The sequence below is a fragment of the Noviherbaspirillum suwonense genome, assembly GCF_900182955.1.
In the GTDB taxonomy this organism is placed as follows: Bacteria; Pseudomonadota; Gammaproteobacteria; order Burkholderiales; family Burkholderiaceae_D; genus Noviherbaspirillum_A; species Noviherbaspirillum_A suwonense.
Map to the genome: position 1 here is coordinate 1 of NZ_FXUL01000022.1, position 108,762 is coordinate 108,762.

The 108,762-nt window shown below is 64.9% G+C and carries 91 protein-coding genes; 60 read left to right on the plus strand and 31 right to left on the minus strand.

The window, feature by feature from the left end:
- Positions 1-921, plus strand: a 921-nt coding sequence (gene iscB / locus QOL82_RS22380) for an RNA-guided endonuclease IscB (protein ID WP_283444538.1), incomplete at its 5' end; no start/stop codon positions are given.
- A gap of 67 nt (positions 922-988) precedes the next feature.
- On the plus strand, positions 989-2,371 hold the full coding sequence (locus QOL82_RS22385) for a phospholipase D-like domain-containing protein (protein ID WP_283444539.1): 1,383 nt from the start codon (positions 989-991) through the stop codon (positions 2,369-2,371).
- Positions 2,372-2,377: 6 nt separating this feature from the next.
- Here the strand turns inward: QOL82_RS22385 and QOL82_RS22390 are convergent, their stop codons facing one another.
- The 6 genes from QOL82_RS22390 to QOL82_RS22415 all read right to left on the minus strand — a co-directional run bounded on the left by QOL82_RS22390 (position 2,378) and on the right by QOL82_RS22415 (position 8,191).
- On the minus strand, positions 2,378-3,616 hold the full coding sequence (locus tag QOL82_RS22390) for an AMP-binding protein (protein ID WP_283444540.1): 1,239 nt from the start codon (positions 3,614-3,616) through the stop codon (positions 2,378-2,380).
- 2 nt (positions 3,617-3,618) lie between these two features.
- Positions 3,619-4,005, minus strand: coding sequence for a photoactive yellow protein (gene pyp / locus QOL82_RS22395; protein WP_283444541.1), 387 nt, complete (start codon positions 4,003-4,005; stop codon positions 3,619-3,621).
- Positions 4,006-4,216: 211 nt separating this feature from the next.
- The gene (locus tag QOL82_RS22400) at positions 4,217-4,531 is read right to left on the minus strand and encodes a hypothetical protein (protein WP_283444542.1); all 315 of its coding nucleotides are present in this window, start codon (positions 4,529-4,531) and stop codon (positions 4,217-4,219) included.
- A gap of 109 nt (positions 4,532-4,640) precedes the next feature.
- Positions 4,641-6,194 carry an HDOD domain-containing protein gene (locus QOL82_RS22405; protein ID WP_283444543.1) on the minus strand — a complete coding sequence of 518 codons (1,554 nt, stop codon included), beginning with the start codon at positions 6,192-6,194 and terminating at the stop codon, positions 4,641-4,643.
- Between the two features lie 100 nt (positions 6,195-6,294).
- Positions 6,295-7,731, minus strand: coding sequence for an NAD-dependent succinate-semialdehyde dehydrogenase (locus QOL82_RS22410; protein ID WP_283444544.1), 1,437 nt, complete (start codon positions 7,729-7,731; stop codon positions 6,295-6,297).
- Positions 7,732-7,831: 100 nt separating this feature from the next.
- A complete protein-coding gene (locus QOL82_RS22415) occupies positions 7,832-8,191 on the minus strand; it encodes a DUF1304 domain-containing protein (RefSeq protein ID WP_283444624.1) in 360 nt (119 codons plus the stop codon).
- A 259-nt stretch (positions 8,192-8,450) separates the two neighbouring features.
- Here QOL82_RS22415 and QOL82_RS22420 point away from each other — a divergent pair, with 259 nt between their 5' ends.
- The 3 genes from QOL82_RS22420 (at position 8,451) to QOL82_RS22430 (ending at position 10,572) form a co-directional block, all read left to right on the plus strand.
- Entirely contained in the window at positions 8,451-8,852 is a 402-nt protein-coding gene (locus tag QOL82_RS22420; protein WP_283444545.1) for a hypothetical protein, read from the plus strand.
- 342 nt (positions 8,853-9,194) lie between these two features.
- Positions 9,195-9,617 carry a VOC family protein gene (locus QOL82_RS22425; RefSeq protein ID WP_283444546.1) on the plus strand — a complete coding sequence of 141 codons (423 nt, stop codon included), beginning with the start codon at positions 9,195-9,197 and terminating at the stop codon, positions 9,615-9,617.
- Positions 9,618-9,627: 10 nt separating this feature from the next.
- The gene (locus tag QOL82_RS22430) at positions 9,628-10,572 is read left to right on the plus strand and encodes a dihydrodipicolinate synthase family protein (protein WP_283444547.1); all 945 of its coding nucleotides are present in this window, start codon (positions 9,628-9,630) and stop codon (positions 10,570-10,572) included.
- Between the two features lie 114 nt (positions 10,573-10,686).
- Here QOL82_RS22430 and QOL82_RS22435 read toward each other — a convergent pair whose 3' ends face one another.
- Positions 10,687-11,610, minus strand: coding sequence for a hypothetical protein (locus QOL82_RS22435; protein ID WP_283444548.1), 924 nt, complete (start codon positions 11,608-11,610; stop codon positions 10,687-10,689).
- Between the two features lie 486 nt (positions 11,611-12,096).
- Here QOL82_RS22435 and QOL82_RS22440 point away from each other — a divergent pair, with 486 nt between their 5' ends.
- Positions 12,097-12,843 (plus strand): N-acyl amino acid synthase FeeM domain-containing protein, encoded by a 747-nt coding sequence (locus tag QOL82_RS22440; RefSeq protein ID WP_283444549.1) that lies wholly within the window; start codon positions 12,097-12,099, stop codon positions 12,841-12,843.
- A gap of 196 nt (positions 12,844-13,039) precedes the next feature.
- Positions 13,040-16,009: a putative bifunctional diguanylate cyclase/phosphodiesterase gene (locus QOL82_RS22445; RefSeq protein ID WP_283444550.1), complete on the plus strand. Its 2,970-nt coding sequence runs from the start codon at positions 13,040-13,042 to the stop codon at positions 16,007-16,009.
- 18 nt (positions 16,010-16,027) lie between these two features.
- Here QOL82_RS22445 and QOL82_RS22450 read toward each other — a convergent pair whose 3' ends face one another.
- From QOL82_RS22450 to QOL82_RS22460, 3 genes are all read right to left on the minus strand, one after another.
- Positions 16,028-17,119, minus strand: coding sequence for a fatty acid desaturase family protein (locus QOL82_RS22450; protein WP_283444551.1), 1,092 nt, complete (start codon positions 17,117-17,119; stop codon positions 16,028-16,030).
- 376 nt (positions 17,120-17,495) lie between these two features.
- A complete protein-coding gene (locus tag QOL82_RS22455) occupies positions 17,496-18,545 on the minus strand; it encodes a tyrosine-type recombinase/integrase (RefSeq protein ID WP_283444552.1) in 1,050 nt (349 codons plus the stop codon).
- Positions 18,546-18,672: 127 nt separating this feature from the next.
- Positions 18,673-19,131, minus strand: coding sequence for a universal stress protein (locus QOL82_RS22460; protein ID WP_283444553.1), 459 nt, complete (start codon positions 19,129-19,131; stop codon positions 18,673-18,675).
- 114 nt (positions 19,132-19,245) lie between these two features.
- On the opposite strand from QOL82_RS22460, the gene QOL82_RS22465 reads away from it, so the two are divergent.
- The 4 genes from QOL82_RS22465 to QOL82_RS22480 all read left to right on the plus strand — a co-directional run bounded on the left by QOL82_RS22465 (position 19,246) and on the right by QOL82_RS22480 (position 25,844).
- Positions 19,246-20,448, plus strand: a complete 1,203-nt coding sequence (locus tag QOL82_RS22465; protein ID WP_283444554.1) for a family 1 glycosylhydrolase — start codon at positions 19,246-19,248, stop codon at positions 20,446-20,448.
- A gap of 239 nt (positions 20,449-20,687) precedes the next feature.
- Positions 20,688-22,373: a GMC family oxidoreductase gene (locus tag QOL82_RS22470; protein ID WP_283444555.1), complete on the plus strand. Its 1,686-nt coding sequence runs from the start codon at positions 20,688-20,690 to the stop codon at positions 22,371-22,373.
- Positions 22,374-22,410: 37 nt separating this feature from the next.
- Positions 22,411-24,408 carry an SDR family oxidoreductase gene (locus tag QOL82_RS22475; protein WP_283444556.1) on the plus strand — a complete coding sequence of 666 codons (1,998 nt, stop codon included), beginning with the start codon at positions 22,411-22,413 and terminating at the stop codon, positions 24,406-24,408.
- A gap of 38 nt (positions 24,409-24,446) precedes the next feature.
- Positions 24,447-25,844, plus strand: a complete 1,398-nt coding sequence (locus QOL82_RS22480) for a wax ester/triacylglycerol synthase family O-acyltransferase (RefSeq protein WP_283444557.1) — start codon at positions 24,447-24,449, stop codon at positions 25,842-25,844.
- A 12-nt stretch (positions 25,845-25,856) separates the two neighbouring features.
- Here QOL82_RS22480 and QOL82_RS22485 read toward each other — a convergent pair whose 3' ends face one another.
- On the minus strand, positions 25,857-26,567 hold the full coding sequence (locus QOL82_RS22485; RefSeq protein ID WP_283444558.1) for a hypothetical protein: 711 nt from the start codon (positions 26,565-26,567) through the stop codon (positions 25,857-25,859).
- 293 nt (positions 26,568-26,860) lie between these two features.
- Between QOL82_RS22485 and QOL82_RS22490 the strand changes: the two genes are divergently transcribed.
- From QOL82_RS22490 to QOL82_RS22505, 4 genes are read left to right on the plus strand one after another with little or no spacing between them, the layout of a single operon-like run.
- The gene (locus tag QOL82_RS22490) at positions 26,861-28,549 is read left to right on the plus strand and encodes an AMP-binding protein (protein WP_283444559.1); all 1,689 of its coding nucleotides are present in this window, start codon (positions 26,861-26,863) and stop codon (positions 28,547-28,549) included.
- A gap of 42 nt (positions 28,550-28,591) precedes the next feature.
- Positions 28,592-29,119 carry a phasin family protein gene (locus QOL82_RS22495; protein WP_283444560.1) on the plus strand — a complete coding sequence of 176 codons (528 nt, stop codon included), beginning with the start codon at positions 28,592-28,594 and terminating at the stop codon, positions 29,117-29,119.
- Between the two features lie 48 nt (positions 29,120-29,167).
- Positions 29,168-29,941, plus strand: coding sequence for a tetratricopeptide repeat protein (locus tag QOL82_RS22500; protein WP_283444561.1), 774 nt, complete (start codon positions 29,168-29,170; stop codon positions 29,939-29,941).
- Positions 29,886-31,250, plus strand: a complete 1,365-nt coding sequence (locus tag QOL82_RS22505; RefSeq protein WP_283444562.1) for an esterase/lipase family protein — start codon at positions 29,886-29,888, stop codon at positions 31,248-31,250. The genes QOL82_RS22500 and QOL82_RS22505 overlap by 56 nt, the downstream gene beginning before the upstream one ends.
- On the opposite strand, the gene QOL82_RS22510 is transcribed toward QOL82_RS22505, so the two are convergent.
- Positions 31,184-32,632 carry a coniferyl aldehyde dehydrogenase gene (locus tag QOL82_RS22510; RefSeq protein WP_346772310.1) on the minus strand — a complete coding sequence of 483 codons (1,449 nt, stop codon included), beginning with the start codon at positions 32,630-32,632 and terminating at the stop codon, positions 31,184-31,186. The genes QOL82_RS22505 and QOL82_RS22510 overlap by 67 nt on opposite strands.
- A gap of 453 nt (positions 32,633-33,085) precedes the next feature.
- Between QOL82_RS22510 and QOL82_RS22515 the strand changes: the two genes are divergently transcribed.
- The 5 genes from QOL82_RS22515 (at position 33,086) to QOL82_RS22535 (ending at position 37,407) form a co-directional block, all read left to right on the plus strand.
- The gene (locus QOL82_RS22515; RefSeq protein WP_283444563.1) at positions 33,086-33,355 is read left to right on the plus strand and encodes a DUF2934 domain-containing protein; all 270 of its coding nucleotides are present in this window, start codon (positions 33,086-33,088) and stop codon (positions 33,353-33,355) included.
- A 130-nt stretch (positions 33,356-33,485) separates the two neighbouring features.
- A complete protein-coding gene (locus QOL82_RS22520; RefSeq protein WP_283444564.1) occupies positions 33,486-33,932 on the plus strand; it encodes an Hsp20/alpha crystallin family protein in 447 nt (148 codons plus the stop codon).
- Between the two features lie 92 nt (positions 33,933-34,024).
- Positions 34,025-36,451: a phosphoenolpyruvate synthase gene (gene ppsA, locus QOL82_RS22525; protein ID WP_283444565.1), complete on the plus strand. Its 2,427-nt coding sequence runs from the start codon at positions 34,025-34,027 to the stop codon at positions 36,449-36,451.
- Between the two features lie 25 nt (positions 36,452-36,476).
- Positions 36,477-36,914, plus strand: coding sequence for a CBS domain-containing protein (locus tag QOL82_RS22530; protein ID WP_283444566.1), 438 nt, complete (start codon positions 36,477-36,479; stop codon positions 36,912-36,914).
- Positions 36,907-37,407 (plus strand): Hsp20/alpha crystallin family protein, encoded by a 501-nt coding sequence (locus tag QOL82_RS22535; protein ID WP_283444567.1) that lies wholly within the window; start codon positions 36,907-36,909, stop codon positions 37,405-37,407. Before QOL82_RS22530 ends, QOL82_RS22535 begins: the two co-directional genes overlap by 8 nt.
- A gap of 84 nt (positions 37,408-37,491) precedes the next feature.
- On the opposite strand, the gene QOL82_RS22540 is transcribed toward QOL82_RS22535, so the two are convergent.
- Positions 37,492-38,502, minus strand: a complete 1,011-nt coding sequence (locus QOL82_RS22540) for a Bug family tripartite tricarboxylate transporter substrate binding protein (RefSeq protein ID WP_283444568.1) — start codon at positions 38,500-38,502, stop codon at positions 37,492-37,494.
- 289 nt (positions 38,503-38,791) lie between these two features.
- Here QOL82_RS22540 and QOL82_RS22545 point away from each other — a divergent pair, with 289 nt between their 5' ends.
- Positions 38,792-39,466 (plus strand): PEP-CTERM sorting domain-containing protein, encoded by a 675-nt coding sequence (locus tag QOL82_RS22545; protein ID WP_283444569.1) that lies wholly within the window; start codon positions 38,792-38,794, stop codon positions 39,464-39,466.
- 46 nt (positions 39,467-39,512) lie between these two features.
- On the opposite strand, the gene QOL82_RS22550 is transcribed toward QOL82_RS22545, so the two are convergent.
- On the minus strand, positions 39,513-39,824 hold the full coding sequence (locus QOL82_RS22550; RefSeq protein WP_283444570.1) for a hypothetical protein: 312 nt from the start codon (positions 39,822-39,824) through the stop codon (positions 39,513-39,515).
- 484 nt (positions 39,825-40,308) lie between these two features.
- On the opposite strand from QOL82_RS22550, the gene QOL82_RS22555 reads away from it, so the two are divergent.
- On the plus strand, positions 40,309-42,072 hold the full coding sequence (locus tag QOL82_RS22555; protein WP_283444571.1) for a tannase/feruloyl esterase family alpha/beta hydrolase: 1,764 nt from the start codon (positions 40,309-40,311) through the stop codon (positions 42,070-42,072).
- Positions 42,073-42,165: 93 nt separating this feature from the next.
- Here the strand turns inward: QOL82_RS22555 and QOL82_RS22560 are convergent, their stop codons facing one another.
- Complete coding sequence (locus tag QOL82_RS22560) at positions 42,166-44,115, minus strand: helix-turn-helix domain-containing protein (RefSeq protein ID WP_283444572.1); 1,950 nt, start codon at positions 44,113-44,115, stop codon at positions 42,166-42,168.
- 433 nt (positions 44,116-44,548) lie between these two features.
- Here QOL82_RS22560 and QOL82_RS22565 point away from each other — a divergent pair, with 433 nt between their 5' ends.
- From QOL82_RS22565 to QOL82_RS22610, 10 genes are all read left to right on the plus strand, one after another.
- A complete protein-coding gene (locus tag QOL82_RS22565) occupies positions 44,549-45,340 on the plus strand; it encodes an SDR family oxidoreductase (RefSeq protein WP_283444573.1) in 792 nt (263 codons plus the stop codon).
- Between the two features lie 59 nt (positions 45,341-45,399).
- The gene (locus QOL82_RS22570; RefSeq protein ID WP_283444574.1) at positions 45,400-46,644 is read left to right on the plus strand and encodes a branched-chain amino acid ABC transporter substrate-binding protein; all 1,245 of its coding nucleotides are present in this window, start codon (positions 45,400-45,402) and stop codon (positions 46,642-46,644) included.
- An 86-nt stretch (positions 46,645-46,730) separates the two neighbouring features.
- A complete protein-coding gene (locus tag QOL82_RS22575; RefSeq protein WP_283444575.1) occupies positions 46,731-47,672 on the plus strand; it encodes a branched-chain amino acid ABC transporter permease in 942 nt (313 codons plus the stop codon).
- 4 nt (positions 47,673-47,676) lie between these two features.
- The gene (locus QOL82_RS22580) at positions 47,677-48,963 is read left to right on the plus strand and encodes a branched-chain amino acid ABC transporter permease (RefSeq protein ID WP_283444576.1); all 1,287 of its coding nucleotides are present in this window, start codon (positions 47,677-47,679) and stop codon (positions 48,961-48,963) included.
- Entirely contained in the window at positions 48,960-49,715 is a 756-nt protein-coding gene (locus tag QOL82_RS22585; protein ID WP_283444577.1) for an ABC transporter ATP-binding protein, read from the plus strand. The genes QOL82_RS22580 and QOL82_RS22585 overlap by 4 nt, the downstream gene beginning before the upstream one ends.
- Complete coding sequence (locus tag QOL82_RS22590; RefSeq protein ID WP_283444578.1) at positions 49,712-50,434, plus strand: ABC transporter ATP-binding protein; 723 nt, start codon at positions 49,712-49,714, stop codon at positions 50,432-50,434. The genes QOL82_RS22585 and QOL82_RS22590 overlap by 4 nt, the downstream gene beginning before the upstream one ends.
- 51 nt (positions 50,435-50,485) lie before the next feature.
- Positions 50,486-51,427 (plus strand): 3,5-dioxohexanoate:acetyl-CoA acetone transferase, encoded by a 942-nt coding sequence (gene kce, locus QOL82_RS22595; RefSeq protein WP_283444579.1) that lies wholly within the window; start codon positions 50,486-50,488, stop codon positions 51,425-51,427.
- 113 nt (positions 51,428-51,540) lie between these two features.
- The gene (locus QOL82_RS22600) at positions 51,541-52,473 is read left to right on the plus strand and encodes an SDR family NAD(P)-dependent oxidoreductase (RefSeq protein ID WP_283444580.1); all 933 of its coding nucleotides are present in this window, start codon (positions 51,541-51,543) and stop codon (positions 52,471-52,473) included.
- 325 nt (positions 52,474-52,798) lie between these two features.
- Positions 52,799-54,565, plus strand: a complete 1,767-nt coding sequence (locus QOL82_RS22605; RefSeq protein ID WP_283444581.1) for a carboxylesterase/lipase family protein — start codon at positions 52,799-52,801, stop codon at positions 54,563-54,565.
- A gap of 90 nt (positions 54,566-54,655) precedes the next feature.
- Positions 54,656-55,396, plus strand: a complete 741-nt coding sequence (locus QOL82_RS22610) for an SDR family oxidoreductase (protein ID WP_283444582.1) — start codon at positions 54,656-54,658, stop codon at positions 55,394-55,396.
- Positions 55,397-55,537: 141 nt separating this feature from the next.
- Here the strand turns inward: QOL82_RS22610 and QOL82_RS22615 are convergent, their stop codons facing one another.
- Complete coding sequence (locus QOL82_RS22615; RefSeq protein ID WP_283444583.1) at positions 55,538-56,431, minus strand: LysR substrate-binding domain-containing protein; 894 nt, start codon at positions 56,429-56,431, stop codon at positions 55,538-55,540.
- Between the two features lie 158 nt (positions 56,432-56,589).
- On the opposite strand from QOL82_RS22615, the gene QOL82_RS22620 reads away from it, so the two are divergent.
- Together QOL82_RS22620 and QOL82_RS22625 are read left to right on the plus strand one after the other, a co-directional pair.
- On the plus strand, positions 56,590-56,973 hold the full coding sequence (locus tag QOL82_RS22620; protein ID WP_283444584.1) for a tautomerase family protein: 384 nt from the start codon (positions 56,590-56,592) through the stop codon (positions 56,971-56,973).
- Positions 56,974-57,295: 322 nt separating this feature from the next.
- Positions 57,296-58,519: a M20/M25/M40 family metallo-hydrolase gene (locus QOL82_RS22625; protein ID WP_283444585.1), complete on the plus strand. Its 1,224-nt coding sequence runs from the start codon at positions 57,296-57,298 to the stop codon at positions 58,517-58,519.
- A gap of 150 nt (positions 58,520-58,669) precedes the next feature.
- Here QOL82_RS22625 and QOL82_RS22630 read toward each other — a convergent pair whose 3' ends face one another.
- Positions 58,670-59,683 carry an NADP-dependent oxidoreductase gene (locus QOL82_RS22630; RefSeq protein WP_283444586.1) on the minus strand — a complete coding sequence of 338 codons (1,014 nt, stop codon included), beginning with the start codon at positions 59,681-59,683 and terminating at the stop codon, positions 58,670-58,672.
- Between the two features lie 122 nt (positions 59,684-59,805).
- On the opposite strand from QOL82_RS22630, the gene QOL82_RS22635 reads away from it, so the two are divergent.
- Complete coding sequence (locus QOL82_RS22635; RefSeq protein WP_283444587.1) at positions 59,806-60,369, plus strand: TetR/AcrR family transcriptional regulator; 564 nt, start codon at positions 59,806-59,808, stop codon at positions 60,367-60,369.
- A 1,058-nt stretch (positions 60,370-61,427) separates the two neighbouring features.
- Here QOL82_RS22635 and QOL82_RS22640 read toward each other — a convergent pair.
- Positions 61,428-63,596 carry an amylo-alpha-1,6-glucosidase gene (locus QOL82_RS22640; RefSeq protein ID WP_283444588.1) on the minus strand — a complete coding sequence of 723 codons (2,169 nt, stop codon included), beginning with the start codon at positions 63,594-63,596 and terminating at the stop codon, positions 61,428-61,430.
- A gap of 475 nt (positions 63,597-64,071) precedes the next feature.
- Between QOL82_RS22640 and QOL82_RS22645 the strand changes: the two genes are divergently transcribed.
- Positions 64,072-66,987 (plus strand): bifunctional diguanylate cyclase/phosphodiesterase, encoded by a 2,916-nt coding sequence (locus QOL82_RS22645; protein ID WP_283444589.1) that lies wholly within the window; start codon positions 64,072-64,074, stop codon positions 66,985-66,987.
- A 113-nt stretch (positions 66,988-67,100) separates the two neighbouring features.
- Here the strand turns inward: QOL82_RS22645 and QOL82_RS22650 are convergent, their stop codons facing one another.
- The 6 genes from QOL82_RS22650 to QOL82_RS22675 form a co-directional block, all read right to left on the minus strand.
- On the minus strand, positions 67,101-67,403 hold the full coding sequence (locus tag QOL82_RS22650) for a DUF4148 domain-containing protein (protein WP_283444590.1): 303 nt from the start codon (positions 67,401-67,403) through the stop codon (positions 67,101-67,103).
- Positions 67,404-67,640: 237 nt separating this feature from the next.
- A complete protein-coding gene (locus QOL82_RS22655; RefSeq protein WP_283444591.1) occupies positions 67,641-68,678 on the minus strand; it encodes an SGNH/GDSL hydrolase family protein in 1,038 nt (345 codons plus the stop codon).
- A gap of 161 nt (positions 68,679-68,839) precedes the next feature.
- Positions 68,840-69,460, minus strand: a complete 621-nt coding sequence (locus QOL82_RS22660; protein WP_283444592.1) for an isochorismatase family protein — start codon at positions 69,458-69,460, stop codon at positions 68,840-68,842.
- 51 nt (positions 69,461-69,511) lie between these two features.
- On the minus strand, positions 69,512-71,317 hold the full coding sequence (locus tag QOL82_RS22665) for an adenosylcobalamin-dependent ribonucleoside-diphosphate reductase (RefSeq protein ID WP_283444593.1): 1,806 nt from the start codon (positions 71,315-71,317) through the stop codon (positions 69,512-69,514).
- A 63-nt stretch (positions 71,318-71,380) separates the two neighbouring features.
- A complete protein-coding gene (locus QOL82_RS22670) occupies positions 71,381-71,830 on the minus strand; it encodes a pyridoxamine 5'-phosphate oxidase family protein (protein ID WP_283444594.1) in 450 nt (149 codons plus the stop codon).
- A 154-nt stretch (positions 71,831-71,984) separates the two neighbouring features.
- Positions 71,985-73,097 carry a glycosyltransferase family 4 protein gene (locus tag QOL82_RS22675; RefSeq protein WP_283444595.1) on the minus strand — a complete coding sequence of 371 codons (1,113 nt, stop codon included), beginning with the start codon at positions 73,095-73,097 and terminating at the stop codon, positions 71,985-71,987.
- A 228-nt stretch (positions 73,098-73,325) separates the two neighbouring features.
- Here QOL82_RS22675 and QOL82_RS22680 point away from each other — a divergent pair, with 228 nt between their 5' ends.
- The 3 genes from QOL82_RS22680 to QOL82_RS22690 are packed head-to-tail and all read left to right on the plus strand — an operon-like array spanning position 73,326 to position 77,579.
- A complete protein-coding gene (locus QOL82_RS22680; protein WP_283444596.1) occupies positions 73,326-73,766 on the plus strand; it encodes a hypothetical protein in 441 nt (146 codons plus the stop codon).
- 44 nt (positions 73,767-73,810) lie between these two features.
- Positions 73,811-76,678 carry an HAD-IA family hydrolase gene (locus QOL82_RS22685; RefSeq protein ID WP_283444597.1) on the plus strand — a complete coding sequence of 956 codons (2,868 nt, stop codon included), beginning with the start codon at positions 73,811-73,813 and terminating at the stop codon, positions 76,676-76,678.
- Positions 76,679-76,688: 10 nt separating this feature from the next.
- On the plus strand, positions 76,689-77,579 hold the full coding sequence (locus tag QOL82_RS22690) for a universal stress protein (protein ID WP_283444598.1): 891 nt from the start codon (positions 76,689-76,691) through the stop codon (positions 77,577-77,579).
- A gap of 56 nt (positions 77,580-77,635) precedes the next feature.
- Here the strand turns inward: QOL82_RS22690 and QOL82_RS22695 are convergent, their stop codons facing one another.
- Together QOL82_RS22695 and QOL82_RS22700 are read right to left on the minus strand one after the other, a co-directional pair.
- Positions 77,636-78,295 carry a dienelactone hydrolase family protein gene (locus QOL82_RS22695; RefSeq protein ID WP_283444599.1) on the minus strand — a complete coding sequence of 220 codons (660 nt, stop codon included), beginning with the start codon at positions 78,293-78,295 and terminating at the stop codon, positions 77,636-77,638.
- Positions 78,296-78,318: 23 nt separating this feature from the next.
- A complete protein-coding gene (locus QOL82_RS22700) occupies positions 78,319-78,756 on the minus strand; it encodes a universal stress protein (RefSeq protein WP_283444600.1) in 438 nt (145 codons plus the stop codon).
- A 335-nt stretch (positions 78,757-79,091) separates the two neighbouring features.
- Between QOL82_RS22700 and acsA the strand changes: the two genes are divergently transcribed.
- From acsA to QOL82_RS22725, 5 genes are read left to right on the plus strand one after another with little or no spacing between them, the layout of a single operon-like run.
- A complete protein-coding gene (gene acsA, locus QOL82_RS22705; protein WP_283444601.1) occupies positions 79,092-80,846 on the plus strand; it encodes an acetate--CoA ligase in 1,755 nt (584 codons plus the stop codon).
- The gene (gene pdhA, locus QOL82_RS22710) at positions 80,843-81,844 is read left to right on the plus strand and encodes a pyruvate dehydrogenase (acetyl-transferring) E1 component subunit alpha (RefSeq protein WP_283444602.1); all 1,002 of its coding nucleotides are present in this window, start codon (positions 80,843-80,845) and stop codon (positions 81,842-81,844) included. The genes acsA and pdhA overlap by 4 nt, the downstream gene beginning before the upstream one ends.
- Positions 81,841-82,812, plus strand: a complete 972-nt coding sequence (locus tag QOL82_RS22715; RefSeq protein ID WP_283444603.1) for an alpha-ketoacid dehydrogenase subunit beta — start codon at positions 81,841-81,843, stop codon at positions 82,810-82,812. The genes pdhA and QOL82_RS22715 overlap by 4 nt, the downstream gene beginning before the upstream one ends.
- Entirely contained in the window at positions 82,809-84,002 is a 1,194-nt protein-coding gene (locus tag QOL82_RS22720) for a dihydrolipoamide acetyltransferase family protein (protein ID WP_283444604.1), read from the plus strand. The genes QOL82_RS22715 and QOL82_RS22720 overlap by 4 nt, the downstream gene beginning before the upstream one ends.
- 14 nt (positions 84,003-84,016) lie before the next feature.
- The gene (locus tag QOL82_RS22725) at positions 84,017-84,277 is read left to right on the plus strand and encodes an acyl carrier protein (protein WP_283444605.1); all 261 of its coding nucleotides are present in this window, start codon (positions 84,017-84,019) and stop codon (positions 84,275-84,277) included.
- 54 nt (positions 84,278-84,331) lie between these two features.
- On the opposite strand, the gene QOL82_RS22730 is transcribed toward QOL82_RS22725, so the two are convergent.
- Both QOL82_RS22730 and QOL82_RS22735 read right to left on the minus strand, forming a co-directional pair.
- Entirely contained in the window at positions 84,332-84,649 is a 318-nt protein-coding gene (locus QOL82_RS22730; protein WP_283444606.1) for a hypothetical protein, read from the minus strand.
- A gap of 120 nt (positions 84,650-84,769) precedes the next feature.
- Positions 84,770-86,320, minus strand: a complete 1,551-nt coding sequence (locus QOL82_RS22735) for a phytoene desaturase family protein (RefSeq protein ID WP_283444607.1) — start codon at positions 86,318-86,320, stop codon at positions 84,770-84,772.
- Positions 86,321-86,691: 371 nt separating this feature from the next.
- Between QOL82_RS22735 and QOL82_RS22740 the strand changes: the two genes are divergently transcribed.
- Both QOL82_RS22740 and QOL82_RS22745 read left to right on the plus strand, forming a co-directional pair.
- Positions 86,692-87,663 carry an acetyltransferase gene (locus tag QOL82_RS22740; protein WP_283444608.1) on the plus strand — a complete coding sequence of 324 codons (972 nt, stop codon included), beginning with the start codon at positions 86,692-86,694 and terminating at the stop codon, positions 87,661-87,663.
- A gap of 105 nt (positions 87,664-87,768) precedes the next feature.
- Entirely contained in the window at positions 87,769-88,827 is a 1,059-nt protein-coding gene (locus QOL82_RS22745; protein WP_283444609.1) for a hypothetical protein, read from the plus strand.
- On the opposite strand, the gene QOL82_RS22750 is transcribed toward QOL82_RS22745, so the two are convergent.
- On the minus strand, positions 88,788-89,798 hold the full coding sequence (locus tag QOL82_RS22750; protein ID WP_430438524.1) for a ribose-phosphate diphosphokinase: 1,011 nt from the start codon (positions 89,796-89,798) through the stop codon (positions 88,788-88,790). The genes QOL82_RS22745 and QOL82_RS22750 overlap by 40 nt on opposite strands.
- A gap of 211 nt (positions 89,799-90,009) precedes the next feature.
- On the opposite strand from QOL82_RS22750, the gene groL reads away from it, so the two are divergent.
- The 4 genes from groL (at position 90,010) to QOL82_RS22770 (ending at position 95,248) form a co-directional block, all read left to right on the plus strand.
- Positions 90,010-91,635 (plus strand): chaperonin GroEL, encoded by a 1,626-nt coding sequence (groL, locus tag QOL82_RS22755; protein ID WP_283444610.1) that lies wholly within the window; start codon positions 90,010-90,012, stop codon positions 91,633-91,635.
- Between the two features lie 45 nt (positions 91,636-91,680).
- The gene (locus QOL82_RS22760; RefSeq protein WP_283444611.1) at positions 91,681-93,387 is read left to right on the plus strand and encodes a bifunctional aminoglycoside phosphotransferase/ATP-binding protein; all 1,707 of its coding nucleotides are present in this window, start codon (positions 91,681-91,683) and stop codon (positions 93,385-93,387) included.
- A gap of 27 nt (positions 93,388-93,414) precedes the next feature.
- Positions 93,415-94,806, plus strand: a complete 1,392-nt coding sequence (locus QOL82_RS22765; protein ID WP_430438525.1) for a nicotinate phosphoribosyltransferase — start codon at positions 93,415-93,417, stop codon at positions 94,804-94,806.
- Positions 94,807-94,888: 82 nt separating this feature from the next.
- Positions 94,889-95,248, plus strand: a complete 360-nt coding sequence (locus tag QOL82_RS22770) for a hypothetical protein (RefSeq protein WP_283444613.1) — start codon at positions 94,889-94,891, stop codon at positions 95,246-95,248.
- Positions 95,249-95,259: 11 nt separating this feature from the next.
- On the opposite strand, the gene QOL82_RS22775 is transcribed toward QOL82_RS22770, so the two are convergent.
- The gene (locus tag QOL82_RS22775; protein ID WP_283444614.1) at positions 95,260-96,612 is read right to left on the minus strand and encodes an OmpP1/FadL family transporter; all 1,353 of its coding nucleotides are present in this window, start codon (positions 96,610-96,612) and stop codon (positions 95,260-95,262) included.
- A 258-nt stretch (positions 96,613-96,870) separates the two neighbouring features.
- On the opposite strand from QOL82_RS22775, the gene QOL82_RS22780 reads away from it, so the two are divergent.
- The 9 genes from QOL82_RS22780 (at position 96,871) to QOL82_RS22820 (ending at position 106,178) form a co-directional block, all read left to right on the plus strand.
- Positions 96,871-97,875, plus strand: a complete 1,005-nt coding sequence (locus QOL82_RS22780) for a cation diffusion facilitator family transporter (protein ID WP_283444615.1) — start codon at positions 96,871-96,873, stop codon at positions 97,873-97,875.
- Between the two features lie 254 nt (positions 97,876-98,129).
- Positions 98,130-99,305, plus strand: a complete 1,176-nt coding sequence (locus QOL82_RS22785) for a branched-chain amino acid ABC transporter substrate-binding protein (RefSeq protein ID WP_283444616.1) — start codon at positions 98,130-98,132, stop codon at positions 99,303-99,305.
- A gap of 66 nt (positions 99,306-99,371) precedes the next feature.
- Positions 99,372-100,301, plus strand: a complete 930-nt coding sequence (locus tag QOL82_RS22790; protein WP_283444617.1) for a branched-chain amino acid ABC transporter permease — start codon at positions 99,372-99,374, stop codon at positions 100,299-100,301.
- 1 nt (position 100,302) lies between these two features.
- Positions 100,303-101,469: a branched-chain amino acid ABC transporter permease gene (locus tag QOL82_RS22795; protein ID WP_430438526.1), complete on the plus strand. Its 1,167-nt coding sequence runs from the start codon at positions 100,303-100,305 to the stop codon at positions 101,467-101,469.
- Entirely contained in the window at positions 101,466-102,254 is a 789-nt protein-coding gene (locus QOL82_RS22800) for an ABC transporter ATP-binding protein (protein ID WP_283444618.1), read from the plus strand. The genes QOL82_RS22795 and QOL82_RS22800 overlap by 4 nt, the downstream gene beginning before the upstream one ends.
- Complete coding sequence (locus QOL82_RS22805; RefSeq protein ID WP_283444619.1) at positions 102,251-102,958, plus strand: ABC transporter ATP-binding protein; 708 nt, start codon at positions 102,251-102,253, stop codon at positions 102,956-102,958. The genes QOL82_RS22800 and QOL82_RS22805 overlap by 4 nt, the downstream gene beginning before the upstream one ends.
- A gap of 13 nt (positions 102,959-102,971) precedes the next feature.
- Positions 102,972-104,270 carry an amidase gene (locus tag QOL82_RS22810; protein WP_283444620.1) on the plus strand — a complete coding sequence of 433 codons (1,299 nt, stop codon included), beginning with the start codon at positions 102,972-102,974 and terminating at the stop codon, positions 104,268-104,270.
- Positions 104,271-104,286: 16 nt separating this feature from the next.
- Positions 104,287-105,576, plus strand: coding sequence for a M20 family metallo-hydrolase (locus QOL82_RS22815; protein ID WP_283444621.1), 1,290 nt, complete (start codon positions 104,287-104,289; stop codon positions 105,574-105,576).
- Positions 105,577-105,581: 5 nt separating this feature from the next.
- Entirely contained in the window at positions 105,582-106,178 is a 597-nt protein-coding gene (locus QOL82_RS22820) for a cupin domain-containing protein (protein WP_430438527.1), read from the plus strand.
- 70 nt (positions 106,179-106,248) lie between these two features.
- Here QOL82_RS22820 and QOL82_RS22825 read toward each other — a convergent pair whose 3' ends face one another.
- Positions 106,249-108,228, minus strand: a complete 1,980-nt coding sequence (locus QOL82_RS22825; RefSeq protein ID WP_283444622.1) for a helicase-related protein — start codon at positions 108,226-108,228, stop codon at positions 106,249-106,251.
- Between the two features lie 206 nt (positions 108,229-108,434).
- Between QOL82_RS22825 and QOL82_RS22830 the strand changes: the two genes are divergently transcribed.
- The gene (locus QOL82_RS22830) at positions 108,435-108,671 is read left to right on the plus strand and encodes a hypothetical protein (RefSeq protein ID WP_283444623.1); all 237 of its coding nucleotides are present in this window, start codon (positions 108,435-108,437) and stop codon (positions 108,669-108,671) included.
- Positions 108,672-108,762 lie beyond the last annotated feature (91 nt).

The window sequence follows — 108,762 nt, forward strand, 5'->3', positions numbered from 1 at the left end:
GCGCTGAGCACGGAACTGGTCCGCTTCGACATGCAGGCCATGGAAAACCCCGGGATATCCGGCGTCGCGTACCAGCAAGGCACGCTGGCCGGCTACGAGTTGCGCGAGTACCTGCTGGAAAAATGGGGCCACAAGTGCATCTACTGTGACAAGGAAGGCGTACCACTGCAGGTCGAGCACATCCATGCGAGAGCAAACGGCGGAACTGACCGCCCGGGCAACCTTGGCATCGCCTGTCAGCCATGCAACCAGAAAAAGGCGGCTCGCGACATCAAGGCGTTTCTGAAGAAGGATCCGGCGCGGCTTACAAGCATTCTGGCGCAGGCCAAGCGGCCGCTGAAGGATGCGGCTGCAGTCAATGCGACAAGGTGGGTCTTGCTCAACCGCCTGAAAGCCACCGGGCTTGCCGTCGAAGCATGCTCCGGCGGGCGGACCAAGTTCAACCGATGCCGACTGTACCTGCCCAAGACCCATGCGCTTGATGCGGTGTGCGTCGGGGATGTGGCTGCTGTGGCAGGTTGGCGTCGACCTACGCTGGCCATCAAGGCAACGGGTCGTGGCGCCTACCAGCGCACCCGCTTGGACAAGTACGGCTTCCCGCGTGGTTACCTGATGCGTGAAAAGTTCGTCAAGGGATTCCAAACCGGCGACATGGTCCGTGCGACCGTCACAAAGGGCAAGAAGATCGGGACCTATGTAGGCCGGTTGGCAGTACGAGCCTCTGGCAGCTTCAACATCCAGATGGGCAAGGAAGTGGTACAAGGAATCGGCCATCAGTACTGCACCATGGTGCAACGCGCAGATGGCTACGGTTATTGGTTCAACATGGATAGCACTATTTCAGCGGGTGCCGGGCACGCTTCGCGTGCTGCGCTATCCCTCCCCGGCATGAATGCCGGGATATCTCGCGCAAAAGCCTGATGAAGCGTATCCCGACAAGGCAGGCCGGGCCGGATATCCGCCGCATGCGCGCCCTGGCGGTCCGACATTGACCATCCTTCATATTCCAGGCTGGCTATCGGTGCATGGCCTGGTCGTGGCGCTGGGCCTGCTGATCTATGTACTGAGCAGCCACGCGATGCAGAAGCGGCGCGACCCGACCGCCGCCATTTCCTGGGTCTTGGCGATTGCGCTGATTCCGTACCTGGGGCTGCCGCTGTACCTGCTGTTCGGCAGCCGCAAGCGGCTGCAGGCGCGCAATCTCAGCATCAAGCCCATGCCGCCGCCGGAACCGCTGCCGGCCGACGCCTGGCCGCGTCAACTGGCCGCGGCGATGGGCCAGCCGCCGGTCGAGTCCTACGGCGGCCTGCGGGTGCATGCGGAAGGCCGCGAGGCGCTGCAGGCCTTGTTCGAGGTGATCGACAGCGCGCAGCATGCGCTGTCGCTATGCACCTTCATCATTGGACGCGACGCCATCGGCAATGCGGTGCTGGCACGACTGGCCGCGCAGGCGCAGCGCGGCGTCAAGGTGCGGCTGATGGTCGACGGCTTCGGCCGCCTGCTGGGCGGCCGCCTCAGCCTGCATGAACTCAAAGCCGCGGGCGTTGAAGTGATTTTATTCGGCCCGGTGCTGCGGCTGGCCGGCCGCAGCCGGCCCAACCTGCGGAACCATCGCAAGATCGTCGTCGCCGATGGCGTCCGGTTATGGTGCGGCGGCCGCAACTTTGCCGCCGAATATTTCGAAGGCGCGGAGGGGCGCCCGCCCTGGCGCGACATTTCCTTCGACCTGCATGGGCCGTTCGCCGCGCAGGCGCTGGACCTGTTCAACAGCGACTGGGCCTATGCGAACGGCGCCGCCCGGCCGCCGCGGCGCATGGTGGCGCCGGGACCGGATGAACCGTACGCGCAACTGATCGCGTCCGGCCCGGACCAGGCCGACGACACCGTGCACAACCTGCTGGTCACCGGATGCTTCAAGGCGCGCACGCAGATCGTCGCGGTCACGCCGTATTTCGTTCCCGGCGAAGCGCTGCTGATGGCGCTGGTGCTGGCCGCGAGGCGCGACGTGGTCGTCGACCTGATCCTGCCGGCGCATTCGAACCATCACCTGGCCGACTTCGTGCGGCACCGGGCGCTGCGCGCGCTCGCCGCCGCCGGCGGCCGTATCTGGCTCACGCCGTACATGCTGCATGCCAAGGCCATGGTGATCGATGGCGACCTGGCCATGTCCGGCTCGGCCAACCTCGATTCGCGCAGCATGTTCCTGAACTATGAACTGATGGTCGCCTTCTATGCGCCGTCCGACATCAGGCGCTTTGCCGAAGTGCTCGACGCGCACCGCGCGGCGGCCGTGCCCTATCGCGCCGGCAAGCCCAGCCTGTGGCGCGACTTCACCGAAGGCCTGGTGCTGTGGCTGGGTTTCCAGCTGTGAACACGGTCATCCGCGGATCAGCCAGTCGGCCGGCTTGCCCTTGGCATCGACCGGCAGCGCGGCGCCGAATGAAAAGGCGCGCGGACGTTCCGGCGCGGTAAGCCGCGCGCCGGCCCAGGCGTCCAGCTTCGCATGCAGTTCAGCCGGGTCGGCCGCCGCATCGCGCGGCACGACGAAGGCCTTCAGGCGGTTGCCTTCCGCCGGGCGCATCAGGCGCACGCTGGCGTCGAGCACGTCGGGATGCAGCAGCAGTTCGCGCCGGACGCGGGCCGGAAACACATTCATGCCCCCGACCTGCACCGCCTGGTCGATGCGCCCGGTAGGCACGAAGCGCCGCTCGTCCAGCCAGGTCAGCCTGTCCTGGCATTGCCGGACGGCGTCATCGCCGTCGCGCAGCAGGCCGGCCCCGTCCACGCCGGCGCGCCGCCAGAAGGAAAGCAGCTGGTAAGGCGCTTCATGGTCGAAGCGCCAGCCGATGCCGGCCGTCTCCGAGCTGCCGTAGACTTGCAGCAGCCTGGCTAGGCCGGCCTGCTGCAATGCCTCGCTGATCTCGTCGGGGCAGGGCGCGGTCGATGTCGCGCCGGTCACGCCGTCCGGGAAAACGCGAACGGCGCGGACCGCCGCGCGCCAGAATTCAGGATGGCCGATCACCAGGTCGCCCTGGCGCAACTGCTGGCCCAGCGACGCGGCCGAGCCGGACCGGAGATCGATCACATCGCCGGCCGCCAGGCCCAGCGCCGCCGGCAGCAGCATCGTGAAGAGGAAGCCATAAATGTGATGGCTGGGCACCGCCGACAGGATGCGGCGCGTCCCCTGCAGCAGTGGCGCGATCTCGCGCACTTCCTGCAGGAGCGCATCGAGCTCATGGACGCAGCTCTTGGGAATGCCGGTGCTGCCCGAGGTGCGGAACGTCAGCCGGTGGGAAAAGCGCGACAGGCTGGTCTGCGCGATCTGCGTCCATTCGCCCAGCGTCAGCCGCACGAGCAGATAGTCCTCGATGCCTGACTCATGCATCTGCAGGGCGTCCGCCAGCGCGCTGGCCACGCCCATCAGCTCCAGCGAGTCGGCGCCCAGGTCGCGGCCGATGTGCAGGTCGGCTGGCCACGGGCGCGGCGGCAGCGCCGGCCCGGTCAGCCGCATCGCGGCGAGTTCGCCGGCGACCAGGTCGGCGACGAAGCGCTGCATGCCTGCCTCGTCGTCCCACCAGGCGGCGCCGGCCCCGGCGTTGTCGCTCGCAACGGGCATGGTCAGATCCGCTTGACGAAGATCCAGAAATTGCCGCCGCTCAGCGCCTTCTTCATGTGGACTTTCACCTTGGTCGGCTTCATCTGATAATCGAACACATACTCGAACATGGTGTTGAGGTTGTTGTCCCGCACGCCGGCATCGAAGACGCCCTTGAACGACGGCTTGGACGTGCAGGGCGCGACATCGCGGAAGAAATTCTTGCCGATCACGGCAGCAGGAGAACGGCCTGTAATGGCGCCTTCCGCCGCGTTATAACGCAGCACCTTGCCCGTGCCGTCGAGTTCGATCGCGCCAAACGCGAGCTTGTCGATATCCTTTTCGGCCATCCGGTTCAGCACATTGTCGATGTCCGCCTTGTTAAAACCCACGAGGTCCATGTCACCCATTTTTTTCTCCTTGATTGGTTGGGGGCAAAGTAGAGAAACCACGCATATTAATGCCGCGCGGAAACTATTAGACCGGATTGATTGCACTGTGTCAATACTATGTCCTGAACATTTCATGGACATTCTGTTGTATTACTTCGTTCGATCGCAGCGTACGGACGAAAAAAAGCCGCGGAATCCGCGGCTTCGATGACTAGGGGTCAGTTGCGCATTATTTCTTGACGGCGTCGATCTTGGTCTCGTTGCTGTCTTTCTTGGCTTCGGCGATCTTCTTTTCTGCCTTGCTGTGCGCCTTGGCCTTGGTCTTTTCGGCTTTTGCATCTGCCTTGACGACCGCTTCCTTCTCATCCGCCTTGGCCTTGACGACCTTTTCGCTGGCCTTGGCGTCGGCTTTCTCTACCTTGGCATCGGCCTGGACGGCGGCCTTGGCGGATGGGGCGGTCGTGGTCGTGGTGGTGGTGCCTGCCTGGGCAAATGCGGCGCTTGCGAACAGGGTGGCTACGGCCAGTGCGATCAGATTTTTCATAATGCCCTCGTTGAGTGGTTAAGCAGTTTGCCTGCCCCTCCACTAACGCCGCCCGGATACGCCAGTTGACGCCAAACGTGTAAGCGTTCGTTACGATTCTGTCACGATGTTACCGGGCCGAAATGCGGGCAATGACCTGCGCCTTGATCATCTTGATCACCGCTGTCTCTTCCGGCGTCACGCCTTCCGGCGCGGTGACGTCCCGATCGGCGTACAGGTAGCCGATCGGCGTGCCGCCCACCACCAGCGGCAGGATGATGAAGCTGCGCGCCTCGGGCAGCATGGTCCGGTGCCAGACCGGCAGCAGGGACGCGATCTTCATCGTCGATGCATCCGAAATCAGCAGGTCGGCATTGTTCTGCAGGGACAGGAAGAACAGGTCCTTGTTGCCGGCGGCCGCATAGGCGAAGCCGCGCTGCAGGCGCGGCGTGGCCGCACCCAGCGCCAGCCGCGACTTGTACAGCCCGGTCTGCACGTCCCGCAGGCAGATGGTGGCATAGCGAAAGCCCATGCCGGTGTACACCGTTTCCAGCGCGAGGAACATCAGGTCATTGAGTCCGCCTGCGCCGCTGGCAATCATTTCCGAGATGGCCTGGGCGCCTGCCATCAGCATTTCCCGTGCGCGCACCGGCTTGCCGCTCGGATGACGTTCGTCGGCCGCGGGCTGTCCCGGGGCTTCCAGCCGCAAATCCGCCAGCGGGTCGGGCGCGGTGGCGACGGCCGCGGCGACCGGCGTCGCGGCCGCCGCGGCGGGGGCTTCCTCGTCCTCGCTCTCGGCGAAGGTGATATCCGAATTGCTGGTCAGCGCCATCGCTTCGTCGGCGACGCCTTCCAGCAGTTCGGTCAGGGTTTCATCGTCCAGGTCCAGCGCCGGGCCGAAGCGGGTCAGCAGCGCCTTGCGCTGCGCCGGCTCGCCGGCGGCGCCGCGGCGGGACAGCATGGTCGCCAGGGTGGCGCTGAACGCGGCGACCTGCTGCATCCACTCGCTGCGCGACCTGGCAGGCTTGAGCACGCCGGCCGGCAGCGGCGCCAGCGAATGGACGATGGAATCCGGGATGTTCCAGCCGCGCAGCACCGATTCGGCAAGCGCGTCGAAGCTGCAGCCCAGCACGCGGGTCGAGGCCAGCGCGGGCGAAATGCCTTCCGATTCGCTGAGCGCGGCGATCTCGCCGTACAGCTTGTGGTCGTGCGCGGCGACCACGAGGCGGCCCATGTTCTTGAACAGCGCCGCCACCGCCGCTTCCTCGGCATCCTTGAACTGCGTGCGCCGCGCCATCTCGCGCCCGATGACGCTCGCGCACAGCGCAAACGCCAGCTCGTTGCGCACATGCTGGCCCCTGCGGCCTTTCATGCCGTCGACCAGCAACATCGCCAGCGCGCTGGTCTTCACCGTCTCGAAGCCGAGCAGGAAAATTGCGCGGGTGATGGTCGACACCGGCGCGCCGCTCGCGGTGCGGTAGCAAACGGTGTTGGCCAGGCGCAGCACCTTCTGCGTCAGCGCCACGTCATTGAGCAGGAAGGAAGCCAGTTCCTGCACCGAGTCGCCTTCGGACGACGCCATGCGCACGACCTCGGAAACCGACTTGCCCATCGCGGGCAGCTCGCCGTAATCGCTCATGCGCCGCAGCAGGGCGTCGCGGGTGTCGGTGCCGGATGCGGTCATGCGCTCTTTCGGATCGGTTGTGTGGCGGCGGCAGCTCCCGCGCACCGGGGGCGGCACGCGGGACCGGGTTGCGGACCTTGCGGCCCGCAACGGCGGCGCATCAGGCGTTGAGGATGGAGATCGACCTGGTGTTGAGGTAGGCTTCCAGCGCTTCCGGACCGCCCTCGGAGCCGTAGCCGGAATCCTTGATGCCGCCGAACGGCATTTCCGGCCATGGCGCGGCCGGCTGGTTGATCCACAGCATGCCGACCTCGAGCCGCTGCGCCAGCAGGTGCGCATTCTTCAGCGAGCCGGTGAACGCGTAGCCGGCCAGGCCGTAGGGCAGGCGGTTGGCTTCGGCGATGGCCTCGTCCAGCGTGTTGAACGGACGGATCGCCGCCATCGGGCCGAACGGCTCTTCGTTGAACACTTTCGCGTCCAGCGGCACGTCGGTCAGCACGGTCGGCGCGAAGAAATTGCCGACGCTGCCGATGCGCTCGCCGCCGGTCACGATGCTGGCGCCGCGCTGCACCGCGTCGCTGGCGAATTCGGCCATGGCCGTCAGGCGCCGGCTGTTTGCCAGCGGGCCCATCTGCGTGCCGTCGGTGCTGCCGTCGCCAACCTTGAGGCTTTGCGCGTGCTTCGCCAGCGCGGCGGCGAACTCATGGCGCAGGCTTTCATGCACCAGGAAGCGGGTCGGCGAGATGCAGACCTGTCCGGCATTGCGGAACTTGGCGCCGCCGGCGGCCTTGACCGCCAGTTCGACGTCGGCATCCTCGGCCACGATGACAGGCGCATGGCCGCCCAGTTCCATGGTGACGCGTTTCATGTGCTGGCCCGCCAGCGCAGCCAGCTGCTTGCCGACCGGGGTGGAGCCGGTGAACGTGATCTTGCGGATGATCGGGTGCGCGATCAGGTAGCTGGAGATTTCCGCCGGATTGCCGAATACCAGCCCGAGCACGCCCGCAGGCAGGCCGGCGTCGAGGAATGCCTGTGCCAGCGCGGCCGGTGCTGCCGGGGTTTCCTCGGGCGCCTTGACGATGATGGAGCAGCCGGTCGCCAGCGCCACCGCGATCTTGCGCACCGCCTGGTTGATCGGGAAGTTCCAGGGCGTGAATGCCGCCACCGGGCCGACCGGGTCCTTCAGCACCAGCTGCCGCACGTTCAGGTTGCGCGACGGGACCACGCGGCCGTAGACGCGCAGGCCTTCTTCGGCGGCCCATTCGATGATGTCGGCCGAGGCCATCGCCTCGATCTTCGCTTCGGCCAGCGGCTTGCCCTGTTCCTGGGTCAGCAGCGCGGCGATGTCGACGGCGCGTTCGCGCATCAGCGCGGCGGCGCGGCGCATGGTCTTGCTGCGTTCCGCGGCCGGCACGTCGCGCCATTGCAGGAAGCCTTTCTGTGCCGCGGCCAGCGCACGGTCGAGGTCGGCGATGCCGGCATGCGCGACGCGGCCGATCTCGCTGCCGGTTGCCGGGTTCGACACGGCCAGCGTGCGGCCGTCGGCCGCGTCCTGCCATTGGCCGTCGATCAAGAGTTGGGTATTCGGGTAAGCCATGCTGGTGTCTCTCCTGGTTTAATTTTTCGGGGGTTCGTGCTGTCAGCCCCTGATTATAAGCAAGCGGGCGATCAAGGGTGGAAGCCGTCGGGCGACGGCCTTAACGAATCAGCAGCAATGCCAGCCCGATCGCCGCCGGCAGCGCCTGCACGAACAGTATTTTCCGGCTCGCGGTGGCGGCGCCGTACAGGCCGGCCGCCAGCACGCAGAGCAGGAAGAACACTTTCACGTCATGGCCGGCCGGCCCCAGGCTCAGGCCCCAGAACAGGCCGGCGGCGAGGAAACCGTTGTACAGCCCCTGGTTCGCCGCCAGCACCTTGGACGCGGCCGCCGCCGCCGGGGTCTGCCCGAATGCGCGCAGGCCGGCCGGCTTATCCCACAGGAACATCTCCAGCACCAGGATATAGACATGGATCAGCGCGACGAGACCGACGACGATATTGGCGAGGATGGCGATCATGGACATGGTTGCTCCGTTGCGCAGCGGACAGGTGAAAGGAAACAGTGGCGGTGATTCGGAACGGCAGGGTCGATTGTACGGCCCGATGATGCATTCCCGGCAAGCCTGTCCCCGCACGGCCATGCATGCGACGGGACATTCCTGACATTCCTGACAATGTTGACACACTGCTGTGACAATCCGCGCCCAGAATGCGCACTGAAGGACGAAGCCCGCGGCGCAATGCGCGGGCCAGTCTGAACGCCAGGAGGACCCATCGATGAAACAGGAAAGAGGACTGCCGCCGGACCGTCACGCGCAGTCGGACCATGACATCCCGCAACTCGTCGCCCAGCTCTATTCCGAGGCGTCGCCGCCCGAGAAAAGCCGGCTGCTCGAACTGCTGGTCCGGCCGCTCAACCTGCTGCCGCTGTTTGCGCTGGCCGACGGCGTCTTCGCCAGGATATGGTTCCGCAACGGCCAGGACCGGCTCCATATCCGGGTCGAGGACGCGCTTGCGGTCTCGGCCAACGACGTCGCGACGCTGGTCGCCTATGTCCAGCAGTCCAGCGTCGAAGTGCTGGACGGGCTGATGCAGATCATCAATGCCTCGCCGGTGCTGGCCGGGTCCGCTGCGGCAATCCTGGTCATGCTGGTGCTGAAGCGCCGGCGCCGTGCATAACGCGCTTCCTCTCTGCCAGGGGCATCGATCCGGCAGACCAGCCGGTTTGCGGCCGGGTTAAGTCGGCAGCGCGCGCCTTGCGCATCGCAATGCCACGGCGACATCCCAGGTGGATAAGGGACAGCCGCTGCCATGCCATTGGCGTGGCGGCCGGCCTGGGTCAAAACATACGTGATGATCGACGCTGGGATCGGCAGCCTTCTTGCGAGCAGGGCCGTGTACGAAGATCGCTGAACATGCGCCGGTGGCACGGTCATTCCGCGGCGCCCGGGCCCCGTGCGCAGACACTATAATGACCCGACCCGTTCCGACCAACCCGTTCAACCTATACCGACACGAGCCATGGAATCCACACCGCTGTTTCACCTTGCCTTTCCCGTCCACGACCTTGCGCAGTCCCGTGCGTTCTATGGCGATCTGCTTGGGTGCCCGGAGGGGCGCAGTTCCGAGTCCTGGGTCGACTTCAATTTTTTCGGTCACCAGCTTGTCGCACACCTGGCGCCCGATGAAACCCGGCCTGCCGCCAGCAACGCGGTCGACGGCGACGATGTCCCGGTGCGCCACTTCGGCGTGATCCTGTCGATGGACCAGTGGCATGCGCTGGCGGACAAGCTGAAGGCGGCCGGCACGCGCTTCATCATCGAGCCGCACATACGCTTCAAGGGCCTGCCCGGCGAGCAGGCGACGATGTTTTTCCTCGACCCGTCGGGCAATGCGCTGGAGTTCAAGGCATTCGGCGACATGGCCCAGGTCTTTGCAAAGTAAGGGGACGGGCATGGCGACTTTCAATGAATCCGCGGCGGGCGTCTACCTGATCACCGTGACGCCGTTCGCCAGCGACGGCGCGCTGGACCTCGACAGCACCGACCGCATGGTCGACAGCTACCTCGAGCGCGGCGTCGACGGCCTGACCATACTCGGCATCATGGGCGAGGCGACCAAGCTGACCGCCGACGAGTCGCGCCGCTTTGCGCAGCGCGTGATCGACCGCGTCGACGGCCGCGTGCCGGTCATCGTCGGCGCTTCCGCGCCCGGCTTCGCGCCGATGCGCGAACTGACCGCTGCGGTGATGGACATGGGCGCATCGGGCGTGATGGTTGCGCCGGCGCCGAACCTGCGCACCGACGACCAGATCGTCGCCTATTTCGACATGGTTGCCGAGACCCTGGGCCCGGACGTGCCGTGGGTGCTGCAGGATCACCCGGTGTCGACCGGCGTCCAGATGTCGACCGGCGTGATTTTGAAGATCATCGGCAACAGCCCGACCTGCGTGATGCTCAAGCACGAGGACAGCCCCGGCCTTGCCAAGCTCAGTGCGATCCGCGCCGCCAGCGCGCGCGGCGATGTGCGCCGCGTCGCCATCCTGGCAGGCAATGGCGGTGGCCTGTTCCTGCCGGAAGAACTCACCCGCGGCGCCGACGGCGCGATGACGGGCTTTGCCTATCCCGAGATGATGGTCGGCGTCTGCCGCGCCCATGCGGCCGGCGACATCGAGGCCGCGCATGACATCTTCGACGCCTACCTGCCGCTGGCGCGCTACGAGCAGCAGACCAACATCGGCCTCGCGGTGCGCAAGCACATCATGGCCGACCGCGGCATGATCGCATCGGCCACGGTGCGCAGGCCCGGGCCAGCCTTGTCGGCAAGCGATATCGCCGACATCGCCCGGCTGACGCGGCGGCAGGAACGCCGGCTGGCCGAACTGGGACGGCCGTCCTGATGCCATTGCCGGCGACGCCGAAGCGGCGCTGCCGGCGCGCTGCAGGGTCCGGTTTTCGGGACACAGCGCCTTAGCGCAACGGCGGCCCGGGACGCTGCGTCGCCGGCTCCCGGGCTATCCGGCGTTGCGCAGCGTCTCGTAGTCCGCGAACGACTGCTTCAGCGTTGCATGGTTGAGCAGCATCTCGGCCTTGAGCCGTTCACCGCTCTTGTCATAGATGCGGCTGCGGACCCAGTACGACTCGGTGCGCTTGCTCTCGGACAGCGCAACGACTTCCCGCCGGATCAGGTAATCTTCTCCGACGAACAGCGGCCCATCCACCATGCGCAGTTCCTGGTCGGCGAAGAGGCCGACCACCGGCTGCTTCACCGGGAACTGCGCCAGCGGCGTGGTATACCCGGCGAGCACGCTGATCATTTCCAGGGGGATGATGGCCCGGCCCCACGGCGACGATGTCCCGTCCGAATACCAGGGCGAGTTCTCGGTGATGCGGGCGAGTTTCTGGTTCAGCGAAAACGGGTAGAGCTTGCCCATATGCTGGTTCGCGTCCATCCGCACCGGCTCGTCCTGCGCGCCCGTCATGCCGACATGCAGGTCCGACAGGATCACCAGCTTTTCCGGCGGACGCAGCTGCGCAAGCCGCTGTTCGAGCAATGAGGTCCCATGGTCCGGCCCGATGCTGGCGCTGGCTTCGAGCACCGGCGTGCCATCGGCCTTCTCGGCCCAGGCGCGTGCCCGTCTTGCGCCCGGCGTGGCAAGTTCGACAAAGGCGCGGACCGATTCGCCCTCGACCACCATGTTCTGGAAATGCGCCGAGAAGCAGCCGCGCTCAAACCACGCATCGCCCCACAGGTGCGCGAGCAGCGGGACGAACTGGCTGAAATGCGTCGGCCCCTCGATAGGCCCGGCGCGGAACCCGAGTTTTTCCGCCATCGCGTCGTCATGGATGGACGTGTGGCCGCTGTATTCCTGGTCGGCCAGCATCTGGCGAGGCTGGCGCAGCGGGCCGCAGAGGAAGAGGGGGGTGTCGAAATGCATTGCTGTCTCCATTAGTTATTGGAACGAAAAACCGGATTATTTCAGACATGCGAAGCAATGGATCATTTAATTTCCGAGGAGAAAATTTAAGCTGAGTCCCATGCTTTTGCACTGAATCGGATTTGCAAGAATATTGATTGATGGAAATTAATTTGCATGTTGATGGGCAAAAGAAATTAAACCGATCTGTTTTCAGTCGTCCATCCAACCGCGCATTTATTTCCTATAATCAATTTAATTTCCGATAGGAACTAAAACGGCTAAGATGATGATTATAAGAAACTTTCTTGATAAAATTTGTTTGTATAAATCATTTACATTGGAGTAATATTACTCAAGAAAAACGTTAATCAGGTGCAACGACATTCGATGTTAACTCGTCTGGCGAATAGGCAGCACCGTAGCCTGAACTGATTAACCTTGTGTATGTGCAATATGTTGTTTTAGGGAAATTTCTTTCTTCCGTTTCACAAAAGGGTTCAGGCCATGATCATCGCTACGCAAGTTTCGTCCAAAACAGCAACTGCGCACCAGTTTGGATTCCGAGGCCACGATCATGCGATGAAGGAAGAGTCCCTGCCTTTCACCATACGGGTTGTCAGCAACATACGCGACCTGGAAAAGGCGGTACGGATCAGGCACGCGGCTTACATGCGTCATGTTCCAGGGTTCGCCAATGAATTAACCCTGCCCGAGAATGCTGATTCCGAGCCTGGCGTCGTCGTGCTGCTAGCTGAATCGAAGCTGGATGGTTCGCCAATCGGTACGCTCCGCATTCAGACTAACGATCACAAGCCGCTGACCCTCGAACAATCCGTCGCTTTGCCTGCCACCCTGAGCAAGCAGCGGCTCGCGGAAGCAACCCGCCTTGGCGTGACCCAGGAGCGCGTCGGCCGGATGGTGACAATAGCCCTGTTCAAGGCTTTCTTTTCGTATTGCCGGCAAAATCGTATCGACCAGATGGTTATCACTGCGCGTTCGCCGGTCGACCGTCAATATGATCGTCTGTTGTTTACCGATGTTTATCCGGAGCTGGGGTATATCCCATTCAAGCATGTCGGCAACATGCCACACCGCGTGATGTGCCTCAACGTTAATGACGCAGAGCGCCTGTGGACGCAAGCGCGACATCCGCTGCTTGGTTTTATTCTTCATACATTTCATGAAGATATTAACGTTGTGGGAACCAGCCTTTACGAAGCAAGCTTGGAGAAGAGCCGAAACGCTGCCTGATAGGCTGCATTTGCTGGCTTGCCTTCAATATAGCTTCCTGAAGCACGCCAAAATGCCGGGTGCTGATGCCTGCGGGTAATTGCAGTGATGATAACTGCCGGTTGTTTCTTTTTCTTTACATTAGTACCTCATTAAGTTACCCTGTGGAAATTCTCCACGAACGATGTGGTACCCGGGGTAGAGGGAACCGAAAGAAATGATCAAAACTTCGGCATTTTATAAGCTGTTGAAAAACGATGCCCGTATTGATCCGGACAAGGTGCTGAAGTTTTTCAGCGCGTATCTGGTTCCTGTGGCGATCGGCATCGTTTCGCTGATCGCACTGGTTTTTTGGGAAAATCACTATCCGTCCGACGGTGGCGAGGTGCTGCCCCTCCAGGTTTTCAAGCAGACAAGCGCTGAACTGGCGCCTGCCGCTGCCCTCCGCCTTCTTGCCGACCAGCCGGTAGTACGGCATTTCGATACCCGTCTCTCCGAAAAGCCATTCTGGCTTAGCTTCTCGGTATCGCCACGTGGGCCAGGAGCGCCAGTCTCGATCGAGCTTCCGTCGCGTCACTCCAATACCGTGGTTTGTTGGGACGGCGCTACACTCCAGGAGTTGGGAAGGGCCGACCGGCTGAACGTTTCGGGCTCGATACTTCCAGTAAGAGCCGGTTTCTCCATCGCATTTCCCGACCTCCCGGCCCAAAAGAAGGTGCTCTGCCAGGCCACCTACACCGGGCCAGCGCGCATCTCCGTGATGCAGTGGGATACGGCACAACTGGATCAGGGAGCGCGCGCATTCGACCGTATGGCGGGGCTGCTCGACGGCGGGCTGATCGTGCTTGGAATGTTTGTGCTGATCACGGGATTAATCAATCGCGAGAGTACTTATATAGTATTCGCGGCGTGGTTATTGGCGAACCTGCGCATGGCGGGGCTGTCATCCGGGTGGGATGTCCAGTGGCTTGGACACACGGTGCCGGTCGAATGGCTGTTCCATGCCCGCGCCTTGACGATGGCGACTTACTACACACTGACGGCCGCGCTGTTTCGCAATCTATTCCGCGATGAACTTTCAAAGATCGGGCATGCACGCTTACTAAGCGTCACGGTATGGAGCTGTCTGCCAGTCATGCTGTCAGCGTTTGTGCTGCCCTATCACCTGTTTCTGCCTGTCGTCTGGATTTCCACCGGCATCGGCATCGGCGTCCTGGTCTTTTTCCTGAGCCGCATACTCGTGCTAACCCGTTCGCCGGTCGCCATGTGGTATGGCGCGTCGCTGGGCATCACGCTGGTGGCAAGTCTCTACGAAGTGATATCGGCAGCAGTTGGTTTCAAGGGCCTGATCGGCAGCATCAACAGCGTCACCGCGGCGCTGTCGTCCAGCCTGCTTGCCGCGCTGGCCATCGCCGCCCAGCTCCGGATGAAACATCAGCAGTGGCTCGAGGCGCAGGCCGAACTGCGGCATACCTATGAAGCGATGCCGATAGGCTTGTTCACACTGAATAACGCCGGCCAGTTTATCAGCGTCAACCCTGCCATGCGCACCATGCTGGGCATCCACGATCTGTCGCCGGGACGCAACACCTGGGACGCTTACTTTAACGAAGGCGCCTGGCCGCACCTGCACAGGCTGGTGCATTCGCAAAGCAACAGCGAACTCGAGATTCGCTGCAAGAATATGCCGGGACAGGAGGAAAAGCGTTTTCTGGTCAAGGCTACGCTGGCGCGTGGGAAGATCGAAGGCTCGCTGCAGGATATTACCGAGCGTTCGAAAGCAACTGAAGACCTGCAGTTCATGGCGAACAACGATCCCTTGACCAAGGTATTGAACCGGCGCGGGATCGATACCGTGCTCGAACTGGCGATCATCGCGATTCCAGCCGGCATTCCGGTGGCACTCGCATATCTCGATCTCGACCGTTTCAAGCTGATCAACGACCTTTACGGTCATCCGGCAGGCGACGAGATTCTGAAGCAGGCGTGTGAGCGGATGGACGCAATGCTGACCGGCGGGCAGCGGATCGGACGCGTCGGCGGCGACGAGTTCGTAATCGTTTTTCCGGGCACGCCGATTGCCGCGGCGTCCTGGGTCTGCCGCGGCATCGTCGACGCCATCAGCGCTGCTCCGTACCGGATCGGCAACAAGGCATTCCAGGTCAGGGTGTCCATCGGCCTGATCGAACTGAGCGCAGGCGTCAAGCTGAAGGACGCAATATCGAGCGCGGACCGCGCGTGCCGGGAAGCGAAGTCGGCGCCGGACGGTTTGGTGGTCTATGAAAAAAACGCCGCTGCATTTCACGAACGCGAAGCCGAGTTGAAGCTGGTGGAACGCTTTGCCGGCGCCAGCGCGCCGCATGGGCTGTTTGTCGACATGCAGCCCATCATGTCGTTGAAAAATCCCCACGCGTCGATGAATTTCGAAGTCCTGCTTCGGATGCGCGACACGGACGGAAGCATCATTCCGGCAGGGCGCATCGTGCCGGCCGCCGAAGGCAGCGGCCGGATCGGCATGATAGACCGCTGGGTGCTGTCAAACGTGCTGGCCTGGCTCAATGTCAACCAGGACAAGCTCGACCGCACCCAGTTCGTCTGCATGAATCTGAGCGGGGCCTCGCTCAACGACGAGCGCTTCGTGCAGGACGCATTCGAGATGCTGGAGAAGAATCGGCGCGCTGCAAGCATGCTGTGTCTTGAAATCACCGAAAGCGTGGCGCTGCACGATCTTGCCAACACGCGCCGCTTCATTGACCAGGTGCGGAGTTGTGGCGTCAGGATCGCGCTGGACGATTTCGGCGCTGGCTATACCTCGTTCTCCTACCTGAAAGACTTGCCAGCCGACGTGCTGAAAATAGATGGCAGCTTTATCGTCAACATGAATGCGCACCCGGCCAACGTCGCCATCGTCGAAGCCATTGTCAGCCTGGCGACCAACCTGGGCATGAAAACCATAGCCGAGTGGGCCGAAGATAACGCTACCGTGCAGACGCTGGTCGAAATCGGCGTGGACTATGTGCAGGGCTATGCGGTCGCGAGGCCGCAGACGCCGGATCGCATCCTGGCAGCGAGTTCGGCTGCGAGCTTCATCCAGGACGCCGACCTGAAATCCTACGTCCGGGCGCTGAGCGCAGCGTCGGACGCGGCGCTCGGCTACCCCGCAGTCAGCCTGGTATCAAACCGTTGATGTCCTGCAGCAGGAGAATTAAATGGACGACGCTTCGGGCTTGATCTGCGGCGTAGTGGGCTTGCCGTCGAAATCCAGCCACTGGTGCCGTTCGTAGTCATACAGCTTGCAGGCGCGCATCGTGGCGATGATGTTCCGAAGCGACATTTGCTCCACAACAGCACGGTTTCCGACCAGCCGGTTGAGGTGCAGTTGTGCCTCGTAGAGGTGGTAGCACGGTATGCCGGGATGCGCATGGTGCGCAGCATGGGAGTACACATTGTTGACCAGTTTCGACACCAGCTTGGGCAGCACCAGGTGCGTGGAGCAGCGTTCAGGCGGAAAGCCCGTGCGGTCCTGTCCTTCCCGGAACCAGGGTATGCGGCGGTTGTTGTGCATAAGGTACAGCGATGCGCCGCTCATTTCGCAGTGCACGCAGAGGGGCAGAAACCATCCCAGCAGCACGGCGCCGCCGGTCGACAGATTCGTCAGCGGCGCGATCAGGACCAGAAAAGTAACCAGGGCCGCGTGATAGGTCATCATCAGCCCAAAGTAAGTCCAACCCTTGGCACGGTTACGGTCCAGCGTTGCGGATGTCGGATGTATACGCAGCGGCAGCAGCCAGCGGAACATGAAATTGAAGCCGAAGCCGAAGACATTCGGCGCGCGGATGAATCGCTCCAGGTATTGGGCTGGTAGCGACAGGCGGTCGAATTCCTGCTTTGACAGCGGTCGATAAAAATCGACCGACTCGCCGTTGGTTTTCGGATGATGTCCGCCATTATGGTCGGCTACCCACATGCGGTAATTCTGGCAGGAAGGTACGCCCAGTAACATTGCAATGACCCAGTTGAGCCGACGGTCCTTGACCAGCGCACGGTGGGCGGCATCATGGGCAATGGTGTACGAACTGGATAAACGGAAACCGGCGAACAGGGACGCCGCCAGTTTCAGTGACATCCACGGCGCAAACAGGATGACGGAGATCGCTCCCCAATAAAGCAGGTATTCCCTAACGGCAAGCAAGCTGCCGCGTAAATTGCTCGGCCTTGCATATCGGTCAAGTTCGTGGAGGATGGTCTTGCGGCTGATGGTCGGCTGCGGCTCGACAAAGGCGGTGGGATTCGACATTCTCTATGTTTGCTGGTTGCAACTTGTTGCAGCTTAGCATGAGATTGTCGTCGGCGTTAATCGTCTTTTTTTAAAATGGGCAGGAATTAAGTAAGGCAGCAAAGTATAGGGAGCGACCGGCGACCCACACCGGTCTTAACGCGCTCTTTCAGCGGCGCGGCACCGTCGGCCTGACCTGGCCGCGCGCTATGCGTTTTTGAACCTGTTTCCATACAAAGCTTGCCAGAGCGAGCATGATCATCTTGCGCATGTGGTTTTCTCCTGGATAAAAATGATTGATGTTGTCATTCTTTACCATCCTTGTGCGCTGGCAGTCGTCAGCCTCGCCTCGAGGTCGATCCGGTCAATCTATGGGCCGCCCCACCATCACGCTGCTTTAAACCACGTCCTGGTACCCAATAACAATCCGCCGGTACCGCGTCATACTATTTATATCCAGCAACCCCAGCCAGCGCGCAACATCCTCCTCCGATTTCCCCTTGCGCAACTGCCGCAGCGCAAAGGTGTGCCTTAATTTGAACAGGCCGCCGGCATCCTTCCCCAGTTTCGCTCCTTCGAGCACATCGCGGCTCGCTTCGAAACAGCGGGTGTGCGACCACTGGGTGCCGTTCATCGTCGACGGGAACAGGTAGTCGCCGGGGATGCCCTGCTGGGCGCGGATGCGCAGCCAGAAGGCCAGCTGGCGTCCGGCCCAGTCAGCCACCGGCGTTTCCCGCGCCGGGGAGTTGCCGTTGCCTTCCAGCGCAAGCTTCCAGGGTACGCCGGCCCGGCGGCCGCCGACGGTGATGACGCCGTCGAGCTTCAGGCTGCGCACGTCGCCCGGCGCGAGGCCCGCGCCCAGCATCAATGCGACCGCGGTGCGGTCACGCACGGTTTTCCAGGTCATCTTCTCGTTGCTGTCGGGCTGGGGCGCCCGCGTCAGGTAGGCGATCAGCAGCCTGGCCTGCATTTCGTCGAGGTACTCGGGCGGCGGGTCCTTGTCGGCTGCCTCGGCGTAACGGTATTCCGGCCGTTCGCGCAGCAGGGCAGCTGCCCGGTTGGTTTCCTCGCCATCGACGCGGGCCTGGAACTGCGTCACCTTCTGCACCAGCACCAGGTAGCGGTTCGCGTAGCGCGCCGACAGGTTGCCGCCGCGGGTGGTCTGGCGCGGATGTTCGGGGTCGGGACCGGTGCCCCGGACGGTCAGGAAGACTTCCAGGTCGGACACCGCGATGTCACGCAGGTCCAGGTTGCGCTCCGCGCAGAACTTGGCGAACGCCTGCCACATCTCGCGGTAGACATTGACCGATTCGTCCGACAGTGGACGCTCGCTTTTTGCGCGCGACTGCGAATTTGCCCGGTGGACGACCCATGCCTCGAATGCCCTGTTCAGGGACGCTTCGAGATCGGCGGCGCCGATGTCAAACAGGGTCAGATTTTTGGTCATGAAATGCTTCTCCAGATGCCTGCTCGATTATCCAATATGCGGGTTCCAGCGCATCTTAACCGAGGCGGGGCCATGCGCAGCGCCTGCCTTGCGAACGCGCCGGGCGCCCGGCGCCGGCATCCGCGCATCAGGTCGCCGTGGCCGGGCGGTACATCAGGACAGGCAGCGGGCAGGCTGACAGGACCTTGAGCGTGACGCTGCCGAGGAACAGCTGCTGGCAGCCGCTGCGGCCATGGGAGCCGATGAAGACCAGGTCGCAATGGAAGCGCCGCGCGGCATCGATGATGGCGATCGCGACGGCATCGGAGAACACGACCTCGGCCGTGAAATGCAGGCCGGCCTGCGTCGCCATGATCCTGAGTTCGTTCAGGTAGGTCTCGCCCACGGTCTGCATCGAATTCCGATACTCCTCGTCGCTGAGATAGGCGGGCGGCATGGTCTGGATATAGAGCGGGTACTGGAAAGCGGGTGCGACGAAGATGCCGACCACGTCTGCGTCGAATTTCTGGGCGAAGCGGATGCCGGCCATGCCGGTCTCGGCGGACGCCGCCGAGCCGTCGGTCGGTATCAGTATCCGTGAAAACATGCGAGAAACTCCCCGTGCGTTCCAGTAGACCTTAGCAGCGCGCACCAGAATCCGGTTGAGCCATCGCAAGCCTGACCGGGCCACTTCCGGGTAAAGATCAGGCGGGAGGTCCAGGTGCAGTCGTTTCTGTTCGCAACCGGCATCGAGAACAGTTCGCCGCGCGTGATGCGCCGCGACGGCCGCATCGCGCGTGTCGACCAGATGGAAGCGACGGGGCATTACCAGCGCTACAGGGAAGACCTGGCGCTGGCCAAGGCGCTAGGCATCGACGTGCTCCGCTACGGCGCGCCGTATTACCGCGCCCATGCCGGACCGGGGCGGTACGACTGGGACTTCAGCGATGCCGCGTTCGGTGAAATACGGCGCCTGGGCATTACGCCCTGCGTCGACCTGTGCCACTTCGGCCTGCCGGACTGGCTGGAAAATTTCCAGAACCCGGAGTTCCCCGCGCACTTCGCCGACTATGCGCGCGCCTTCGCCGAACGCTTTCCGTGGGTCAGGCTGTATACGCCGATCAACGAGATGTATGTGGCTGCGCATTTCTCCGCCCAGCTCGGCCTGTGGAATGAATGCCTGAAGAGCGACCGCGCATTCGTGACGGCCACCAAGCACATCGCGAAGGCCAACCTGCTGGCCACGCTTGCCATCATGGAGGTCCAGCCGGCCGCCCGCTTCATCCAGAGCGAATCCTCCGAATATTTTCATCCGTCCAATCCCGATGCGGTCAAGGTGGCGCGGGCGCTCAACGAGCGGCGCTTCCTGTCGCTCGACCTCTGCTATGGCTACGACCTGTGCGCCTCCACCTATGAATACCTGCTCGACAACGGCATGTCCAGGGACGAGTTCCATTTCTTCCTGGACCATAACATCCGGCCGGTGTGCATCATGGGCAACGATTACTATGCGACCAACGAGCACATCGTCTTTCCGGACGGCCGGACCCAGCAGTACGAAATGCTCGGCTATTACGTCATCACCAAGCAATACTATGACCGTTACCGGCTGCCGGTCATGCATACCGAGACCAACAACCGCGATGACGGACAGGTGGAAAAGGATGCGCGTTCCTGGCTGGAACGGCAGTGGGGCAACCTGGTCAGGCTCAAGGAAGACGGCGTGCCCATCGTCGGCTTCACCTGGTACAGCCTGATCGACCAGGTCGACTGGGACTCGCTGCTCGTGGAAAATAATGGCAGGGTGAACCATTACGGCCTGTTCAACCTCGACCGCGAGATCAAGCCGGTCGGCGAGCTGTACCGCGACCTGATCGCTGCCTGGCGCGGAAAGATATCGAATGGCATGCTGTCCATTTACTGAATCGCGCCTTCCGCGAAGCTGCGACCTTGCGGAACGGCCTTCCCGCAGCCTGCGGTCGCTTGCGTGGTCCGGCGCAATGCAGTTGAAACAGGCTTGGTCTACATCAGCGCGGCGCCAGACAGCGGCATTGCCGGCAGGGTTTTTCACTAATATGCAGGGGTGGCAAGCGCAGCGACTGCGCTTGCCAGGTTCTGCCATGTCTTCACAGGTGCAATCGCCAGGTCGGAACGGGGGCCCCGATGACCAGACAACTGACCGCTGATTACGTGATCGCCGGCGCCGGGTCGGCCGGCTGCGTGCTTGCCAACCGACTGTCCGCCGATCCGTCGACCACCGTCATCCTGCTGGAAGCCGGGCCGCGCGACAGCAGCCCGTTCATCCGCCTGCCCATCGGCATCCTGTACCTGATGTCGAGCCGCAAGCTCAACTGGCAATACTTCACCGAACCCCAGCGCTGGCTGAACGACCGGCGTCTGTTCTGGCCGCGCGGAAAAACATTGGGCGGGTCGAGTTCAAGCAATGCGATGGTCTATACGCGCGGCCATGCGGCCGACTACGACCTGTGGGCGGCGCTGGGCAATCGCGGCTGGTCCTATGCCGACCTGCTGCCGCTGTTCATGCGCAGCGAGCATCACGAAGCCGGGCCTTCGGACTTCCATGGCGTCGATGGTCCGCTCAACGTCGCCGCGCAACGTTCACCCAACCTGCTGTCCCGCCTGTTCGTCGACGCCGCTGCGGAAGCCGGCTATCCGCGCAGCCAGGACTTCAATGGCGCCAGCCAGGAAGGCGTGGGCCTCTACGAGGTGACGCAGAAGGGTGGCGAGCGCTGCAGCGTCGCCCGCGCCTACCTGCACCCGGTGCTGGCCCGCGCCAACCTGACCGTGCTGACCGGCGCGCATGCCAGCCGCGTGATGCTCGACGGCCGGCGCGCGGTGGGCCTGGTCTGCGCAGGCCGCGACGGCGAGACCGTCATCACCGCGCGCCGCGAAGTCATCCTTTCCGCCGGCGCAATCAACACGCCGCAGTTGCTGATGCTGTCGGGCATAGGCCCGGAGGCGGAGCTGCGCCAGCATGGCATCCCGGTGCGGCATGCGCTGCCCGGCGTCGGCCGCAACCTGCAGGACCACCTGGACGTGCTGGTCATACACCGGTGCCGGCTGCCGGTGTCGAGCGGGATTTCGGCGTCGACGCTGCCGCTGCAGCTCAGGCACGTGCGCAACTACCTGCGCGACCGCACCGGCGGCCTGACGACCAACGGCGCCGAGGCCGGCGGCTTCGTCAGGAGCACGCCGCAGGAAGCGATACCGGACCTGCAATTCCATTTCACGCCGGCGCACCTGCATGGCCATGGCCGCGGCCTGCGCGGCGCCGCAGGCACCATGATGGGCCACGGCTACTCGCTGCATGCATGCAATCTCAGGCCATTGAGCCGCGGCCACATCGGGCTCAGGAGCGCGGACCCGGCCGCAAGCCCGCTGATCGATCCCGACTACCTGTCCGCGCCGGACGACATGCGGGTGATGATTGCCGGCGTGAAGGCTGCGCGCCGGGTGCTTGCCGCCAGCGTGCTGGACCCTTATCGCGGCGTGGAGCTGCAGCCGGGGGAAGGGGTGCGGAGCGACCAGGACATCGCGGACTTCATCCGCGCGCGGGCCGAGACCATCTACCATCCTGTCGGCACCTGCAGGATGGGGCATGACGACATGGCTGTGGTGGACGACAGGCTGCAGATGCACGGCCTGGAAGGGCTGCGGGTGGTCGATGCATCCGTGATGCCGACGCTGGTCGGCGGCAACACCAATGCGCCGACCGTGATGATCGCGGAAAAGGCGGCGGACATGATCCGGCTGGCAAACGGCCACGCGGCCGCCGAAGCGTCCCCGCCTCCGGTGGCGGAGACGCTTCAGCCGGGACGCTGGCAATAGCCGGGGCGGCACGGCTCCGGCAGGGCAGGAGGAGAACATGCGTTATTTCGTTACCGGCGGCACCGGTTTCATCGGCCGGCGGCTGATCCGCAAGCTGCTGGCGTCGGAAGGCAACACCGTTCATTTCCTGGTCCGCCGGCCGGGCGGGTCGCGCGAGGCGGCGCTGCGGGAATTCCTAGGACCCGCGGAGTCGCGCGCGATTGCGGTGGCCGGGGATATCTGCCAGGCGCGCTGCGGCCTTACCGACGCCGACCTGCAGGCGCTGGCCGGCAAGGTCGACCATTTCTTTCATCTTGCCGCGGTCTATGACCTGCGTGCCGATCCGGCGCATGAGCTGGCGACCAATATCGACGGCACCCGCAATGCGCTGGCGCTGGCCCGGGCGCTGGATGCCGGCTGCTTTCACCATGTCAGCTCGATCGCCGCCGCCGGCCTCTACGACGGCGTGTTCCGCGAGGACATGTTCGAGGAAGCCGAGCATATCGAGCATCCCTATTTCCGCAGCAAGCATGACAGCGAGGCGCTGGTGCGCGCCGAGCGTTCGCTGCCGTGGCGCATCTATCGCCCCGGCCTGGTGGTCGGCGATTCGCGCACGGGCGAAGCCGACAAGATCGACGGCCCTTATTATTTCTTCAAGCTGATACAGCGGCTGCGTGGCCTGCTGCCGCCCTGGATGCCCGCCATCGGGGTGGAGGGCGGCCGCATCAACATCGTCCCGGTCGATTATGTCGTCGACGCGATGACCTGGATCGCGGCGGTGCCCGGGCTGGACGGCGGCTGCTTCCACCTGACCGACCCGGCGCCGAAACGGGTCGGCGATGTGCTGAACCTGTTTGCCCATGCCGCCCACGCGCCGCCGATGACCCTGCGCATCAATGCCGCGCTGGTGGACCTGGTGCCGGCAGGCGTGCGGCGCGGGCTGGCCGCCGTCGCGCCGGTGCGGCGCCTGGCGCAAACCGTGCTGGACGACCTCGGGCTGCCGGACACCATCCTGCAATTCATCAATTATCCGACCCGGTTCGACAACCGGCAGGCCGCCGCCGCGCTGAAGGGCAGCGGCATCGCCTGCCCGCCGCTCGACAGTTATGCGACCGTGATCTGGGATTACTGGGAACGGCACATGGACCCGGCGCTGTTCGTCGGCCGCAGCCTGCGCTCCCACGTGGAAGGAAAGGTGGCGCTGGTGACCGGCGGCTCGTCCGGCATCGGCCTGTCAACCGCGCGGAAGCTGGCCGACGCCGGCGCGACCACGCTGATCTGCGGCCGCGACCAGGCGCGGCTCACGGCTGCCTGCGAGCAGATCGGGGCCGGCGGCGGCACGGTGAAAGCCTATCCGGCCGACCTGACCGATGCGGCCGACTGCGAGCGTTTCGTGCAGCTGCTGCTGGCCGAACATGGACGTGTCGATATCCTGGTCAATAATGCCGGCCGCTCGATCAGGCGCTCGGTGGAAGGCAGCTTCGGCCGCTTCCACGATTACGAACGCACCATGCAGCTCAATTACTTCGGCGCGCTGCGCGTGACCGTGGGACTGCTTCCGGCCATGCTGGCGAAGGGATCCGGCCACATCGTCAATATCTCGTCGATCGGCGTGCTGACCAATGCGCCGCGCTTCTCGGCCTATGTCGCCTCGAAGGCCGCGCTCGATGCGTGGACCCAGTGCGCGGCGTCCGAGTTCGCCGACCAAGGCATACAGTTCACGACAGTCAACATGCCGCTGGTGCGCACGCCGATGATCAAGCCCAGCCATGTCTACGACGATGCGCCGACGCTGCTGCCCGACGAGGCTGCGGACCTGGTGGCGCAGGCCATCATCAACCGGCCGGTGCGCATCGCCACGCGGGTCGGCATCGTCGGCCAGACGCTGCATGCGCTCGCGCCCCGGCTGGCGCAGACCGTGCTCAACACCGCCTACCGGCTGTCGCCCGATTCAGCGCCCGCCGCCCAGGACGGAGGGCAGGCGCCGCAGCGGCCGGCCGGGCATTCCGCCGAATACCTGGCCATGCGGCAGCTCCTGCACGGCATTCACCTCTAAAGGATGCAATGAAGGATGCAATGAATTCCGGAGAGGCATTGTCGGCAGTAGACCGCGCCTGGCTGCGGATGGACCGGCCGACCAACCTGATGGTGATCTGCGGGATGATGATGTTCAGGCACAGGCTGCGGCTGGCGGCAGTGAAGGCGCTGGTGCAGCAGCGCCTGCTGTGTTTCCATCGCTTTCGCCAGCGCATAGACGGTTCCGGCTTCGATGCGCATTGGCAAAACGACGAAACCTTCGATGTCGACTGGCACGTTCGCCATATCGCGCTGCCGGAACAGGGCAGCGGGGTCGGCATGGAAGAGCTGGTCGGCGTGCTGGTCAGCACGCCGCTCGACCGGTCCAAGCCGATGTGGCAGTTCCACCTGATCGACGACAGCGGCGGCGGCAGCGTGCTGTTGCTGCGGATTCATCACTGCTATGGCGACGGCTTTGCGATGCTGCATGTGATCTCGTCGATGATGGACGAGGCGCCCAACCGGGCGCACCCGGCCCCGGTGGACCTGCCGCGGCACGCGGCGGCGGGCAGCGCGCTGGAGCGGGTGCTGGGTCCTGTCACGCAGGCGGCCGGCGCCGCGCTGCGCACCGCGTTGGGCGCGTCGGCAGTGGGCAAGGACCTGCTTGCCCATCCGCTGCACGGCCTTGGCTATGCCGTGACCGGGGTCGACTATGCGCTGGCGGCGACGGCCATCGCCGTCATGCCGCCCGACAGCCCGACGCGCCTCAAGGGACCGCTGGGCGTGATGAAACGGGTCGCATGGACGCCGCCGCTGGCGCTGGGGGAAGTCAAGGCAATTGCCGGCGCGATGGACTGCTCGGTCAACGACGTGCTGGTGGCCTGCATCGCCGGCGCGCTGCGGCGTTATCTGCAGGAGCAGGGCGAGGACCTGGAAGCGGCGGAGGTCAGGGCGCTGGTGCCGGTCAACCTGCGGCCGCCCGGCCCGCTGACGGCACTTGGCAACCAGTTCGGCCTGGTCTTCCTCGACCTGCCGCTGGGCATAGCCGAGCCGCTGGCGCGCGTGCTCGAAGTCCACAGGCGCATGCGGGCGCTGCGCGGGTCGAAGCAGCCCGCGGTCTCGCTGGCCATTCTCAATGCGATGGGCGTCGCGCCGGATGCGTTGAACCAGCGCCTTTCCGACGCGCTGTCCGGCAATGCCAGCCTGGTCATCAGCAATGTCCACGGCATCGAGCAGCCGCGCTATCTTGCCGGGCAGAGGATAGAACGCCAGATGTTCTGGGTGCCGCAGTCCGGCGGGATCGGGCTGGGCATCAGCATGCTGAGCTATGCCGGGGAGGTCGCGTTCGGCGTGCTGGCGGACGCGCAGCGCGTTCCCGAACCGGCCAGCATCGCCCATCATTTCAAGGCCGAGTTCGAAACGCTGCTGCTGACATTGCTGCTGATGCCCTGGCCTTCTGCGGCTCGCAGGGACTGAAGCAGCGCCGCGTCAGCTATGGTGCACCTGCCGCGACCCGCCCTTCGACTTGTCCATCAGGTGCCCGCCCTGCATCGACGCCTGCGGCATGGCGGCCTGCATGGTTTCGCCGACGCTGCCCGCAAGCCCGACCAGCACCTCCTTCACCGTTTTCACGGTCAGGTGGCTGATGGTTCCCGCTTCCTCGATGGCGCCCTGCACCGCCTTCTTGCCTATTCCCGCGATGTCGCCGCCGGTCTCGGCCGTCGCCTCGATCAGGCCGTCGACTGCGCGTCGTGTCACGCCGGCGATGTCTGCGCCGACCGCGGCGCCATGCCGGATCACCGAACGCATGATCTCGGCCGATGCGCCGATCACGTCGCCGCCGACATCGTGCACGCCCAGGATGGCGCCCTTGGTCACGCTCTTGATGCTCATCGTGAGGCCGGTGCCCACATGCTCTGCCGCTTCGATGGCCGCCATCACCACGTGGCTGACAAGCTGCACGCTGTCGGTGCCGGCGGCGGCGCTGGTGCGCAGCGTGTCGGAAACCGTCCTGCGCACCAGCGTGGCGATCTCGGACTCGATCGTGTCCAGGCTGGAAAGACTGGTGACGATGCCTTGCCGGACCGTGTCGGCCGCGTGCTCTATCGTGACCGAAACATTCTGCGCTTCTTCGCCGGCCTTGCGTTTCGCCGTCTGGCCGCCATGGGCCGAGTCCGACTTGGTTTGCCTGGTAGTCATCATTTCTCCTTTGATTGAACGGATTGAATGCGCGTATGTGCGGCCAGCCTGCGTGATGGCATGCCAGCCTTGCGGCACCTGTTCTGCCTGCAATGCCGCAGCACCCCGTACGTGTCGAGGATGGCGATACTGTGTGCCCGGTGCTGGGCGGCGCATTTGATCCAGGTCATGGCGGCCCAAGACTCCCGTGACGACCATGGGACCTGCACACTCCACGGCACGGGCATGCGCCACAACCGGATGGCGATTGGAGTTTGACCTGCAAGCCGGCCCATTTATGCGGGAGACCCATCATGGAAAGAACCTGGCTCACAAGCTATCCGCCGGATGTGCCGGCCACCATCAGCGTCGATGCTTCGGATTCACTTCCTGCGCTGCTTGCGCGCATCTGCGCGAGCCATGCGCACCGCCCGGCGTTCAGCAACCAGGGCGCGACCATCAGCTATGGCGAGCTCGACCGCCTGTCCCTCGCCTTTGCCGCCTACCTGCAAAAAGTCGCCGCGCTGCAAAAGGGCGAGCGCGTCGCGATCATGCTGCCCAACCTGCTGCAGTACCCGGTGGCATTGTTCGGCGTGCTGCGCGCCGGCGGCGTGGTGGTCAACACCAATCCGCTGTACACCGCTACGGAGCTGGAGCGGCAGCTGCTGGACTCCGGCGCCAGCGTGCTGGTGGTGCTGGACAACTTCGCCCATGTCGCCGAGCAGGTGCTGAGCCGCACCAGGGTGCGGCATGTGATCGTCACGGCCGTCGGCGACATGCTGCATTTCCCGAAGGCGCAGATCGTCAACATGGTCGTGAAGCATATCAAGCACATGGTGCCGGAATGGCATATCGACGGCGCCGACCGCTTCATGGATGCGCTTGAAGAAGGAGAACAGCAGGCGTTCGAGGTCGTGCCGCTGCAAGCGGACGACACGGCCTTCCTGCAGTACACCGGCGGGACCACGGGCGTGCCCAAGGGCGCGATCCTCAGCCACGGCAACATGGTGGCCAACCTCGAGCAGACCGCGGCCTGGGTGAAGAGCGTGCTGCTGGAAGGCGAGGAAACCGCGGTGATACCGCTGCCGCTGTATCACGTGTTCGCGCTGACCGCCACGCTGGCGTTTCTCAGGCTTGCGGCGCACAACGTGCTGATCACGAACCCGCGGGACACGGAAGCGCTGGTGAAGGAGCTGCGGCATACCCGGTTCAGCGTGATGATAGGCGTCAACACGCTGTTCAACGTGCTGCTCGATGCGCCCCATATCGAGCAGGCCAACCATGGCAGCGTCAAGGTCGTGGTGGCCGGCGGCATGGCGGTCCAGCGGGCAGTGGCGCAGCGCTGGCACAAGGTGTTCGGCGTGCCGCTGATCGAGGGCTACGGCCTCACCGAGACCTCGCCCATCGTCACCGCCAACCCGCTGACGATCGCCGCCTACACCGGCACCATCGGCCTGCCGCTGCCTTCCACCGACGTCGCCATCATGGACGATGCCGGCAACGTGCTCGGCATCGGCGCGCCGGGCGAGCTTTGCGTGCGCGGCCCGCAAGTCATGAAGGGCTACTGGCAGCGCCCCGAGGAGACCGCAAAGGTGATGACGAGCGACGGCTGGCTGCGCACCGGTGACATCGGGGTGATGGACGGCGCCGGCTATTTCCGCATCGTCGACCGCAAGAAGGACGTGATCGTCGTCTCCGGCTTCAAGGTGTTTCCCAACGAGGTCGAGGATGCCGCGATGCTGCATCCCGGCATCCATGAGGCCGCGGCGATACCGGCGCCGGACGAGCACTCGGACGAAGTGGTGAAGCTGGTCGTAGTGCGCCGCGACCCGACGCTTACGGCGGATGCGTTGCTGGTCCATCTGCACAAGCATCTCACCGGCTACAAGCTGCCGCGCTACATCGTGTTTCGCGACGGCGAGCTGCCGAAGTCGAATATCGGCAAGGTGCTGCGGCGGATCGTGAAGGAAGAAGAAGAGAAGAAATCACAGGTTGCAGCGTAGTACGCGATGGTGCAGCCGACATGCCGATTCAGGAGGTGAAGGATGGCAAGGAAACTCAGAGAACTGGCGGGGCCGGACGGCGACGACGCGACGCTGATGGACTCGGTGTGCCAGTCGGCGCACCAGATCTGGCAGGCAGGCCTGGGCGCGTTCGCGACGGCGCAGGGCCAGGGCGAGGCGCTGTTCGGCAAGCTGGTGGAACGCGGGGCCAGCGTCCAGAAGCGGATCGAGGACAGCACCGGGCATGCGCTGCCGGCGCCGCCGGCGGGCGCGATGGCCGGTTCCTGGGAGAAGCTTGAAAAAGTTTTCGAGCAGCGGGTGGGCCGCGCGCTGCACAGCCTCGGCGTGCCGACCCGCGAGGATATCCAGGCGCTGACGCGGCAGATCGAGGCGCTGAACCAGGCCATCTCGCGCCTGCCCACGGGCGCGCATATCTCGCCCGACGCGCTTGTGCAGACTGCGAAGCGGGCTGCGCCCGCCGTGCGCGCGCGGCGAACGGCGCGGGCCGCGGACGCCGTTGCAAGCGCGCCGGCGGCACGGAAAAAACCGCGGACGCCCGGTGCCGCCTGACGGCGCCGGCCGCACCGCGCAGGCAGCATGGACTGACAGGGACGAGCGATGACGTGGAGCACGTTTCCCTACCCGGACGACGCTTTCGAGTACAGCCGCGCGACGCTGAAGAAGGCATGGGCGCGGCTGCACGCGGGCGATGCCGAACCGTTCCCGGAACAGGCCGCTCTGGTGGATGCATGGCGGGACTTCCACGCGGGCCGCTTCGAGGCGGCTGCGCAGCATGGCCTGAAACATGGACTGGATGGCTATACGGTGGCGGCCAAGGCCACCTGCATCTACGCGAATTACCTTGAGAAAAACAAGGCGCGCAAACAGGCCTTGTTCGACGCCGTCGCCGCCCGCTGCCTGGAACAGCAGGGCAGCCAGCCGGATAATCCGAACGGCTATTACTGGTATGCCTATGCGCTGGGCCGCCGGGCGCAGGCCCTGTCGGTGCTGGCGGCATTGACCCAGGGCATAGGCAGCAGGATCAGGCAAGGCCTGGAGACTGCCTTGCGCCTCGCGCCGGCCCATGCGGACGCGCATATCGCGCTGGGGGTCTACCACGCCGAAGTGGTGTCGAAGGTGGGCGGGGTCGTGGCCGGACTCACGTACGGCGCAAGCCGGTCGGCGAGCATGAGGCATTTCGATGAAGCGCTTGCGCTGAACCCGGACTCCGCCATTGCCCACGTCGAATATGCGAATGCCATCGCGATGCTCGACGGCCGCAAGGGCCTGGAGCGCGCGACGGCCCTGTGCAGGAAGGCGGCCGCGCTGCGGCCGCATGACGCGATGGAAAGGCTGGATATTGACCTTGCAAGGCAAGAACTCGACGATTAGCCAGCGTGCTCCGCGCAGGCGGCGAACGCCCGGCCAGCCGGCGGCGCTGGCTGGCCCCGGGGAAAACGCGCATGGCTGGTGCAGGCGCTGCCATCTGCATCCGTCCGACTTCCATGGGCTCAGGCAGCTCGCGGCGACCGCGCTGGAAGGCGGACTGGACCTGGCGCAGGAACTGCATGAATCCATCGCCGGCGCCTTCCTGCGCATACAGCCGGTCGGCGCGCTGACTGCTTTCCTGTATCAAAAGGCGAGAAGCTCTTCCCGCATCCTTGACCGATGCCTGACCCGCCTGCTGCCGCCGCATTCGAGCCGGCCGGCAGGCTGGGAGTCGACGGCCGAGCGGGAAGCGGTGCTTGCCGCCATCAACGGCCTGATCGGCGACCACCTAGCGGAATCCGGCAATCCGATGCAGATACCGATGCGGCTGCGCGTCGGCGGCAAGCCGCTTCCGGCCACGCCGGAGGCGCTGGCCGCGGCGCTGAAGCCCGCAAGCGGCAAGCTGCTGGTGCTGATACACGGACTATGCCGTTCTGACCTGCAATGGCGCCGCAATCATCATGACCACGGCGAGGCGCTCGCACGCGACCTCGGCTATACGGCGGTCTACCTGCACTACAACAGCGGACTGCATATATCGAGCAATGGCAAGCAGCTCGCCGGGCAGCTCGAGGCGCTTTACCTCGCGTGGCCGGTGCCCGTCGAGGAAATCAGCATCGTCGGCCACAGCATGGGCGGGCTGCTTGCCCGCAGCGCCTGCCATTACGCCGGGCTTGCCGGGCATGAATGGCTCGCGCACCTGCGCAACATGGTCTTCCTGGGGACGCCGCATCATGGCGCGTCGCTGGAGCGCGGCGGCAACTGGCTCACCGCCGTGCTTGGCCGCAATCGTTACACCGCGCCGTTTGCGCGCCTGGGACGGATACGCAGCGCCGGCATCACCGACCTGCGTTATGGCAACCTGCGCGACGAGGACTGGGTCGGCCTCGACCGCTTTGAACATGGCGACGACCGCAGGGAACCGGTGCCGCTGCCGCGCGGCGTACGCTGCTATGCGGTCGCCGGCTCGGTCGGAAAGAGCGACGGCGACCTGCGCGAACGCCTGCTGGGCGACGGGCTCATTCCGCTCGATACGGCGCTGGGGAAGCATGTGCATGGCCGGCACAGCCTGTCGATCCCGAAGTCGCGCCAGTGGGTGGCCTACGGCGTGCATCACCTCGACCTGCTGAGCAGCCTTGCGGTCTATCAGCGCATCCGCTCCTGGCTCGCGCCTGCCGGCATGCGCAGCAGGCGTTCGGCGCGGCGGCCATAGGGCGGATAGACCCATGACAGCAGGCTGAAGGTGGGTTGCCGGAACACCGGCTTGTCATGGGTGAAGGTCCGGAAACCGGTTTCGCCGTGATAGGCGCCCATGCCGGACGCGCCGACGCCGCCAAAGGGCAGGTTGTCCGGCCCGACATGGAAGAACACGTCGTTGATGGTGACGCCGCCCGACAGGGTGCCGCCGAGCACGCGCGCGATCACCTTTCTATCGCTTTCGAACAGGTAAAGCGCAAGCGGGCGGGGACGCGCGTTGATGGCGGCGATCACCTCCTCGATGTCGTCATACTCGACCAGCGGCAGCACCGGCCCGAAGATCTCCTGTTCCAGCACCGTGCTGCCCGCCGCCACGCTGCTCAGCGCCACCGGCGCGAACCGGCGCCGTGCGGGTTCGCTTGCGGCATCCGACAGCGGCCATGCCTGCGCGCCCCTCTGCACCGCATCGTCCACCAGCGCCTGGAGCCGCGCGAAATGACGATTGTTGATGATGCTCGTGTAGTCGGGCGTGGTGGCCAGCGACGGGTAGAACTGTCCGATCGCGCGGCGGGCGGCCCCGATGAAGCGGTCCAACTGGCCACGCGGGATGAACGCATAGTCCGGCGCGATGCAGGTCTGTCCCGCGTTCAGGGTCTTGCCTATCATCAGCCGCATCACGGCCTTGTCGTAGTCGCCGCCGGGGCCGGCCTGCATGCCGAAGATGGCCGGCGACTTGCCTCCCAGTTCCAGCGTCACCGGCGTGAGGTTGTCGCTTGCTGCCTGCATCACCTGGTGGCCGACCGCGGTGGACCCGGTAAACAGCAGGTGGTCGAACGGCAGCCCGCAGAAGGCGCGGCCAGCATCGACGCCGCCGTTGACGATGCACAGCTCGTCGGCGTCGAAGCGGCGCGCGACGAGCTCGGCCAGCAGCGCGCCGAAACGCGGCGTCAGTTCCGACAGCTTGATCATGATGCGGTTGCCCGCCACCATTGCGGAATTGGCAGGGCCCAGTGACAGTTCGAGCGGGTAATTCCATGGCACGACCACGCCGACCACGCCCAGCGGCTGTGGCAGGATGGACGCCTGCCCCGGCCAGTACTTGTAGCCGGGACTGCGCTGCGTCGTCTTCATCCAGCTGCGGCCATGCTGAAGCGAATGCCCGATGCCGTCGAGCACATGGTTAATTTCAAGCAGCTCCGTTTCATGGAACGAGCGCTGCCCGAAATCATCATTGATGGCCGCGGCAATCGCGCTCCGGTTGTCACGCACCAGCGTGCTCAGGCGCTTGAGCCGGTCAGCGCGGATCGCCCACGGCACGACGCCGTCCTTGCGCGACGCGGCGCGTTGGGCTTCGAACAGCGCGGACAGGGCCGGGTCATGTTGGATGGGGGGATTCATTGTTGCCTCTTTCGGTCTGATGGGATCGGATGACTGGCTGCAAAGCGGGCCTGATGCATTCGTCTGCCGCCCGTGCATTCTCCATCAATGCGGCATCGATGAAATGCAGGCGACGCAAGATGGATGCGCACGCCCGGCGGCGACTCGGAAAATTTTGATCTGGATCAGGCGCGCCGCACACTCGGTACGCATAATCATTTTGACCACATACAGTCAGTGCATGCGCATCGGACGAGCCGGATTCACCTGTTCGCTTCCGGCGCAAGGGATCGCAGTATGCGCCGCCGAATATTCATGCGGCATTTCAGGGCACTGCGTGGAAAGGGGCATGGCGGAAAGCGCTGCCCCATTGCGGCGGCGAATTTAAGGCGGCCGCGACTTCGGGCCTGGCCGCCGACGACGGCAGCCGGCCGAGCGCATGAACAGCATTTCCACCGAGCAGAGGAATACGACATGTCCACGCAATTCGCAGAGTCGCTGGAGACTGGCGCTGCACCGGCCAGCCCTGTGCAGGAAGAGTCCGCCGGCGGCGCCATGGAGGCCGCAGATTCCGTGGAGAAGGCTGGCGGGGCGAACCGGCTGGAAAGGATACGCGAGCTTGCCTACGCAAGCTATGAAGCGCGGGGCTGCGTCGACGGCTATGCGCTGGACGACTGGCTCAGGGCAGAAGCCATTGTGATGCAGGAGACCGCCGATACCGCGCAGCCGGCGGTTGCAGCATAGGCAGGCCGGCGACACTCTCGTCGTCGATGGCGGCGGAGCGGGCGCGCCCCGCGTTTGTTCCACGCTTTCCCAGGCCGGCCTCTCACAGGCCTGCAGGCTGCGCAAACCAGCTTTTTAAAGGAGGTGAATCATGGCCAGCAATCTGACGAAGTTCGATCCGTTTTCCGACCTAAGCCCGTTCGATGCATTCGGGAACATGGACGATTTCTTCCGTGAATTTTCATTGCTGCCGTCGATGCGGGCTATGCGTGCGGAGCCGCGCATCCGGGCCGATGTCGCTGAAACGGAGCAGGCCTATACGGTCAAGGCCGAGATCCCGGGCGTGAAGAAGGAAGACATCAAGATCGCGGTGGAGGGAAACCGGGTCGCGATCAATGCCGAGGTCAGGGAAGAGAAGGACGAGCGCACCACGGGCATGGTGCGCAGCGAACGCTACTATGGAAAGCACTCGCGCAGCTTCACGCTGCCGCAGGAGGTGGACGAGAGCAAGGCGGAAGCCAAGTATGAGAACGGGCTGCTGATGCTGACGCTGCCCAAGAAAGCCGGCACCGGCGCCAAGCAGCTGACCGTCCAGTAGATCAGGCTGCAATCCGGCGTAGTGAGGCACATGAACAGGCCTGCATGGCGGCGCCGGTGGCATCTGGCCGGCGCTGTCCGAGGGAGCGATCAATGAGCGGCGACACCCGATTCATCCGGTGGTTTTCCGAACTCGGCACTGCCGATGTATCGCTGGTGGGCGGCAAGAATGCTTCTCTCGGCGAAATGTACCGCGAGCTGGAGGGGCAGGGCATCCGCGTCCCCAACGGTTTCGCTGTCACCGCCGACGCCTACCGCTACACGCTTGCGCAGGGTGGCGCATGGCAAAGGCTGCAGGCTGCGCTCGACGGCCTCGACCCGTCCGATGTCAACGACCTGACGCGGCGGGCCGGCCTGGCGCGTGAGATTATTTATGGCGCCGAATTGCCTGCGGACCTGGCGGCGCAGATCAGCGACGCGTATCGCAGGCTGGTCGGCGAGTACGGCGAGCAGCTGACGGTCGCCATACGCAGTTCGGCGACGGCGGAAGACCTGCCCACGGCCAGCTTTGCCGGCCAGCATGAGACCTACCTCAATATCGCCGGCGAAGCCAGGGTGCTGGATGCGGTGCGGCGCTGCTATGCGAGCCTGTTCAAGGAACGGGCCATCATGTACCGGATCGAGAACGGCTTCGACCATTTCAAGGTCCTGCTGTCCGCGGGCATCATGAAGATGGTGCGCTCCGATCTCGCGTCGAGCGGCGTCGCGTTCTCGCTCGACACCGAGAGCGGATTCCGCGACGTGGTGCTGATCAACGGCGCCTACGGCCTCGGCGAGAACGTCGTGCAGGGCACCGTGGATCCGGACGAGTTCTATGTGTTCAAGCCGACGCTGCAGGCGGGCCGGCGCGCCGTATTGCGCCGCTCGCTGGGCGGCAAGGAAATCAAAATGGTCTATGCGCGCTCGGCCGGGCGCGACACCACGCGCAACGTGCCGACGCCGCGACAGGACCAGGGCCGGTTCTGCCTGTCCGACGACGAGGTCCTGCAGATCGCCGACGCGGTCGTGCGCATCGAAGCGCATTACAGCAAGCGCGCCGGCCACCCGATGCCGATGGATATCGAATGGGCGAAGGACGGCCTGGACGGTCTGCTGTACATGGTGCAGGCGCGTCCGGAAACGGTCGCCTCGCGCAAGTCGCTGGCGGTGCTGGAGGAATACGCAATCGATGGCAAGGCCGAGCTGCTGGCGCGCGGACGCGCGGTCGGCCAGCGCATCGTGTCGGGCCGCGCGCATGTGATCACCGATGTCGCCCAGCTCGACCGTTTCCGTCCGGGCGAGATCCTGGTCGCGGACACCACGATGCCCGACTGGGGCACGATCATGAAGCAGGCCGCCGGCGTCGTGACCAACCGGGGCGGCCGCACCTGCCATGCAGCCATCGTCGCGCGCGAGCTCGGCATTCCGGCGGTGGTCGGCTGCGACGACGCCACCGAGAAGATCAGGACCGGCGATGACATCACCGTGTCCTGCGCCGAAGGCGACACCGGCCATGTCTACGCGGGCCGGCTGCCCTACACGCGGACGAGCACCGACCTGTCGGCGCTGCCGATGCCGCAGACGCACATCATGGTCAACATCGGCAACCCTGACATTGCCTTCCAGACCAGCTTCATCCCGAACGATGGCGTGGGCCTGGCGAGGCTGGAGTTCATCGTCGCCGAGCATATCCGCGCGCATCCGATGGCGCTGATCCACCCGGAGCGGGTCGAGGACGCGGCCGAGCGCGAGCAGCTGCGCAGGATGGTCAGCCCGTGGCCCAGCGGGTCGGACTACTTCATCGAACGCCTGTCGGAAGGCGTGGCGACCATCGCGGCTGCCTTCTTCCCGAAGCCCGTGATCGTGCGCATGTCCGACTTCAAGACCAATGAATACGCCAGCCTGCTGGGCGGCCGCTGGTTCGAACCGCACGAGGCCAACCCGATGATCGGGTTTCGCGGCGCGGCCCGCTATGCGCATCCTGCCTACGCGGAAGGCTTCGCGCTGGAATGCCGCGCAATGAAGCGGGTGCGCGAGGAAATGGGACTGACCAATGTCAGGCTGATGATCCCGTTCTGCCGGCGCATACCGGAAGCGCAGGCAGTGCTGGACACCATGGCGGGACTTGGCCTTGCGCGCGGCGAGAATGGCCTCGAGATCTATGTGATGTGCGAGATCCCGAATAACGTGATCCAGATCGACGCTTTCGCAGCGCTGTTCGACGGGTTTTCAATCGGTTCCAACGACCTGACGCAGCTCATGCTGGGCGTCGACCGGGATTCCGACATGGTCGCGTTCGACTTCGACGAGCGCGACCCGGGCGTGCAGGAAATGATACGTCGGACCATCGAAGGCGGTAAGCGCAATGGCCGGCATGTCGGCATCTGCGGCCAGGCGCCGTCCGACTACCCGGAGATGGCCGCATGGCTGGTCACGCAGCGCATCGATTCCATCAGCCTCAATCCCGACTCGGTGATACGCACCATCCGCAGGCTGCTCACGGCCGAGCAGGAACTGGGGCTGGCGCCGCGCAGCCGCTGACGCCAACGCCAATGCTGAAGGACGCATGATGAATACACCGATTTCCTTGCTGATGACAGCGCCCGCGATCACAGTCAGGGCCGACGACACGCTGACCACGGTGGCCGACGTGCTGGCGCGCCATAAACTGTCCTTCGTTCCCGTCTGTGAAGGCCCGGGCGGTCCGGCGCTGGGCATCATCAGCGCCAGCGACGTCCTTCATTTCAAGAGCAGCGGCGGCGACATGGATGAGCTGACGGCGTGGCAGATCTGCACCTACAAGCCGCTGTCGGTGGCGCCGGACGCGAGCATTGCCCAGGTCGCGAAGCTGATGCTGGAGCGGCAGGTACATCACCTGCTGGTCATGCGCGGCCAGGAACTCGTCGGCGTCGTGTCGTCGCTGGATTTCGTGAAGCATTATCTTGCCGAGGCCGGGGCGAACCCTGGGCAGGCAGGGATAAAACAAGGAGAGCAACATGCTTGAAAGCCTGAAACAGGCCGGCCGTCACATCGAACGCGAACTGGGCCGTGCGTGGGAAAGCCTTTCCGAGGGCTGGCGCGAACTGCTGAGCCGCAGCAACAATGCGCTGACGCGCTTCGAGCGGCAGCATGACAAGGGCAGGCAGGAGGAGGGCGCGCTGGACTTCCCGCGCTGGAGCCTGCTGTCCAGCGAAATCGAGGAGACCGCGGACGAAGTGGTGGTGCGCGTCGAGGCGCCAGGCTTGCAGAAGTCCGATTTCGAGATCGTCATCGAAGACAACATGATGCGCATCAGCGGCGAAAAGCACATGGAGCATGTGACCAAGGGCAGCACCTATCACATGATGGAGCGGGCCTACGGCGCGTTCCACCGCACCTTCACGCTTCCCCGCAGCGTGGAGTCGGACAGGGCGTTGGCGAGCTACGAGGGCGGCGTGCTGACGGTGCGGGTGCCGAAGCGCGCCGGCAGCAGCGGCCGCACGATCAAGGTTTCATGACGCCGTCCCGGGCGCGCCGGGAAAGCAGGGGGAAGGGCGGCTGGCATGCATCGGCCGTCCCTGCATCGCGGCCGCCCGCCGGGCTTAGTCCAGCTTGACCTTCGCGGCCTCGACCACCTGGCGCCAGGTGGCAAACTCCTGGCCGACCATCTTGCCGAATTCATCCGCAGCTGTGAACTTCAGCTCCACGCCCTGCGCTTCCATCGTCTGGCGCATGCCGGGCGCGGCAAGCGCGGTTTCGATCGCGCCGGCCAGGGTCTTGACCGCGGCGGCTGGCGTGCCCTTGGGCACCATGAAGCCGAACAGGTTGTTGGCTTCGAAGCCAGGCACGCCGGCTTCCTGCACGGTGGGCACGTCGGGCAGCGAACTCACGCGCTTTCCGGACGCAACGGCCAGGACCCTGAGCCGGCCGGATTTCACTTGCGGCATCGAAGCGGGAATGCTGTCGAACATCATCGCGGCGGTGCCGGCCATCAGGTCGGGCAGGGCCTGGGAACTCCCCTTGTAAGGCACATGCAGCACGTCCACGCCGGTCTTTATCTTGAACAGCTCGGACTCGAGGTGCGACAGGGTGCCGGCGCCTTGCGACGCGAAATTGTATTTGCCGGGCGCGGCCTTGAGCGTCGCGATCAGCTCGGGAACCGTTTGCGCCGGCGACATGGCGGGCACGACCAGGATATGCGGCACGGTCGCCACGCCTGCGACCGGCGTGAAGTCCTTGACCAGGTGCGCCGGCTGCGGCGAGTAGGCCGCGGCGGCGATGGCCGCATTGGTCACCGCGCCGAGGTAGATCGTGTAGCCGTCGGCCGGCGCACGGGCCGCAGCGATCAGGCCGATATTGCCGCCGGCGCCCGGACGGTTTTCGACAATGACAGGCTGGCCGAGCGCCTCGGACATTTTCTGGCCGATCCCGCGGGCGAGGATGTCGGTGGCGCCGGCCGGCGGGAAGGACAGGATCAGGTGAACCGGCTTGTCCGGGAAGGCCGCATGGGCAACCGGCGCGAGCATCGCGACGACGGCGCCCGCGAGAATGGAAGCGAGAAGTCGGTGGGCGGCCGGTCGTGGCCTGGCAATGGAAGAAGCTTGATTCGTCATCGATATACTCATGGCAAGGTTGGACATCGTCAGGAACAGGCGAATGCATGTAACGGCATCACGCATGCATCTTCCATGCCTGCTGGGGCCGCGGGCGCCGCACCATCATAAGCCATTTATCGGCGCATCCGCGATAGAGCGGGCAATGCCCGGCTCGACTGGCGCCGGGATGTGGATGGCCCGCTCAATTTTGATTCGCCCGTTTGGCACACATCATCAGGCGGGCGAATTGCGGGATTAAGCTGCCAGGAGCGGCAATCGCGTGCCGGTAGCACAACCCATCCATATCATGATGAAACGACTTTCCGATTCTAGAAAACTGACGGCGCATGCTTCCTCGAAATGGCTGGTTGCCGCCGTCGGCCTTGCGGCCGCTGCGAGCCTTGCGCCATTGACGGCATCGGCCGGCGTCGTCACTTTCGAAAACAAGTCCGCAGAATTCAGGGCAGGGGTGGACTACACCGAGGCAGGAATGGGCTATGCCTTCTTCTGGAATTTCATCCTGTCCCCGGATACGGGCAACCCGCCAAGCGCGCTGGTCGGGTTCCCGGTTGCCATCGGTCCCTTTCCCAACGCCCCGGCAGGACCGGCGATATTCAGCACCGACACCACCAGCGGCCGTTCCTTCACGCTTGACGGCTATGACATCGGTGCGCTGGGGCCGGACCGGCAAGGCGGCAGCCTGCAAATCCGCGGATTGCTGCGCAACCAGGAGCAGTTTTCGTTTGCCGACACTGCGACGGGCGGCTTCGCGACCCGGCAGCCCGGTCCGGGCGCATTCATCGACAGGCTGGAACTCCGCGTGACGCCCGGATCGACGACTGCGGTCGCCATTGACAACCTGCGCTTCAGCCTGAAGCCCGACACGAACGAGATCCCGGAACCGGGGTCGATCGCTATCCTATCTATCGGCCTGGCGGCCTTGGCCCTGGTGCGCTCGCGCCGGCCAGGACCGGCGTCATGAGGTTTGCCGGCGCTGCCGGCATGGCCGGCGGATCGGGAGCGGGCAGTTAGAGCGTCTGGCCGTCGGCGACGGCGCCGCCGGCGCCGTCCTGTGCACGCCCCTCGATGATTTCCCGTCCCTTGAGAAAGCCCATGTTCTCCGCGATTGCCTGCGTCGAATAGAAGACATTCGGGTCCGACCTGACGGTTTCCGCATCGGCCGCGTCCGGGCCTGCGCCGCGCGAGGTCACCTTGACGGTGAAATCCCACTGGTCGCCATGTCCCGGGAGATCCGGGTTCTCGACCGGGCGTCGCCGGGCGAGCACGTGCATGTCGTGATGATGGTATTCCTCGGTTTTCCACTGGCTGTTGTCATCCATGGCTGTCTCCTGGTGGCTGGAATTAGCTAGCGTAGCGTAAGTTAACGCGCCGGCAAGCACAGAAAATGTATTCCATGATAAGCAGCAATCGCGGATAGGCTAAACGGCGGCGGCGGATTTAAACGCTGCAAATGGTCGCACCAATGCATCGGTAAGTTCCAGATGTTGCTGCAGCGAAAAATAATTCATAATTTACCTTATGTAAAATCAAAACCTGGCCCAGGTTGATGTTGCCGGAGGCTCCGGCATTGGCTCCCGCCGTGCTCCCTGTCTAAAACTTCAGGATGGAAATGTCAGCGGATGACGTTAATCCCCATGTTTCTATGTGCCCCTTGCACATTGATGCCTGGACTGGCGCCACTAGAATCAGGGAGAGGTAATTTAATTGGCGGCAATAACGGCTGACCTTTACTGTCGCCACAAAGCGCGCGGCTGCCGCCGCCTCATGCCGTCCGGACAGTAGAAACCAATAACAGGAGACAGTATGAAAAACGCAAGAGTTGCGCAGGCGCTGGGTTGTGCGTCCGTGTTGGCAGTGGCGCTCGCCGGATGCGGCGGCGGTGGAAACGACACGGTCGCGGACGGTGGAACCAGCGCCGGCGGCACGGGAACAGGCACGCCCTCCTCCCCGGCGACGCCTACGGTCAGCCCGGTAGCATGCGCGCAGCTGGTCGGCGCCGCCATCCCGGCGTCGGCCATCGGTTTGCCGACCTCGGGCGGGGCAGTCAACACGGCGACCGTGGTGAGCGCCAGCGGCACCGGCGCAAGCGCCGTACCGGAACACTGCCTGGTTTCTGGCGCAATCCTGCCAGTCGACAAGACGGCGCCGAATATCCAGTTCAGGCTCGCGCTGCCAACTGCATGGAACAGCAAGGCGCTGATGTTCGGCGGCGGCGGATTCGACGGCAGCGTCCCGAACGTCACGGGAAATGTGCCGAACGGTCCGACCAACCAGCCCACGCCCATCGGCCGCGGCTACGCGACCTTTGCCAGCGACTCGGGCCATCAGGCCAATGCGCTTGGCTCGCAGGACGGTTCGTTCGCGCTCAATGAGGAAGCCGTCCGGAACTTCGGCGGCGAGGCGATCAAGAAAACCCGCGACGCCGCGATCTACCTGACCAAGATGAGATATGCGGTCGACAAGGTCCAGAAGGCCTATTTTGCCGGCGGCTCGACCGGCGGGCGCGAGGCGCTGGCGGCGATCACCCACTGGCCAGCCGACTGGGACGGCGCCATTTCCTGGTATCCGGCCTGGAATGACGCGGCCGCCCTGCTCGCAGGGCAGCGCCTGAGCCGCACGCTGGCGCAGCCCGGCGCCTATCCGAGCCCGGCCAAGCGGGCGCTGCTGTACAACGCTTCCATGGCGGCATGCGATAGCCTGGACGGCGTGGCGGACGGCCTGATCAGCAACCAGCAGCGCTGCAACGCGCTCTTCGATCCATCGACGGCGGTCTACAACGGCAATCCGCTGCGCTGCGCAGGCGGGGTCGACACCGGCGACAGCTGCCTGTCGGACGTGCAGATCAACGCATTGAAACTCCTTACCACCGACATCCGCTTCAACTTTTCGCTCGCCAGCGGCGAGGACCATTACTCGGGCGTTAACATATGGGGCGCCGATCTCGGCATAACGACCAATCCTTCGCCGCTGCAGCCGACCGTGACCTTCCTTGCGCTGGGAACGTCGGCGCCGGCAACGCCGATGCCCCGGACCGCTCCCTATGCCGGCGTCCTGCTGGACCAGTGGATCAAGTATTCGGTGACACGCGACCCCAATTTCGATTCGCTGACGCTCGATCCCGCGAATCCGGGGCCATGGGCAGGCCGGATCAGCGAACTGAGCACGCAGCTCGATACCAGGGTGGACCTTGCGCCGTTTGCCGCCAAGGGAGGCAAGCTGCTGCTGGCGCATGGGCTGGTCGACGTGCTGGTCAGCACCCGTGCGACGGAGGAGTATTACCAGCGCCTGCAAAGCCAGATGGGTCCGGCGGAAGTCGACAAGTTTGCCCGCTACTATGAAGTGGCCGGCCTTGGACATGCGGTCAGCACCGTGTTCAATGCCGCATGGGACTCGCTGACGACGCTCGAGAACTGGGTCGAGAAAAGCGCACCTCCCGACAACCAGGTCGTCATGGATACCGCAGGCGTGGCAGGCCGCACCCGGCCGCTCTGCGACTATCCGAAATGGCCCAGGTATAACGGCGCCGGCGACGTGAATCTCGCATCGTCATTCTCCTGCGTCAACTGAGTCCACGGCCCGGCGCCGATCGGGCCGCCAACCAGCGACTTCGCCGGCGGCGAAGTCGCTGCATTCATGCGGCGAGACGAGCGCAATCCGCCGTCACGCGCCGCGCATGCTCAGGCTCCACAGGCGCAATGCGACATGGATCTCGAGCGCCCGGTTCGGGCTGCCCCAATAACCGAGCAGTTCTTCGATGGCGGCGAGCCGTTGCCTGACCGTGTTGACATGTATTCCCAGTCGCGCGGCAGTGGTCGTCGCGTTCTGGTTGCTGTCGAAATAGCTCAGCAGGGTATTCGTGAGATCGGCGCCCCGCCGCTGGTCGTGGGCGATCAGCTCGCCTATCGACGCATTCAGGAAGGTCTTGAGACTTGCCTGGTCATAGGTTTCAAACAGCACCGAATACAGCGCCAGTTCATCCTGGGCGACGATCTTCCCGTGGATGCCGATGCGGCCCAGCACCAGCAGCGCCCGCCTCAGCGTCCCGTACAGCGCCGGGATTTCCGCAGCCGCCTTCACTGGCCTCGACATGACGCCACGGTATTTGCCGCCGAACTCGCGTTCCGCCCTGGACGTCAATTCGGCCAGGATGTCCTGGGCCCTGGTCGCGCCGCAGACGATGACCAGTGCGCCGTCGACCTCGTCGAGGAGGATCTCCGAAAACGGCGGATGGGCGCGCAGGCGGCGCGCAATGAAGGCCGGCTTCAGGTCGTCGATCTCGACCAGCATCAGCGAGATCGGCTGCGTCAGGTCCAGCCCGAAACGTTCGGCACGGTCCGACGTCAGCGCCGGCTCGTCCTGCCTCGGCGACACCAGCGTGCGCAGCAGCATGGAAACGTCGCGGTTCCTGGTCGCTTCCATTCTCTCCTGCGACAGGAGCACGATGCCGATGATGCCTGAACTCCGCTCGAAGGTGCGTACGGCGGTCTCATCGAGTTCATCGAAACGATAGAGCAGCACCGCGCCCAGCACTTCATTGCCCGCGATGACCGCGATGACCCTGCACAGCTCGCCATCCTGCGTATATGCAATGACCGAGCGTCCGCCCAGCCGGCTCTCGCGCAGCGCCTGCCGGATCGCGCCGCTGTGCGCGGCATGCGGCGCGTACCCATCGGCCGCGGTCCCAGTATAGCCGGGCGCCGTCGCGCGGCTGATCACCTGCGAAGCTTCATCGATGACGATCACGCTGCCCCCCAGCAGCTGCGCAACGGACAGGCAGATCGTGCCGAGAGACGCGCCCTTGGCCAGCAGGGAGGTCAGCTGCTCGTGCGCTTCGGCTGCGCTCTGCACATTGCGCGCATGCCGTTCCAGCTGCGCCCGCGCCAGTTCGGCATTCTGGAAGGCCGCGTTTGCCCGTTCAAACGCCTTGGCGTTGTTGATCGCCACCGCGGCATGCGTCGCGAGCGTGGACAGTATCGAAATGTTCAGGGCGGTATGGGTCCGGTGGTAGCGGTCAGCCACGAACAACAGACCGGTAACCTCGTCGTCATACAGCAGGGGCACGCCGACCAGCGCCTCGATGCCTTCGCCGCGGAAGGTGTCGTCGAGCAGGCTGTCATGCGGGAAGCGCTTGTCCTGCAGGTAATCGGCGGTCGAAAACGGCAGCCGCGTCGTCATGACGACGCCTGCGACCCCAAGGTCGCGGCCCACTGTCATCTGCGTGGTGCTTCCCGAGATGGCGCCATCGCTGACGAGCACGCGGAACTTGTCGTTCTCGGCGTCGTACACCGTCAGCCAGGTCAGCTGCGCGCCAAGCAGGTTGCGTGCGCGGGTAACGATGGCGCGCAGCAGCTCGGTCAGGTCGAGGCGGCTGGACAGGTCCTTGGCCGACTCCACGACCGCCAGCATGCCCTGCTCGTTCTGCTGCTGGGACTCGAGCCGGTTCCGGATGGCCATCGCCATGCGCACCAGCTCGACGGTGCCGGCATTCGTTCCGGGGTCGGCCTGTAGCGATTCAGCCTGGGCGAGCCTGACGGCGAATTCCTCGGGAGAGGCGTCCCGATGCAGGAGGCCGATCAGGTCGGAAATGATGTGTTGCGCTGTCTGATTCATCTGTGCCGCTCATCGTCGGCAGGCGCTGCGCCGCGCTGGCGGCGCATGGTTCGCCGTTCCATGAAGCCTGCGTGCGCTCAGGCTTGCCGCGTAGCGTCTCTCCTGCCTCGCAATTACTTGTTATTCGGTTTCTGGTCCAGCCTGCCGGACAGGCTAGCCGATCGGTCCGTGGCTCTATCTGCCCATGGTCCATGGGTCATGCCACATGGTCGCCGCCACGATCCGTGACAGGCTATTTTAATTTATCCGGTGGGGGTAGGTGTACTTATCACACTCCATTCGGCCTGAATGTGTGCGGTGTCCATATAGTTTTGAAGACGCCGATCCAGGACACTGCAAGCCATGCACAGCATCGGCAGTCCATGCGGACCAGGCACCTGGCTGCGGAGCGTGCGCCGCCGACGTACGAGACCCGCTTCCAGGAAAGGCCATCATGAGCATCGCTGCACTACTTCAACCCAGACCCGGCCTGCGTGTTCTCGTGACAGCCGGCGCGTCGGGCATCGGCGCCGCGGTTGCCCGCGCCTTCCATGAAACCGGCGCCCGGGTGCATGTCTGCGATATCGACCGGGCGGCGCTCAACCGCCTGAGCGCCGACGTATCCGGTATCAGCGTGAGCATGGCGGACGCTTCCGTGCCCAGGGAAGTCGACATGGTGTTCGACGATGTCCAGGCCAACCTCGGCGGGCTCGACGTCCTCGTCAACAATGTCGGCATTGCCGGACCCACCGGCGCGATACAGGACATCGAACGCGGCGACTGGGAACGCACGGTTGCAGTGAATCTCAACAGCCAATTTTATTTCGCCCAGCGGGCGGTGCCCATGCTGAGGCAATCGACCGGCAGCCCCTGCCTCATCGCAATGAGTTCCGTCGCCGGGCGGCTCGGCTATGCATTCCGCACGCCGTACGCATCGACCAAATGGGCCATCGTGGGAATGGTCAAGTCCCTCGCGATCGAACTGGGCCCGCATGGCATCCGCGCCAATGCAATCCTGCCCGGGGTCGTGGAAGGCGATCGGATGAGCCGCGTCATCAGCGCCCGCGCCGCGGCGACCGGCATGTCGGTCGAGGCCATGCGCGACGAGTACCTGCGCAAGATTTCCCTGCGCCGCATGGTCACGCTGGACGACGTTGCGGCGATGGCCCTCTTCCTCAGTTCGCCGGCCGCTCGCAATGTGACGGGCCAGGCGATCAGCGTCGACGGGAACGTCGAATACCTTTGATTGCAGCACGCAATAACGCTTCCCCTTCGGTTTTTAAAATTTTAATAATGGAGACTTCGATGCACCACCGCAAAAACTTTGGCATTGCGATCGTTCCGGCCCTTTGCCTGATGACAGGCATCGCCGCCGCCGCACCGGTCAAGGTCGGCGTCCTCGAAACGCTTTCAGGCCCGCAGGCGTCGTCCGGCCAGTCCTATCGTACGGCCGTCCGGTATGCGGTTGACCAGATCAATGCCGCCGGCGGCTGGAACGGCCAGCCGGTCCAGCTGCTCGAATACGATAACCAGGGCGGCCCGGCGGGCGCCGCCGACAAGCTCAAGGCAGCAGCCGCGGATGGCGTGCAGATCATCGTGCAGGGTGCCTCGTCGGCCGTGGGCGGACAGATTACCGAAGACATACGCAAGCACAACCTGCGCAATCCCGGCAGGGAAATGGTCTATATCAATGTCGGCGCGGAAGCGCTGGAACTGACCGGCGAAAAGTGCAGTTTCCATCACTTCCGCTTCAGCGGCAATGCGCAGGTCCGCACCAAGGCGCTGGTCACGGCAATGAAGCAGGCCAATGCGCTGGGAACGAAGGTCTACTCGATCAACCAGAATTACTCCTGGGGCCAGGACATGGAAAAGGCCATCGAGGACAACGCGGCCGCGGGCGGCTACCAGGTGGTCGAAAAGACGCTGCATGACGTCAACAAGGTGCAGGACTTCGCGCCCTATGTCACAAAGATCAGCGCTTCCAAGGCCGATGCGGTGCTGACCGGGAACTGGTCGAACGACCTGCTGCTGCTGATGAAGGCCTCGAAAGCAGCCGGATTGAAAGTCCGGTTCGGGACCGTGTTCCTCGACCAGCCCGGCAACCTGGCCAATGCGGGCGACCTGGCCCTCGGCCATTTCGTCGCGCACACCTTCAATGCCGAAGCCGGCGCGGCGGACGGCGAGCGCTTCGTCGCCGATTACCAGGCAAAGACCGGCCATGCGCCGGTATTCATCGAGCCGCAGACCGTGTATGGCATGGCCATGGTGGCGGACGCATTGAAGCGTACCAAGCCCGAGGCAGGCTCGCTGAATGTCAACAGCTTTGCCAAGGCATTGGAAACGTCCAGGATCGCGACGCCGATGGGCGAGATGTCGATGCGCGCGGCCGATCACCAGGTGCTGCTGCCCATCGTGGTGTCGACGGTCACCAGGGACGCCAAGCTCAAGGTCGATGGCACCGACATGGGTTTCAAGCCGGTCAAACGCTTCACGGCGGAAGAGGCGGCGGCCCCGGTGCAGGCAAGCTGCTCGATGAAGCGACCTGGTTGAACTGACGTCCGTCCGTTCGAAGGCTGGAAAAAATAAACAGGACTTGAGCCCGGCCGGCTTTGCCGCCGGCCGGGCAAAGGAGACCCATGGACACTATTGTTGTCTCATTGCTGAACGGCGTCATCTACGGCCTGCTGCTGTTCATGGTATCGGCCGGCCTGACCCTCATTTTCGGCATGATGGGCGTGCTCAACTTCGCGCATGCCTCGTTCTATATGCTTGGCGCCTACTTTGCGTACACGCTGCAGGACGTGATCGGATTCTGGGCCGCCATCCTGCTGTCGCCCCTCCTCGTGGGCCTGGTCGGGGTCGTGGTCGAGCGATTCTTCCTGCGGCGCGTTCATCACCATGGCCATGCGCATGAACTGCTGCTGACCTTCGGACTATCGTTCATCATCGCCGAGCTGATCAAGCTGTTCTTCGGCAATTTCCCGGTGGACTATCGCGTGCCGCCATCGCTGGACTTTTCGGCATTCAGCCTCGGCGGTTCGCAGTATCCGGCCTACCGGTTGCTGATGGGCGGCGTGGCCATCGCGATGTTCATCGTCATCTACCTGCTGCTCACCCGCACGCGGGTCGGCATCGTGGTCCGCTCCGCGATCTACAAGCCGCGGATGGCCGAGGCGCTCGGACACAATGTGCCGCTGGTCTTTATGGGGGTATTCGGCGTCGGCGCCGCATTGGCCGGGCTTGCCGGCGCAGTCGCCGGCGCGTTCTACACGACCAATCCCAACATGGCGCTGGAACTTGGCGTGATGGTGTTCGTGGTCGTGGTCGTCGGCGGACTCGGCTCGCTCGGCGGCGCGATGCTGGCTTCCCTGCTTATCGGCGTCATCACGTCGCTGGCGGTGGGGATAGACAGCAGCCTGGCAGACTTGCTGGCGCTGTTCGGGGCCGGCGACTGGGCGCGCGGCATCGGCGGCCTGATGACGCTGAAGCTGTCCAGCCTGTCCGCCACCCTGCCCTTTGCACTGATGCTCCTGGTCCTCCTGATAAAGCCAAGCGGACTCCTGGGCGAGAAAGCGTGATGCGATGAAAACCTGCCTGACTTCCCTCTCTGTCGGTATTGCCTTGCTGCTGGCGCTGCCCTTCCTGCTTTCCCAGGGGCTGGTCAATGCAGCGATCCAGATGCTGATCGCCGCACTGTTCGCCTGCGCCTATAACCTGCTGTGCGGCCAGGCCGGCATGCTGTCGTTCGGCCATGCCGCGTACTTCGGCGTCGGCGCATTCGCCACCGTGCATGCAATGAATGCCATCGGCGGCGCAGGCCTGCTGCCCACGCCGCTGCTGCCGCTGGCGGGCGCCGCAGGCGGCCTGCTCTTCGGCGCCATTGCCGGCGTGTTCGCCACCAGGCGCATCGGCACCTACTTCGCAATGATCACCCTGGCCATCGCGGAACTCGTCCACTCCCTGGCGCCGCATCTGAAAGGGCTGTTCGGGGGCGAGGCCGGCGTCTCGACCATGCGGATGCCCGCCTGGGGCCTGGATTTCGGCTCTACGACGCAGGTGTATTACCTGACCCTGGCATGGGTGCTGCTCTCTCTGGCGCTGCTGTACGCCTATACGCGTACGCCCATGGGCCGGCTGACCTACGGGCTGCGCGAGAACAGTCACCGGCTTCGCTTCCTCGGCTATAACGTGCATGGCCTGGGCACCATGGTGTTTGCGATTTCCGCCATGTTTTCCGGCGTCGCCGGCGCACTGCAGGTCGTAAGCAACGAGTCGGCCAATTACGTGGTGTTCGATCCGGGCCTGTCGGCAGCGGTGGTGCTCAATACCTACATCGGCGGCGTCAAGGTTTTCCTGGGACCGGCTTTCGGCGCGGCGATCATGACCTTTTTCGGCTATGCCGTATCGGACATGACGCGGTCGTGGCTGCTCTACCAGGGCATCCTGTTCGTGCTGGTAATGATGTACGTGCCGTCGGGGCTGATGGGACTGTTCGGCACCGTCAACCAGATGCGGCGGCGCATGGGCCTGGCGCGTGTGATCCCGCTGGTAGCGCTCACGGTCGCCGCGGCCCTGCTGCTGAGCGCTGGCGGCGCATTCCTGATCGAAATGCTGCAGCGGGTCTTCTCGCAGGATTACCGCTCTCTCGCAAAACTCAACCCGGGCGCGGCCCTGCCTGCCATCACGCTGTTCGGGCGTGCCTGGTTGCCGGCAGCGGCGGCCACCTGGCTGGTGCCGGCCGGCCTGCTCCTGACCGGCGGCATCCTCGCCTGGTTCAGCCGCCACCGCGTGAAACGATACGAGCGGCTCGCCGAGGAAGGCATCGCGACCGACGTGCCGGCCATCAACACCAAGGAGGGCATCGCATGAGCCAGCCCATACTCAGCATACGCAAGCTGCGCAAGTCATTCGGTTCGGCAGAGATCATGCGCGGCGTCGAGCTGGACCTGCTGCCATCGGAGCGGCACGCGGTGATCGGCCCGAACGGGGCCGGCAAGTCGACGCTGTTTCACCTCATCTCGGGCAACCTGACGCCGACATCCGGCGACATCATTTTCGACGGGCAGCGGATCGGCGGCAAGTCGCCGGAAGCCGTCAACCGGCTGGGCCTGGCCAGGTCCTTCCAGATCACCAATATCTTTCCCAGGCTGAGCGTATTCGAGAACATCCGGCTCGCAGTGATGGGGCAGCACCGGATGCAGTATGTGTTCTGGAAGCTGATCGACCGGGACCGGCGCATACGGGAAGAGACGGACAAGCTGCTGGAGCTGGTGCGCCTGAAAGCGAAGGCGACAACGATCGCCGGCGAAATGGCCTATTCGGAGCAGCGCTCTCTCGAGATCGCAATGACGCTTGCCTCCAATCCGAAGGTGATCCTGCTGGATGAGCCGATGGCAGGCATGTCGCATGAGGAAACGCTGTACACCGCTGCCCTCATCCAGGAAGTGACGAAGGGCCGCGCGCTGATGATCGTCGAGCATGACATGGACGTGGTGTTTTCACTGAGCGACCGCGTCAGCGTACTGGTCTATGGCGAAGTGATCGCCACCGGCACGCCCGCGGAGATACGCGGCAATGCGGCTGTCAAGGAAGCCTATCTCGGCGAGGAGCTGGCCCAATGAGCGCTGAATCCGGCACCCTGCTCAGCATCGATGGGCTGCATGCCCATTACGGCAAGAGCCACATCCTGCATGGCGTGAGCTTCCGGGTGGCGCGCAATGAAGTCATCAGCCTGCTGGGTCGCAACGGCTCGGGACGGTCGACCACGATGAAGGCCATCATGGGCCTGGTGCCGCCGTCGGCCGGCAGCATCCGGCTGCAGGACCGCGAGCTTGCCGGCGCCAGGCCCTACGCCATCTGCCGGGCAGGCGTCGCATTCGTGCCCGAGGAAAGGGAGACCTTCGCGAACCTCACGGTCGACGAGAACCTGCGGATGGGCGAGCAGCCGGCCGTGCATGGCGCTTACCGATGGTCCACCGAGCAGATGTTCGACTATTTTCCACGGCTCAAGGAGCGTCGCAATACCAAGGCCGGCAGCCTGTCCGGCGGCGAGCAGCAGATGCTCACCATATGCCGCTCCCTGCTGGGCAATCCGCTCGTGATCCTGATCGACGAGCCGACCGAGGGACTGGCGCCGAAGATCGTCGCCCAGGTCGGCGAATGCATCCGGGACATGCATGCCAAGGGCGTCTCGGTGGTGCTGGTGGAGCAGAAGCTCGCCATCGCGCTCAAGGTGTCGACCCGCGTCTGCGTGATGGGGCATGGCCGCATCGTCTACGAAGGCACGCCGCAGGAACTCGCCGCCAATGAAAAACTGCTCGCCGAGTGGCTGGCGGTCTGATCGCTACCGACATTTCTACATTTACCCAGACTGCATTTTAAAGAGGTTGCCATGGCAAGGATTCAGGACAAGGTCATCATTTCATGCGCAGTGACGGGCTCGGTGCATACGCCGACGATGTCGCCCTACCTGCCGCTGACGCCGGACCAGATTGCGCAGCAGGCGATCGAGGCGGCCGAAGCGGGTGCTGCAATTCTCCACCTGCATGCGCGTGACCCGCGCGATGGCCGCCCGACGGCCGATCCCAAGGTGTTCGACCAGTTCGTCCCGCGCATCAAGGCGGCGACCGATGCGGTCATCAACATCACCACCGGCGGCAGCACGCGCATGACGCTGGAAGAACGGCTGGCTTATCCCCTCCTCGCAAAGCCGGAGATGTGTTCGCTCAACATGGGTTCGATGAACTTCTCTATCCATCCGCTTGCCCGCAAGATCGCGCACTGGGACCATGACTGGGAACAGCCTTACGTCGAGGGCATGGAGGACCTGATCTTCCGCAACACCTTCCGCGACATCAAGAACATTTTGAAGGTGCTGGGCGACGACTGCGGCACCCGCTTCGAGTTCGAATGCTACGACGTCGGTCATCTCTACAACCTTGCCCATTTTGTGGATGAGGGCCTGGTCAGCGGTCCGCTGTTCATTCAATCGATCTTCGGCATCCTCGGCGGCCTCGGTGCGGACCCCGAGAATCTCTTCACGATGCGCACGACCGCGGACCGCCTGTTCGGCCGGGACAATTACCGTTTCTCCGTTCTGGGCGCAGGACGGCACCAGATGTCCCTGCTGACGATGGGCGCCGTTATGGGGTCGAATGTGCGGGTGGGCCTGGAAGACAGCCTCTATCTCGGCAAGGGACAACTGGCGCAATCGTCTGCGGAACAGGTCCGCAAGATACGGCGCATACTCGACGAGCTGTCGCTGGAAGTTGCCACGCCCGATGAGGCGCGGGCAATGCTGGGCCTCAAGGGGAAAGACGTAGTCGCATTCTGACTTCGTCGGCCGCAGGCGATACCGGCAGTGGAGAACTAGCCGCATGATGGGCAGGGAACCCAGTTGCAGTGATCGACGGTACCCATAACGTTAACGAACATGCAGGAGAGGGAATGAAGAATTTTTTGGCGGATCGGGTTGCGATCGTAACCGGTGCCGGGACTGGACTGGGGCGGGCGCATGCGCATGCGCTGGCGCTGGCCAGGTATGGCGCCCGGGTGATGGTGAACGATTTCAAGGGGTCTGGCCCCGGGTCGCCCGGAAGGGCTGTCGCCGACCAGATCGTGCGCAATGGCGGCATGGCGATCGCCGACGGCGGCGATGTGACTGACTTCGCGCAGATGGAAGCGATGGTGGCCAGGGCGATGGGTGAATGGGGTCGCGTCGACATCCTCGTGAACAATGCCGGCATCCTGCGTGACAAGAGCTTTTCCAAGATGACGCTCGATGACTTCCGCATCGTCCTCGATACCCACCTGATGGGCTCGGTCAATTGCACCAAGGCGGTCTGGGAGCAGATGCGGACGCAGCAATACGGCCGCATCGTGATGACGACATCGTCGTCCGGCCTCTACGGAAATTTCGGGCAAGCCAACTACAGCGCAGCCAAGATGGCGGTCGTCGGCCTGATGCAGACGCTGGCACTGGAAGGCATGAAGTACAACATCCGGGTCAACTGCCTGGCCCCGACCGCGGCGACGTCGATGACGGAAGGCGTGCTTGCGCCTGAAGCGCTTGCACGGCTTGAACCGTCGGCAGTAAGCCCGGGCCTGGTGGCGCTTGTCGGCGAGGAGGCGCCCAGCCGCACCATTCTTCTTGCTGGCGCCGGCAGCTTTGAAACTGCCAACATCACGATGACGCGCGGCGTGTTTATCGGTAATGTCGACGATCCGGTCGCACAGATCTGTGCCCGGCTGCCGGATATCCAGGACCGGCGCGGCGAAGCCGTTCCGGTGTCTGGCTGGGAACAATACAAGCTCGAGCTTTCAAAGGCGCTGAACGGGAGCGAACAGTACGGTAGCCCGGTCGAGCCGAAATTTGGCTAGGGGACAGGTGTAGGCGAAGGAAGTGCATTCCATTCGCCTGCCCCATGTCGACGCTGACGGGGGCTGCCTACCGCCGGATTTTGCATGGCTCATGCATGGCTTCCGGCAGAACCAGGGGGCTCGCCTGGCCTTCGAGCCGCAGGCTGTCCGGTTCTCATACATGCATCCACTTTTTTGTGTGCAAAACTCACATTGACCCGGGTCGAGCTATCAGAAAGAGTGTGTATTACCTGCCTGCATGTTGCATGCAACCCGGCATGGCGACGAGGAATGTCGGGTGACGAGTGAAACGCGCCGGCACACACAATATAAAAAGGAGTGAGACATGACTATCTTTAAAAAGCACAAGACCGCCCTGACCCTGATTGCAGCCGCAACCCTGAGCCTGGGGTTTGGCGGATGCGGTGGCAGCGATTCCGACTCGGACAGCAGCGGCGCCGACAGCCAGGTTCGCTCCACGCAATTCGGCTTGGTTGAAGGCGTGGCAAGCCAGGAAGACAAGACGATGGCCTGGCTCGGCGTTCCTTATGCCAAGCCACCTGTCGGCAACCTCCGCTGGCAGCCGCCGCAGGCGCCCGATGCATGGACAGGCATCAGGTCGGCCAAGGACTTTGCCGACGCATGCACGCAGATAGGCGGCCTGTTCGGGCCGCCGCCCAAAGGCAAGGATTACAGTGCCATTTCGGAGACTTTCTACAAGCCGGTCGGTTCCGAAGACTGCCTGAACTTGAACATCTGGCGTCCGCTGAACGACGATGGAACGAAGCTGCCCGTCATCGTCTTCATTCATGGCGGAAGCAATGTGGTCGGCGCTGCCCATGACCCGATTTACCTGGGCGGCAACCTGGCCAACAATGCGAACGCCATTGTCGTCACCGTCGCCTATCGGCTTGGCGTGATGGGCTGGCTGTCCCATCCGGCCTTGAACACCGGCGACCCTCTACGCGATTCCGGCAACTTCGCGCTGCTCGACCTGATCCAATCGCTCAAGTTCGTGAAGGATAACATCGCCAGCTTTGGCGGCGACCCCAACAACGTGACGATCATGGGCCAGTCCGCCGGTGCGACCAATGTGAATGCGCTGATCGTTTCGCCGCTTGCCGCGGGCCTCTTCCAAAAGGCCATTCCGCTCAGCGGCGGGGTCAGCGCCAGTCCGCCGGCAACGGCCGTCAACAAGGCGAACGCCTTTATCAATGCCCTGCTGATCAAGGATGGCCTCGCGACCGACAAGGCGTCCGCCGACGCCTATCGCGCCGCCCAGAGCAATGCGTGGATCAAGAACTATCTGATGTCCAAGACCAGTGCCGATCTCTACAATATCCAGGTCGATCCGACAGGAGGCAAGTGGGGCACCGGCTCGCGCACCTTCGAACCGGGTTCAAGCACCGCGACCTTGTGGGCTACGGTCGCACCGATTGCGGACGGCACCGTCATGCCTTCGAATGTGACGACCGCCATTTCGAGCGGTAATTTCAACAAGGTGCCGTTATTGGTTGGAAATACCGCAGAGGAAGGCAAGCTCTTTTCATCGGCATTCAAGGTCGACGACTATACCCGGGTCAAGTGGATGAACGGCACCTACCTGGGCACAGTAAGCAATCTCAGGTTCGAAGACCTCATCGACGGCACGATCGTCACGCCGCTCACGCTGGCGAACTACAACACCTACATATTCGACAATGCAAACCGCGTCAGTCCGGCGCCGAGCATCACCACCGCCGCTTTCCTGAACCTCGGCGCGGCAACGAATGCAGCCTATTATTCAAAGGTTCCCATCTACGCCTATAACTTCAAGTGGAACAAGCAGCCCGCGCCGTGGAATGACGTGTACGGCGCATGGCACACGGGGGACCTGCCCTTTGTCTTCGGCAATTTCAACCTCAGCCTCAACAGCTTCGGCTGGACCAAGATCAACGAGCCGGGACGCCTGGCCCTTTCCAACCTGATGCAGAAAAGTATCGCGGCATTTGTCAGGACAGGAAATCCCAATAACAGCAGCCTAAGCGCGACATGGGACCAATGGACGCCGACCGCGCCGCGCAAGATGGCATTTGACGCGACGCTCGAGCAGGCGACGGCGAAGCTGGAATAAGGGCGCGCTGACTCGCCGCGCGGCCTCTCCTTGCATGCTGCGCATCCGGCGGTACACTGTCGTGTCATTCTCTGCGACAGGACTTGGACGATGAAGAAGGCGATACTCGTTACCGGCGGCGGCCGCGGCATTGGCGCCGCCATCTGCAGGCTGGCGGCAGCGCAAGGCTATGCCGTCGCCATCAACTATGTCCACGACGAGGGCTCGGCGCAAAAGCTGGCGGCAAGCATCTCGGCGGATGGCGGCACCGCATGCACGGTCAGAGGCGACGTGGCTGTCGAAGCCGACGTGGAACGGCTGTTCGAAACCACGGAATCGATGCTTGGCCCACTTTACGGGGTCGTCAATAACGCGGGAATCACCGGCCGCATCGGTGCCTTCATCGATGCCGACCCGGCTTCGATCGAGCAGATTTTCCAGACCAATGTGTTTGGCGCGATGCACTGCTGTCGTGCGGCGCTGCGATGTTTTCAGCGTTCCGGCACGGCGGGCGTGATCGTCAATATTTCCTCGATTGCAGCGGCGACCGGCAGTCCGAATGAATATGTCCACTATGCTGCCAGCAAGGCCGCGGTCGAGACGTTCACGCTGGGGCTGGCACGCGAGGTCGCTTCCAGGAACATCCGCGTCTGCGCGGTCGCGCCGGGATCCACGCTCACGGAAATTCATGCGACTGCCGGCGAGCCAGGCCGGCCGGCCCGGGTTGCGCCAAAAATCCCGATGGGGCGATTGGCCACGCCGGAAGAGATCGCGGAGCCGGTCGTCTGGCTGCTGTCGGATGCAGCGTCGTACATGACCGGGTCCATCGTGCGTTGCGCCGGCGGCCTTTGAAAATTTGCTGGCAACGGCATGCGGGGAACAAGACGCGATCCATGCATTCGGGATCTACCGAACCCGCGTGAGTCGAACGCCCAAGCCAGCCTGTGTGAGCAGCATCAGAGCAGGGCTGTCTTCTGCCATGTCCACTTCGATCTAACTTGGGGCGCATTCCTGCCTGATCCAACGCCTTAAGGCATCGACCGCACCGCCCTGCGCGAAAGCGCCTTTCGGCGCGACGAGATAATAGCCCTCGGTGACGGAAAGCCGGGCTTCAAACAACTCTATCAATTCGCCGTTTGCAATTTCCTGTTCAACGAGCGACGCGCTGGTCAGCACGACGCCCTGTTCGCATTTTGCAGTATCGATTGCCAGATGGGATGCATCGAAGTGGATGGCGGGAATTCCTCCCGTCCCACGCTCAGGCAAAGTCGTAAATTGCCGGAACCATTGGTCCCAGTAAGGATGGATTCTGGTTGCCAGCAGCGTCGTTCGCGCCAGATCGTTCGGCTGCTGCAGTGCCAGTCTTGTTCGATAGGCCGGGCTGCAATACACCCTTAATTCCTCCAAAAATAGCAATTCAATATCGAGCCGGTCGCTTGCCACGGGAGTGAAATGCCTGATAGCGACATCAACCGATTCCTTATCAAAGTCCACTACCGCTGCGCTCGCATCGATGCTGATGCTGATGCCGGGGTGAAGGTCCATGAAACGCACCATGCGTGGAACGAACCACTTCCTTGCAAAGCTGGGCGGCATGGAAATACGCACTTCGTCGCGCTGGCGCTTCCTGAGTGCGAGGCTTGCATCGGAGATCTGTCCCAAGGCCCCGTTAATGCGTCCGAAATAGAGTGCTCCGGCATCGGTGAGCCTAACTTTCCGTACGTCCCGATGAAATAGTTTTAAACCGAGCCAGTCTTCCAGCTTATGAATGAGCTGACCCACTGCTCCTGGCGTGACATACAGTTCCTGGGCAGCCTTGGCGAAGCTCAAATGCCTTGCCGCCGCATCGAAGGCGACCAGGGAGCGCAGCGGCGGAAGATTTTTCATTGGATAGTTATTCTATTTCATGCGCGAATTAAAGTCAGTTGTTGCGTGCCGGCCTGACCAGCACAATGCTGGTGTTGGCGTCATTGCCAGCGATCGACACGAAATGCCGCCCCTGTTAGAAACCAAACATTTTTCATTACACATGAAGGAGATTTCCCATGCCGCTCGTCTGCATCCACCTGCCGCAAGGCAAATCCGCCGAGTATCGCAGCGCCATAAGCGACGTGGTTTATGACGTGACCATCACGACGCTGAATGTCCCTGAAAACAACCGATTTCATGTCATCACCGAGCACGCGTCTGCAGATCTGATCATTGATCCGACCTACCATGGCATTCACAGAAGCCAGGACGCGCTCATTATTCAGATCACCCTGAACAAGGGTCGAGCGACATTGGAACTGAAGAAGGCGTATTACAAGGCGTTAGCGGATGGCTTGCACGCACGGCTGGGCCTGCGCCGTGAAGATGTATTCATCAGCCTGGTCGAGGTAAAAAAGGAAAACTGGTCCCTGGGTAATGGCGAGGCCCAGTATGCGTAATGCGCCGCATATCCATACGGCCAACCGGTATCGGGAAAAATTTTACGTAATCGGGACAGCATGATTTAAAACCATTGGCCGCCAATGCCAGCCATCTACAATGCCCCGGTTGCAAGGACTGCGTACCTGACCAATGCGGAAAGGCACGCAATCGATGGCTGGCATCGTTTCGCCTAAACCGGTGCCTTTACAAAAATTATATGGAATTAAGACAATGCATCCCAGCTTTAGACTTATTGCTTTCGTTTTAAGCGTCTCGGCAACCTCCGTTGCCATCTCTGCTGACGCAGTCCCCGCGCTTGCCCCGAAAATCAGCGGACCGATGGGCAACCTCGTCATGCAGGCATCGATCAGGCAGGCCCTCGATTTCATCGAGAAGAACGAGCCGAAAACCATAGCGAACACCAAGGCCATCAATGCCATTCCTGCGCCCACCTTTGAAGAAGGCAAGCGCGCAGCCGACTTCGCGGCGCGCCTGAAGACGCTGGGCCTGGAAAACGTGCGTACCGACGAAGCGGGCAATGTCATGGGCACCTACAAGGGCAGCGGCAGCGGCCCGACCGTGATGCTGGCAGCCCACCTCGACACCGTGTTTCCAATGGCGACCGACCTGACCTTGACTGAAAAGGATGGCCGTCTCTATGCGCCCGGCATTGCAGACAATGCGCGATCGCTGGCAGCCATTCTGGTGATCGTCGAGGCGATGAAGACGGCGAAGATCCAGACGGAAGGCGACATTATTTTTTGCGGCAATGTCGCTGAAGAAGGATTGGGCGACCTGAAAGGCGTCAAGCATATCTTCGCGAAGAACAAGGACATCAAGGCTTTCGTCGGCCTGGAGCCGACGCTGGGCGGGGATGAAGGCGAACCGGTCACCTATCTGGCCACGGGCAGCAGGCGCTACAAGATCAGCTTCAAGGGCCCCGGCGGGCACAGTTATGAAGCGTTCGGCCTGCCTTCCGCAATCCATGCGCTGGGAAGGGCGGTGTCGCATATAGACGATCTGCGTGTCACCACCGACCCCAAGGTGACCTTCAATGTGGGCGTCATCGAAGGCGGCCAGTCGGTCAATACGATCTCGGGCGCCGCATCGATGCTGGTCGACATGCGTTCGGAAGACAAGGCGGCGTTGCAGGCAATCGAAAAGCAGATCCTTGCAGCCGTGCAGCAAGGCGCGGACGAGACGAACAAGCGTTGGAATAGCAGCGCGATCAAGGTGGAGACGGCGCTGATTGGCGACCGTCCGCCGGGCAAGATGCCGGTGACGTCCTCGATCGTCCAGGTGGCGCTGGCAGCATCCTCGGTGCAGGGCAGAAAACCCGCTCTCGACAGTGCGCATTCGACCGATGCCAACCTGCCCATGAGCCTGGGCATACCGTCGATCACGATGAGTGGCGGCGGCTCTTCGTCCGGCATTCATTCGGCGAAGAATGAATGGTGGGCGCCGGTGAATGCTCATCGCGGTCCGCAGGACGTGCTGCTCACCATCCTGGGCCTGTCTGGTGTGAAGGGCATTCAAGCCTCGCTGCTCAACGTGACGCCTTAAAGCAAAATTTCCATCGTCGACCGCGGACCGGCTGGTCCTTTGTCGGCGATGGAACTGGCATTGAACCCTAGCGGTCGTTCCAATCCGGGTACAAGCAGCGCTCAGGGAAATCCAGGCGTCGATCGGCCTGGCCTACCTGGGCTTACGTCCTTACACAGCCGTGAGGACAATCTTTCCCCGGATGTGCCCCCGCGCCGCGCGCTCGTGCGCGGCACGGGCGTCGGCCAGCGGGAACGTGCTGTCGATCGCGACACGTATCGTTCCCGCATCGAGCAGCCTGGCAAGTTCGGCAAGTTGCGCACCATTCGAGCGCACCTGGGTCGCCGATACCGTGACGCCCGCGCTTGCCGCCTGTTCTGCGCCTGAGAAGCCTAGCGGGTACACCGGAAATAATGCGCCGCCCCGTTTGATTGTATTCAGGAAGCGGGCTGCGCCTGCGCCGCCTACCGTATCCAGCACCACGTCGACATCCCGCGCAGCGTCCTCTGGCTTGACCTTGGTGTAATCGACATATGCGTCGGCGCCGATGTCACTTAAAAAGGACTCATGCGCGGTGGAAGCCATTGCGATCACATGCGCGCCCTTCCATTTCGCCAGCTGCACCGCGAGGTGGCCCACGCCGCCTGCGGCGCCGTTGACCAGCACTGTCTTGCCCTGGAGCGGAACCGGGCGATGCGGGCCTGCCTGAAATGGGTTAGGCTGGTCATGCCCGAGATCGACCAGGAACTGCCACGCGGTGAGCATCGCCATAGGCGCGGCCGCAGCGCTGACGTGGTCTATCCCGGGCGGCTTGCGGGCAAAATCCGACGCGGGCGCCGCGACATACTCGGCATAGGCCGCGCTTTCGCCGAAGCTGGGAAACCGGAGCATGCCGAACACCTCGTCGCCCACCGAAAAATCCCGCACGTCGGAGGCAACGGCGACGACGACGCCCGACACATCCGTTCCGGGGATGGCTGGCAGCGGCACCGCCAATCTCCAGTCCGGCGGCAGCGTGCTGTAGCCGTCGCGCAGGTACCAGTCCGGCGGATTGATGCCGACCGCGTGGCAGCGCACGAGCAGTTCGCCCTGGTTCAATTCCGGCATCGGTACATCTTCATAACGTAGCACTTCGGGGCCCCCGAATTCGTGCAGGCGGATCGCTTTCATGGTGCGAGTTGACATGGGTTTCTCTTTCGTCAAGAATGGCAGCTCATTACCGGAACAACGCTCCTTATATTCGGAGCGGTGTTCCACTTAGATGGCTCAAATATAGGGAGCGGTGTTCCGCTTGTCAAGTCACATGTATGCGGGCTGATGCGAAAAAGAACTACGACCACCTGCTCGAGGTCGGTCGCGAGTTGGTTGCCGAGCAAGGGGCCGATGCATCGATGCGCGATGTTGCCCGCAGGGCTGGGGTCGGCATCGGCACGCTATACCGGCACTTCCCGACGCGCGAGGCCTTGCTCGAAGCGTTGCTTCGCAACAGTTTCGACCAGCTGACGGCCAAAGCGGGCGGCCTCGAAACGTCGGACTCGCCCGGCGAAGCGCTGGTATCGTGGCTGCGTGAGACTGTCGCAATTGCCCATAGCCACCGGGGCGTCATCGCGTCGATGACAGCCGCTATCGCCGACCCGGATTCCGCGCTGCACGACTCATGCATGACGATGCGCGCGTCCGGCACGCGGCTGCTTGCCCGCGCGCAGGCGGAAGGCAAGGCGCGGGCCGATATCGACGGCGCCGATTTGTTCGCGCTGTTGGGCGCCCTGGCCTGGATAAACGATCAGCCTTCGCTAAGGTCTCGTGCCGACCATCTTTTCGGCGTTATCGCCAGCGCGATCCTTGTGCAAGGTGTTTCTGCGGATGACTGATAAACGGCCGTGCATTTAGCATTGGCATTGCACTGGGCATTTACACCCGTAGCAAGCCTGTCAGGTTCCGCATCGGCAATTTTGCTGGGGCCGACTCCCACCGCAGTGCAGGTTGCGGCGCCGGCAGCACCAGATTACGGATCCGCGAGCTGATTTCAGGCGCTTTGGCGGGGACGGTACTATCCAGTACCTCTGCTGCATCCCGAAGAGGCCTGTGATTCGGTCGCAGAATTGCTGGCGTTCAGCCAGGTTCCCCATGTCGGCCGCTTCAACCGGATCCGCCGTCCGTCCGAATTAGCCAGCGTCACGGACGGTGCGCACTAGAGGGCCCAAAGCCTTTCCGGAAGTCTTGACGCAGCCGAGCACGAATATGCAACGACGACCACCCCGGCCAATTGGGCACCATGACGCCAGTCGCCCAAAATTTTGTAGAAACATAAAGCCGGATCGTCGGAACCGGTTAAAACGTGCGCGCCACCTGGCTGTGCCGATTTTCGCCGCGCTTGTCTCGATGGCCTTGGCATCGGCATTGATTTGTCAAAACGAGGGAGGCGTTAAAGAGGACGAACAACCGCCGCGTGTGGCGTTATGACACACAGACCTGAAGTTCAAACTGGGCTTGGCTTGAAATTAGGAAGGCATCTAATCGCGCAATAAACCTCACGAATGCTTTTCGTACTAACGCCAATCGACGTTTAGCCGACACGCATGAGGTGAGTTTCGAATCAATTGGCTGATATTTCTGTAAAAGTTCAAGCAATCGATAAACAGAAAATCTAGAACAGCCAAAGAAGAGCAACCACCCGAGACAGGATGCCAAATGCAACGGCAATTGCCGTTAGTACGAAAATGAGGATTTGGATTGACTTGTGGCTCCGTTGGCTTGGGCGGCTGAATCTGCTGATCGGCGTGCGCATGCCTGGCCGCTGTGTGCGACTGTATGGCAGTCGGCGGCGCCAGTTTTACTGGCTCTGCATCGGCGATGGCCGACTCGGTCGCGAAAACGACGGCGCGACGATTGCGTGCCTTGCCACGCCCACGAATTGCGCCACCACGAATTACGCCACCACGACTACATCCATCGGCCCCTGCTTCTGGATGATGTTGACACCCACGTTGTTCGGATAGCGCTGCAGCAGCAGATCGGCGGTGCTGCCGTTGACTTCGAGGCCGCGTATTTCGACGGTGTCGATGAAGGGCGGCAGGCGCGGGTTGCGGAAGCGGATTTCCGGTTTGTCCGGTGCAAACGACAGGCCGAGGCATGCCTGGAGCAGATAGAACACGCTGGCGGCCGCCCAGGCTTGCGGCGAGCAAGCCACTGGATACAGCGTCGGCCCTTCGTCCGGTCGCTTCGGGAAGCCGCAGAACAGCTCCGGCGTCCGATGCTGGTCCATCGCCAGGCTTGCTTCGAACAGCGCGCTGAAAACGGTGATCGCGCGATCGGTGTAGCCGTAGCGGGCCATGCCGCTGGCGATGATCGCATTGTCGTGCGGCCAGATCGATCCGTTGTGGTAAGCCATCGGGTTGTAGCGGCTTGCGTTCACGCCTATCGTGCGTATGCCCCAGCCGCTGAAAAATTCCTCGCTCAGCAACTGTTTCGCGATCCGGTCCGCATGCTCTGGCAGTGCAATGCCGGTCCAGAGCGTATGGCCCGCATTCGACGACGGGACGGCGCATTGCATCTTGCGGCCGTCGAGCGCAATCGCATAGGTGCCGAGCCGCTCGCACCAGAAATGTTCATTGAAGCGGGCCTTCAGTTCGACCGCGGCTTCATTCAGCTCGACTGCAAGGCTGTGCTCGCCCAGCAGCGCGGCCAGGCGGGAGGCCCGCAGCTTGGCGTCGTACACGTAGCCCTGCACTTCGCACAGCGCTATGGGCGCCTGCGCCAGGTCGCCGTTCTCGTGGAAAACGGCGTCATGCGAATCCTTCCATCCCTGGTGGGTCAACCCGGCGTCGCTATGGCGCGCGTATTCGACGAAGCCGTCGCCGTCGGCGTCGCCGTAATGATCGATCCAGTGCAGCGCGCGCTTGATGTTGTCCCAGATCAGGCGAATGAAATCGAGATCGCCGGTGCGTTCGAAGTAGGCGCCGGCCAGACCGACGAACAGCGGCGTGGCATCGACGGTGCCGTAATAGCGGCGAAACGGGATTTCATCGAGCGCAGCCAGTTCGCCCAGCCGCGCCTCGTGCAGGATCTTACCCGGCTCGGCGTCACGGGTCGGGTCGCGCACGGTGGCCTGGGTGTCGGCCAGGAAAGCAAGCACGCCCTTTGCGAGACGCGGGTCCAGCCAAAGGTATTCGTGCGCGGTCAGTATCCCGTCGCGCCCGAAGGTGGTCGAATACCAGGGCAGGCCTGCATACGGATAGGTGCCTTCCGGAACGTCGGTGTTAAGCATCAGCAGATCGGCGGTCGAGCGGTCCAGCCAGCTGTTGAACATCGCGTTCGACGTGACGATGCGGCATCGATCCTGCATCCGCTTCTCCACTGCCCGGTTCGCCTCCGCATAGGCCGTGAAATAATCCATCACCGGCGGCGGTTTCCCGTCCTGCAGTTCGCAGCGGATCGTGAAGTAGACATGCGCTTCTTCCCGTGGCTTGAGGACGACCCGGAACGCGGCCCCTTCCGCGCCCAGCGCATGCGGTTTCGGGCTGCAGACGATGCGGGTGCGGCGCACGACCTGGTCCAGCCCGCGGTAGCCGAGCACCAGTTCGCTGTCGCTGATCTGCGGCGGCAGCGGCGTCCCGCGCTGCCCGCGGGTGAATCCGCGCACCTCGAAAATATCGACGTAATCGGCGCCAAACTCCATCGACAGCACGGTTTCGATCGGCTCCAGGCCATAGTTGACGATGCGCAGGTGTTCATGGCAGGCGTCGTTCCACAGCAGCTTGGCGCGGAAGACATGCAGCAGGCCCTTTTGCACGGGCTTGAGGCCGTCGGGATACAGGTCGGGATTCATCAACTCGACGATCAGCAATCCATTGTCGTCGCGTACGGTGGAGTTCAGGAACATCGGCCGCACACCGTCTATGCGCAGCTCCTGGTGCGAGAGGAAGCGCGTATCGCCGAGATAGATGCCGTTCTCATGAAGACCGATCGGCTGGACGTCGCCGAAACGGTCGAACAGCGCGAACAGGTTGTCATGTTTCAGCACCCTGCGCCGTTCGTCCGGCGGGGAAGACGTAGCGAGGATGTACCACTCTTCGCCAAGCCGTATCCTGTCAGCCATGTCGCTCTCCGTAGTCCGGATGGTTTGCGTTGATTGGCATAAAGGCCCGTGCTCCTGGCGCGAGGACGTTCATCCGGCACATCGGCTCCCGCGCCATGCCGCCTCACGACAGGCATGCGGCACATCAGGGAATTCGATCATCGCTTGGACGAATGGTTCTTCCCTGCCAATAAGAAGCCGTTGCCCGCCTGACCAGCTGCTGACCGGCCCTTCCCTGCCCCGGTTCTTCGACCATCATTCCCCGGGGAATGGTCGGACGGCAATTTGCCATGCAGGTCAGCTTCCACGGCAAACCTGCCGCGCGACAGGGTCCATGCGGAGGATGGCCCCGTACCAGGCGTATTGTCAAAAAAATACGAACTCCGGCGCTGCTTGGGAATCCAATTGTGTGCACTCGATCAACTGCTCTGACCGCATCCAGCGATAGCACGCCGAAAGGACAGAGCGGTGAGCCCGGACGGGAAATTGCCAGCCAATGAAACACCATGAGCACATCGACACGATCTCCGCCGAACTGGAAAAGTCTTGTGCGCTGGAGCAAATCCATCTGCTGGGGACAGTGCAGCCGCATGGCTTCCTGATGGTGGCGGATCTCGCCTCGGAGCGGATCGTGCAGGTTTCCAGCGGCATCGTCCGCCACTGGCCTGGCCTGGCGGACGGTGCAGTGCTGATCGGCCAGCCTTTGGCCGAGTGGGTGGACGGCATTGGCGCCAGCAGCCTGTCTTCGCTGCCCGCGGCTTACCCGCTGACCATGGCCTGGCGCCTGCGGTTCGAGCGGAGCGGCGGCGCCATTGCCGACTCCAGGGAATGGGAATGCGTCGGCCACCGGGTGCAGGACTATGCAGTGCTGGAGTGGCTGCCATCCGACAGCAGCCCGAATGAAAACCACCTGCAGAACCGCACCCTGACCGAGATCACCCGCGCCATCAACCGGCTGCGTCATGCCGACAAGCTCGATTCGTTTTTCAGCGACTGCGTGAAGGTGGTGCAGGAATTCAGCGGTTTCGACCGGGTGATGATCTACCGTTTCCTGCCGGATGGGTGCGGCGAAGTGGTAGCCGAGCATACCTCGCCTGCATACCGTCAGCGCTTCCTCGGCCTGCGCTTTCCGGCCTCCGATATTCCCAGCCAGGCGCGCCGGCTGTACCTGACGAACCGGCTGCGCATCCTGGCCGATGTCGAGGCGCCGGCCGACACCCTGGCGCCGTCGCAGCTGCCGGACGGCAGCGTTCTCGACCAAAGCCAGTGCCTGCTGCGCGGCCTGTCGCCGGTGCACCTCTCCTACCTTCGCAACATGGGCGTGCGTGCAACGCTGACGCTGTCGCTGGTCTGCGACGACAAGCTGTGGGGCCTGATCGCCTGCCACCATCATGAGCCCCGGGTGCCGCCGCAGCAGGTGCGCGAAGGCCTGCGCCAGATCTGCGAACTGGTGGCCGAGATCAGCATCATGCGCATCGAGTCCCTGTCCAAGATCGAAATGGTGCGCACGCGCCTTTCCTTCGATCTGCTGCTCAACCAGGTGCGGCAGGCGTTGAGCACCGCGCACAGCATCCCCTCCGGGCTCGATGCCTGCCTGCCCGACCTGCTGAAGGCGTTCCAGGCCTCCAGCCTGGGCCTGCGCATGGCAGGGGTCGACTATGTCGGCGGACCCGGGCGCCACGTCGGCCCGGCGCGCGCGGTGCTGGACGAGGTCGCGGAATGGGTCGACACGCAGGGGTCGGCGCCGCGGGCAGGCATGTGGGAAGACGTCCTGGCTGACAGGCAGCGCTCCCTGGCCGGCCTGCCCGATGCGGCCGGGCTGCTGGTGGCGCGGCATGACGAGGACGAAATGAGCTTCGCCTTCGCGACCCGGCCCGAGGTCGGGAAACAGGTGCGCTGGGGCGGCAAGCCGCACAAGCCTGCCGTTCGCGTCCCGGAAGGCACGGTGCGCCTGGAACCGCGCCGGTCCTTTGCGGAATGGAAGCAGGCGCTGCGTGGCCATTCGGAAGCATGGACCGCGGCCGAGGCGGAAGGATTGACGAGGCTGGTGCAGGTTGCCGCCGAAGTCCACAAGCTGCACCTGAACCGCAAGCTGCAAAAGAAGCTGCACTGGCGCGCCCATCATGACCAGCTGACCGGCCTGCTGAACCGGCAGGCAATGGAGGAAGAAGTGTCGCGGCGTTTCAGGCTGGAGCAATTCAACTGCGCGCTGCTGCTGCTCGACCTCGACAATTTCAAGAAAATCAACGACACCCATGGCCATGGCAGCGGCGACATCCTGCTGCAGGAACTGAGCAAGCGCCTGGGCGCGGCAGTCACCGGCTTCGACCTGCTGGCCAGGCTGGGGGGCGACGAGTTCATGGCGCTGATGCGGCTGCACAGTCCCGATGCGTCGCTCGCCCTCAGCATGGCCGAGGGCTTTCACCGGGCGCTGGGCGCGCCCTTCGATATCAATGACCAGCAGGTGAGCCTGAGCATATCGATCGGCATTGCGCTGCCTCCGCAGCATGGCCGGACCATGAGCGAGCTGATGCGCCGCGCCGACCTCGCGATGTATCACGCAAAGTCGCTCGGACGCTCGCGCAGCGTGGTGTTCGAGACGATGATGGAGTCCAACCAGCTCGAGTTCTACCGGCTTGAACATGACCTGGACACCGCCGTGGAAAAAAACCAGTTGGTGCTCGCCTTCCAGCCCAAGGTGGACCTGCTGTCCGGCCATGTGGTCGGGCTGGAGGCATTGGTGCGCTGGAATCATCCGAGCCGCGGTTATTGCTACCCGAAGGTCTTTATCTCGGTCGCCGAGCGCAGCGACCAGATCATCCGCATCGACCGCTGGGTAATGCGCGCCGCCATCGAGGCGCAGGCAAAATGGCTGGCGGCCGGCCGCACGCTGCTGCCGATCGCGATCAACCTGTCGATGGCCGATATCCTGTCGACCGACATGGTCGGCTACCTCGACAGGCTGCTGGCGGAATCGGGCGTGCCGGCCGGCGCGCTCGAAGTCGAGGTGACGGAATCGTCGATGATGGGCGAACCGGAGAAGACCAAGACCGTGATGCAGGCCCTGAACCTGCGCGGCATTGCGACCACCCTGGACGATTTCGGCACAGGATTCTCATCGCTCAGCTATTTGCGCCAGCTGCCGCTGCAAAGCCTGAAAATCGACCAGTCGTTTATCCAGAGCATGCTGAAGGATGGCAATGCGGAAAAACTCACGCAGACCATCATCGCGATGGGACTCGCGCTGGAGATGCGCGTGGTTGCCGAGGGCGTGGAGACCATGGAACAGATGCGCTGGCTGGTCGAGCACGGCTGCCTGATCGGCCAGGGGTATTTTTTCAGCCCGCCCGTCAGCGCCGATAACATTCACGGCGTCGTCGAGCGTATCGAACAAAATAATTACTGGCAATGAATGCCAGCCGCGCTTCTAACAGGACTTGAATGCGACAAAGCCGGCATGGCGCCGGCTTTTTCTGTCGATACGGCGCTGCGCCATCGGGGCGCAGCCTGCCGGATCACTGCGGCTCAGGCGCCGAAGTACAGGTTGTTCACGTCGCCGGCGCGGCGGGACTGTGCTGACTGGACGGCTTCGGCGCGGACCTCCTGGCGGGTACGGCCGCTAGCGACGTACACCGTGTCCTGGCCGTCGTGCTGGCGCTGGGCAATGGCGCCCTGGCTTGCAGCCTGGGACAGGTCCTGGCGGACTTCGGCGCGGGTCAGGCTGGACTTGAAGCCTGCGTCCGGTGCGGTGAATTCAGCTTGCTGCGCGAAAGCGGAACCGGCAGCAGCAAACACGGCGACAGCGGCGATCAGTTTCTTGACGTTCATGGTGTTCTCCAGAGATTAGTGAGTGACTCGGGGCTCGGCGGTCAAGGCATTGAAGCTGCCCGTCGGGTCCTGCCTCGCTGAGTCGCACTTGTTTGCTTGTGTGCTCATCGATGAAGCACAGTCTACTCAACCTCTGTGGCCAGATAAACAATGCCGGCTTCAATAGCTTATTGCGCTTAATGGAACAATGGCGGGCACGATGCGGACAGGCCGGCGCGTTCCGCCGCCGGCCGCCCTTCAGCGTCCTGAAGCAGCGCCTAAGCGCCTGCGGGTCGCAAAGGCAATCATCGGCAGGCCCAGCGCCAGCAGCAGCGCGGTGCCCGGCAGCGGGATCTGCGCTAGAGCTTCCAGCGCGATGAGTTCATGGACGCGGGCGGTCGGATGAATGCCGTCCCAGAAGAAAGCGCCGGACGGGTCGGCGATGCAAGCCGGGCTGAGTGCGCATGCCGATGTCAGGTTCGTGAATCCGAACGACGCCGGATCGTCGAAGATCCGCCCCTGCAGGGCAAACAGGTCGAGCAGCTCGATATCGCCGTCCGTAAAGGCGGGAAGCTGCGCCAGCGAAGACTCCAGCGCCTGGTTGAACGCGATCGCAATGCCGGTCGCCGCCGCGGAGGCAGCCGGACCGAGCGCAGTCACCGCCGGGGCGGCGCCCAGGTTGGGCACATTTAGCAGCAGCAGGTGTTCGGCGCCCGCCGCCGTCAGCTGGTTCAACACCGTGGTGATGGTGCTCACCGCCGAGAACAGCAGCGCGCTGGGGTCGCCGCCGGACGCGAGCGTGGCGAACGCATCGCGCGCATCGTTCGCGCCGCCCTGGAGCGCATAGAGATTGCCTGCCGACGCCCTGCCGCCATTCTGGTTCAGGAACATCGCGGCCTGGTCGAGCAGGCTGTACGGAAACGACGAGCCCAATGGCCCGCTACGGGCGCCGGCGAAAGCATAATCGGTGCCGCCGGCCATGGAGGGCAAGGCCGTCACGCCGAGTCCCGAGGCCAGCCGTTCGGCCCAGACCGGCCCGTTGGAATACCGGCCGGATGCATACGGAAAGTCGGGAATGAAGCCCGGGCTAGGAATGGGAACGGGCGTGCGCAGCGTGCCGGCCGGCCGCGGCGGCCCGAGCACATTGTCGAACACGAATGCATTGTTGCCGCTGTCGGACAGGCTTTCTCCGAAGACCACGAGGCCGGTGTACGGCGCGGCGAACGCGGCTGACGAAATTGCCGCGATCAGGCCGGCAAGCAGCAAGTGATGAAGGCGGCGGATATGACTGTCCATGAGGCGCTCCTGGTCTTCGTTCGTGGTCCTCAGCAGAGGCTACAAGCGAAGACCAGACCAACTCTGATAAAACGCAAGATTCTCCGCACTCGCGTTTCTGGCGCGCATGGATGCGGCGCCGCCTCGGCGGACGCCGTATATTCCGGTCAGCTTCTTCCGCATCAGCCTGCCTGGCGCACTGCCGATGCAGCAGGCATGCCGGCGATCATGTCGACGGTCGCGCTTACAGCCCCGTGGCGCAGCATCGTATCGATGGCCGCAGCGCCGTCGCCCGGATGCACATCCACTGCCCTGATCGCGTCGGACAGCAGCATCACTTCGAAGCCTTCCTTCAATGCATCGAGCACGGTGTGCAGCACGCAATAGTCCGTCGCCAGGCCGCCGATGAAGAGCCGCTGCTTGCGCCCGGCGCGCAGTTGGTCCGCAAGGCCGGTGCCCTGGAAGGCGGAATACGCATCCGCGCCTGGCGTGACCGCCTTCGATACGACGACGGCGGAAGGCGGCAGCGCAAGCGCTTCCGGAAAGGCGGCGCCGCCGGTGCCGGCAATGCAGTGCGGCGGCCAGATGCCGCCCTGCGCATGAAATGAGCAATGCGCTGCGGGATGCCAGTCACGGCTTGCATAGATGGACAGGCCGCGTTCGCGGAACAGGTCGATATACCGCCTGAGCGCCGGAAAGATCGCACCGCCCTGGCCGACCGCGAGCGCGCCGCCGGGCAGGAAATCATTCTGGACGTCGACGATGACCAGCGCGTCCGCCGGATTCAGAAGGATGTCCGTCATCGCGATTTCTCCAGTTGAACGTCATTGCCGGTCGCCCTGGCAGACGCCGTATCACGGACAGGCATCCGCCATATAGCCAGTGGACGAGGGGAAGATCCCTTCCCGCCCCAGCCGCGACCGGAACAGCGTACAGCCTTTCAGGCCGAGCGCATAGGCGCGCTTGAAGATGGCCTCGCAGTCACCGACCTGCGCGGTGGCAGCCAGGTTGAAGGTCTTCGAGATCGACTGGTCGACATGCGCCTGCAGCGCGGCAAGCAATTCGAGCTGCGCCTCGGTCGACACCTCGTGCGCCTCCACGAAATAAGCGGGCAGCGGCGCGTTCTCGCCCTTCAGTTCGCGGAACAGTTTCCATGCATAGTCGTGCACCGCTACCTGCCGCGGCACGCCCTGCGCGTCCCGGACATGCCGCAGGCCACGATACGCATGGACAGGCTCGATGCCGCTGGAGACATTGTTGGCGAGCAGGCTGATCGACCCGGCCGGCGAAATCGCGGTCAGGTGGCTGTTATGGATGCCCTTGCCGCGTATGCCGTCGATCAGCTCGGGCGGAAGCGACTGGATGAAGGGCGCGGCGAGATAATCCGCCGCGCTGTATTGCGGAAAGACGCCCCGCTCCGCCGCCATGTCGATCGACATGCGATATGCCGCATCGCGTATCGTGGCCATCACCTTGTCGGCAATCTCGATCGAAGCCGCCGACCCGTAGCGCACGCCCAGCATCGCATAGGCATTTGCCAGGCCGGTGATGCCCAGGCCGATGCGGCGCGAGGCGCGCGCCGCCTTTTCCTGCACCTTCAGCGGAAATGCCGACACGTCGTAGACATTGTCCAGCATGCGGGTGGCTACCGCCGCGGTGCCGGCAATAGCCTGCAAATCCAGCCTCGGATGCGGGCCGAACGGATCGCTGACGAATTTCGCCAGGTTGATCGAGCCGAGGTTGCAGGCGCCATGCGGCGGCAAGGGCACTTCCGCGCACGGGTTGGTGGCGCCGATGGATTCCGCGTAATACAGGTTGTTGTCGCGCTCGATACGGTCGATGAAGAGGATGCCGGGGTCGCCGGATTCGAATGCCGCTTTCAGGAGCCGCTCCCACAATGCCCTGGCCGACACGATGCGCGTGACGATGCATGGTTCAGGCCCGGTGGAGCCGGACCATTTCCGGTCGCATACCATTGCGTCGGCCGGGAGCGGCCTGCCGGCCACCGGGAACACCAGCCGCCACGGCGCGTCTGCCTCCACCGCGGTCATGAAGTCATCGCTGACCAGCACCGCAAGGTTAAAGTTGCGCAAGGCTCCGCCATCCTTCTTCGCATCGATAAATGCTTCGATATCGGGATGGTCGCAGCGCAGGGTCGCCATCATCGCGCCCCGCCGCGGGGAGGCGGACGTCAGCACCGAACAAGCCTCGTTCCAAACCTGCATGAAGGAAACCGGCCCGGAGGCGGTGCCGCCCGACCCCGGCGCCACGAACCCGGCCGGCCGCACCGGCGAGAAGTCGCAGCCGACGCCGCCGCCGGCCTGCATCGTGATCATCGCCTCGGTAAGGCCGCTGAAAATCCCGTGCAGCGAATCATGCAGCTGCCCGGTGACGAAGCAGTTGAACAGCGTGACACGCCGTTTGGCGCCGGCGCCGGCGAGGATGCGTCCGCCGGGCAGGAAGCGAAATGCAGCGAGCGCATCGGCGAACCGGGTGCGCCAGTCGTCATGGTGATGGGCTTCTGCAGCGGACAATGCGATGGCCACCCGCTCCCAGGTCGCCTGGATGCCGGGTTCCCTTACGCGGCCTTCCTCGGCGAGCCGGTACCTGGCATCCCAGACCTGCATGGCGACCGGCTCGGTCAACAATGTGTCCGCCATCACTCCTCCGAAAAACGCCGGCCCGACCGGACGCGCCGGGCTCCGGGGCCGCGCCATCCTGCGTTATACCGTCACCAGCTCGGTATGCCCGAATCCCTTCTCGTAGTCCAGCAGGGAGATCACCTGGGGCGTGATCTTCAGCATCGCGAAGTCGGCTGCCTGCGGCGACTGCATCAATTCGACGATCTGCGGATAACGCTTCAGCATGCATGCGCCGGCATGGTTGAGTTCGTCGGGGTCGGTCACGATGCCGGCGATGCCGCCGATGGACAGTCCCTTGATATGTTTCCAGTCCGCATAGTCCAGGTTGATGGTCAGCGACACCTTGTTGCAGCGCGCGATGTTGTCGGCTTTCTGGCTGGCCTTACCGATGCCGACATAGATGGTCATGCCGTCATTGGCATAGCTTACGGTCGTCGCCTGCGGGTAGCCATCCGGCCTGATGGTGGCCAGGGTGAGATCCCTGGCGCTGTCGATGATCCGCAGGATGAAATCACGCTGTGACTGGTCCATGACATTGCTCCTGTTCCACGATCGCTTACGGCCTCGCCCTTCCTTTCCGGGCCTGTCCGGTACCGCCACCGCGACGGCATCGACGATCTGCTGCGGCCGTGTTCAAATCCTTGCGTGAAGCGGTTCGCCGCGGTTTGCGATAGCTCAACCGGATTTACCGCGGGCTGGGCGCCTGCGGCTGGCCTGCCGTAAGCCTGGCTTCGGGGTGGCGCGCCGCATGACCGTTGATGCGCGGCTCGTCCCGCATCCGCTCGTACAGCTTCAGGTAGGCCTGGGTCATGTGCGCCGCGGTGAAGCGCTGCTCGAAGGCTGCGCGGCAGTCGCGTCGATCCAGCCGTTCGACCTGGCGCGCAGCCGCGACCGCATCTTCCTGGTTCGACACGATGTAGCCGGTGACGCCATGCTCGAGCACCTCGGGCACCGAGCCATGCGGATAGGCGATCACGGGCGTGCCGCATGCCAGCGCCTCGATCATGACCAGGCCGAAGGGTTCTGGCCAGTCGATCGGGAACAGCAGCGCCTTTGCCCGGCTCAGCAGGCTGTGCTTTTCCCCCTCCCGGATTTCACCGATGAAATGCACCAGCGGATGATCCAGCAGGGGCTCGATGTACGACGTGAAATAGACCTGGTCGGCCGGATCGACCTTGGCGGCAATGTACAGGGGCAGGCCGATGCGTATTGCGATCTCGATAGCCCGGTCGGCGCGCTTTTCCGGCGAGATCCGGCCGACGAACAGGAAATAATCGTCGGCCTCCGGCTCGAATCCATATAGATCGATGGGCAGGCCGTGGTGGACCGTTGCGCGCCAGTTGGCCCATGACAGCGGCGCGCGCTGGCTGTTGGAAATGGAAACCAGGGGCAAGTCGTTGAAATAGCGGTACAGCGGCTGCAGCTCGGGCAGGTCCAGCCGGCCGTGCAGCGTGGTGAGATGCGGCGTCGGCAGCTGCCTTGCCATGCAGAAGTGGAGGTAGTCGGTATGGAAATGGATGACATCGAACGTATCCGCCAGGTCCGCCACCATGCCCAGTTCGATCACGTGGCAGCTCAGCCAGCTCGATGCGCTCGGCACGGCGGTGCCCTTGCGCAGGCTGGTCCCGAGCGCGGGAACGAGATGCGCGCTGGTCACCGAGTCGGCGGTGGCGAACAGGCTCACTTCATGACCCTGCCGGACCAGTTCTTCTGTCAGGTAGGAAACGACACGCTCGGTTCCGCCGTAGGTGACGGGAGGCACGGATTCGAAGAGCGGGGAAACCTGCGCAATTTTCATATGCGGGCATCGCTGGCGCGCCGCGAGCCGGCGCGGGCACAACGACATTGGATGCTCAAGCTTAACAGTCTAGAACAAACGCCCACGGTCCCAACCCGATTTTGCAGTCGGCCTGTGCTGGCTCAAAAACGGTGCAGACTGGTGCTTGGAAAAGAGCATCGATGTGGTCAGAATTAGGACATCGTCGGCCATCGGCTGGCCTGGCGGCGGTTGCCGCAGGACACGGCCATGGCCAGCGGTTTGCAGCCCGCTGCCGGGATGCCTGCAAAAAACAGCGCAGGCAAGGAAACGAGGTGGATCATGACAGGCGACAAGCTCGATCGTACAGTGGAAGACAAGCGCGCGCTGGTCAGGAAGCTGGACGCGGCCGGCTGGGGCATGCTGTTCATATGGATAGGCATCGCGACCCTGCTGCGCATCGGCTGGGGGGTCGGATTCCTCGGCATCGGCATCATCATGCTCGCGGTCCAGCTGGGCCGGATGCGCTTCGGCCTGCGCGTCGAAGGCGTCGGACTGGTGATGGGGACGCTCTTTGCGGCGGCGGGCGTGTGGGAGCTGGTCAAGACCAGGCTGGGCCAGGAACCCGTTCCCGGCGGCCTGTGGCCCATCCTGAGCATCGTCGCCGGCGTCGCGCTGGTCGCGTCCGCGCTGCTTCGCAAGCGGCGCTGAAGGGACGGCGCTGCGCCGCCCCAGCCTGGCGCGTGAGACAGCCGATGACGTTGCCGCACATCCCGCAGCAGCAGATGGCGCATCCAGAATGCCGCCTGCAAGCCGCGATATTCGACATGGATGGGGTCATCACGCAGACCGCAAGCATCCATGCCGCCGCATGGAAAGTCACCTTCGACGAGATCCTGCGCCAGCATGCGACGCCCGGTGCGGACGTGCGGCTGTTCGACGACCATGCCGACTATTACGCCTATGTCGACGGCAAGCCGCGCATCGAAGGCGTGCGCGCATTCGTCCGCGCGCGCGGCATCGCGCTTTCCGCGGCGGAAGAAGAGCAGGCCGCCGAGCGCAAGGATCAGCGCTTCATACGGATCGTGCATGAACGCGGCGTGAAAACCTTTCCGTCCACCGTCGCGCTGGTCGGGGCGCTGCGCGCCATGGCCGTGAAGACAGCGGTCGTCACGTCGAGCCGCCATGGCCGCGAACTGCTGCAATCGGCCGGTATCGCCGCGCTGTTCGATGCCAGCCTGGACGGCATCGACCTCGATGCGCAGCAGCTGGCCGGCAAGCCCGATCCCGACATGTTCCTGCGCGCCGCCGCGATGCTTGGCAGCACGCCGGCCGACAGCATGGTCGTCGAGGATGCCGTGGCGGGCGTGGAAGCCGGGCGCCGCGGCAACTTTGGCCTCGTAATCGGCGTAGACCGCGGCGGCAATGCGGCGGCGCTGCAGGATGCCGGCGCCGATGTGGTTGTCCGGGACCTGGCCGAACTCGACGTGGCGTCGCTGCAGGCGGCATTCCAGGCGCGACGCGGCGCGCTTGGCTGGCGCATCGAGGCCGAAGGCTACGACCCCGACCGGGAACGGCAGATGGAAAGCCTGTTCACCGTGGGAAACGGCTACATGGGCGTGCGCGCCGCGCTCGACAGCCCGCCGCCCGGCTCGCAATGCGACCTGTTCATCGCCGGGGTCTATGACCGCAAGCGGGCCGATCTCCCCTACTCCGAAATTGAGTTCTTTACGCCCTCCGGTCGCGCCGATCCGTATTCCGAGCTGGTGCCGCTGCCTTTCCCATTTCGCGTGACGGTCAGCGTCGATGGCATGTTCCTGGACTTTCACGGCGATGGCGCCAACGGCAAGAAACTGCGCCGGGTGCTGGACCTCCATGACGGCGTGCTGCATGCCAGCGCCGTGCACCAGGCGCCGGGTTCGCTGCGCACGGCCGTACGCACGCGCCGCTGCGCATCGCTGGCAGATCCGCACCTGCTGCTCCAGGAAGTGGTGGTCGCGCCGGACGATCATGCGCATGACGTGGCGCTGGCGGCCACGCTGGACGAGCCGGAGCTGACGACGCGGCACCCGCACCTGCGGCGCCTGGCGCGCACGGTGGAAGGCGACCTGGAAACCGTGCGCTACGTCACCCGCGCGTCGCGCATCTGCATCTGCCTCGTCTCACGCGTTGTCCGGGCGGGCAACGTGCTGCGCCGGCTGGTCTCCGTTTTCACGAGCCGCGACGACGACGATCCGGCGGCCGCGGCGCTTGCCCATTCCACGTCGCTGGACCCGGGCAATATCGATGCGCTGTTCGCCGCGCATTCGGCAAAATGGGCGCAATTCTGGGAGCGCGCAGACATACGGATAGCCGCCGACACCGCCGCCGAACAGGCGCTGCGCTTCGGCAGCTATCATCTGCGCCTGCCGCTCGGCGCGGACGAGCACGTGTCGATCGGCGCACGCACGCTGTCGGGCCGGGCCTATGAAGGCCATGTGTTCTGGGACACGGAAATCTTCATGCTGCCGTTCTACCTGCACACCGAGCCGCTGCAGGCGCGCAAGCTGCTGCTCTACCGCTATCACACGCTGCCCGGCGCGCGCCGGCGGGCGCGCGACATGGGCTGCGCCGGCGCCTGCTTCGCCTGGGAGTCGACCGTGACCGGCGCCGACGTGACGCCGACCAAGATCGTGCTGAAGAGTTCGGGCAAGGAGATCCCGATATTCACCGGAAGCCAGCAGATCCACGTGACCGCGGATATTGCCTACGCGGTATGGCGCTATTGGGAAACGACCGGCGACGAGGCCTTCCTCGCCGGTCCCGGCGCGGACATCCTGTTCGACACCGCGCGCTTCTGGCACAGCCGGGTGAGTCGCGACAGCCATCGCTGCCATATCCGCGGCGTCGTCGGACCGGACGAATACCACTATGCGGTCGACGACAATGCGTACACCAACTGGATGGCGCGTTTCAACCTGGAACGTGCGGCCTGGCTTGCGCGCCAGTCCGGCACCCATCTCGCCGAGGCCGACGAATGGTCCGGCGTCGCGCAGTCCCTGTATATCCCGCAGCCGGACGAGCGCGGCGTGCTCGAACAGTTCGACGGTTTCTTCGCGCTCGATGAGCATCCGTTGCCGAGGGAGGAACGCTTCAAGGCGCCGGTCAGCCGGCTCTACGACTGGCAGCAAATCAACCGGCTGAAGATCCTCAAGCAGGCGGACGTGCTGATGCTGCCGCTGCTGTTCCCCGAGTCCTTTTCCGACGAGGCCGTTGCGGCGAACTACCGTTACTACGAACCGATCACGGACCACGGCAGCAGCCTTTCGCCGGCAGTGCATGCGGCGATTGCCGCCCGCATCGGGCTGCGCGACGACGCCGAACGTTACTGGAAACAAAGCCTGTGGCTGGATTTGTCCAATGCGATGGACAACAGCATGCTGGGCGTGCATCCGGCGGCGATGGGCGGCGCCTGGCAGGCGCTGGTATTCGGCTTTCTCGGCATGCGCTTCAGCGATGCCGGTCCGCAGCCCCGTCCGGACGCGCAGCAGCGGCTGCCTTTCGGGTGGAAGGGCATCGCGCTGAACATCGCTTATCGCGGCCGCATCCATGCGGTGACGGTCGGATGCGGCGTCGAACAATGAGGAGCCGCCGATGAATCCGCCGACAAACCCGTTTGCATCGATCCTGCTGCCGCTGGACGGTTCGCCCGAGGCGGCCAAGGCCGCGGGATGCGCGATCTGGCTGAGCGGGGAGCTGAATGCCACGCTGCATCTGCTCTATGCCGCGCCAGACCCGCTGCCGGCAGGCGATGCGCTGGCGCAGCTTCACTTTCCCGCCACCGACCGGGCGCGGATCATCCTGCACCAGACGCAGGCGCCTGCGGAAGTCGCGGTGCTCGACGCGATCGACCGGCACCAGGCCGGCCTGGTCGTGATGAGCGCGCGCGGCGTCTCCATTTCCAGCGGGATCAACCTGTCGCAGCGGCTGGGACGGGTAGCGCGGGCAGTGATCGAGCGCAGCCCGGCGCCGGTGGTGCTGCTGCCGCTGCACTACCGCGCGGCCCTGCCCTGGACCTCGATGCTGGTGGCCGCCAGCGGCGAGGCGGCCGCCAACCAGGCGCTCGAAACGGCTGCGCGCCTTGCCGCCGCGCTGCGGCTCAAGGTCAGCGTGCTGCATGCGGAAAGCGATCCGGGCGTGTCCCGCGCGACGCCATTCGGCACCTACGCCGATGCCGCGCACCATGAATATGCGCGCCGTATGCAGGGAATGCTCGAGCGCGGGCTGGCAGCCTGCCGCACCGAGGAATGCCATGCTGTCCGCGAAGTGCTTCTGCGGCACGGCGACCCGGCCGACATGCTGCTCGACCAGGCCGGCCGGCAAGCCAGCAGCGTGCTCGCGCTCGGCTGGCATGGCGCGCTCGATGCCGGTCGCGCGCTGGTGCTCAAGCGCCTGCTGGAGGAGGCAGGCTGCGCCCTGCTGCTGGTGCGCAAGATCGAAAGCCCGAAAGTGCGGCTCAGGGTAGGCGCGGAAATAGGCGCCTGAAAGATACGGAGCGGCATGCAGCATGCAGGCCCGCGCCGGGCCGGCCCAGGGCGGTCTTATTTGCCGTGGCCGCGATGGCGTCCGGTGAAGTGGTCGAGAAACCAGTTGCCTGCCATCTCGGCGACTTCGTCCAGCGCGCCCGGCTCTTCGAACAGGTGGGTCGCGCCGGCGACGATGGCCAGGCGCTTCTCGCAATGCAGGACATCGTACGCGGCCTTGTTCAGCTCGATGACTGCCCTGTCTTCGCCGCCGACGATCAGCAGCGTCGGCGCATGCACCTGCCTGAGCGCCGCGGCCCCGGCCATGTCCGGCCTGCCGCCGCGCGACACTACCGCGGCGACGGGCACCTGCGCAGCAACCTGCAGCGCGGCCGCCGCGCCGGTGCTGGCGCCGAAAAGGCCCAGCGGCAGCGCGGCCTGGCCACCCTCTTTCCGCAGCCAGTCGAGCGCGGCTGCAAGGCGCTCCGTCAGCAGCGGAATATCGAAGCGGGTCCGGTACCGCTGGTCTTCCCCGGTGGTCAGCAGGTCCATCAGCAAGGTGCCTATGCGGAGCGCGCGCAATGCTTCGGCGACATGGCTGTTGCGCGGACTGAAGCGGCTGCTGCCGCTGCCGTGCGCGAAGACCACCACGCCCAGCGGCTGCGAGGGGACATGCAGCATGCCCTCCAGGTCGGCGCTGCCGGCCGGTATCGTCACCAGGCGTTCGAGGCTTTCCATCGCTGGCCCCCGGCGCGCCGGCCCTAGCGAAATACCACGACAGGCAGCGTCGAATGCGCGAGCACTTTCTGCGTCACGCTGCCGAGCAGCAGCCGCTGGATGCCGCGGCGGCCATGCGATGCCATGAAGACGGCATCGCAGCCGTGCCTGGATGCGGTGGCGATGATTTCCTTCGCCGGGTCGGCCGAGAGCATCGTATAGGTTTCGCATGGCACGCCGGCCTGTTCGGCGGCGGCCTTGACCTTGCTCACATAGGTTTCCGCCAGTTCCAGCACGCCCTTGTCGTAGGCGGCGGGATCGGGAAGAAATGCCGGCTCAGCCAACGGGGAATACGGATAGGGTTCAGCTACGGCCAGGGCGATGATCCTGCCATGGGTGTCCTGTGCAAATTCGGCTGCTGCCTGCGCGGCCTTGTCCGCAAGCTCCGATCCGTCGGTTGGCACAAGGATGGTTTTGAACATGATGAATCCCCTCCTGGGTTTGACGTCACGTCATGACGGCCAGGCGGACGAGATCCGCGCAAGCTGTCTCGATTATGCGATCGCCCGTTTTTCCGGCGGCTGACGCAGATCAAGGACGGGACCGCGGGGATTACGCACCTTTTGGCGGCGCTCGCATCCATGCGCCTTGCGGCATGCAAGGTCCGCTGCCTTGCCGGAGAGGGGCGCTTACGGCTGTGCCTGCGCGAGCCGCGCTGGCGGCGACGGGCTTCGGCCCTGTTTTGACACGTATCAAGGGCGGCCGGCCGTTCGGGGAGTGACAATGGTTCAACGTCACGCAGCAAGAGAGGGAAGCCATGGCACGCCCTTCCATCATCCGCAAGACCGCGGCTGACCTCAAGGTCGCGCCGCAGTGGACCGACTACGAAGCCGGCCGCGTCGGCTTTTCCTGGGAGCAGGTCCGGCGCGAGCTCGGCGGCGCCGTCAACATCGCCGATGCGGCAGTGGAGCGGCACCTGGCCGGCGAGCGCGCGAACCGGACGGCGTTCCGCTTTCTGCAGGCGCAAGGCGAGCAGACCCTGAGCTATGCGGACCTGTCCCGCCTGTGCAGCCGCTTCGCCAATGTGCTGGCGCAGTTGGGCGTGGGCAAAGGCGAGCGCCTGTTCGTGCTGGCGGGGCGCATCCCGGAACTCTACGTGTCGGTGCTCGGCAGCCTGAAGCGCGGCGTCGTCGCCTGTCCGCTGTTTTCCGCGTTCGGCCCCGAGCCGATTGCCACGCGCCTCAAGCTCGGCGGCGCCAGCGTGCTGGTGACCACGGTCGAGCTTTACCGGCGCAAGGTCGAGAAGATCCGCGCTCAGCTGCCGGAACTGCGGCACGTGCTGCTCGTCGCAAGCGACGGCGCATCCTGCGACGGCATTGCCGGCACGCTGGATCTGGACCGCCTGATGGCCGCAGCGTCCGACCGCTTCGACACCGTGCCCACGCTGGCCGAGGACATGGCGCTGCTGCATTTCACCAGCGGCACCACGGGCACGCCCAAGGGCGCGGTCCATGTGCATGACGCGGCGCTGACCCACTGGGCGACCGGGCGCTATGCGCTCGACCTGCATCCGGACGACATCTTCTGGTGCACCGCCGACCCGGGCTGGGTGACCGGCACCTCGTACGGCATTCTCTCGCCGCTGCTGCACGGCGTGACTTCCATCGTCGACGAAGCCGATTTCGATGCAGACCGCTGGTACCGCATCCTGCAGGAACAGCAGGTGAGTGTCTGGTACACCGCCCCGACGGCCATCCGGATGCTGATGAAGGCCGGGCCGGAGGTCGCGCGCCGCTACGCCTTCCCGCGGCTGCGCTTCATCGCCAGCGTCGGCGAGCCGCTCAACCCGGAAGCGGTGTGGTGGGGCAAGGAAGTGCTGGGGCTGCCGATACACGACAACTGGTGGCAGACCGAGACCGGCGGCATCATGATCGCCAATACCCCCGCATTCGATATCAGGCCCGGCTCGATGGGACGCCCGCTGCCCGGCATCGACGCCTGCATCGTGCGGAGGGACGAGCAGGAAAACATCCACGAGGTCACGACGCCGGAGGTCGAGGGCGAGCTTGCGCTGCGGCGCGGCTGGCCCTCGATGTTCCGCGGCTACCTGAACAACGAGGAACGCTACCGCAAGTGCTTCGCCGGCGACCTGTACCTGACCGGCGACCTTGCCAGGCAGGACCGGGACGGCTATTTCTGGTTCGTCGGCCGCGCCGACGACGTGATCAAATCCGCCGGCCACCTGATCGGGCCGTTCGAGGTGGAAAGCGTGCTGATGGAGCATCCGGCGGTGGCGGAGGCCGGCGTCATCGGCAAGCCGGACGAGACCGTGGGAGAAATGGTCAAGGCCTTCGTTTCGCTGAAAGCCGGCTTCGAGGCCGGCGATGCGCTGGCCATGGAATTGCTCGGGCATGCCCGCAAGCGGCTGGGCGCGGCCGTGGCGCCCAAGGAGATCGGGTTTCTTCCGAGCCTGCCGCGCACGCGCAGCGGCAAGATCATGCGCCGCCTGCTGAAGGCGCGCGAACTCGGCCTGCCGGAAGGCGACCTCTCGACGCTGGAGGGCCAGTCATGACCGGCAACGCGGCGGCCATGGAAATCGCGCATGACAGGGATACCTGTTTGTCCCTGCTGACCGACATGCTGCGCATCCGCCGCCTGGAGGAAAAGTCGGCCGAACTCTATGGCGCGGGCAAGATACGCGGCTTCCTGCACCTGTACATCGGCGAGGAAGCGGTGGCCGTGGGCGCGCTGCATGCGCTGGAGGCGCAGGACAATATCGTCGCCACCTACCGCGAGCATGGCCATGCGCTGGTGCGCGGCATCCCGATGAACGCGATCATGGCCGAGATGTTCGGCAAGTGGGACGGCTGCTGCCATGGGCGTGGCGGGTCCATGCACCTGTTCGACCGCGCCCACCGCTTCTACGGCGGCAATGCGATCGTGGCCGGCGGCCTGCCGCTGGCGGTGGGCCTGGCGCTGGCCGACAGCATGCAGGGCGAACGCCGGGTCAGCGCCTGCTTCTTCGGCGAGGGCGCGGTTGCGGAAGGCGCATTCCACGAGGCGATGAACCTCGCGGCGCTGTGGCGGCTGCCGGTGCTCTTCCTGTGCGAAAACAATTTCTATGCAATGGGCACGGCGTTGGCCCGCTCCGAGTCGCAGACCGACCTGTGCGTCAAGGCAGCCAGTTATGCGATGCCGGCAAGCTGGGCCGACGGCATGGATGTCATCGCGGTGCTGGATGCCGTCGCCGCGGCGGCGCAGCAGGTGCGGGCCGGCAATGGGCCGTGCTTCGTTGAACTGCGCACCTACCGCTTCCGCGCCCATTCCATGTTCGACCCCGACCTGTACCGCGACAAGGCCGAGATCGAGGCATGGAAGCAGCGCGGACCGATCCACACCTTTTCTGCCAGGCTCAAGGAGGAAGGGATGCTGAGCGAAGCGCAATTCCTGGAGATCGACGCCCGCGTTGGCCAGGAGGTGGCGGCCGCCGTCGCATTCGCCGACGCCTCGCGCTGGGAAGCGGTCGAAACGCTGACGACCGACGTCGGCGCCGCCGGGGCGCAGCCATGAAGATGAGCTACCGCGAGGCGCTGCGCATGGCATTGCGGGAAGCGCTGCAGGCCGACGCCAGGGTCTTCCTGATGGGCGAGGACGTGGGCAGCTACGGCGGCACCTATGCGGTCTCCAAGGGGCTGCTGGCCGAGTTCGGCCCGCAGCGCATCCGCGACACGCCGCTGTCGGAGCTGGGCTTCGTCGGCGCGGGCATCGGCGCCGCGCTGGGCGGCATGCGTCCGGTCGTGGAAGTGATGACGGTGAACTTCAGCCTGCTGGCGCTGGACCAGATCCTCAACAGCGCGGCCACGCTGCGCCACATGTCCGGCGGCCAGTTCCATGTGCCGGTCGTGATCAGGATGGCCACCGGCGCGGGCCGACAGGTCGCGGCCCAGCATTCGCACAGCCTGGAAGGCTGGTATGCGCATATCCCCGGCATCCGGGTGCTGGCGCCGGCCACCGTGGCCGATGCCTATGGCATGCTCGGACCGGCGATCGACGACCCCGACCCGGTGATCTTTTTCGAGCATGCCCAGCTGTACAACATGGAAGAAGACATCACGCCGCAGCGCTGCGCCATCGCCGGCGCAGCCGTGCGCCGCGCCGGCGCGGACCTGACGCTGATCACCTATGGCGGCAGCCTGCCCAAGACCCTGCGCGCGGCCGAGCTGCTGGAACAGGACGGCATCCAGGCCGAGGTGATCGACCTGCGGGTGCTGCGGCCGCTGGATGACGGGACCATCCTCGAGTCGGTGCGCAGGACGCATCGCGCGGTCGTGGTCGACGAAGGCTGGAAGACCGGCAGCCTTGCCGCGGAGGTCGTCGCGCGCATCATGGAACAGGGCTTCTACGATCTCGATGCGCCGGTGCTGCGGGTCTGCAGCGCCGAAGTGCCGGTGCCCTATGCGCGTCACATGGAAGAAGCGGCGCTGCCGCAGCCGGTGGCCATCGTCGCGGCGGCCCATCAGCTCACGGGGAAACGATGATCTCCTTTACCTTGCCGGCGCTCGGGTCGGACATGGACCAGGGCAAGCTGCTCCAGTGGCGCATCAAGCCCGGCGACCGCGTCGGGCGCGGGCAGGTGGTGGCCGTGGTGGACACCTCCAAGGCTGCGGTCGACGTGGAAAGCTGGCAGGAAGGCACCGTGTTCGAGCTGCTGGTCGCGCCGGGCGAGACGATCCCGGTGGGCGCAGTGCTGGCGACGCTGCTGGAGCCCGGCGAGACGCCCGAGACCGCGGTCCGCACGCCCGCGGCCAGGCCTGCCGCGCCGGCAGCGCCGCCCTCGCGGGCCGCACAGCCTGCGCCGGCCGCTATAGCTGCTGCAGCCGCTGCGCCTTCCGGCGGCCGCCGCCGGGTTTCGCCGGCCGCACGCAAGCTGGCCGAGGAGCATGGCATCGCGATCGACCAGTTGCCCGGCACCGGCCCGGACGGCGCGGTCACGCTGCAGGATGTGCAGCATGCGGCCGAAGCGCAGCTGAAGGCGGCCGGGGCGCCGGCGGCCGGCGCCGACCGTCATGCGGAAATGCGGCGCGCGATAGCGGCCGCGATGAGCCGCTCCAAGCGTGAAATTCCCCACTACTACCTGAGCGAACCGATCCCGCTGCAGCATGCACAGGCCTGGCTGGCCGACGCCAATGCAGGCCGCGACATCAGCAGCCGGCTGCTGCTGGCGGTGCTGCAGCTCAAGGCGGTGGCGCTGGCGCTTGACCGCCATCCCGACATCAACGGCTTCTACCTCGACGGCGCGCACCGTCCTTCGGCCGCCGTCCACGTCGGCGTCGCGATTTCGCTGCGCCATGGGGGCCTGATCGCGCCGGCAATCCACGATGTGCGGCAGAAGTCGCTGGACGAACTGATGCGCGACCTGAGCGACCTGGTCAGGCGGGCGCGCGCCGGCTCCCTGCGCAGTTCCGAAATGTCGGACCCGACCATCACCGTCACCAACCTCGGCGACCAGGGCGTGGACGCCGTTTCCGGCGTGATCTATCCGCCGCAGGTGGCGCTGGTGGGCTTTGGGAGGGTGCAGGAGCGCGCATGGGCCAGCGACGGCGCGCTGCGCGCGATGCCTGCCGTCACGGCGACCCTTGCTGCCGACCACCGGGTGTCGGACGGCCACTATGGCGCCCTTTTCCTGGCCGAGGTGCGCGACTGGCTGCAGCGGCCCGAACAACTCTGACCTGCGAGGCAGACATGGAACGACAAGCGCTACGCACACTGGTCCTCTCGACGCTGCGCGGCATCGCCCCGGAAATCGAGGAAGACGAGCTGGCCAGCGATCGTCCGCTGCGCCAGCAGGTGGACCTGGACTCCATGGACTGGCTCAATTTCCTGATCGGGCTGCACCAGGCATTGAAGGTCGATATCCCGGAGGCGGACTACGCCCGCCTGCACACGCTGGACAAGCTGCTCGATTACCTTGCCGCGAAGCTGCAGGCCCGCGGCCCCGGTTGACGCCGGGCCTGCCCTGCCTATCCACGACCGGCGCGAGATCAGGCGCCAGGCCGATTACTTGCCCGGACGAAGAGGCTCGGGCATCAACGGCGACGATCCCCAGATCTGGACATCGATATTGCCCACATAGGTCCGCATCTCGGCCTGCATGGTTTGCCAGGTGCCGCTCTCGATGAACCTGGACCAGTCCGCCAGCGTCTGCCACACGCTGGTCGCCCGGATCTGCGGCGTACCCAGCACGTTCCGCTGCGCACGGAACTCCACCAGGCCGGGCTGCTCCAGCATGGTCTTGACGGTTTTCTTCACCCAGTCGCCATAGGCTTTCATGTCGGCATTGGGCAGCAGGTCGTAGCTGAAATGGGTTTCGATCATTTTTTCCTCCATTTAGAAAAAAGTTGAAGCGTGCAGACGGCAATACGCGCCCCGCCGCCTGCGGCCATGCCCTGCCGACATGCCGGGATCGCGTCGACGCCGGGACGCGGACGATCCGCCTCATGCCTGCAGCAGCCGCGGCCACAGCGTCGGCTCCACCGCCGCCGCGGCATACAGCCCCGATGCAAACGAACCTGGCAGCCCGGGACCGAAAACATCCTGGCCCGCGAGCGCAAGGCCGGGCACCGGCGTGCGCACCCTGAGCACCGGCCCGGTCATGCGCTCCGCGCTCAGTTCCGTGCCATAAATCGACCCGGCAGGAGTGCGCGCGTAGTGTTGCTGCGTGACAGGCGTGGCCAGTTCATGGAAGCGCACCATGCCCGCAAGCGACGGAAAATGCCGCCCGAACTGCGCCAGCATCCGGGCCGCACACTTTTCCTTCAGCGCCAGATAGGAAGCCTGGCGCGGCGCCTGCGCATCGCCCAGCCATTGCGCAAACGAGCCGCTGTCGACCATCGCCAGCACCTCGGCAGTGGGCAAGCCCCGGTAGGCCGGGTCTTTCAGCGACTGGAAGGACACGAACAGTCCGGGCGCGTCCCCGTCCCCGGGGTATGTCCAGATCCGCTCTATCTCCGTGCTTTCATGTATCCATACATTGGCCGAGCTGGCGCCGGCAGCGGCGATATCGCCGTCGAAGCCAATGCTGAGCAGCAGGAAGGACAAGCCGGGCTGCATCGCCTGCACCTGCTGCTGCCATTCATGGGCGACGGCGGGGTCGAGCGCACGGACGATGTTGGCTGCACCCATTGCCCCGATCACATGGCGGGCGCGTTCTTCCCTGTCCTCGCCGCCGGCGCTGTAGACGACGCCGGCCGCCCTGCCGCGTTCGACGACGATGCGGCGCACATCCGCGCCCAATCGCAGTTCGCCGCCAGCCGCGGACACCAGCGGCGCCAGCACCTCGGCGAAACGTGCCGGACCGCCGACCGGATAATATGCGCCTTCGTTATATGCGCCCGTGACAATCGCATGTTCGATGAAGGGCGCGCGGGACGGCGGCGCGCCATGGTCGGGCCAGCGCGTGCCCAGCACGGCCCGGAGCTTGTCATTGGAGATTCTCGCAAGCTCGTCTGCCAGCGTGTGCCGGGCCCAGCGATTCAGGTCGGCTCCTCGCAGCATGTGCAGCGCGAATGTCGCCCACAGCGGCGCGCTGTGCAAGGCCAGCAGCGCGTAGGCCTGTTCACGCGCGGCGTGGCAGGCATCGAACCAGCGGTCGATGTCTGCGGCATCGTGCGGGAAGCGTTCCAGCAGCGCGCTGCGGTAGGCGGCTTCAGGATGTTCGATGCCAAACTCGAACCCGGGAAGCCGCACGATATCGTAGGGATTGGCGAGCGGGGCAAACTGGATTTGCCCGTCGGACAGCCAGTCGAGCAGGCGGCCGAATTGCCCGATCACGCGGCCGAAACGCCCGCCTGCACGGTACGATGGCCCGACGCCGGCAAGGTAATGCACGCCCGTTGCAAAGGTCCAGTCGCCCCGCCGGTAGGTTTGCGTCTGCCCGCCCGGCGTCATGTGCTGCTCGAGAAGCAGCACACGCTTTCCGGCCCTGGAAAGCGCCGCGCCAGCGGCAAGGCCGCTGATCCCCGAGCCGATCACGATTGCATCCCACATGGCATCACCTGGCGGCCTGTACGCCGCGTTTTCCCCACGCGCGTTCAACCAATATAGGAAGCGGACATGGCGCGGCCTTGCGCCAGATCAGCCGGCATCCACCGGGCGCGGCCGCGCGACCGGGACAGTCGGCGATGAATGCGCTCGTCCGATGCCAGCCGGCACCCTGCGGCCCGATCCCGCTTGGTTGAGATTGCGCAAGCGACGCCCGCGCACAGCCGCTAGCCTGACGGCATAGCACAGATGCGCATCGGCCCTCGCGCCGATTTCCATAAACCTTGCGATGCTCGCGTGTTGCCGGGCCGGCTGCCGGGCGACACGCGGTTCCTGCTGTGCGTGCCGCCGCAGCGATCCGGCATGGTCTTGCTGCCATGACGCACTACGACGTATTCAACGGCGACGCCGACGGTCTATGCGCGCTGCACCAGCTGCGCCTTGCCGAGCCGGCGAAGTCGGTGCTGGTCACCGGCGTCAAGAGCGATATCGCCCTGCTGCAACGGGTGAGCGCCGCCGCGGGCGACCGGGTGACCGTGCTCGACATTTCTGTCGATGCGAACCGTGAACCGCTGCTCGCCATGCTCGCGCGCGGCGCAGCCGTTTTCTATGCCGACCATCACAGCCACGCCGGCATACCGGCCCATCCGCTGCTGGAGGCGCATATCGACAACAGCCCCGGCCTGTGCACCGGCATGATCGTGGACCGGTATCTGCAAGGGCGCTTCCGGCCATGGGCTGTCGTGGCCGCCTTCGGCGACAACCTCGATGCGCAAGCCCGTCTGCTGGCCGGATCGCTGTCGTTCGATGCGGCGCAGACGGCGGCGCTGCGCCAGCTCGGCATATGCCTGAACTACAACGCCTACGGCGACGCCGTCTCCGACCTGCATGCCGATCCGGCGCTGCTGTACGCATGCCTGCACCGGTATGCCGATCCGTTTGGCTTCATCCGCAACGAGCCCTTCTACGAACGTCTGCGCACCGCGCGCGACAGCGACCTGGACTGCGCAATCCGCCTGGCGCGGCCTCTTTCCTCCGCGTCCGGCCGCATGCTGGTGCTGCCGGATGCGGCCTGGAGCCGCCGGGTGCGGGGTATCTACGCCAACCAGCTTGCGCAGGCATCGCCCGGCGCCGCGCATGCGCTTCTCGTGACGAACGGCACCGACGGCTACGCCGTCAGCGTGCGTGCGCCGTTGCAGGGAAGCCGTGCGTTGCAGGGCGCCGACCGCTTGTGCCGCCGGTTTGGCGGCGGCGGTCGCCCGGCCGGGGCAAGCATCGCGCGACTGCCCGCCTGGGCCTTGCGCGAATTCATCCGCGCATTCGAAGATGCGTTCAAGGGTGCAGCATGAAAAGCGGCATCGGGCCAGCCTTCCGGTGCCGGCCCGCCGCCTGAACAACTGAAGGACTGAAGGACTGAAGGACTGAATGTTTCGTCATTGCAGGGGTGTATCGCCGTGTCAGCCACCTTTCCCGAGATCGCGCTGGAAGCCAAGGTCGCCTTCCTGCGCCAGCCCATGAGTTTCCCCGACAGGCCGTATCGGGTCGAGGCAATCGAAACGCATATGTCATGGGTCTTCCTGACCGAACGCTATGCGTACAAGCTGAAAAAGCCTGTCCGCCTGCAAGCGCTCGACTTCCGCCGCCTCGAGGCGCGGCATTTCTATTGCGACGAGGAAGTCCGGCTGAACCGGCGGCTCGCGGACCAGGTCTATCTGGGTGTCGTCGCGCTTTCGATGAATGCGCTGGGACACCTGCGACTCTGCGAGGACGGCCGCGGCGAGGGCGAGACCATCGTCGACTGGCTGGTGATGATGCGCAGGCTCCCCGCCGCGGACATGCTCGATTATGCGATCAGGAACGGGGCGGTGCGCGACGACGATATCCGCCGGGTAGCGGCAAGGCTTGCGGACTTCTATCGTCGCTGCGCGCCGCTTGCCATCGACGCGGCAACCTATCGCGCGGGCTTTGTCCAGGGCATTGCCGGCAACGAGCAGACCCTGACCCGCCCCGCCTATCGGCTGCCGGCCGCGCCTGTCCGCCAGCTCTGTTCAATGCAGCGGGCCTTCGTGGAACACAAGCCTGAATGGCTGGACGCGCGGGTACGCGCCGGCAAAGTCGTGGAAGGCCACGGCGACTTGCGGCCCGAACATGTCTGCCTGCGCCCAGATGTCGCCGTCATCGATTGCCTGGAATTTTCAAGCGCGCTGCGCACGGTCGACCCGATGGACGAAGTGGGCTATCTCGCGCTGGAATGCGAACGGCTGGGCTCGGTCCGGTCGGGCGAACTGCTGCTCCTGGCCTATCGGAAGGCCTCCGGGGACAGGCCAAGCAGGCCGCTGGTCTGCTTCTACCAGGGCTACCGCGCGGTGCTGCGCGCGGCCATTGCGATCCGGCACCTGGACGAGGAACGGTTCCGTCATTCGGAGGAGTGGCATCGGCGCGCGCTCGCCTATCTTCAACTGGCGACGAAATATCAGAACGCGCTCAATGCCGTCACCGAACCGCCGGTGTGAACCCGAAGGATTGCCTGCGCCAGCAATTCCGTGCAGCTGATGACGGTAACCCTGGTGTGCGACGCCTTCCCGGCCAATCGAAAAGCGGGGACGGTGTCGGTGACGACGATACCCTGCAACGCCTCGTTTTCAATGATCGCCGGCGCGCCGTCCATGAACAGGCCATGGGTCGCGGCAGCGAACACCCGCGACGCGCCCAGCCTGCGGCAGGCGTCCGCCGTCCGCGCCAGCGTCGTGCCGCTGCTGATCAGGTCGTCGATGATGATCGCATCCCTGCCGCCGACGTCGCCTACCAGCAAGTCGCCGCTGACGACGCCTTCGCTGCGGTGCTTCTCCGCAAAGGCCGAGCCGACCGGGGCGCCGATGGCCTCGCCGAGGTGCCGCCTGAACTGCTCGGCGCGCTTGATGCCGCCCGCATCCGGCGACACCACGACCACGCTGCGGCCTTGCACCAGCGGGGCGAAGTGCGCGACGAACAGGCCGATCGCATCCAAGTGCTCGGTGCGGCAGCGAAATGCATTCTGGAAGGCGGCCAGGTTATGCACATCGATAGTCATCACGGCATCGGTCCCGACCGCCTCGAACATCGCGGCCACGTAGCGCGTGATGACCGGGTCGCGCGGCTTGCTTTTCCTGTCCTTGCGGGCATAGGCAAGGTAGGGAACAACGGCCGTCACGCTGGCCGCGGCGGCATCCTTCAATGCGCCGATGAAGAACAGCAGCCGGCATAACTTGTCATTGCCGCTTTGCAGCGCATCGCCATACAGCGAATGCAGCACGAACACATGCCGCCCGCGCACGCTCGCCAGCGGCCGCATCTTGTGCTCGCCGTCCTCGAATTCGCGTTCTTCATGCGCGCTCAGCGCGATGCCCATGTGCCGGGCCACCCGCCCGGCAAATTCCGCGCTGGCCTCCGGCGCGAACAGCATCAGGCCCTGGTCCGGCGTGGAAAAAGGCGCGGGGTCTGTCATGAAAGCCTCCGTCTATCGTTCCGCATGCCCGCCCGGCCCGCTCGACCGGCCGATGCGGCCCAATCATGAAGGCATACCGCACGCAGCGCGTCAAGTCCCGCCCCGGTCGGCTTGACCTACATCAGCCCGGCGGCTAGCCCGGCTCCCTATGATGAGTCATCCGCCATGGGCGCGTCCCAGCCCGGGCCTCATCCATCCAGGGGAAACCGCGATGTCAGCGAAGCGATTGCTGTTCCATGAGCAGGCGCGCGAGAAGATGTGCGACGGCCTCAACATGCTGGCCGACGCGGTGAAGGTCACGCTGGGGCCGCGCGGACGAACCGTGGTGCTGGGCAATCGCATGGGCTCTCCCACCATCATCAATTCCGGCGTCACGGTGGCCAGGGAAATCGAACTGGCCGACCCGTTCGAGAATGTCGGCGCGCAGCTGGTGCGGGAAGTCGCCGCCAAAACGTCCGAGATGGCCGGGGACGGCACCACGACAGCGACCGTGCTGGCGCAGGCCATCGTACGCCAGGGCATGAAATTCGTCGCCGCCGGCTTCGACCCGATGGAGCTCAAGCGCGGCATCGACGCGGCCGTGGCAGCGGTGATTGCCAGGCTGCAGCAGAATTCCCGGCCGGTATCGGCCAACCAGGAAATCGCGCAGATCGGGACGATCTCGGCGAACGGCGACGCCGCCATCGGCGACATGATCGCCGAGGCGATGCAGCGCGTGGGCCGGGAGGGCGTGATCAAGGCCGAGGACGGACGCAGCATGCAGAACGAACTGCAAGTCGTGGAAGGCCTGCAGTTCGACCGCGGCTATGCCTCGCCCTATTTCATTGCCGATGCGCAGAAGGACCGCGTGGTGCTGGAGGATGCGCTGATCCTGCTGTACCCGAAAAACATTACCGCCATCAACGACCTTCTCCCGCTGCTGGAACAGGTGACGAAGGCCGGGCAGGCCCTGCTGATCATTGCCGAGGATGTCAGCGGCGACGCCCTTGCGAAGCTGGTCATCAACACGCTCAGGGGCACGCTGAAAACCTGCGCGGTCAAGGCGCCGGGTTTCGGCGAGCAGCGGAAAGCGCTGCTGGAAGACCTCGCGGTCGTCACCGGCACGCGTGTCGTCGACAGCGACGCCGGACTGGCGCTGGAGACGCTGCCGATGTCCGCGTTGGGGCGTGCGAACCGGGTCGAGATCGACCGCGACAGCACCGCCATCATCGGCGGCGCCGGCGCGCCGGATGCGATCGCGCGCCGCATCGCGCAGGTGCGGCAGCAGGCCGCCGGCACGGCCGAGGCGTTCGAGCGCAAGCAGCTCGAGGAGCGGGCTGCCCGGCTGGCAGGCGGCGTCGCGCTGATACGGGTCGGCGCATCGACCGAAACCGAGATGAAGGAAAAGCGTTCGCGGGTCGAGGACGCGCTGCATGCTACCCGGGCGGCGGTGGAGGAAGGCATAGGCGCCGGCGGCGGCGTCGCGCTGATCCGCGCGCGCGATGCGATCGCGCAGCTGGAGCTGGCCAACATCGCGCAGACCTCGGGCGTCCGGATCGTCTGCCGGGCGCTGGAGGAACCGCTGCGGCAGATCATCGCCAATGCCGGCGGCGAGGCTGATGTCGTCGTCGAGAAGGTGGCGCATGGCGCGGCCGACTTCGGGTACAACGCCGCCACCGACACCTATGGCAGCTTGACCGGCATGGGCGTGATCGACCCGACCAAGGTCACGCGGCTGGCGCTGGCCAATGCGGCGTCGATCGCCGGCCTGGTGCTCACCACCGACTGCATCGTGGTCGAGCATGCGCAGCCCGACGCCGGCGTCGCATCCGGCCTGCCTGCCATTCCGGGCTTCTGACCCGCAGCCGCCAGGCCGGGTCAGGCAGCAGGCAGCAGGCAATCGATGACTGACAGCACCGCGCCGCTCGCCGCGCAGACCGCGCTGGTCACCGCGCTCGCAAGGATGCTGGGCGCCGGCGGCCAGCCGGCCCAGTGCTTCGACACGCATATCTCGTGGGTGCTGGTCGCCGGCGGCTATGCATACAAGATCAAGAAGGCGGTGAAGCTGGATTTCCTGGACTGCTCGACGCTGGCTGCACGCCGCCGTCTCTGCGAGGAGGAACTGCGCCTGAACCGCCGGCTTTCGCCCACGCTGTATGTCGATGTGGTCGCGGTGACGGGCGATGCCGCGCAGCCGCGCCTCGGCGATGACGGCAAGGGCGAGGCCATCGAGTATGCGGTGCGCATGCATGCCTTTGCGCAAACGGCGTTGTGGAGCCGCCGCCTGGACGAGGGCAGTCTGTCGGTCCAGGAGGTGGACGCCCTCGCGGACCTCCTCGGGCGCTTTCACCAGCAGGCCGCCGCCGCATCCGCCGGGACTGCCTGGGGCCGGCCGGAAAGCCTGGCGGCCACCGCCGCAGCCACGTTCGACGCGATCGCACGCCTGGCGCCGGACCAGGCCAGCCAGGCGACGCTGGCCCGGCTGCGCGCATGGGATGCGGCCGAGCACAGGCGGCTGGCCCCAGAGTTCGCGGCACGCAAGGACGCGGGCATGGTGCGCGAATGCCACGGCGACCTCCACCTCGGCAACATCGTCACCACCGAGGGCGGCGTCGGGGTATTCGACTGCATCGAGTTCAGCGAGCCGCTGCGCTGGATCGACGTGATCAATGACCTCGCGTTCGCATACATGGACCTGGCATGCCGCCAGCGCCGAGACCTGGCGACGCGCCTGCTCAACGGCTACCTGGCGCAGACCGGCGACTATGCGGGGCTGGTCCTGCTGGCGTATTACAGCATGCACCGCGCACTGGTGCGCTGCCTGGTCATGCTGCTGCGCGCCGCGCAGGCTGTGTCGAAAGTAGCCCGCGATGCGGCGAGGCGCGAGGCGCTGGCGTACCTGGCGCATGCGGCGCGGCTTACCGGGGCACCCAAGCCCGCGGTCCTGATCACGCACGGCTGCTCGGGCAGCGGCAAGACCACGTTTTCGCGGGAAGCGGCGGCGCTGCTGGGCGCGGCGCACTTGCGCTCCGACATCGAACGCAAGCGGCTGCACGGCCTGCAGCCGCTGGACCGCAGCGGCGCGGCGCACGCATCGCCGCTGTACGATGCCGACGCCACGCGGCGCACCTATGAACGCCTGCTGGCGCTGACGCGTGCGGTGGCGGCGGCCGGCATGGTCGCGCTGGTGGACGCCGCCTTTCTGGACGCTGCCCAGCGACGGCCCTTCGCCCGCTACGCGGCCCGCGCCAAGCTGCCCTTTCGCATCTTCGACCTGCGAGCAAGCCCGGCCGTGATGATGCAGCGTCTGGCACTGCGCGCCAATGCGGGCGCCGATGCGTCCGACGCCGACGCCGCGGTGCTGGCCCGGCAGCTCGCCCATGCCCGGCCGCTGTCGGATGCGGAAATGGCGCATGCCATCGCGGTCGACGCCGATCGCCTGTCGCCGGGCGACGTGGCCGGCCTGTGCATGGCGTTGGCGCACGCACTGGGCATCGACTGCCAGCCGTCGCCGGATACGCAAAACGGGCACAAGGCGCAGGAAGCGCATGGCGACGGCTTTGCCGGACAAATTGACGCATCTCAAGGCCATGCCCGGGGGTCGTCCTAACCTGACCGGGAATGAAGCCCTGGAGGCCTGGTGCAACGTTATAGCGAACGTGCATTGCTGACCGACCTGTACGAGGTCACGATGCTGCAGGCGTATTACCTGCGACGAATGAACCAGACAGCGGTGTTCGAGTTGTTCGTGCGGCGCCTGCCGGACGGTCGCAATTTCCTGGTCGCCGCCGGGCTGGCCCAGCTCATCGATTACCTGGAAAGCCTGCGCTTCGGCGAAGACGACCTGGCCTGGCTGCGCGAATGCGGCCGCTTCGATCCGGGCTTCATCGCGTCGCTGAACGACTTCCGCTTCACCGGCGACCTCGACGCCGTGCCGGAAGGCACCGTCATGTTCGCCGACGAGCCGGTGCTGCGCATCCGTGCACCGCTGCGCGAGGCGCAGTTCATCGAAAGCCGCCTGGTCAACCTGATCCACTACCAGACGGTGGTCGCGTCGAAGGCGGCCCGCTGCGTGATCGCCGCGCAAGGCCGGACGCTGGTCGACTTCGGCCTGCGACGCGCGCACGGCGCGGAGGCCGGGCTGCTGTCGGCGCGCGCGAGCTACCTCGCCGGCTTCGACAGCACGGCCACCGCGCTGGCCGCGCCGCTATTCGGCATCCCGGTCGCCGGCACCATGGCGCATTCCTTCGTGCAGGCGCATGCGTCCGAAGCCGACGCCTATGCCGCATTCGCACAGGCCTTTCCCGACAATGCGACGCTGCTGATCGACACTTACGACACCATCGCCGCGGCCCGCATGGTCGTGCCGCTGGCGCACTGGCTGTGGGAAGAGGAACGGACGCGCATCAAGGCCGTGCGCATCGACAGCGGCGACCTCGGCGCGCTGGCATCCGCCGTGCGCGGGATCCTGGACGCGGGCGGCTGTCCCGACATCGGCATCTTCGCCAGCGGCAACCTGGATGAATTCGCGATCGCGGCGCTGGTCGCGCAGGGCGCGCCGATCGACGGCTTCGGCGTCGGCACGCGGATGAATACGTCCAGCGACGCACCCTATCTCGACTGCGCCTACAAGCTGGTGGAATACGACCATCGTCCGCTGCGGAAGCGATCGGCCGGCAAGGCATTCTGGCCCGGCGCGAAGCAGGTGCTCCGCCGGGCGCGCAGCGATGGCGGGCTGCAGGAAGATGTGCTCGCGCTGGCCGATGAAGACCAGCCCGGCGACGGCCTGCTGCAGCCGGTAATGCGCGCCGGCAAACCGCTGGCGGCCGGTCCCGCCTTGTCCGGGATCCGCGCACGGGTGCGGGCGCAGATCGCCGCGCTGCCGCCGGCGCTGCGCCTGCTGAAGGCAACGCAGCCCTACCCGGTCAGGGTGTCGGAAAAGCTGCAGCGGCTCGCCGGCGAGGTCGATGCGGCGCAGGAACGGCAGGCGGCGATGGACCAGGCGCGCTGGGAACAGGATGCAGAGTGAAGTCGGTAGATGAGGGCCAGCCCCGGCGGCGAGCAGTTTGAATATTTCGATGTATCGATCCATGGACAGGAGGGTAAAACAGATGAATAAGGTAATTCCACGATGCGCATTTTTCCTGCTGCTGGCCTGCAGCGCGCTGCCCGCTTCGGCGGCGCGGAACACGGGCGACGCGATGAGCCGCACGGAGGAACGACGCCAGATGACCGAGGACAGCAGTCCGCGCGCCGCCTACAGCAGGATGGTCAAGGAAGCCAACGCGGCCTATGCGGAGGCGGTCAGGGAATGCGGCCGGATGGCAGCCGGCCAGCGCGCGTCCTGCATGCGCGAAGCGAAGACGAACCTCAGCGGCGACCTGGCGTCCGCCCGCAGCCAGTCGAGCAGCGGCGGCTCGGGCCTGGGGTCCGCCTCCGGCTCAGGCCGCGGCACGACCATGCAGCGCTGAGGCCGGCTGCATCAGAAGGCGCGGCTGTACTGCAGGCTCAGGATGTTGACGTCATTCTTGTATTCGCCGACCAGCCGTCCATTCAGCGGCAGGTCGGCCCTGTTGATCGATGCATCCTTGATGAAAATATGGGCATAGCCGAAATCCCATGCGCTCTGCGGCGACGGCTTGTACCGCATCCCGAACGCCAGGATGGTGCGGTCCGCGTCGGGCACGCTGGCCGTGCGGAACTGGTCCTTCACCGGCGAACGTTCATAGGACAGGCCGCCACGCAGCAGCCATGCATCGTTGTAGCGGTAGTTGACGCCGACGCCGAAGCGGGTAGTGTCGCGCCATTCCTCGCGCACCACGCTGTCGGCCGAGCCGTTGGAAAACTTCACGCGCAATTCGTCGAAGCGGCTCCATCGCGTCCAGTTGATGTCGCCTAACATTGCCCACTTGTCGTTGAGCTCCGTATAGGCGCTCAGGTTGACGGTCTCCGGCAGGTTCAGCTGCGCGCTCACGTCATTGTCGGCGAAGGCGGCGGCAGCGGCCAGCGGGCCGGGCAGCCCGGCCGGCTTGTCGAACCTGGCCGAGCCGCCCGACACGTCATGCCGTATGCGGGAACGGTAGCTGAGGCCGAAACGCGTGGTCGGCGTCGGCATGTAGAGCGCGCCGAGATTGAAGCCGTAGGCCCAGTCCTTGCCGTCCAGCGTAACCTTGCCATCCTTCGACTGCGGCAGGAAGCCGATCGGCGCGCAGCGCGCGACACCCAGCGCGCCGGCGCAGACGGTGCCGAAGTCGATCGCGCGCGTCAGCTCCACCTTCGCATACTGGGCGCTGACGCCGATGCCGAGCGACAGTTTTTCATTGACCGCGTAGGACAGCGTCGGGTTCAGGTTGAAGGTCTGCAGCTCGGATTTCAGCGCCTGGTAGCGGCCAACCCAGCCATTGTCATACTCGGTCTTGAGGCCGAAGGCCGACTGCAGCCCGATGCCGAAGCGCAGGCCGGGGACGACATCGGTGGCGAAGTACAGCGCGGGAATCGCAGCCCAGCTGCCGGCGTCGCCCCCATTTCCGCCGCTTAAGGCGGCGCCGGTCGCCGTGGTCGACCCCCTGTTCTCAAAGCGTATCGACGGCTTTATCGCCGACCCGGTCAGCGAGAACTGCCGGCCCGTCATCCGCGAAAGCCCGGCGGGATTGTAATAGATGGTGCTGGCGTCTTCCGCTGTCGCGCCGGCGCCGGCGAATGCATTGCCGATCGCCGCGGCGCTCATCTCGTTCAGCGCGAACCCAGCCGGGTATGCATGGGTGCACAGGCACAGCAGCGACGCCGAAGCCGCGCACCCGACGAGACTGCCGGAGCTAATGTGTAAGGACCGCATCGGTTCCTCCATGATCGTTGCCGTCTGGCGATGCGCCATGGACATCGCAGCCGAAGGCCGCCGGCGCTCCTGCTGCAAGTGTGCTTGACTGCGTTGCCCGCGATTTGATCGAGGTCAGGGATGGCATGCTTGTCATGCCCCTGCGCCGGCCGCGCGTTGCATGCGGCGCGATTCCCTCGCCCTTCATTCCGTCGGCGCCGGATGCCGACGTATTGGCGGACCCGGCCCCGCGCGGGTAGCGACGGGCGATGCGGCGCAATGCCTTGGACGAAAATCCCGCTTACCATTGCAGCCGTGCGCGCATTCAACCGTTTTCACAAGAAGCTTGGCTTCGGGAACCACGTTGCTGATCGACGACTTGCGTTAGCCAAGGCGTTCGCCGGCGAGACCGTGATCGCGCTGATGAAAACGGCGGCAGCCATCGTGACCGGTTCGAGTTCCATGCTCGCCGAGGCCGTGCATTCCTGGGTGGGCGTCGTTGCCGATTGTTTCCGCGCGAATGCCTACCTGGTCGCATCCCGACCGCCCGACGACAACCACCCGCTTGGCTATGGCCGCGAATCCTATGTCTGGGCCCTGTTCGGGTCGGCGGGCACCTTCCTGTTCGGGGCCCAGTTCGGCGTCTGGCGCGGCATCGAGCAACTGCATTCGACCGAACCGGTCTTCGGCTTCCTGTTCGGCTACCTGGTCCTGGGATGCGCATTCGTGATACAGGCCGTGTCGCTGGTGCAGGCGGTGCGGTTCGTCCGGCAGAAAGCGTCGCTGCGCGGCCTGGGCGTGGTCGGCCACCTGCTGAGCACATCGGACACGCTGCTTCGCGCGGTCATCACCGAAGACCTGCTGGCCTTGCTGGGACTGGCGATCGCGGGCCTGTCGATGGCCCTGCACCAGGTCACCGGCCGCGCCGAGTTCGATGGCGCCGGGTCGATCGCGATCGGCATACTGATGGGCGCGGTCGGCCTGTATCTGATCGACATGAACCGCCGCTTCCTGGCTGGCGTTTCCCTGCCGCCGGACCTGCGCGCCAAGGTCATCGCGGGTTTCAAGCAGGCGCCGGAGATCAGTCGGGTGACCGCCTTCTTTGCGGAATACATCGGCCCGGAAAAAGTCCTGATCTCGGCCCGGGTGGAGCTGAGCGGACAGCATGACCAGGCCGAACTGGCCCGGCTGCTCCGCAGGCTGGAGCACCGCATCATGGAAAATCCTCACGTCGGGCGCGCAACGCTGAGCCTGGCGGCGCCCGAAGAACCGGACCTGGACTGACCGATTCATCAGGGTCGTCCCCGCTGCAATCACCGCGGCGGGCCGGATGAACGCCATTTAAGTGCAGCCCTTTTTCACGCACAGGCACGCCGCATCCCCAAACCGCACCACCCCAATGCATTTCCCCGCGATTTTGCTGGCACATTTGTTGCACTGCCGTATTCAAGTTACTTGACCAATCATGCAGTTGTCATTAACTTCATTCAAGTCACTTGAATTTTTCATCCACAAGTATTCATTTTTAGGGGATCGCGATGCGCAACAAGCTTACCGCCCTGGCCAGGGCCATGCTGTACACCTGTGTCGGCCTGGCCGTCCTGTCCACGCCGGCCATGGCCAAGGACGTGGTGAAGATCGCATTCGTCGGCCCCCTTACCGGCGGCAATTCCGCCATCGGTCTGGGCGGCCGCAACTCGACCGACCTGGCGGTGCGGCTGCGCAATGCCGACCCCAAGTCGAAATACACCTACCAGCTGGTGACGCAGGATGACGAATGCCGGCCCAACGTCGGCGTCCAGGTCGCGACCAAGATCGCGGCGGACAACAGCATCATCGCGGGCGTGACGCATTTCTGCTCGGCGGTTGCGATGGGTACGGTGGGCGTCTACCACCGGTTCGGCATGCCCGCCGTGGTATGGGGCGCCGTGCTGCCGGACATCACCTACGGCAACGACTACAAGGAAGTCCACCGCGTCAACGGCACGATGATCAACCAGAGCGAAGTGGCCGCCAAGTTCATGACCGGCATGGGCTACAAGAAGTGGGCGATCATTCATGACACCACGGATTACGGCAAGGGCCACAACAAGTACTTCTCCGACTTCCTGAAGAAAAACGGCGGCACGGTGCTGGCCACTTTCGGCGTGACCGCCGACCAGCAGGACTTCACGACCGAACTGACCAAGATCCGCGAACTGAAGCCGGACGTGGTCTACTTCGGCGGCCTCACGCCGCTCGGCGTGCGGATACGGACCCAGATGGAAAAGCTCGGCATCAAGGCCCAGTTCGAAGGCACGTCCGGCATCATGTCGGATGCCTACATCCAGGGCGCGGGCAAGGAGCTGGCGGAAGGTTCGCTGGCCTTCATCGAAGGCGCGCCATGGGAGAAACTGCCGGGCGGCCTGTTCTTCACCGGCAAATACACCCAGCAGAAATACAGCGAGCCGCCGGAGGCGTATGGCCCGTTTGCGTTCGCTGCGGCCAGCCTGATCATGGACGCCGTGGAGAAGGTCGGCCCAGATCGCAAGAAGGTGCTCGAGGTGCTGAACAACACGAAGGACGCCGACACGCTGATCGGCAAGGTGACCTTCGACGACCATCGCCAGAACGTCGTCTCGCTGGTCACCAAGTATGTCGTCGAGGATGGCAAGTGGGTGGTCTGGGAAGACAGCGCCTACGGCCAGAAAAAGCGCAAGCTCACCGGGCTGTAACAGCCGTCGCGCCATTCCGGGCCGGACGCAGCGCCGGCCCGGCGCCCATGCAGTAAAGGAGCAACGATGAGTGTAATCGGTCAGTATGTATTCAACGGCCTGATGCTGGGCCTGATCTACGCGATGGTGGCAGTCGGCTTCACGCTGTTTTTCGGCGTTCTTAATGTCATCCAGTTTGCGCACGGCGACACCCTGATGGTGGGCGCCTTCGCCGGTCTGGCCGCGGCCACCGGCGTGATGATGCTGGACGTGGGCTCCCCCTGGCTGCGCCTGATCGCCATGGTGCTGGCCGCCGTGATCGTCACCGGCCTCCTCGGCGCCGCGATCGCCAGGTTCCTGATACTGCCGCTGCACCGCGCGCCGCCGCTCAACACGCTGCTGGCCACGCTGATGCTGGGCACCGTGATGCGCGAGGCGGTCCGGCTGTTCTACCCGGACGGCTCCAATTCCAAGCCCTTCCCCGCGCTGCTGCCGAACGCATCGATCGACCTCGGCGGCCTGTCGCTGCGCGCGGACAACCTGCTGCTGCTTGCAAGCGGGCTTGCCACGATAGGCGGCGTGCATTTCCTGATTACCCGCACCAGGCTGGGCATGGCGATCCGCGCGGTGGCGCAGGACGGCGAGACGGCGCGGCTGATGGGCATCAACTTCGAGGCCATCGTGCTGCTTACCTTCGGCCTCGGGTCCGCGATGGCGGCGCTGGCCGGCGTCATGAACGGGCTCTATTACAACGAGATCAATTTCAATGTCGGCCTGCTGCTGGGCGTGATCGGGTTTTCCGCGGCCATCCTCGGCGGCCTCGGCAATATCTACGGCGCCATCCTGGGCGGCTTCCTGTTCGCCGGCCTCCAGGTCATCGGCAGCGCCACGCTGCCCGCGCTGATCCCTAACATCCCCAGCGCCTACAAGGACGTGTTCGCATTCGCCGCGGTCATCATCTTCATGGCATGGAAGCCGACCGGCCTGATCGCCGAGAAATCAAGTGAGCGGGTCTGACATGATGAACGATGCAACCGTAAAGCCCCGCCGCGCCGGGCTGACGCTCGCCCTCCTGGCGCTCGCATTGACCGGCTACATGTGGCTGTTCCTGCACGCGGAATCGCAGCCGGCGGTAGCCGCGCTGCTGGTCGCGGCCGTGCTGATTGCGCTGGGAAGCAGGAAGCTGGGCATGGCCCGGCGCATCGAGGACGCCGCCGCGCAGCGTCCGGGACTCGCGCGGCTGTGGGCCGTGATCGGCGTGCTGGCGCTGGTGGCAGCCTTCCACGATGCGCATTTCGTGCTGCTGATGATCTGCTCGGTGCTGCTCTATACGACCGCCTGCCTCGGCCTGACCGTGCAGACCGGCTATGCGGGCGTGGCCAACTTTGCCGGCGCCGCCTTCTTCGGCATCGGCAGCTACACCACGGCCGTGCTGTTCGCCCATACCGGCATTCCGCACCTGCTGGTGATCCTGGTGTCGGGCGTGGTGGCGGCCATCATCGGCTCGGTGCTGATCCTGCCGGTGCTGCGCACCCGCGGCCATTACGCCGCGCTGGTCACGATCGCGTTCGGCATCCTGTTCCGCACCTTCATCGAGGTCAACGACGTGCTGGGCGGCCCGCAGGGATTGCAGGTGCCCGGCATGACCCTGTTCGGCCATCCGTTCAACGACAACTTCAAGCTGGGCGGCATCGAGTTTTCCTTCTACGCGGTCTACGCGGTGCTGAGCCTCGTCATCTGCGCCGCCGCCTTCGTCGTGGTCAAGGCGCTCGAACGTTCGTGGATAGGCCTGAGCATGGACGTGGTGCGCACCGATGAAACCGCCGCCGCGACCTTCGGGCTGCATATCGTGCGCTGGAAAGTGGTCGCGTTCACGCTGGGGAATTTCCTTGCCGGGGTTGCGGGCAGCGTGTACGGCATCGTGGTCGGCTTCATCGCGCCCAACAACTTCACGTTTTCGGATTCGCTGCTGATGGTGTCGATCGTGATCCTCGGCGGCCTGGGCAATCCGGTCGGCCTGATCCCGGCCGCGATCATCGTGCTGATGCTGCCGGAGAAGCTGCAGTTCATCCAGGAATACCGCTTCCTGCTGTATGCGGCGCTGGTGATCGCCATCCTGCTGTTCCGCCCCGACGGCCTGCTCCCGCGCACGCGGCGGCTGTTCTTCCGCCGGGAGGCCGCATGACGAATCATCGCCAGGCCCTGGTCGACGTCGCCGGGCTGACCATGCGCTTCGGCGGCCTGACCGCGCTCGACAAGCTGGACATGCAGATCATGGAAGGCGAAATACTCGGGCTGCTCGGGCCGAACGGCTCCGGCAAGACCACCTTCTTCAATGTGCTGACCGGCCTGTACAAGGCGAGCAGCGGCACCATCACCTACAACGGACGCAACGTCATCGGGCAGCGGCCCCAGGAAATCTACCGCAGCGGCGTGGCCCGCACCTTCCAGCGTTCCCGCTTGTCGCTGCCGCTGACGGTGTTCGACAATATCGTCATCGGCGACTACCAGCACATGCAGCACGGGCTGTTCTTCAACCTGTTCAGGCGCCGCGCGTTCCGGGCCGAATACGATGCCTATGTCGGGAAGATCGAAGCGCTGCTGCAGATCTTCAGCCCTCCGCTGGTGAACCGCCTGTTCGAGCCGGTGGAAACGTTCAGCATGATAGACAGGCGCCGCATCGAGGTATGCCGGGCGCTGCTGAGCCGGCCGCGGCTGCTGCTTCTCGACGAGCCCTCGGCCGGCATGACGCATGACGAAACCGACGCGCTGATGGAAGACATCCTGCAGGTGCGCGGCAAGCTCGACAACCTGTCCATCGTGCTCATCGAGCACGAGATGAACGTGATCGAGCGCATCACCGACCGCTGCATCGTGTTCAACTACGGCAAGAAGATCGCCGAGGGCAGCTATGCCGAAATCACCGCGGACGCCAACGTCCAGACCGCCTACCTGGGAGAAGCCGCATGAGCCACCTTAGCGTCAGGGGCCTCACCACCGGCTACGACAAGGTCAATGTGCTGCATGACGTGTCGATCGATGTCGCGCCGGGCAAGATCACCTGCATCCTCGGCGCCAACGGCGCGGGCAAGAGCACATTGATCCGCGCCATCCTGGGCCTGACGCCGCCGCGCAAGGGCGAAGTGCTGTGGGACGGGCGCAACCTGGCCGGGCAGAAGACCCATGCGATCATTGCCGGCGGCATTTCCTGCATACCGGAAGGACGCAAGGTGTTCCCGCGCATGAGCGTGGCGGAGAACCTGGCGCTCGGCGCGTATCTCGAGACCGACAGCGCGCGGGTCCGCAGCCGGCTTGCCCGCGTCTATGAAATCTTCCCCCGGCTTAAGGAACGCGCGGCGCAGCTTGCCGGCACCATGTCGGGCGGCGAGCAGGCGATGGTGTCCATCGGCCGCGGCCTGATGGCCGAGCCCAGGCTGCTGGTGATCGACGAGCCATCGCTGGGCTTGTCGCCGCTGTTCGTCAAGGAAAATTTCAACGTGATCCGGCAGATCAATGCGCTCGGCATCACCGTGCTGCTGGTCGAGCAGAATGCGCGCCAGACCCTGGCGATTTCCCATTACGGCTATGTGCTGTCGCAGGGCCGGGTGGTGACCGAGGGTACCGCCGAGGCGCTGGCCGGCAATGACGCGGTGCGCTCCGCTTACTTCACCTGAAGGAAACGATGGCATGAAGACGATTTTCGACACGCCGGTGCATGAACTTGCAGCCGCCATCGCCCGGCGCGACATCACCGTCGAAGCGGTGGTGCGCCAGTTCATCGATCGCATCGAGGCACGCGAAGCGGCGGTGCGAGCCTGGCAGTTCTTCGATGCCGGCCTGGCGATCGCGCAGGCCCGGCAGCTCGACCGGCAGCCGGTCGCGGGGCCGCTGTACGGCATCCCGGTCGGCGTCAAGGACCTGATGGATACCGTCGACATGCCGACCACCTATGGCTCGCCGATCTATGCCGCGCATCGCCCGGTGGCGGACGCCGGCTGCGTCGCCGCCAGCCGCACCGCCGGCGCGGTCATCATGGGCAAGACGGTCACGACGGAATTCGCAACCTACCAGCCCGGCCCGACCGCCAACCCGCGCGTTGCGGCCGGCGCCGGCCCGCACACGCCGGGCGGCTCGTCCAGCGGCTCGGCCGCGGCAGTGGCCGCCGGCATGGTGCCGGTGGCCTTCGGCACCCAGACGGCCGGCTCCATCGTCCGGCCGGCGGCATATTGCGGCGTGGTGGGCTACAAGCCGACGCACGGGACGCTGCCGCTGGCAGGCATCAAGCCGCTGGCGCCCAGCCTGGATACCGTGGGCGTGCTTGCCCGCACGGTTGCCGACGCGGCATTCTTCGTCGGCGCGCTGGCGCGGCTGCCGCTGATGCCCGATCCGGCGCCGGGAACGCGGCTGCGGGTAGGACTGTGCCGCACCATGCACTGGGACCGCGCAAGCCCCGCCGCCCGCGAGGCGCTGGAACAGGCCGGCAGGACGCTGGAACGCGCAGGCGCCGTGCTGATCGATGTCAGCCTGCCGCCGCCATGCGACGGCCTGACCGCTGCCCAGATCGACATCATGGGCTACGAGGCGGCCGCGGCATTCGCGCCCGAGGCGCGCACCGCGGCCGACCGTTTCAGCAGCGGCTTCGCCGCGCTGCTGGCTACCGGCCAACAGATCGACGGCGAGCGCTTCCTCGCCGCGCAGGCATTGGCCGCCGCCAGCCGGCACGCGCTTTCACGCGTATTCGATAGCGTCGATATACTGCTTGCGCCCAGCGCCGAAGGCGAGGCGCCGGCCGGCCTGGGCGCGACCGGCGACCCGGTCTTCAACCGGATGTGGTCGCTCCTCGGCAATCCCTGCGTGCATGTGCCGACCGCCACCGGCCCTGCCGGCCTGCCGCTGGGCGTGACCGTGATCGGCCCGCGCTGGGCCGATGCCCGCACGCTGGCGGCGGCGGCGCTGCTTGAATGCGGCATCGCCTCACAGCACTGAATAAAAAGGAAATCACATGACGGGGCAACAAGAATCGAATGGCGGCGCGCCCGAAACCGTGCGGGCGCATGTCAGCCAGAAGCGGCTGGACGACGCGCTCGCGGCCCTCGCGCAGTTCGGCGGGCGCGATGACGGCGGCGTCGCGCGCGAGACGCTGACGCAGACCGATCTCGATGCGCGGCGGCACCTGATCGCCTGCGCCAGCGCGCTCGGCTGCGAGGTCGAGACCGACGACTGCGCGAACCTGTTTTTCCGCCGGCGCGGCAGGACGTCGCTGCCGCCGGTGCTGACCGGCAGCCATGCCGACACCCAGCCGGTGGGCGGCAAGCTCGACGGCGCCTATGGCGTGATCGCCGGGCTGGAGCTGTTTGCCGCGCTGAACGACGCCGGCGTCGAGACGCTGCGGCCGATCGAGGTGGTGGCCTGGACCAATGAGGAAGGCAGCCGCTTCGGGCCTGGCGCGATGGGCTCCAGCGCATTCGTCGAACCGTCGCGGCTGGCGTCGTACCGCGCTGCGCTCGACAGCGACAACATCAGTTTCGGCGCTGCGCTGGATGCGGCGCTGGAGGCGACGCCCGAGCTGAAGCGCCGGCCGCTGCGGCAGCCCATCGCGGCCTGCCTGGAGCTGCACATCGAACAGGGCCCGGTGCTGGAGCGGGCCGGCATCCCGCTGGGCGTCGTGACCGGCATACAGAGCGTGCGCTGGTACCGCGTCGAATGCACCGGCAGCGCGGCCCACGCGGGCACCACGCCGATGGAAGACCGCAGCGACGCGATGGCGGCCGCGGTCGGCATCGCGCACCAGCTCTACGCGTACGCCGCCGGCGAGAGCAGCAGCCAGCTCAGGCTGACGATGGGCCGCTGGCAGGTCAGCCCCAACTCGGTCAACACGATACCCGGCAAGGTCGAATTCACGGTCGACGTGCGCTGCCTGGACGCCAGCGCGCTGGAGCGTTTCGAACAGGTGCTGCACCAGGTCACGCGGGAATATCCGTGGCGCGGACAGGTCGGCGTCTCCTGCTTTTTCTCGCGCGCCCCGACCTTCTTCCCGGACGCGATGGTGTCGGCGGTCGAACGGGCATGCAGCCGCGTCTGCGCGCTTGCCGGGCATGCCGCGCCGCTGCGGCTGACCTCGGGCGCCTTCCATGACGCGATGTATCTCGCCGACCATTGCCCGACCGCGATGCTGTTCGTGCCGAGCAAGGGCGGCATCAGCCACAACGCCGCCGAGGAAACGGCGCCGGACGAACTCTTCCTCGGCGCGCAGGCCCTGGCATATGCCGTGGTCGAACTGGCCAACCAGTGAGCGCGATGAAATCCAGGCAGGCCGCGGCCCCGGCGTCCGGACAGGCCGGCGACAAGTCCCCGATGATGAATCTCGGCGTGCGGCTGCGGCATGCGCGGCTGGTCGCCGGCCTGACCCTGCTGCAGCTGGCGAAAAAGGCAAGCTGCTCGGAAAGCCTGATCTCCAAGCTGGAAAACGGCGCGGCCAGCCCGTCGCTGGCGATGCTGCACCGGCTGGCCGTGGCGCTGGGCACCAATATCGCCGAGCTGACGTCGGAGGAAACGCCGCCGGGCGGACCGATACGCCGGCGCGGCGAACGGCCCGTGATCAGGGCCGGCGATATCGCGCTGGAGCGGCTGGTGCTGCCGACCAGGGGCGGGCTGCTGCAGGCCAACATCCATATCCTCGAACCGGGCGCCTCCAGCGACGGCACCATCGTCCATGCCGGCGAGGAAGTCGGCTATGTGCTTGAAGGCTCGATCGAACTGCGGCTGGACGAGGAACGCTACCTGCTGGGCGAAGGCGACGCCTTCACCTTTCCCAGCAATGTGCCGCATGGCTACCGCAATGCCGGACCGGACGTGGCGCGGGTGCTGTGGGTGAATTCGCCGGCCACGTTCTGAGCGCGGCGCGCGGCTAGCCTGCTGCCGGGCCTGGCCCGGCGCACATCCGGCAGCAGTGAAGCGCCCTGCCTCAGCGGCCGCCCTGCTTGCCGCGCAGCCGCCGTGCCGCGTTCTGCGCCTGCAGCAACGCGTCGACGCGGTCCGATGCACGGCGGGCCAGCGACTGCGCAAGCTCGATGCTGGGGAAGTATTCCGGGATGCGATAGGCCAGCCAGGCGTAGGCCGCATAGAGGCGGCAATGGTCCTCGACCTCCTGCAGCGTCATCCGCCCCAGCTCGCTTGCGGCCGCGTCCAGCGCGACGACCTTCTTTTTCGCCAGCGCCCTGGCCCAGTTTTCCCAGGCATTCTGGAGCGCGCTGATGCGGCTCGTGATGGGCACCAGCGACATCGTGAATTTTTCGGCGATGGTCAGCGCCAGCGTATCGAGCCACAGCGCGCGCTCGGACTGCTCGTCGGTGATGCGCGGATAGAAGAAGCCGTCCGGGACGTCGATATTGTGCACGAAGCGCTTCAGCAGCCTGGCCAGCGACTGCTCGCCGGTGACCGAGGAAATCCGGTGCAGGTGCTCGAGCGTGGGCGCGACGGCGAAGCCGGTCGCGGGTACCGGCGCCAGTTTCTCCTTCAACAGCGAGCGCATGACCTGGTGCGTTTCCTCGTCGTAGCCGGCGACGAAGCCTTCCTCATGCACGCCATAGCGTCCCGCCCGGCCGGCGATCTGGCGCGCGAGCGATGCCGAAATCTCTTCTTCCTCGACGCCGTTGTACTTGACCGAGGTGGTCATGACGACACGCGAAATCGGCATGTTCAACCCCATCGCCAGCGCATCGGTCGCCACCACGATGTCGGCCTCGCCCTCGCGGAAACGCTGCGCCTGCGCCCGCCGCACTTCGGGTGACAGGTTGCCGTACACGGTCGCCACCGACAGGCCGGTCTCGGTGATCATGTCGCGCCACATCAGCACGTCGCGCCGCGAAAACGCGATCACCGCGTCGCCGCGGCGCAGGTTGCGCACTTTCCTGACGGCCTGCGCTTCCATCGACAGCGGCCCCTTGCGCTTGAGCACATGCACTTCCAGCGGGCACTCCAGCCGCGCGGCCAGCGCCTCCACCGCCCGGCGGGCTTCCGGCGCGCCGAGCAGGTAGACCGTGGTTGCCGGCGTGCCGCAGACCGCGGCGGTCCAGGCGGCGCCGCGGTCGCGGTCGGCCAGCATCTGGATCTCGTCGATCACGGCGACATCCACCCTGGTGCGCGTGTCCAGCATTTCCACGGTGCTGGCGACATGGGTCGCGCCCTCCTCGATCCGGCGTTCCTCGCCGGTCACCAGGCTGACCTTCAGCGCCTCGCCATGCGGACGGGCGGCCGCCAGCCGCTCGTAGTTTTCCAGCGCCAGCAGCCGCAGCGGCGCAAGATAGACACCGCTTTTCGCATGGATCAGGGTTTCCATCGCCTGGTGCGTCTTGCCAGAATTGGTCGGCCCCAGCAGCGCGATGAAGCGGCGCGGCAGGCGGCGGGCCATCTCGAAGGAATCCGGATACTCGGCCAGGTTGATGCTTTCGCGGGTCAGGGCGGCATGACGCTCCTCCTGGTCCCGTTCGATCGCATGCTGCAGCCTTTGCCTGATCCTGTCGAACACGAAACCGGCCGGATCGGCGCTGTCCCGGTCCGCCAGCGCCTGCAGGAACACCATCGCGTCGAGCCCGGCGTCCTCCGCATCCTCCTCGATCTCGCGGACGAAGGCGGCGACCTGCGACTGCAGTCGCTCCATCGCCGCAGCCGTGACCCGCTCCTGCACCAGAGCAAGCTGTGCGTCGGCATCCATCTTGCGCCACTTGGCAGGCCGGGCCAGCACGCCCTGCTCGGGAACGAGCCGGTAGGCCACGCGCAGCAGGTCGGCCTGCACCTCGCCCTGGAAGCGCACGAACACCCTTCCCTCCTGCTTGACCAGCTCGCCGCCGGCGGCGCGGACATGGCGCTCCGCCGCGGCCGGCGGTTCCGTGGATTCGGGCAGGTCGTCAGGCAGGGCGGCGGCGGGCGATTCGGGAACGGTCATGGTCGGTGTCGGGCTTGGGCTTTGGTGAAGCGCAGCGGAAAGCGCTGCGGATATGCCCATCGTACTAAAAATGCATGGCGCGCCATGCATGTTCACGCAACCGGGACAACCGGGGCAGACCGGCCGGCAATGCCGCTAGCGTTGAATCAAGCTATCCCCGGCGATGCGGTGCATCATTGAAATTCATCTGATGATTGAGAGAGTCGATGCTGCTCAGGGTTGAAACCGTGGCCGGACATGCCGGAATGATGGAGCCCGCCGCTTTCTGGCTCGGGGAAACCCGGCATGCGGTGCTGGAAATCATCGACCGCTGGCCCGCGATGGACCGCACCTATTTCAAGGTCACCGCGAGCGACCAGGCCAGCTACATCCTGCGCCATGACGCCGCGACGAATACTTGGGAACTGACGCTGTACAACGCCCGCGGCTTCCAGCCCGGCTAGAGCCTGTTATGAACTAATGGACCGGTCTGGAAATCAATTGCGGGTACGGACACCCGTAAGCCTTATCCGAGCGACGTCAGCGATGAAGAAT

Bases quoted from the DNA above. Each gene is read 5' to 3' on its own strand.
- QOL82_RS22515 (WP_283444563.1), top strand. From the start codon at position 33,086: ATGTCCACGCAATTCGCAGAGTCGCTGGAGACTGGCGCTGCACCGGCC.
- QOL82_RS22735 (WP_283444607.1), bottom strand. From the start codon at position 86,320: ATGTGGGATGCAATCGTGATCGGCTCGGGGATCAGCGGCCTTGCCGCT.
- QOL82_RS22820 (WP_430438527.1), top strand. From the start codon at position 105,582: ATGAAATCCAGGCAGGCCGCGGCCCCGGCGTCCGGACAGGCCGGCGAC.
- QOL82_RS22535 (WP_283444567.1), top strand. From the start codon at position 36,907: ATGCTTGAAAGCCTGAAACAGGCCGGCCGTCACATCGAACGCGAACTG.
- acsA (WP_283444601.1), top strand. From the start codon at position 79,092: ATGGCACGCCCTTCCATCATCCGCAAGACCGCGGCTGACCTCAAGGTC.
- QOL82_RS22610 (WP_283444582.1), top strand. From the start codon at position 54,656: ATGAAGAAGGCGATACTCGTTACCGGCGGCGGCCGCGGCATTGGCGCC.
- QOL82_RS22445 (WP_283444550.1), top strand. From the start codon at position 13,040: ATGATCAAAACTTCGGCATTTTATAAGCTGTTGAAAAACGATGCCCGT.
- kce (WP_283444579.1), top strand. From the start codon at position 50,486: ATGGCAAGGATTCAGGACAAGGTCATCATTTCATGCGCAGTGACGGGC.
- QOL82_RS22455 (WP_283444552.1), bottom strand. From the start codon at position 18,545: ATGACCAAAAATCTGACCCTGTTTGACATCGGCGCCGCCGATCTCGAA.
- QOL82_RS22540 (WP_283444568.1), bottom strand. From the start codon at position 38,502: ATGACGAATCAAGCTTCTTCCATTGCCAGGCCACGACCGGCCGCCCAC.
- QOL82_RS22760 (WP_283444611.1), top strand. From the start codon at position 91,681: ATGACTGACAGCACCGCGCCGCTCGCCGCGCAGACCGCGCTGGTCACC.
- QOL82_RS22520 (WP_283444564.1), top strand. From the start codon at position 33,486: ATGGCCAGCAATCTGACGAAGTTCGATCCGTTTTCCGACCTAAGCCCG.
- QOL82_RS22400 (WP_283444542.1), bottom strand. From the start codon at position 4,531: ATGAAAAATCTGATCGCACTGGCCGTAGCCACCCTGTTCGCAAGCGCC.
- QOL82_RS22410 (WP_283444544.1), bottom strand. From the start codon at position 7,731: ATGGCTTACCCGAATACCCAACTCTTGATCGACGGCCAATGGCAGGAC.
- QOL82_RS22695 (WP_283444599.1), bottom strand. From the start codon at position 78,295: ATGGAAAGCCTCGAACGCCTGGTGACGATACCGGCCGGCAGCGCCGAC.
- QOL82_RS22625 (WP_283444585.1), top strand. From the start codon at position 57,296: ATGGGCAACCTCGTCATGCAGGCATCGATCAGGCAGGCCCTCGATTTC.
- QOL82_RS22825 (WP_283444622.1), bottom strand. From the start codon at position 108,228: ATGACCGTTCCCGAATCGCCCGCCGCCGCCCTGCCTGACGACCTGCCC.
- QOL82_RS22720 (WP_283444604.1), top strand. From the start codon at position 82,809: ATGATCTCCTTTACCTTGCCGGCGCTCGGGTCGGACATGGACCAGGGC.
- groL (WP_283444610.1), top strand. From the start codon at position 90,010: ATGTCAGCGAAGCGATTGCTGTTCCATGAGCAGGCGCGCGAGAAGATG.
- QOL82_RS22555 (WP_283444571.1), top strand. From the start codon at position 40,309: ATGAAAAACGCAAGAGTTGCGCAGGCGCTGGGTTGTGCGTCCGTGTTG.
- QOL82_RS22750 (WP_430438524.1), bottom strand. From the start codon at position 89,798: ATGACAGACCCCGCGCCTTTTTCCACGCCGGACCAGGGCCTGATGCTG.
- QOL82_RS22605 (WP_283444581.1), top strand. From the start codon at position 52,799: ATGACTATCTTTAAAAAGCACAAGACCGCCCTGACCCTGATTGCAGCC.
- QOL82_RS22780 (WP_283444615.1), top strand. From the start codon at position 96,871: ATGCCTTGGACGAAAATCCCGCTTACCATTGCAGCCGTGCGCGCATTC.
- QOL82_RS22675 (WP_283444595.1), bottom strand. From the start codon at position 73,097: ATGAAAATTGCGCAGGTTTCCCCGCTCTTCGAATCCGTGCCTCCCGTC.
- QOL82_RS22690 (WP_283444598.1), top strand. From the start codon at position 76,689: ATGAATCCGCCGACAAACCCGTTTGCATCGATCCTGCTGCCGCTGGAC.
- QOL82_RS22590 (WP_283444578.1), top strand. From the start codon at position 49,712: ATGAGCGCTGAATCCGGCACCCTGCTCAGCATCGATGGGCTGCATGCC.
- QOL82_RS22440 (WP_283444549.1), top strand. From the start codon at position 12,097: ATGATCATCGCTACGCAAGTTTCGTCCAAAACAGCAACTGCGCACCAG.
- QOL82_RS22565 (WP_283444573.1), top strand. From the start codon at position 44,549: ATGAGCATCGCTGCACTACTTCAACCCAGACCCGGCCTGCGTGTTCTC.
- QOL82_RS22700 (WP_283444600.1), bottom strand. From the start codon at position 78,756: ATGTTCAAAACCATCCTTGTGCCAACCGACGGATCGGAGCTTGCGGAC.
- QOL82_RS22390 (WP_283444540.1), bottom strand. From the start codon at position 3,616: ATGCCCGTTGCGAGCGACAACGCCGGGGCCGGCGCCGCCTGGTGGGAC.
- QOL82_RS22600 (WP_283444580.1), top strand. From the start codon at position 51,541: ATGAAGAATTTTTTGGCGGATCGGGTTGCGATCGTAACCGGTGCCGGG.
- QOL82_RS22585 (WP_283444577.1), top strand. From the start codon at position 48,960: ATGAGCCAGCCCATACTCAGCATACGCAAGCTGCGCAAGTCATTCGGT.
- pyp (WP_283444541.1), bottom strand. From the start codon at position 4,005: ATGGGTGACATGGACCTCGTGGGTTTTAACAAGGCGGACATCGACAAT.
- QOL82_RS22450 (WP_283444551.1), bottom strand. From the start codon at position 17,119: ATGTCGAATCCCACCGCCTTTGTCGAGCCGCAGCCGACCATCAGCCGC.
- QOL82_RS22730 (WP_283444606.1), bottom strand. From the start codon at position 84,649: ATGATCGAAACCCATTTCAGCTACGACCTGCTGCCCAATGCCGACATG.
- QOL82_RS22790 (WP_283444617.1), top strand. From the start codon at position 99,372: ATGAGTGTAATCGGTCAGTATGTATTCAACGGCCTGATGCTGGGCCTG.
- QOL82_RS22715 (WP_283444603.1), top strand. From the start codon at position 81,841: ATGAAGATGAGCTACCGCGAGGCGCTGCGCATGGCATTGCGGGAAGCG.
- QOL82_RS22655 (WP_283444591.1), bottom strand. From the start codon at position 68,678: ATGGACAGTCATATCCGCCGCCTTCATCACTTGCTGCTTGCCGGCCTG.
- QOL82_RS22475 (WP_283444556.1), top strand. From the start codon at position 22,411: ATGCGTTATTTCGTTACCGGCGGCACCGGTTTCATCGGCCGGCGGCTG.
- QOL82_RS22495 (WP_283444560.1), top strand. From the start codon at position 28,592: ATGGCAAGGAAACTCAGAGAACTGGCGGGGCCGGACGGCGACGACGCG.
- QOL82_RS22645 (WP_283444589.1), top strand. From the start codon at position 64,072: ATGAAACACCATGAGCACATCGACACGATCTCCGCCGAACTGGAAAAG.
- QOL82_RS22685 (WP_283444597.1), top strand. From the start codon at position 73,811: ATGACGTTGCCGCACATCCCGCAGCAGCAGATGGCGCATCCAGAATGC.
- QOL82_RS22795 (WP_430438526.1), top strand. From the start codon at position 100,303: ATGATGAACGATGCAACCGTAAAGCCCCGCCGCGCCGGGCTGACGCTC.
- QOL82_RS22415 (WP_283444624.1), bottom strand. From the start codon at position 8,191: ATGATCGCCATCCTCGCCAATATCGTCGTCGGTCTCGTCGCGCTGATC.
- QOL82_RS22785 (WP_283444616.1), top strand. From the start codon at position 98,130: ATGCGCAACAAGCTTACCGCCCTGGCCAGGGCCATGCTGTACACCTGT.
- QOL82_RS22635 (WP_283444587.1), top strand. From the start codon at position 59,806: ATGCGGGCTGATGCGAAAAAGAACTACGACCACCTGCTCGAGGTCGGT.
- QOL82_RS22575 (WP_283444575.1), top strand. From the start codon at position 46,731: ATGGACACTATTGTTGTCTCATTGCTGAACGGCGTCATCTACGGCCTG.
- QOL82_RS22430 (WP_283444547.1), top strand. From the start codon at position 9,628: ATGGCGACTTTCAATGAATCCGCGGCGGGCGTCTACCTGATCACCGTG.
- QOL82_RS22545 (WP_283444569.1), top strand. From the start codon at position 38,792: ATGATGAAACGACTTTCCGATTCTAGAAAACTGACGGCGCATGCTTCC.
- QOL82_RS22490 (WP_283444559.1), top strand. From the start codon at position 26,861: ATGGAAAGAACCTGGCTCACAAGCTATCCGCCGGATGTGCCGGCCACC.
- QOL82_RS22510 (WP_346772310.1), bottom strand. From the start codon at position 32,632: ATGAATCCCCCCATCCAACATGACCCGGCCCTGTCCGCGCTGTTCGAA.
- QOL82_RS22550 (WP_283444570.1), bottom strand. From the start codon at position 39,824: ATGGATGACAACAGCCAGTGGAAAACCGAGGAATACCATCATCACGAC.
- QOL82_RS22505 (WP_283444562.1), top strand. From the start codon at position 29,886: ATGACGCGATGGAAAGGCTGGATATTGACCTTGCAAGGCAAGAACTCG.
- QOL82_RS22770 (WP_283444613.1), top strand. From the start codon at position 94,889: ATGAATAAGGTAATTCCACGATGCGCATTTTTCCTGCTGCTGGCCTGC.
- pdhA (WP_283444602.1), top strand. From the start codon at position 80,843: ATGACCGGCAACGCGGCGGCCATGGAAATCGCGCATGACAGGGATACC.
- QOL82_RS22620 (WP_283444584.1), top strand. From the start codon at position 56,590: ATGCCGCTCGTCTGCATCCACCTGCCGCAAGGCAAATCCGCCGAGTAT.
- QOL82_RS22830 (WP_283444623.1), top strand. From the start codon at position 108,435: ATGCTGCTCAGGGTTGAAACCGTGGCCGGACATGCCGGAATGATGGAG.
- QOL82_RS22560 (WP_283444572.1), bottom strand. From the start codon at position 44,115: ATGAATCAGACAGCGCAACACATCATTTCCGACCTGATCGGCCTCCTG.
- ppsA (WP_283444565.1), top strand. From the start codon at position 34,025: ATGAGCGGCGACACCCGATTCATCCGGTGGTTTTCCGAACTCGGCACT.
- QOL82_RS22640 (WP_283444588.1), bottom strand. From the start codon at position 63,596: ATGGCTGACAGGATACGGCTTGGCGAAGAGTGGTACATCCTCGCTACG.
- QOL82_RS22670 (WP_283444594.1), bottom strand. From the start codon at position 71,830: ATGGACCAGTCACAGCGTGATTTCATCCTGCGGATCATCGACAGCGCC.
- QOL82_RS22420 (WP_283444545.1), top strand. From the start codon at position 8,451: ATGAAACAGGAAAGAGGACTGCCGCCGGACCGTCACGCGCAGTCGGAC.
- QOL82_RS22810 (WP_283444620.1), top strand. From the start codon at position 102,972: ATGAAGACGATTTTCGACACGCCGGTGCATGAACTTGCAGCCGCCATC.
- QOL82_RS22470 (WP_283444555.1), top strand. From the start codon at position 20,688: ATGACCAGACAACTGACCGCTGATTACGTGATCGCCGGCGCCGGGTCG.
- QOL82_RS22815 (WP_283444621.1), top strand. From the start codon at position 104,287: ATGACGGGGCAACAAGAATCGAATGGCGGCGCGCCCGAAACCGTGCGG.
- QOL82_RS22615 (WP_283444583.1), bottom strand. From the start codon at position 56,431: ATGAAAAATCTTCCGCCGCTGCGCTCCCTGGTCGCCTTCGATGCGGCG.
- QOL82_RS22425 (WP_283444546.1), top strand. From the start codon at position 9,195: ATGGAATCCACACCGCTGTTTCACCTTGCCTTTCCCGTCCACGACCTT.
- QOL82_RS22500 (WP_283444561.1), top strand. From the start codon at position 29,168: ATGACGTGGAGCACGTTTCCCTACCCGGACGACGCTTTCGAGTACAGC.
- QOL82_RS22570 (WP_283444574.1), top strand. From the start codon at position 45,400: ATGCACCACCGCAAAAACTTTGGCATTGCGATCGTTCCGGCCCTTTGC.
- QOL82_RS22650 (WP_283444590.1), bottom strand. From the start codon at position 67,403: ATGAACGTCAAGAAACTGATCGCCGCTGTCGCCGTGTTTGCTGCTGCC.
- QOL82_RS22630 (WP_283444586.1), bottom strand. From the start codon at position 59,683: ATGTCAACTCGCACCATGAAAGCGATCCGCCTGCACGAATTCGGGGGC.
- QOL82_RS22665 (WP_283444593.1), bottom strand. From the start codon at position 71,317: ATGGCGGACACATTGTTGACCGAGCCGGTCGCCATGCAGGTCTGGGAT.
- QOL82_RS22805 (WP_283444619.1), top strand. From the start codon at position 102,251: ATGAGCCACCTTAGCGTCAGGGGCCTCACCACCGGCTACGACAAGGTC.
- QOL82_RS22740 (WP_283444608.1), top strand. From the start codon at position 86,692: ATGACGCACTACGACGTATTCAACGGCGACGCCGACGGTCTATGCGCG.
- QOL82_RS22680 (WP_283444596.1), top strand. From the start codon at position 73,326: ATGGCCAGCGGTTTGCAGCCCGCTGCCGGGATGCCTGCAAAAAACAGC.
- QOL82_RS22530 (WP_283444566.1), top strand. From the start codon at position 36,477: ATGATGAATACACCGATTTCCTTGCTGATGACAGCGCCCGCGATCACA.
- QOL82_RS22580 (WP_283444576.1), top strand. From the start codon at position 47,677: ATGAAAACCTGCCTGACTTCCCTCTCTGTCGGTATTGCCTTGCTGCTG.
- QOL82_RS22485 (WP_283444558.1), bottom strand. From the start codon at position 26,567: ATGACTACCAGGCAAACCAAGTCGGACTCGGCCCATGGCGGCCAGACG.
- QOL82_RS22775 (WP_283444614.1), bottom strand. From the start codon at position 96,612: ATGCGGTCCTTACACATTAGCTCCGGCAGTCTCGTCGGGTGCGCGGCT.
- QOL82_RS22405 (WP_283444543.1), bottom strand. From the start codon at position 6,194: ATGACCGCATCCGGCACCGACACCCGCGACGCCCTGCTGCGGCGCATG.
- QOL82_RS22660 (WP_283444592.1), bottom strand. From the start codon at position 69,460: ATGACGGACATCCTTCTGAATCCGGCGGACGCGCTGGTCATCGTCGAC.
- QOL82_RS22725 (WP_283444605.1), top strand. From the start codon at position 84,017: ATGGAACGACAAGCGCTACGCACACTGGTCCTCTCGACGCTGCGCGGC.
- QOL82_RS22435 (WP_283444548.1), bottom strand. From the start codon at position 11,610: ATGCATTTCGACACCCCCCTCTTCCTCTGCGGCCCGCTGCGCCAGCCT.
- QOL82_RS22800 (WP_283444618.1), top strand. From the start codon at position 101,466: ATGACGAATCATCGCCAGGCCCTGGTCGACGTCGCCGGGCTGACCATG.
- QOL82_RS22460 (WP_283444553.1), bottom strand. From the start codon at position 19,131: ATGTTTTCACGGATACTGATACCGACCGACGGCTCGGCGGCGTCCGCC.